Source organism: Actinoplanes sp. NPDC048967 (genome assembly GCF_040649415.1).
Classification (GTDB): Bacteria; Actinomycetota; Actinomycetes; order Mycobacteriales; family Micromonosporaceae; genus Actinoplanes.
In genome coordinates this window covers 95,491-206,097 of sequence record NZ_JBEZFL010000008.1, presented here as the reverse complement: position 1 = coordinate 206,097, position 110,607 = coordinate 95,491, and the positions used below count along the sequence as shown (strand labels likewise).

The following is a 110,607-nucleotide window of genomic DNA, read 5'->3' as shown; positions in this document are numbered from 1 at the left end:
TGGCCGCTCGACGGCGACGGCAAGCCGCAGGAGGACGCCACCGCCCGCTCGGGTGAGCGTTACGAGCAGGGCAAGAAGCTGCTCGAGGAGGTCCTGGCGGTGGTCCCCGACGGCTGGAGCACGCCGACCGGCGAGTCGAAGGACGGCATCCCGCTGCGCGACCACCAGGCGCAGGTCGAGGGCGACAACTCCGGGTCGACCTGGAGCTATCTGGCCTATACGGCGGTCGCCAAGGGTGGCCGGGCCGGTCAGATGCTGGCCGAGGTGCACACCGGGAACAACGGTCTGCCCACCGAGCCGTGCGCCCTCGCCCGGCAGTTCTGGGGGCTGAAGGGTGACTGCGACGTGGTCACGGTCGGAAAGGCGAAAGTGGGGGTGTCACGGGTTCCGAGCGGGACCGGCGGGGTGGAGCAGTGGGCGGCCTACCGGCACCCGGACGGCATCGTGGTCTACGTGGCGCAGAGCCGCACCGCCACCAACGGCGAGAACGTCCAGCCGCCGCTGAAGACGCTGCCGCTGACGGCGTCGCAGCTGGCCGCGCTGGCCACCGACGACCGTTTCCACCTGAACTGAGGGGGACTCAGGTGCCGCAGAACGTCTGGTAGGCACCGAAGTCCTGCGGCGCGGGCGTGGCGTACCGCTCGAAACCGGGGCGCTCGTCGTAGGGCTCGCTCACGGCCGTCACCAGCCGCTCCAGCGGATCCAGGTCGCCGTCCGTCGCCGCGGCCAGGGCCTCCTCGACGAGGTGGTTGCGCGGGATGTAGGCGGGGTTGACCCGCCGCATCGCGTCGGCGTCCGGGCCCAGGGCGCGCCAGCGCGCCACCCAGGCGTCGACGGCAGCCAGGTCGATGAAGAGGCGGCGGACCGGCTCGGCGTCACCGCGGGCGGCGCCGGCCAGGGTACGGAAGAACGCCGTGAAGTCGACGTGGTCGGCGTGCAGCAGGGCGAGCAGGTCGTCGATCAGCGTCGACACCACAGTGGCGTCGACACCGTCGGGCAGCCCCAGCTTGGCGCGCAGGCCGGCCGACCAGGCGACGTTGTACGCGGGCCGGAAGCTGCCGAGGGACTCCACCGCGAGGGCGACCGCCTGCTCCTGGTCGTCGTGCAGGAGCGGCAGCAGGGCCTCGGCGAGCCGGGCCAGGTTCCACTCGGCGACGGCCGGCTGGTTCCCGTACGCGTAACGCCCGCCGTGGTCGATGGAGCTGTAGACCGTCGCCGGGTCGAAGGCCTCCATGAACGCGCACGGCCCGTAGTCGATGGTCTCGCCGGAGATCGTCATGTTGTCGGTGTTCATGACGCCGTGCACGAAGCCGACGAGCATCCACTGTGCCACCAGCGACGCCTGCGCGGCGACGACCGCCTCGAACAGGGCGAGATACGGCTGCTCGGCCTCGGCGGCGTGCGGGTGGTGCCGGGCGATCGCGTGGTCGGCGAGCCGGCGCAGCAGCTCCGCGTCGCCGCCGGCCCGGGCGAACTGGAACGTGCCGACCCGCAGGTGGCTGGCGGCGACCCGGGCCAGCACGGCCCCCGGCAGCGGGGTCTCGCGGTGGACCGTGCGCCCGGTCGCCACCACGGCCAGGGCGCGGGTGGTCGGGATGCCGAGGGCGTGCATGGCCCGGCTGACCACGTACTCGCGGAGCATCGGGCCGACCGCGGCCAGGCCGTCGCCACCGCGGGCGAAGGGGGTGCGCCCGGAGCCCTTGAGGTGGAGGTCACGGACGGTGCCGTCGGCGTCCACGAGCTCGCCGAGCAGCAACGCGCGCCCGTCGCCGAGCCGCGGGGAGTAGCCGCCGAACTGGTGCCCGGCGTAGGCCTGCGCGACCGGGGTGGCGCCGTCGGGGACGGCGGTGCCGGTCAGCAGCCGCACACCCGCGGGGCCGCGCAGCTGAGCGGGGTCGAGACCCAGCTCGGCGGCGAGTGCCTCGTCGAGCACGAGCAGCCGCGGCTCCGGTGCCTCCTCGGCCTGCCAGGGGATCGCCAGGCCGGCCAGCTCACGGGCGAAACGGTTGTCCAGGACGACGGTCGACGGCGGTGCGATGCTCACGCCTGCGAGCGTACGTCGGGACTACTTCTCGAAGGCGAGCTGGTTGTACGGCGACCGGTCGTAGGGCGGGATCTCCCGGTACCCGGCGGCCCGGTACAGGGCGATGGCCTCGGTGAGAGCAGTGTGGGTGCCCAACCGCACCGTCGTCGCGCCGTGCGCGGACGCGTCGGCCTCCACCCGTTCCAGCAGCCGCCGCCCGAGCCCCAGGCCCCGCGCCCGCGCGTCGACCCACAGGTGGCGGATCTCGGCGATCCCGTCACCGAGGCGGCGCCACGCGCCACAACCCACAGGCCGGTCTTCCTCGTACGCGACCAGCAGCGCCCCGTCGTGGCCGGTCAGGTCGCCGGGGTCCACGAGCGCCGCGTCGTCGTACCCCTCCGGGAAGCGGACGGCCAGTTCCGAGGCGTACGCGCGCAGGCACTGCTGGGCGTCGGGGGAGCCGGCATCGACCGGCCGCACCGTGACCGTGGCCAGCCGCAGCAGGCGCCGGATCTGCTCCTGGGCGTCGACGAGTTGCCGGCGCTGGGCGGTGGAGAGCGGCTCCAGCAGGTCACTGATGCCCGCCCGGGAGCGCGCGTCGAGGTCGGCGCGTTCGCGTACCCCGGCTTCGGTCAGCTCGGCGACGCGGACCCGCCGGTCCGCCGGGTGCGCGCGGGTCCGGACCAGGCCCTGCTCCTGCAGCGAGCGCAGCAGCCGGCTGAGGTAGCCGGAGTCCAGGCCGAGCCGGGACCGCAGGTCGCGGACGTCGGCCTGCGCGCCGATCTCGTAGAGCAGCCGGGCCTCGCTGAGCGGGCGGTCCTGGCCGAGATAACGGTCGGTCAGCACGCCCAGGCGGCGGGTGTAGTAGCGGTTGAAGTCGCGGACCGTCTCGATCTGAGCGAGGGCAGCAGCGTCCATCGGGCGATGCTAGCGCGTTCTCTGACTCAGGTCAGAGATTGTCGTCGGCCGCGGGTCGCGCGACCAGGCGCTCCTCGCGAGTCTTCCTCTCGATGGTGATCTGGTGGGTGTGCGGGCGATAGACGAGGTCGACCGGGCCCATCAGCTCCTGGCCGACGCCCCGCCGCCGAGTGCGGGCCGCGAGCCACGCGAGGGCGCCGAGAACCGCCGCCAGCACGGCGGCGGACACCAGCCACGGCACGATTTCTCCCATCCGGGCAGGTTACGCCCGGCTGAGCGGCCGGGAAAGCTCGCCTCGGGTACGGGCGAGTAGCCGGGCCAGCGCAACGGCCGCCCCCTCGGCGACCGTCGGAGACAGTCCTCGCCGTGGCCGGACGGCGAGGGCGACCGGCTCCGGGACGGGCAGGTCGGGGCGGGCCACCAGCCCCTCGAGGCCCTGCCGGAGGGTGGCCATCAGTCCCACGCCCAGCCCGGCCCGTACCGCCGCCTGCATTCCGGCCAGGTGGGCGGCCTCGCAGCCGACCTCCGCCGGCACCCCGTGCGCGGCCAGCGTCTCCAGGGCGCGGTTGCGGATGGCGCACGGCGCGTCGAAGGCCACCAGCGGGACCGGGTCACCGGCGGCCGGCGGCGTCCAGCCCGGGGCGGCGTACCAGGTGAGTTCGAGCTCGCCGACCGCCCGGGCGTCCGGCTCGTCGGCCGGGCCGAGCAGCAGGGCCAGGTCGATCCGGCCCTCGGCGAGGGCGGTCCGCAGCTGGGCGCCGCGGTCGATCCGGAACCGCACCCGGTGGTCCGGGAAGCAGGCGGCCAGCTCCGGCAGCAGCTGGGCGGCGGCGTGCTCGGTCGAGCCGATCACCAGCGTGGGCTCGGTCGCCACGCCGAACTCGCGCAGCGTCTCGTCGTGCAGGGCGAGGATCCGGCGGGCCCGGGCCAGCAGCGCCTCGCCGTCGGCGGTGAACCGCGAGCCGCGGCCGTCCCGCTCGACCAGCGTACGGTCCAGCGCCGCCTCCAGCCGGCGCACGTGCTGGCTCACCGCGCCCTGGGTCAGGTGCAGCGAGGCCGCGGCCCGCTGGAAGCCGCCGCAGTCCGCGACCGCCACGAAGCTGCGCAACGGCGCGATCCCCAGCATCCTACTCATCCCATAAGCTTACTAGGAATTAGATGAGCCGCCGTGATGGGTTCCCATCACGTTCTTTCGTTGGACGGCGCGGCGCGGGCCTGCCGATACTCCTCACCATGCCCCGGAGAAACCTCAAGCTCGGTGCCGTCCTCATGGGGGTCGGTGGACCGGGCCAGCACGACACCTGGCTCAGCCCCGAGATCCCCGGCGACGCCAGCGTCGACATCCGCTGGTACATCGCCCGGGCCCAGCAGGCGGAGGCGGCGAAGTTCGACCACGTCTTCATCGTGGACAGCCAGTTCATCACCCCGGACTCGCCGCACCACTACCTCAACCGCCTCGAACCGCTCACGCTGCTGTCGGCGGTCGCGGTGCACACCTCCCACATCGGGCTGGTCGGCACGCTGACCACCTCGTACAACGACCCGTTCAACGTGGCCCGGCGGCTCGCGTCGCTCGACCTGATCAGCGGCGGCCGGGCCGGCTGGAACGTGGTGGCCACCGGCGACGGCGGCACGGCCGGCAACTACGGGCGTGCCGAGCACTACGACTACGCCACCCGCTACGGCCGGGCCCTGGAACACGTGCGGGTGGTCCAGGGACTGTGGGACTCCTACGAGGACGACGCGTTCCCCCGCGACAAGCAGGGCGGTGTCTTCCTCGACCGGTCCCGGCAGCACGCGCTGGACCACCGGGGCGAGCACTTCTCGGTCGCCGGGCCGCTGAACATCCAGCGCTCGCCGCAGGGCCGGCCGGTCATCTTCCAGGCCGGCGACTCCGACGAGGGCCGCGACCTGGGTGCGGGCATCGCCGACGCCATCTTCACCCACGCGCGGACCGTCGAGCAGGGCCGGGCGTTCGCCACCGACATCCGGGCCCGCGCCGCCGCCCAGGGCCGCGACCCCGAGGATGTGCTCATCGTTCCCGGCATCAGCCTGATCATCGGCGACACCGACGAGCAGGCCCGCGAGAAGGAGCGCCAGTCGCTGGCCGGCCAGGACTTCCACCGCGCGCTCAAGGAACTGGGCCGCCCGTTCGGCTGGCACGACTTCACCGCCTACGACCTCGACGCGCCGTTCCCGGAGGTCGGCCACCTCGGCGCGCTCAGCTTCAAGACCCAGGCCGAGCAGATCACCCGGCTGGCCCGGGAGAACGGCTTCACGCTGCGCCAGACGGTGCAGCACTCCCTCGAATCGCGGCGCTCGCCGTTCGTCGGCTCCGCGCTGACGGTCGCGAACGAGATCCAGCGCTGGTACGAAGCCGGCGCCTTCGACGGCATCAACGTGACGGTGACCGTACCCAGCGAATTCGCCCTGTTCACCGACCGGGTGCTGCCGATCCTGCGGGAGCGCGGCGTGGTCCGCCGCGAGTACGAGGCCACCACCCTGCGCGGCAACCTCGGCCTGCCGATCCCGGAGAACGTGCACACCGCGGCCCGCCGCGCCGCACCCGACGTGGTCCGGGGCGGGGCGTGACCACCGCTCCGCGCTTCCGGCTCGGCTTCCTCACCCACGTGCAGGGCCGCGGCGACCTGGCCACCACCTGCCGCGACGCCCAGGAGCTGTTCGGAGTACGCGGCCTTCGGTGCCGACTTCGACCAGAAACGCGAGCTGACCACCGCCGGCCTGGCCACCCTGCGCCGGGCCCTGTCCAACGAGGAGCTCGGCACCTCCGGCTTCTCGATCCGGCCGCCGGCGGGCGACTTCACCGACCGCATCTGGCAGGGCGTGTTCAGCGCCGCCGGAGCCCGGCACGCGGCCGCGGCCGGCACCGACCTGCTGCTGAATCGGGCCACTTACGGCTACGAGGGACCGACCGACGTGATCCAGCGGCCGTGGGCGGACGAGTGCCTGGCCGCCTGGGACCGCCCGCACCGACCCCGGATCGGCCTGTCCCGCTTCATCTTTCCCGGCGCGGGACAAGCGCACCGCCCTGGCCCAGATCGGCGACGGCGTCCGGCGGGCCACCGAGGGCTTCGTCCGGCGTGGTGCCTTCCCGGCCGGACTCGACCCGGAAGAGCAACTGCGGCGCTTCCACGCCTTCCACGGCCACCCCGACGAGATCATCGCGGGGCTGCGGGCGGAACGGGTGCTGCCGGTGGCCACCGACCTGATCGCCCAGTTCAACCCCGGCATCCCGGACCGTGACGCCGCGATCCGCGCCCTGGGACTCATCGCGACCGAGGTGGCGCCCGCCCTCGGCTGGAAACCGAGGGTGGACTGACATGACCGGCTACCACGACGCCGCCGCGCCCGAGGGGGTCCGGGTCCGTGGCACGGTGCTCGTGCTGCCCGGCCGGGGCGAGAGCCAAGCGGCGTACGGGCGCTTCGGTGCCCGGCTGGCCGCCGACGCGTATCAGGTGCGGGTGCTGCCGCCCTCGACCGACCTCTCTGTGGCGGAGGCCGCACTGCAGGAGGCGGTGAGCAGCATCGATCTCGTGCGCCCGCTGGTGCTGGCCGGGGCCGACACGGGCGCGGCGGTCATCGCCGCGCTGGTGGCACGCTCGTCGCCGGAGAGGGCGTGGTGGCCGGACGCCGTGGTGCTGGCCGGCTTGCCGGGCTACGACGGCCGGCCGGACGGGGGATGGGACGAGGAGCTCGACGTCCGTACCCACTGCCCGGTGCACCGCGGCGTGCTCACCGACGATCCGGCCGTGGCGCCCGGCTCGCTGGCCGGGGCCGTGCCGGCGGCTCTGCTCGACGCCGCCTACGGCAGCACGGCCGAGGTGCCGCATCTGCTGCTGACCGGCGACGCGGACCCGCTCGCCGATCGCGCGGAGCTGAACCGCCTGGCCACGTCGCTGCCGCGGGCCCGGCTGGCCGTCGTGCGCGGCGGCCACCACGACGTGCTCAACGACCTGCAGCACCGCTCGGTGGCCGCGGAGATCGTGACGTTCCTGGAGGCGGTACGCGGCGGGGTGCCGCCGGTGCCGCTGGTCGAGGTCGTCGCCACCGCCTGGTGACCACCGTGGCGCCGGTGACGCGAACGGCGTCGTCGCCGTCACGCACACCGGAGTGGTGATCGGCCTCGACGCGCTGCCGCACGCGTTCGTCTGCTCGCCGATCCGGTTCACCGGCTCCGGCCTCACGGTCGAGCAGCGCTACGCCGATCCGCCGGTGGCCGGTCACTGGCAGCCGACCGGGCCCGGCGTAGGCGGGACGGACCAGGCGGCCGGGCAGGCCTCGGTCGTCCCGGGCCGGACGGCGCGCGGGGGCCGCGCGGTGCTCTTCGGCACCGAGTCGCTGTTCCGCACCCACCCGGAGGGCCGGTACGCCGAGTTCGCCCGAGCCCTCGACTGGTCCGCCGGCCGGCGCCACAGCCGGCGAACGGCGGAACAACCGCACAGCGAAAGGAACCACGCCCAGGCAGGTGGCCGCGACGGCGGTGAGCACGACCCCGACCCCGCCGGTCGAGTCGGCGCTCGCCGTCGCCGCGCCGACCCCGGCGAACGTGCCGACCCACAGGACCGTGCCCAGCGCCGACCAGCCCAGGAAGCGGGCGAACGGCATCCGGGCCACGCCCGCCACGATCGGCACGATCGCGTGGATCACCGCGACGAAGCGCACCGCCACCAGCGCCGAGGCGCCACGTTCGCGCAGGTAGTCCTCGGCGCGGTCGAAGCGTTCGGCACCGATGCGGCGACCCAGGCGGGTGCCGCGCAGGCGGGTGCCGAAGACGCGGCCGATCGCGTACCCGCAGATCTGCCCGGTCAGGGCGCCCGCCGTGCCCGCCGCGACCGCCAGGGCGAAGCCGCCCGGGCCGTGCAGCGAGGCGGCCAGCATGACCACGGACTCGCCGGGTACGAGCAGCCCGAGCAGGAACGTCATCTCGACGGCGGCCGAGAGGTACGTGAAGAGCAGGACCGACCACTCATCGAGCGTGGTCAGCCGGTCGACGAGAACGGTCGCGGCGTTGAGCAGGTCTGCGAGCACACGATCAGCCTTGTCGATCGGTGTCGCCGGGGATATCGGTTTTAGCCCCGAGAAACCCCTGATGCCGCCTCAGGGTGACCAGGGACACGCGAAGAGCCGACCGGAGACGCACGCAGCAGCGGCCGGGGCACGCGAAAGGCCCGGCCGCGAACGGCCGGGCCTCGCTGGACGGGTGGGAGGGGTCAGGCCGCCGGCGGGAACGTCGAAGCGTAGGAGCGCTCCTCGGACGGCATCAGGATCCACAGCACCGGGTAGATCAGGATCTGGCTACCGGGGATCGCGAACAGGATCAGGACGAACAGCACCCGCGTCAGCCACGGGTCGAGCCCGAACCGGCGGGCCAGTCCCGCACACACGCCGGCGAGCATCCGGCCCTCGCGCGGGCGGACCAGTCCCTGGCGGGCCATGGAGTCGTGGACGGTGTTCATGGTGTCTCGCTTTCCTTGCCGGTGGCGTCGAACCTGACCCTTGAACAGTCCCATCCGCCCGGCCCCAGACACATCGGGGAACCACCCTGGCCGAGCCCTGAGCCACCGTCTCGGGGGTGACACCGGCGAGCGGTCAGCGCCCCCGGGCGAGCAGCCCGCGCGGAGCCACCGACCACACCTGATTCGGCCCCACCCCGTACCGCTCGAGGATGGCGTTGACGGCCAGGATCGCCGAGGCGGCCGCCCGTTCCATCAGCGCCGACGGGAACGGCATCCGGACCCAGTCGCCGGCCAGGTACAACCCGTCGGCGTCGGTGACCACACCCGGGCGGCCCGCGTCGCTGCCCACGTTGAAGGCGGGCGCGTCCTGGCCCACCCGTTCCTCGACGTGCAGGATCGTCATGTCGACCGTCTCCGGCCAGAGGCCGCCCAGTTCCGTCCACATCCGCTTGGTCAGCTCGGCCGCCTCCAGGCCGGTCGGCGCCGCGTACGCGTGCAGCTCGATGACCGACCCGCCGATGCGCCGCGCCCACTGGCCGGCGCCGCGTTCGATGCGGTGGTACAGCGTCACCGAGTCCAGCGTCGCCTCCCGGGAGACGCTGCTGAAGACCGCCCGCTCCGGGCGGCAGTCGCGGTCGGTCCACAGCCGGCTGACCGCGTACGGGGCCGTGGTCTCGATCGCGGCGAGCTGGGCGGCCAGCTCCGGCGCGTGCCCCGCCAGACCGGGGGACGCGGCCGCGATGGTACGGGCGGCGCCGGGGTCAGCGGCGAGCACGACGTGGTCCGCGCTGAGCCGTTCGCCGTCGTCGAGGGTGACCGTCCAGCCCGGCTCGACGCTTGCGACGGTTGCGCCGGTGCGGATCCGCCCGCCCAGCGCCTCCAACTGACCGGCCAGCGGCGTCCAGATCGCCGTCTCGTAGTCCTGGATGGGCGCGTCGAAGTCCAGGCCCTCCGGGTTGCGCAGGAAGTAGAAGTGGAACTGCATCAGCATCTCGGCCGCCGACATGTCCTCCTGGTGGTTGAAGAACGAGTGGGCGAACACGTCGAAGAGCATGGCCCGGGCCCGCGGCGGCATGCCCAGCGCGTCGAGGAAGTCCTTGGCCGAGACGTCGTCGAAGGTCCGGTACGTCTCCTCGCGGTCGTAGCTGAGCAGCGGCAGGGCGGCGGTGCCGTCGAGTCCGCGCAGCTCGCGCAGCCGCATGCTGGGGGAGCGGGCCAGCAGGGCGAGCAGGTTGGCCGGCGGGGTCCTGGGCAGCCCGGCGAAGCTCTCCTCGGGCCACTCCTGCGAGATGATCGGGTAGCGCCCGGCCGGCTGCAGGAACGACAGGCTCGGGTCGATGCGGCGCAGCACGTTGCGCCAGTTGTAGTACTGCCGGAAGAAGCCGTGGAAGCCGTGCTCGACCATGTGCCGGGTGCCGTCGGGCAGCGTGCTCGGCCAGGCGGCCAGCCGGCCACCGAGCTGGGCGGCCCGTTCCAGCAGGGTGACCCGGACGCCGCGTTCGGCGAGCAGCAGGGCCGCCGTCACGCCGGCGATCCCGCCGCCGACGACCACCGCGGTCACCGGCGTGGCCACGGTGCGGGGCAGGTCCGGGCGGGACCGTACGACACGGTGGGCGCGTTCGCCGCCAAGACGTCGGATCACGGTGTCAGGTCCCCCATCAGCAGTGCGAATGCGGGCCTATGCCCCGTGCGACGACCTTACAACCGCACTTCACACGCTTTTCCGGGCGCGGGCGGGAAATGACCGCGCCGTGGCGGGAACTGATCGGCGGCGCCGGCCGACCTGTCTGCCGGACGCCGAACGCCCCGGCGGCCACCCCCCGCCCCCGAGGACAGCCGGTGCCGATTCGCCGGGCTGTGCCGCCGACCCCGAGGACAGCTGATGACGACCCCCGCCGCCGTGCCGCCGAACCCCGAGGACCGCTGATGACCATCACGGAAGAGGCCGTGCCGGGTGCGGGCACCCGCGACACCACGGTACGGCGCCAGTCCGCGTTCGGAGCGTTGCTGCTGCGCCTGCACTTCTACGCCGGCGTCCTGGTCGCGCCCTTCCTGCTCGTGGCCGCGGTGACCGGACTGCTCTACACGATCACCCCGCAGCTCGACGCGAGCCTCTACCGCGACCAGCTGACCGCCGCGTCCACCGGCGACGGTCCGGCGCTGCCGCTCGCCGACCAGATCGCCGCCGCCCGCGCCGCGCATCCCGCCGGCACACTGTCGGCGGTCCAGCCGGGCACGGGCGACGCCACCACCCGGGTCGTGTTCTCCCTGCCCGAACTCGGCGAGAAGCAGCACACCGTCCACGTCGACCCGGGGACCGGCCGCGTGCAGGGCACCCTCACCACCTGGTACGGCTCCACCCCGGTCACCACCTGGCTCGACGACCTGCACCGCAACCTGCACCTCGGGGCGGCCGGCCGGTTCTACTCCGAGCTGGCCGCCAGCTGGCTGTGGGTCATCGCGCTCGGTGGCGTCGTCCTGTGGTGGCGGCGGTCGCGCGGACGCCGGCTGCTCGTGCCCGAGCTGGCCGCGAAGAAGGGGGTGCGGCGTACCCGGAGCTGGCACGCGGCGACCGGCCTGTGGCTGGCGGTGGGCCTGCTGATCCTGTCCGCCACCGGCCTGACCTGGTCCCGGTACGCCGGCGGCAACTTCACCGCGGTCCTCGACACCTTCGACGCCCACCAGCCGGAGCTGACCACGGCCGTCGTTGCCGGGCCGGCCGGCGGGCACCACGGTGGCGGGGCAGAACAGGCTGCGGCTGTCGACCCGGCCGCCGCTGACACCGTGTGGAGTGTGGCGCGGCAGCACGGGATGACCGGGCCGGTCGAGCTGACCGTGCCGGAGGAGGCGAACGCGGCCTGGACCGTGGCCGGCATCGACAACACCTGGCCCGTCGGGCTGGACCGGGTCGCCGTCGATCCGCGGACCTCGGCGGTGGTGGCCCGCAGCGACTTCGCCGACTGGCCGGTGCTCTCCCAGCTCAGCAAGCTCGGCGTGCAGGCCCACATGGGCAAGCTGTTCGGCGTGCTCAACCAGGTGCTGCTGGCGGCGCTGGCCGTGGGGCTGATCTGCGTGATCGTCTGGGGCTACCGGATGTGGTGGCAGCGGCGGCCGACCCGGGCCGAGCGCCGGGCGGTGGTGGGTGCGCCGCCGGCCCGGGGGGCGTGGCTGGGGCTGCCGGCCTGGGCCGTCGCGGTCGGTGTGCCGGTGGTGTTCGCCCTGGGCTGGGCGTTGCCGCTGTTCGGCGTACCCTTGGCGGGTTTTCTGCTGGTGGACGCGCTCGTCGGCGGCCTCCGGGTGAGGAGGGTGGCAGCGCGTCCATGACAGTGAGCACGTTCCGCGTCGGTGACCGGGTGGTCCGGCGCCTGGGCTTCGGGGCCATGCACCTGCCCACGGCGCCCGCGGCGGCCCGGGGCAACGCCGTCGCGGTGGTTCGCCGGGCCGTCGAGCTGGGCGTGACCCTGATCGACACCGCGCACCTCTACGGCTGGGGCGCCAACGAGGAGTTGCTCGCCGAGGCGCTCTACCCGTACCCGGAAGACCTGCTCATCGCCACGAAGGTCGGGGTCGCCCCGCCGGCTCCGCCGCGCGAGGCGGCCGTGTGCGGGCGCCCGGAGCTGTTGCGCGACCAGGTCGAGCAGGCCCTGCGCCGGCTCCGGGTGCCCCGGCTGGAGCTGTTGCAGCTGCACCGGGTGGACCCGGACGTGCCGCTGGCCGACCAGCTCGGGGCACTGCGGGAGATGCAGGTCGCCGGCAAGATCGGCCACATCGGGCTCTCCGAGGTCACCGTCGGCCAGCTCACCGAAGCCCGGCGGATCGTCGACGTGGTCAGCGTGCAGAACCGCTACAACCTGCTGGACCGGGAGCACGAGCCGGTGCTGGAGGCGTGCGCCGCGGCCGGCATCGCCTTCCTGCCCTGGCGGCCCGTGCATCCGGCGGTGTCGGCGGTGACCTCCGGGATCACCGCCGTCGCGGCCGAGCTGGGCGCCACCGCGGCGCAGGTCTCCCTGGCCTGGCTGCTGGCCCGCGCGCCGGTCGTGCTGCCGATCCCGGGCACGGCCTCGCTCGCCCACCTGGCCGAGAACGTCGCCGCGGCGGGACTGGAGCTGACCGGCGAGCACCTGCGGCGCCTCGACGCCCGGCGACCGGCCGGCGGAACGGGCTAGCTCGCTCCCGGGGAGCTGTTCAACTCCTGGAGCTGCTGGCTGATGTGGCTGTCCAGCGCCGCCTGGTAGCTCTGCGCGAGCTGGCCCAGCCGCTCGATCTCGTCCAGCAGGGCGGCGCGCTTGGTGCCCAGGCTGTTCATCGCCTCGCTGTGATTGCGACGTGCGTCACCCTCGATCGTGCCGGCCTTGAGCTGGGCCTCACTGGTGATCTGCTCCGACTTGTTGCGGGCGTTGGCCAGCAGCGTCTCCGACTCCTGGCGGGCGTCGCGCATGTGGTCGTCGGCCGTGCGCTGGGCCATCAACAGCACCCGGGCGTTGCGGTCGTCACCGTCCGGGGAGTGCGACGGGGCGGCCGGGGCCTGGTTACGTGCCTGCTCGAGCTGGGCCTGCAGGCTGCGGGCGTTCTGCTCGGCCCGGGCCCGGGCCTCCTGCATGCGCTCCAGCTGGGCCGTGATGTCGGAGAACTCCGAGCTGAGCACCATGGTCGAGGCCGCCGGACCGGGACCACCCGGGCCGCGCTGGACCTGACCGTGCAGGGCGCCGTTCTCCTCCAGCAGACGGATCAGCTCCTGCTCGACCTCGTCCAGGAAGGCGTCGACCTCCTCCTCGTCGTAGCCGCGCTTGCCGATCGGCGGCTTCTTGAAGGCCATGTTGTGGATGTCAGCGGGAGTTAACGGCATCGTGCTCCTTGGCGGGATCATTCGGATCAGGTTCTGCGCATCGATCCTACGCACGATGTCACGGCCCGCGACGTGGGTGTGATCACCCGGGCCGCGACAGCGCCCCTCAGGGGGTCCGGGCGGCCGGCGCCGGCTCCTCGTGGTTGACCGAGCTGCCCGCCGGCGGGGGCTCGGCCGGGTCGGTCCGGCGTTCGGCGTCCTCGGCGCGGTCCTCCGCCTCGGCGGTGCCGTCGTCGGTGGATTCGGTGCCCGGTGGCTTGCGGTCCGGGGTGGGGTCGCCGCTGGGGTGCCGGACCAGGTAGCGGATGGCGGTGTTCAGCACGGCCAGCAGCGGGACGGCGATCAGGCCGCCGACGATGCCGGCGACGACGATGCCGGTCGCGATGGCCAGGATCACCGCGAGCGGGTGCAGGGCGACCGCCCGGCCCATGATCAGCGGCTGCAGCACGTGGCCCTCGAGCTGCTGGACGGCGATGACCACGGCCAGCACGATCAGGGCGGTGACCGGGCCGTTGGCGACCAGGGCGACCAGGATCGCGACGACGCCGGTGACCGTCGCGCCGACCACCGGGATGAACGCGCCGAGGAAGACGAGCGCGGCCAGCGGCAGCGCCAGCGGCACCCGGAGCACGAAGAGGCCGATGCCGATGCCGACGGCGTCCACGAAGGCCACCAGCACCGTGGCGTGCACGTACGAGACCAGGGTGTGCCAGGAGTAGTGCCCGGCCCGGGCGGTCGGCACGCGGGCCTCGCGGGGCAGCAACCGGCACAGGAAGGACCAGATCTGGCCGCCGTCGCGCAGGAAGAAGAACAGCGTGAACAGCACCAGGAAGAAGCCGGTGACGACCTCGCCCAGGGTGGTGGCGGTGCTCAGCGCGCCCGAGGTCAGCGCGCCCTGGTTCTGGGTGATCGCCTGCTGGACCCGGTCGACGTACTGGCTGACCTCGGCGTTGGTCAGGTGCAGGGGACCGCGCGACAGCCAGTCCTGCACCTCGTTGATGCCGTCGCTGACCTGCGACGACAGGCTGTCGATCTGGGAGATGAAGGTCCGCACGATCAGGCTGAGCCCGCCGAAGACCAGCAGCAGCGCGGCGATGAGGACCAGCCCGGCGGCCAGCGAACGCTTCATCCCGCGCCGGGTCAAAGCGGCGGCGGCCGGCTGGAACAGCGCGGCCAGCAGCAGCGCGATCACCACGGGGATGATGACCACCCGCAGCAGCCCGACGACCCGCAGCAGGAGGTACGCGGCCGCGACGAACAGGATGAACCGCAGGGCCCAGGCGCCGGCCGTACGGACGCTGCGGGGCAGGACGTCGTCGGTGCCCGGGCGCTGCTCCTGCACGACCAGCACCGGCGTGGCGGGCTCCTGGAGGTCACCCGGCACGAACGGCGGGGGAGCGTTGCGGGCCGCGGCCGCCGCCAGCCGTTCCCGTGCCCGGGTCCGCAGGGTCTGGGCCCAGGTACCTCTCCCCGCGCTGGGCGTACCTGTCATCGGATCCTCCAGATGGTGCTGAACCACTCCGGCCGAACCGGCCGGGCAGCCTCTAACTGCCCGCATCCGGGCCGATTCACGCGTACGGCGCAGGGGTTTCGCGCGCACCGGGAACGACCGTCCTCGGGGCGGGCGTTCCGCGGCTCCGGGCCGGGGCGGCGACGGTGGTTAGGCTGGCTGTGGATCGAGGCACGAGAGGGGACAGATGACATCTCAGCGGCGCGCACTCGTCGTCCGGGGTGGCTGGGCCGGGCACGAGCCGGTCAAGGCCACCGACCTGTTCATTCCGTACCTGCGCGAGCAGGGTTTCGCCGTGCAGGTGGCGGACTCGCCGGCCCCGTACGCCGACGCCGAGCTGATGGGGGCCACCGACCTGGTGGTGCAGTGCATGACCATGGCGACGATCTCCGGCGAGGAGGTCGCCGGCCTGGTGTCCGCGGTGGAGGCCGGCACCGGTCTGGCCGGCTGGCACGGCGGGATCGCCGACGCCTTCCGCGCCAGCGCCGACTATCTGCAGCTCATCGGCGGTCAGTTCGCCGCGCACGCCGCCCGGGAGGCCCCGGGTGAGCGCACCGGCGACCAGTCCGACAACTACGTCCGGCACCGGATCACCATGACGCCGGCCGCCGCGGCGCACCCCGTGACCGCGGGCGTCGCCGACTTCGACCTCGACACCGAGCAGTACTGGGTGCTGACCGACGACTACATCGACGTGCTGGCGACCACCACCACCGCCACCCGGCCGTGGGCGCCGTGGCAGCGGCCGGTGACCTGCCCGGCGGTGTGGACCAGGCAGTGGGGCCGGGGCCGGGTGTTCGTCGCCACGCCGGGGCACACCGTCGAGGTCCTCGAGGACCCGAACGTGCGGACCATCGTGGAGAGAGGACTGCTGTGGGCGAGTCGTTGAGAGCCGGCATCGTCGGCGCCGGCAAGATCAGCGGCCAGTACAGCGCCACCCTCTCCCGGTTGTCGCAGGTGACGGTCACCGCGGTGGCCGACCTCGACCCGGGCCGGGCGCACCTGCTGGCCGGCCAGCATCCGGGCGCCCGGGTGGTCGACCTGCCCGAGCTGTACGCCGCCGCCGACGTCGATGTGGTGCTCAACCTGACCACACCGAACCAGCACGCCGTCGTGGCCCTGGCCGCGATCGCCGCCGGCAAGCATGTCTACGGCGAGAAGCCGCTGGCCGCGACCGGTGCCGACGCGGTCGCCGTGGTCGAGGCGGCCGCCGCCGCCGGGGTGCGTGTCGCCTGCGCCCCCGACACCGTGCTGGGTACGGGCGTGCAGACCGCCCGGGCCGCCGTCGACGCGGGCGAGATCGGCGTGCCGCACGCGGCGACCGCCTTCATGACCGGTCCCGGCCACGAGCGGTGGCACCCCGACCCCGAGTTCTACTACCAGCAGGGCGGCGGGCCTCTGCTGGACATGGGTCCCTACTACCTGACCACGCTGGTGCAGCTGCTCGGGCCGGTCCGCCGGGTGGTCGGCATGTCGTCGCGGCCGCGTCACGAGCGCACCATCGGCGACGGCCCGCGCGCCGGTACGGCCTTCCCGGTCGACGTCGACACCCACGTCACCGGCGTCCTGGAGCACGAGAGCGGCGCCCTGACCACGCTGATGATGAGCTTCGACATCTGGGCCGCCCACCTGCCGCGTATCGAGCTGTACGGGTCGCGGGGCTCCCTGTCGGTGCCGGATCCCAACTACTTCGACGGCGACGTCCGCCTGTTCACCGCCGGCGGCGAGAGCTGGCGGGTGCTGCCTCCGGCGGCCGGTTACGCCGGCGCGGGTCGCGGAGTGGGGCTGCTGGACCTGGCCGAGGCGCTGGTCGAGGACCGGCCGCACCGCGCCGCCGCCGACGTCGCGCTGCACGTGCTGGACGTGATGGAGTCGATGCAGGTGAGCGCCCGCAGCGGTGTCTCGGTGGCCGTACGGACGACCTGCCGGCGTCCGGACCGTGTCCCCGGTGTGCTCGACCTCGGCTGATGGGGCAGCTGACGGGCGCCGGCCGGACGGTGGTGGCGGGACAGGCCCGGCGCCGGTGGAGCGTCGTGCTGGCGGTTGTGGTGGTGCTCACCGCCGTACCGGTGCTGCTGGCCCACCGGCCGGTGCCCGCGACCGGGGTCGCGCCCGCCGCGCTGCGGGACCGGATCGCGGCCTCGGCCGCCCAGGCCTATCAGGGGTACGCGCAGAGCGCGGGCGCCCTGGGCCTGCCCGCGCTGCCCAACCTGGAACGGGTGACCGCCCTGGTCAGCGGGACCACCGAGATGCGCGTCTGGCGCGGCGCCCCGGACCGGTGGCGGGTGGACGTCCTCGGGCCCGGCACCGAGCAGGGCCTCTACCAGCTGCCCGGCGAGCAGTATCTGTGGGACTACGGCGAGAGTCAGCTCACCCGGATCGTCGGCGAGCAGCCGCTGCGCCTGCCCCGGGCGGCCGACCTGACGCCGCCCGAGCTGGTCCGCCGGCTGCTGAGCCTGGCCGCGGGCGACCGCCTGGAACAGCTGCCGGGCAAGCGGATCGCCGGCGTGGTCGCGGCGGGGCTGCGGGTCGTCCCGGTCGCGCCGGGCACCACCGTCGCGCACATCGACGTGTGGGCCGACCCGGCCAGCGGGCTGCCCCTGCAGGCGGAGATCACCGCCCGGGGCGCCCGGCGTCCGGTGTTCGTCACCCGATTCCTGGAGGTCTCGCTGACCGCCCCGGCCGCCGCGGTGCTCGTCCCGCCGGCTCCCGGGCCGGGCATCGGGTCGGCCACCACCTCCGCGGCCGACGTGCTGGCCGCCCTGGACCGCTGGGACTCGCTGACCCCGCCGGACAGCCTGGCCGGCTTCCCCCGCCAGGACAGCGTCGCGGGGGTACCGGTCGTCGGCGTCTACGGCACCGGCCTGGCCCGGTTCGTGGCGCTGGGCCTGCCCGGCCGGCTCGGCGACGACGTGTTCCGCAACGCGGCCCGGTGGGGACGCCGGCTGACCGTGCCCGGCGGGGAGGCCGTGCTCATCACGGCCGGCCTGCTCAACGTCCTGGCGGTGCGGGCGGAGCGGACATACCTGGTCACCGGCTTCGTGGACGCGCCGCTGCTGGAACGGGTGGCCGCCGACCTGGCCGGAGGGACCGCATGATCATCACCCGGGACCTGACCAAACGCTACGGCCCCACCACGGCCGTACGCGGGGTCGATCTGGAGGTCCGCGAGGGCGACCGTTACGGCCTGCTCGGGCCGAACGGCTCCGGCAAGACCACCCTGATCCGGATGCTGCTGGGGCTGGTCTTCGCCACCCGCGGTGAGATCGAGGTGCTCGGCCTGCCCGTGCCCCGGCGCGTGCGCGAGGTGCTGCCGCAGGTCGGCGCCCTGGTGGAGGGCCCGGGCATGTATCCGCACCTGCCCGGGCGCACCAACCTCGACCTCTTCGACGCGGCCGGGCCCGGCGGCGGGCGCCGCGACCGGCGGCGGCGGGTCGACCAGGCCCTCGAACGGGTCGGGCTGGCCGGCATTGACCGCCGGCCGGTCCGGGCGTACTCGCTGGGCATGCGGCAGCGGCTGGGTCTGGCCGCGGCGCTGCTGCGCACGCCCCGGCTGCTGATCCTCGACGAGCCCACCAACGGGCTGGACCCGCGCGGCATCCGGGAGATCCGCGACCTGCTGACCGAGCTCAACGACGAGGGCACGACGGTGCTGCTCTCCAGCCACCTGCTGACCGAGATCGAGGCGTTCTGCAGCCGGGTGGGCGTCATGGACAGCGGCCGGCTGGTCCTGCAGGACGACCTGGCCGCGCTGCGCGCGCCGACCGGCCGGGTGGTGCTGCACACCCCGGACGCGGACCGGGTGGTCGCGCTGCTCGACGGCCGGGTCGAGGCCCGCGACGGAGACCGGCTGACGGTACGCCACCAGGCGCCCGACGACCTCAACGCCGAGCTGGTCACCGCGGGCGTCCGGGTCGTGGAACTGGCCGGCGAGCGGCGCTCGCTGGAACAGGTCGTGCTGGAGGCCACCACCACGAGCTCGGACCGCGTCGAAGGGGGCACGGCATGATCCGGGTCGAACTGGCCAAGCTGTTCCGCCGCCCGCGCACGTACGTGATCGCGGCGCTGCTGTGCGCGCTGCCGTTCATCGTCGCGGTGTTCCTGGCCACCACCCGGATCCCGCCGCCACCGGGGCAGGGCGGCGCCTTCCTGTCGGCGGTGCTGAGCAACGGCGCCCTGTATCCGGCCGCCGCGATGGCCCTGGTCCTGCCGGTGCTGCTGCCGGTGTCCGTCGCCGTGCTGGCCGGGGACGCGGTGGCCGGCGAGGCGTCCGCGGGCACGCTGCGCTACCTGCTGATCCGCCCGGTGGGCCGGACCCGGCTGCTGGTGGCCAAGCTGGTCTCGCTGGTGGTGTTCGTGCTCTTCGCCATCGCGACCGTGCTGGTCACGTCCTACGTCACCGGGCTGGCGCTGTTCGGCGCCGAGGCCGACAGCACCGGGGTGACGCTGCCGGCCGACGTCACCTCCCTGTCCGGCGTCACGATCACCCCGGCCGGGCTGGCCTGGCGGCTGCTCGCCACGGTCGCCTACATCACGGTGTCCATGCTGGGCGTGGCGGCGATCGCGCTGTTCCTGTCGACCGTCACCGACTCGGCGCTGGGCGCGGCCATGGGGGCGCTGGCGGTGCTGGTCGTGAGCCAGGTGCTGGTGACCCTGGACGCGGCGGCGGCGGTCCGGCCGTACCTGCCGACCCGCTATTGGCTGGCCTGGATCGACTTCTTCCGCGAACCGGTGCTCTGGCGCGACATCGAACGCGGAGCCGCTCTGCAGCTGGTCTACCTGGTGGTGCTGCTCGGGGCCGCGTGGGCGAACTTCATGACCCGGGACGTGAAGAACTAGGCGCGTCGGATACGGATCCTTCATCAGGTATGCGTAACCCGAACCGGGCTTTCACAATGCGGTGGTCGGTCCCTCACCGGATCGGAAATGGTGATCAACGGGATCCGGCGGTGGAGGGGCGACGGGTAGCTGTGACGAGACATGCCCGCATGTCCGGAGGGTGAGAGCCGCAAGTTGCCTGCTGCTGCTGCGGAACGGATCGCTACCTCGCACCCGCCGATTGAGTCGCCTCCTGGTACGAGAACATATTGCGTGCTCATGACCTCGACTTGAGCCTTCCGGGCGGTCGTACGTTTGCTGCACTGGAGGTAACCGCTGCCGCTGACCAGAAGACAATCGAGTTCTGGAGGGCTCTGGATCGGCCGGGCGGACGATGGATCGAACCGAGCATCGCCGGGGGATGGTCCGTGGGTGTTAAGCCTGCAGCCGGTGTTAGGACCTTGAGGGCGGAGCTTCCGGCGCTGCTGGGTGCGCTTGAACAGCTTGACTCCATGTCGCGGCGTGACGCGCTGGACGGCGACAGCGCCATCGCCGAGCTCGCCGCGAGCATGGGCATCCTGCACGCCCACCAGAGCCGTACCGACTTTCCAGGCAGTATTTACGTCACGCCCGAAATACCGGCAGAACGCACGGGCGGATGTGTACCAACCTCCGGTGACGCGCTGAGCGAATGGGTCGGCGACTGGGCCGCGTGCCCATCGAGGCCGGACAACTTGACAAAGTTGATGCGTCCGGTCGGGGTTGAACGTCACCTGTTTGTCATTGTCCCGGGCCTGGCCAGCACCGCCCCGTTTGAGGTCAACGACCTCCTCATGCGGCCGGGAGCGCCAGTGCCGGTCGCCGCGCCCCGGCTTCCGGACGGAGTAACCCACGTGTGGGTAATGAGCACGTGGTCCGGAGCGAGCGGATTTCGCTGGTCACTTATCGTGGGATGGCAGACCTTCGCCAACGACGCCCAGCTCGACGCGACGGCAGTGGCTCGCTGTTCATGCTGACGTCGATGTAATCGGCGGCCCGACGACGGGCGCTCAGGGCTTCGCGACAGCTTCGCTGACATCAGGCGGTTCGCGCCCCGGGCCCGTCCTCCGGCGCTAGTCGGGACAGGTTGCGGGCGCCGACCAGGGGGTCGTGCCGAGGGCGGTCAGCACCAGGGCGGTGATGATCGGGTCGGTGGGCAGCGCGCTGTGCGAGATGCGGGCGTCCGGGCACAGCGTCTGCACCGCCAGGTTGGTGGCGCCGTCCAGGCGGGCCGAGTCGGGTGGTTGCACGGTCTCGTCGTTGGTCGTCCAGAGCGACAGCCACGGCAGGCCGTCGGGCACCGGCTCCTCGTCGAGGTCGTCGAGCAGTGCGCTGCCGGGGGCGAGCTGGCGGCACGCCGCCGGGCAGGAGCCGGGGGCCAGTGCGGAGCCGGCACCGGCGATCCGGGTGCCGTGCAGGGGCGAGCCGAGGGTGACGATCCGCCGGGCCGAGTCGGCGCTGCGGTGCCGGTCCACCCACAGTTTGACGGCGACGCCACCAGCTGAGTAACCGACGACGTCGACCGAGGGCGCCCCTTCGTCGAGGGCGGCGCGCACGGCGGCGTCGACCGTGCCGGCCTGGACGAGCAGGTCGCCGGTGCCGTCGCCGGGCAGGGTCAGCACCGTGGCGGTGCGGCCCTCGGCGCGCAGCCGGGCCGCCAGCTGCGACAGGCCGGTCCGGCTGCCGCCGTACCCGGGGACCAGCAGGACCGGTCCGGGCCTGGCCTGATCCGGGCGGGCGACCGGATCCTCGCGGTTGAGCAGGCGTACGCCCACCGTTGCCAGCACCGCCAGCAGGACGGCGAGGGCGGCACCGAGCATCAGGCGGCGGCGAGGAGACACTCTTCATCATGACTCGCCGGCCGGGGCACCGTACTAGGATCAGCCGGTGACGTCGTTCGCGGTCGTCGGGGCGGGTTTCCGGGCCGCGGCGTACTGGCGGCTCGCCGCCCGGCTCGACGGTCTGTCCTGTGTGGGCGCGGTCGTTCGCACGCCACGCCGGCTGCCGGTCCCGGCGTACGGGTCGGTGGACGAGTGTCTGGCCGCGGCGCGGCCCGATTTCCTGGTGACCGCCCTGCCGCGCACGGTCAATCCGGACGTCATCATCGCCGCTGTGCGGCGCGGGGTGCCGGTGCTTGCCGAGACGCCGCCCGCCCCCGACGCCGAGGGTCTGCGTGAGCTGTGGGCCGCCGTCGGCGAGTCGGGCCTGGTGCAGATCGCCGAGCAGTATCTGCTCATGCCCACCCACGCGGCGCGGGCGGCGGTCGTGGACCGTGGTCTGATCGGCGTGCCGAGCCAGGTGCACGTTTCGTCGACGCAGCTCTACCACGCCGTGTCGCTGATGCGGGGGTTGCTCGGCGCCGGCTGCGAGCCCGTCACCGTCCGGGCGACCCGGCACCGGGCCCCGCTGCTCGATCCGCTGAACCGGGCCGGCTGGACCGGCGCCACCGAGCCGCGCCCAGCCACCACCACCATCGCCACGCTCGACTTCGGGGCCGGCCGCCGCGGCCTCTACGACTTCACCGACAACCAGACCCGCAACCAGCTGCGCTTCCGGCGTCTGCTGGTGCGGGGCAGCCACGGCGAGCTGCGCGACGACGAGGTCGTCCGGCTCGCCGGCCCGCGCACGATCGTGCGGACGCCGCTGGTGCGGGGCCGCGGCGCGCTCGATCCGGACACCGGGCACATCACGCTGGGTGATGAGGTGCTCTTCCGCAACCCGTACGCCGGGCTGCGGTTCAACGATGACGAGATCGCCACCGCCGCGCTGATCGAGGCCACGGCGGCATGGGTACGCGGGGACGGGCCGCCGCCGTATCCGCTGGCCGAGGGCGCTCAGGACCACCTGGTCGGACTGGCGATCGAGGAAGCGGCCGACACCGGCCGTACCGTCACGACCAGCCCGCCGCCCTGGGCCGCCGGCTGATCCGCGGTCAGTGCGGCGCGTCCTCCCGATCGGCCAGCACGCGCGCCGCCAGGTGCAGCAGCTCCTCGACCGCCGCGCCCGGGTCGGCCGGGGGAGCGGGCACCGGCTCCGGGTCGACGCAGCGGTCCAGCAACAGCTCCACCAGGGCGGCGCGGTTCATGACGTCGCCGGCGGTCAGGGCGCCGGGCAGGATCCGGATCTCGATCGTGTCCCGGATCGGGGTGTCGGTGAGCAGCTGGGTCAGGTTGACGTCGAAGAACTTGGTGAGCTTGCCGTCCGCCGCGGCCTTGCGCAGGTCGTCGGAGGAGGGCAGGCCGGCGACCGCCTCGACCAGCGGCTCCGGCAGCGGGGCCAGCCGCCGGCAGGCCGGGTTGGTCTGCAGCAGCAGCCGCAGCGGCTCGCGCCAGTGGGCGAACAGCCGGACCACGTTGGCCAGGGCGTGCGGCTCCCGGAACGGCGCGCCGTCCACGTGCAGGTGCACGGCGGCCTCGCTCGGGACGGTGAAGCCCAGCTCACGGGCCGGACCGAGGAGCTCTTCCAGCGCGGCGCCGTGGTCGGCGCTCAGCGGTGGCGTGACGATCTCGCACGGGCGTTCCCGCTCACCGCCGTGCGGCGCGGCCAGAGCGATGGTGGCGCCGGAGACGTCGTCCAGCCGGTACACGTCGCCGTACCGGTGGACCTTGCTGCCCCAGAGCTGGGCGGTCGCGTCCAGAGCGGCCCCCAGCGTGCCGCCCGGGTCGCTGTGCTTGGCGAGCAGGCTCAACAGGCGGGGGTCGTCGCTGAGGATGCGGAACCAGCCCGGCGGCGCGGGGGTGCGCGGGTCGAGGCCCGCCATCAGGGTGACGTCGTCCACCAGCGTGCACAGCGGTGAGCCGTCGGCCCGGCGTACCTCGAAGCCCTGGGTCAGGTGCAGGAACCGGCCCAGGCCCGGGACCAGGGACGGTTCGCTGTCGTGATGCCACACCGGGTGGACCCGGCCGCCGCAGCGGTCGGCCAGGTCCCGCGCGAGAGTCCGCCGGCTGTGGCCCGGCGGGGCCATCAGCTCGATCTCGAATCCCGTACGCCGGTGCAGCGTGGCGGTCACGGCTTGAAAGGCAGGGAGTCGCCGGCCAGCAGCCGCTTGCCGCCTTCGATCTTCGCCGAGTACGGGTCGGCCAGCTTCCACAGCTTGGCCAGCTTCACCGCGTCGTCGTAGTCGTACCCGGCGGCGAAGAACTTGTTCACCCGGGCCGTCTCCTTGGCCTCGGCGACGGCGCTCGGCTTGACCGGCAGCTTCTTCTTGGCCAGCAGGCGCTTGCCGCCCTCGACCTTGGCCGAGAACGGGTCCGCGAGCTTCCACAGCTTGGCCAGCTTGACCGCGTCGTCGTAGTTGTAACCGGCGGCGAAGTACGCGTCCAGCTGCTTCTGTTCCCTCGGGCTGATCGGGTCCTCGCCCGCGGGGTCGTCCGGCGTGGCCGGGATCGGCAGCTTCTCGCCGGCCAGTAACCGGCGCCCGGCCTCGGCCTTGATCGCGCCGACGTCGTCCTTCGACCGCCAGATGATGGCCAGCCGGACCGCGTCGTCGTAGTCGTAGCCCGCGGCGAAGAAGGCGTCGTACTGCTTCTCCAGCTCGGCCTCGGGCGTCGGGGTGCTGGGCGCGGCCGACGGGGCCATGTTCGGCATCGTGGCGGCGGCGCCGGCGTCGACGGACTGTTTCTGCTGCTGTCCCGGCAGCAGACCGGGCAGGCTGATCGCCCCCGCGATCAGGCTGACGCCCAGCACGGCGCCACCGGCGGCCTGCACACCCCAGCGGCGGCGCTGGTACGAGCGGGACAGCTCCTGCACCCGGCTGTAGACCGCGGCCGCGTCGGGTGCCAGATGTTCATGGGTCTCAAAGGCGTTGCGGAGCTGGTCTCCGTGCTCGGTCACGACTTCTCCTCGGCGTGGATCCTGTGCTGTCGCTCCGACGAGAGCCGGAGCGTCTTGAGCGCCCTCGAAGCGTGGCTGCGCACCGTCGCCGGTGAACAGCCGATCAGATCGGCGATGGCATCGTCGTCGAGCTGCTCGTAATAGCGCAGCACGAGCACCGCCCGTTGCTTGCGCCCGAGCGTCGCCAGGCGGTTCCACAGCTCGTCGGCCTCGACGACGTCGTGGGCGTGGTCGCGTACCCCGCCCCGCGCGTCGTCGATGTCGACCAGCCGTTCCCCCACGGCGTGCACATTGCGTGCCGCCCAGCTGCGCCGCCACGACAGATACTCGTTGAGCACCATGCGGCGGACGTAGGCCTCGGGGGAGTCGGCCACGTTGATCCGACGCCACCGGACCTGCGCTCTGGCCAGCACCTCCTGGACGACATCCTGCGCCAGGTCACGGTCGCCGGTGAGGACGACCGCGTACCGCAGCAGACTGGGAAGCCGGGCCACCGCGAACTGCTCGAAGGTCACACCCTCTAGGACGGGTGCCGGGTGGTCGGTTGTGCACTCATGATCCGAACTTTTTCCCACGATCCTGGGCTCCCCGCGCCGGCGATGAATTGGTCACGCACGGTGATGGCGGTGCACCGCGCCGCCGACTCTAGAGGTGCGCCGCACCCCCGGGGCCGATCCGCGGGAATCGCGCCTGCAACCGTCCTGCTGCCGGTCGGCTCCCGGCGTGCCGCCCGGGGGCGTCCAGACTTGGCCCATGGTCGTCATCAGCCGGTGGAGCATCACCGACAAGCCGCAGGGCCGCCTCGACACAGCCCGCGAACTCGTCGCGGTCTGGGCTGTGCATCTGCACCGGTCCTACCGGCTCATCCGCGGCGCCTGAGCCGCCCGCTCACTCGCTGATCCGGGGTCGCGGGAACAGCGTCAGCAGGCGGTCGGCGGCCTCCCGGTCTCCGCGTACGGTGGCCAGCCCCGCAACCTCAGCGGCGGCCAGGGTCCCCGCACCGAAGATCAGCTCCCGGAAGACCGTCGCGCTCGTGTCGAGCACCGCGTCCGGCGCTCGAGTCACGCCTCGGGTGAGCGTGAACCGGCTCCCGCTGACCTCCGCCACCAGCACGTCGCCGTCGAGCCGCAGCTCGCAGCGGGCGTTCCACGAGCCGGCCGCAGTCGCGTCGAAGGTCGTCCGCATGGCCAGGGCCAGCGCGTCCACGCTCAGTGGTGCGGTGGAGGCCGGCGGGGTGCGGCTGCCCCAGCGTCCGAGCGCCAGCAGGACCGGTTCGAGGTCGAGGCCGCGGTCGGTCAGCTCGTACACCTGGGCACTGGCCGGCGGGCCCAGTTGCCGGCGGCGCAGCACGCCGGCCCGCTCCAGCTCGGCCAGGCGGTGGGTGAGCATGCTCTGGCCGGCGCCGGGCAGCCCCCGGCGCAGCTCGCCGAACCGTTTCGGGCCCAGCAACAGCTCCCGGACCACCAGCAGGGCCCACCGGTCGCCGACGAGGTCGAGGGCGCGGGCAACTCCGCAGGGATCGTCATAGGTCCGGGCCACGCGTCCATAGTATCGTTACCGCACTGACCGGTACTGAAACAGAACCACGATGCGGAGTGCCGATGCCGACGACCCGTTCGTACGTCCTGGTCCCCGGGGCCGGTGGCAGCGCCTGGTACTGGCACCGCCTCCTGCCCGAGCTCCGCCGGCGTGGCCACGAGGCGATCGCGGTCGACCTGCCGGCCGCCGACGACAGAGCCGGCCTGCGGGAGTACGCGGACGCCATCGTCGCTGCCGCCGGCGGCCGTCGGCGCGTGGTGCTGGTGGGCCAGTCGATGGGCGGCCTCAGCGCTCCGCTGGCCTGCGACCGTCTCGACGCCGAGGAGATCGTCCTGGTCAACGCCATGATCCCGGCGCCCGGCGAGACCGGCGGCGACTGGTGGGCGGCCACCGGCCAGGAGCAGGCTCGGCGCGAGCTCGACGTGCGCGAGGGCCGCGACCCGGACGCGCCGTTCGACCCCCGGGTGATGTTCTTCCACGACGTGCCGGCGGAGGTGGCCGAGGAGGGCATGGCGGCTGAGCCGGGACAGTCGGGTACGCCGTTCGGGGACCCGTGGCCGCTCGAGGCGTGGCCGGATGTGCCGACTCGGGTGCTCAGCGCGCAGCAGGACCGGCTGTTCCCGGTCGACTTCCAGATCCGGGTCGCGCGGGAACGGCTGGGGATCACGCCGGAGACCATGCCGGGCGGGCACCTGGTGGCGCTCAGCCGGCCGGGGGAGCTGGCCGCCCGGCTCGTCGGGGGTCCGGCTCCGTCATCGCGTCCGGACTGAGCGAGCCGGGGTCGGCCACCATGCCGGCGGCCCGCCCGGCCCGATGTTCACCTGCACTTCAGCCGGAATCGCGCAGCACCTCGTGGCCGGCCGGTCGGAGCGGGGACCTCGGTCGTGCACCCCGGCCGGCCCGTACGGGAAACTTCTCGGATGCGGACCAAGCAGGAGCTCACCGAGGCAGTCAAGCGGGACCGGCGGGCGGCGCTCGTCGTCAACGCCCACTCCCGGCAGGGCATGCGGTTGTACGACGCCGCCCGTACCCGGCTGCTGGCGGCCGGGTTCACGTTGCTGGACGCGTACCCGGTGGACCGGCCCCGGGAGCTGGAGGCGACGCTGGCCGCTGTCATCGATCGCGGCCCGGACCTGCTCGTCGCCGGCGGCGGCGACGGCACCATCAGTACGGCCGCCCGGCTGCTCGCCCACCGGGACATCGCCCTGGGTCTGCTGCCGCTGGGCACCACCAACAACTTCGCCCGCACGGTCGGCGTGCCGCTGTCCCTCGACGAGGCCGTGGCGACGCTGACCGACGGCAAGGTCATCGACGTCGACCTGGGGCTCGCCGGTGGGACCGCGTTCACCAACCACGTCGGCGTGGGCCTGTCGGCCGACCTGATGCTGTCGGCGCCGCGGCTGCTGAAGCGGGTGATCGGCCGGACGGCGTACCCGATCACGGCTCTGGGGTTGCTGGCCCGGCACCGTCCACTGCGGATCGTCGTGCGCGCCGACGGGCGTGCGCACACGTTCGTGACCCATCAGCTCTACGTGGCCAACGGCGGGTTCCACGCCGGGCGGCCGATCACGGCCGACGCGCACGCCGACGACCGGCTGCTGGTGGCGTATCCGGTCGGTGGCCGCGGGCGGTGGGGTCTGTTGCGGGAGACCGCCCGCAACGCGGCGACCGGTCACCGGCGCACGCTCGACGAGGAACCGTTCCTGGCCGTCGGCGAACTGTGGGTGGAGACCGACCGCGCGGCCCGGGTCGAGGTCGACGGCGAGCCGTCCGGCCGGACCCCGCTGCGGATCGGCCTGGACCCCAACGCGTTGCGGTTGATGGCCCCGGCCGACACACGTGACCTTTAGGGGGTCACCCCGCTCCGCCAGGACGGGTCGCGGCCGATGAAGCCCATCAGCCGGGTCTGGACGTCCGCGTCGGCGGGCACCTCGACCCGGGCGCCGTACTGGCCGGAGGAGCGCAGGACCTCTTCCATCTGCTCCATCCCGGCGAGCAGGCCGGCACAGAAGGCCGGGTCCAGCCGGTCGTCCTGACCCGTGGCCCGGGACAGGTCCCAGGTGTGCATGAACACGTCCGAGGTGTAGAACTGGTCGATCGCGCCGGCCAGCGGCAGGTTGCCGATGTGCGGGTTGCTGAGCTCCCGTTGCGCCGTCGCCGGATCGTCGAGCACCGCCTGCACGCCGTCGCTGTGCACCTGCCACGCGCGGACCGGGTCCTCATCCACCGAGGGGCCGCGGGGCAGGTCGATGCCGGCGCCGGCGGCCAGGAAGCCGGGGAACCAGTCGGTCAGGTGCCGCACGACGTCGCGGGCGGTCCAGCCTTCCACCGGGGCCGGCACCTCCCAGGACCGGGTGCCGCGGACGCGGTCGGTGAAGAGCCCGGCGATCTGCCGGTGCCGCTCGGCGGGGAGCTCAGACAGCGCCATCGTGGATCATCCTCTCCAGCTTCGCGTAACCCTGATCGAGGCCGACCTCCATGCCGCTGCGCAGCCACGCGTCGCGGGCCTCGAAGCTGTCGACCAGCGACTGGGTGCGCAACCGCGTGCGGCCGCCGCCCAGGTCCTCGAACCACATCGTCCCCAGGGACACCCCGTCCGGCTCGCCGTCGTAGGTGAAGGTCTGCACGATGCGGTCCACCCGAACCTCGTGGAAGCAGCCGTGGAAGCCGTACTCCGTGCCGTCGCGCACCGAGACGTAGCGCCAGCTGCCGCCGCTGGTGGCGTCCCAGTGCTCGATCCGGGTGGTCATGCCGTCGGGGCCCACCCACCGGGCGAACAGCTCGGGGTCGGTGTGCGCGCGGAAAAGCTGTTCAGGTGTGGCTTCGAAGTCACGACTCAGCCGGATCACCGGCACCTTCGGGTCGGCCTCGATCGATGTCTCCGTGATCGTGGTCATGCTCGTCTCCTTTCATCGCCGCCAGCACGGCGTCGAGGCGGCGGTGACGCTGCTCGGCGCGGGTCCGGTAGCGCTCGATCCAGGCGTCCATCAGGTCGAAGACCTCGGCCTCGAGCCGCACCGGCCGGGGCTGCGGCCCGCGCGGCCGGCTGACCAGCCCGGCGTCCTCGAGCACTCGCAGGTGCTTGTAGACCGCCTGCAGCGTCATCCGGTACGGCTCGGCCAGCCGGCTCACGGTCGCGTCGCCCTCGGCGAGCCGGGCCACCATGTCGCGGCGGGTCGGATCGGCGAGGGCGGCGAACACCCGGGTCAGCGTGTCTGTGGTCACGGCCCCTGGCTTTCTGTGTCATGGCCCTGGTTTCAACTCATCGGTTGAAAAGGACCGTAGACCGCGGCCGGCCCGTGCGTCAACCGATCAGTTGAAAGTCCAGCCCGTCGTGCGCCGGTTCGGGGTCGCGGGAATGATCGGAGAATGACGATCATCGAGACGCGGGGAGTGGACGCCCTGCTGACCCGGGCCCGCGCCGGCCTGCGCCGGCTCGACCCGCACCAGACCCTCGCGGCGGTCGCCGCCGGCGCCCTGCTCATCGACACCCGCACCGAAAGTCAGCGCCGGGTGCAGGGCGAGCTGCCCGGGGCGCTGGTGATCGACCGTACGGTGCTGGAATGGCGCCTGGATCCGGCGTCGCCGGACCGGATCCCCGAGGCGACCGGATACGACCGGCCCGTCGTGGTGGTCTGCCGGCAGGGCTACAGCTCCAGTCTGGCCGCGGCCGGGCTGCAGGCGGTGGGCCTGCGCCGGGCCACGGATCTGATCGGCGGGGTGGAGGCGTGGCTGGCCGCCGGTCTGCCGATGACCGACGGCCCCGCCGACGTCCGTCTCTGAGTGGCGCCACCGTCCTGCCCCACCCGGCACATCACCCGGGCCGATGCTCGACGCGGCGGGGCAGGGCGCTGCCGGCCTCAGATCCTGGCGCCCAGGTCGGCTCCGTTGGCCGGGCGCAGGAAGGCGGAGGTCGCGATCGCGCCGGTGGCCGTCCGCGGTCCGGTGATCACCGAGCTGTCGGTGCTGGCCGGCGCCGGGACCGAGCTCAGGTTCCACGAGTTGCCGCTGCCGGTCGAGCGGCCCAGCGCCACCGCGGTGCCGTTGCGGACGGACAGGTTCGCGGTGAGCCGGGAGGTGCTGGAGTCCACATCGAAGCCGGTCTTCGGGTTCGCGTACGCGGTGTCGTGGTCGAAGATCAACGTCCCCGGGTTGCCGTTGTCGGTGAAACCGTGCGCGGCGTTGCTGAACGCCATGCTGTTGCGGATCACGTGGTCGGCGGCCGGGTCGGGATCGCCGCCACCCATCTTGAAGCCGTTGCCGTCGCCGGCGAAGTTCGGGAAGTTCCACCGGTTGAACCCGTTGCCGTACGCGATGCTGCCCTCGACGGTGATCGGTGAGGTGAACATCCAGGCGTCGAATCCGTCGTCGACGTTGTTCCACAACCGGGCGCCGCGCACCACGTTGCCGGTGCCGCTGCCCTCCTTGATCGCCAGGCCGTCCGCACTCTCGCCGTTCTTGCGCGGGTCCCGGTTGAGGTAGCTGTCCAGATCGAGCACCAGGTTGCCGCTCGACGCGCCCTGGATCTGCAGACCGGACTCGTAGTTGTCGTGCGTCGACAGGCGTTCGAAGACGTTGCCGTTGCACCCGTCGCAGTAGAGCCCGTACGGGCCGTTGACCAGTTCGAGGCCGGCCAGTCGCCAGTACGAGGCCGCCATGTGCACGGTGCCGCGCTGGGCCCGGGGGACGCTGCCGCCGACCGGGGCGGGCGTGTTGGGCAGGGCTTCGCCGTCGATGACAACGCGTTCGGTGCCGTACCGGGTCAGCGTGATCGGCTGGCTCGCGGTGCCGCTGCGGGTGATCTGGATGTTGGTGGTCAGGGCGTACGTACCGCCGCGCACGGAGATCACGGTGCCGGGCTGGGCCAGGTCGACGGCCCGCTGGATGGTGCGCAACGGGTGGGCCTGGTCGCCGGCGTTGCTGTCGTTGCCGGTGGTGGCCACGAACAGGGGAGCCGGTGCGGCAGCGGTCGCGGGGGCCGGTGGGCCGACGGTGACGCCGACGGCGGCCAGGGCGACGGCGGCCGCGAGCGCGGCGGTGTCACGGGCATGCACGGGGAACCTCCGGGGGGTGAGGAAAGACGGGCGGGATCCGCCACCGCGCGCTGCCCTGGAACGCGGTGGGACCCCGGGATGCGCCCGGCTCCGGTAAGCGCTTTCCTGGCGAGGCTAGCCACGCCCGGATCGACTGTCAACGATGGCCGGGCGGCTGCCTCAGGAGCCCTCCGCCACCGCGCAGAACTCGTTGCCCTCCGGATCGGTCAGCACCCAGTGGCCGCTCTCGTCGTCCGGGGCGCGCACCACGCCGGCGCCCAGCGCCAGCAGGTCGTCCGGGTCGCGGTCGCGGAGCACCACGTGCCAGTGCAGCCGGTTGGCGCCGTCGCGGGCCTCCGGCACCGGATCGAAGACGAAGAAGTCCCACGGGAAGTCGGGCGCGCCCCGGACCACCGCGGCCTCGCCCTCGGCCGCCACCTCGCCGCCCAGCACCGCACCCCACCAGCGGGCCTGGGCCCGGGCGTCGCGGCACTTCACGACCAGCTCGAAGATGCCCGGAGGCCGGTCGTCGACCGCCGGAAAGGCGCAGAACTCGTTGCCCTCCGGGTCGGCCAGCACGTACCACGGGTCGGTGCCCGGCCGGCGCAGCAGCCGGCCGCCCGCCGCGACGATGTGGTCGACGTCCGCTCCGGGCAGCCGGACGTCCAGGTGCACCCGGCTCTGCTCGGTCGCGAGCCGCCGCACCCGCCGTACCCGGACGATCTCGTTGCGGGGCCGGCCCGGCCCGGGGTCGATGCGGAACGCCGCGGGGCCTTCCGCGCGCGCCGGCGCGCCGAGCACCGAGGCCCAGAATCGCGCGACGGCCGGCGGGTCCAGCGCCTGCAGGCTCAGGCCGTGGAACTGGGCCGGCGGCAGCACGTACCGGGCGAGGTCGTCGGTCAGGGTCGGTCGGGACATCGTTCCTGATTACCCGTCCGCGACGGCGATCGTCAATGTCGCGGCGTGCTTGTCCAGCTAACGGGTGGCGGCACCGGTGGCGTGCGGCTCATCCGCTCAGCTCGGCCCGCGCGTGACCGAAAGGTGCCGGAGAAGGTCGGGGTTCGTGGCACGGGAAACGGTGAGCGGGATGAGCTCTGGGCAGGTACGCCCAGGAGTAGGCACGAGCGGCGGTGCGCCTGACCGCCTGCTGCGCGCCGCGGTCGCCGCGACCGTGGCCTGGCTCGTCCTCTACACCGTGCTGACCGCGCTCTGCCGGGACTCGCCGCGCGGAGCGATGTTCGTCGGCGACATCCTCTATCTCGTGCCGCTGATCGCCGGGGTGCTCGTCGCCGGGGTGGCGGTCCGCCGGGAACAGGGCCGGCACCGCACGCTGTGGCAGCTGCTCACCGTGGCGTTCGCGGCCCAGCTCACGGGCGAGAGCATCTGGGCCGGCTACGACTATCTGACCCCCGACGGGCCACCCGCGCCGTCGGTGGCCGACATCGGTTTCCTGCTCTCCTCGACGCTCATGGTGGTGGCGGTCCTGGTCGGCTTCGGCGGAGCCGGCCGGCTGCGGCACCTGCGCGGGTTGCTGGACAGCACGCTGATCATCGTGAGCCTGGGTGCGCTGGGCTGGCAGATGCTGGTCAGGCCGCAGCTCTCCGAGGGGATGGCGTTCGCCGACGCGGTCAACATCGCGTACCCGCTGCTGGACGTGGTGCTGCTGGCCTGCCTGGGCATCGTCGGGCTGGCCGGGCACAAGTCGGTGCCGATGACGGTGCGGCTCGTCGGGGCGGCCGGGGCCGTCAACGCGGTCAGTGACATCGTCTACACCTACATCGCCACCTTCAGCGACTACGACAGCGGCAGCTGGGTCGACATCGGCTTCGAGATCGCGGCGGCGCTGTGCTTCCTGGCCGCGGTGGTCGCCGTACGGCGTCCGGAGCTGCCCGCCGAGCCGCGGTCCTTCGACCGGGGTATGCCGCTCATGCCGATCCTCATCTCGGTCACCGCCACTTCGGCGCTGGTCGCGTTCGACAAGGTGAGCGCCGGGGCCGTCGGTGATCTCACCCTGATCGTCGTCGCCGTCCTGTTCCTCACCGTCATGCTGCGCCAGTACCTGTTCGCGGCCGACCGCGCCGGTCTGGCCGAGCAGCTCGCCGTGGCCGTCACCGAGCAGCGGCGGCTGGCCGTGACCGACGGCCTGACCGGCCTCTACAACCGCCGCCACCTCATGGCGATCGTCGACCGGTTGCGCGGCGCGCCCGCCGGCCGCCCGGTCAGCCTGATGGTCGTCGACCTGGACCACTTCAAGCTCGTCAACGACACCCACGGCCACCTGGCCGGCGACGCGGTCCTGCAGGAGGCGGCGGCCCGCATCACCACGACCGCCCGGGCGAGTGACGTGGTGGCCCGCTACGGCGGCGAGGAGTTCGTGCTGCTGCTGACCGACACCGACGGGGCGGAGGCCGAACGGCTGGCCGAGCGGGTGCGCCGGCGGCTGCGCGAGACACCGGTCGTCGTCGGTGACGCCGTCATCGCGCTGACCGCCTCGATCGGGGTGGCCAGCTCACCGGACGGTTCGGTCCAGCATCTGCTCGAGGCGGCCGACCGGGCGCTCTACCGCGCCAAGGAGCACGGCCGGGACCAGGTCATGACCGTCGCCGCGCCGGTACGGGAGCCGGTCGCCGTACCCGGGCCGACCGGCTGACCGGCTGAGCGGCGCCACACTTCGGCCGGCACCGAACCGTTGCCGCCGTACCGTGTCGGCGTGCAACAGATCAACGGCCGCGAGGCCGCCGTCGCCGTTCTGAACGATCCTCGCTTCGTGGTGCCCCCAGTGCCGCCCGGCGCGAGCGGGATCGCCTGGCTGCGGGCCACGGTCGGCCGGTTCAGCTCGGGCCCGGCCCACGACCGCCGGCGGGCCCTGGCCGTCGCTGTCCTGGACGCCGTGCCTCCCTCGACGCTCAGCACCGGCGGCGGGCATCCGGTAACCGTGCTGGCCCGGGCCCTGGGCCTCACGGAGCCGGTCACGGACCTGGTCCGCGACGTGGCACAGGGTTACCAACCGGGCGCCGGCGATGTGGGCCGGGCCGACGCGGCGGTCGATCGGCTGGTGACGATCCTCGGCGGGGAGTACGACGAACCGACCGCGGCGCTGATCGGGGTGCTGACCCAGGCGTGCGACGCGACCGTGACGCTGATCGAGCGGGCCCGGCACCGGCCGGTCGACGAGGTGCTGCACGACGACCCGCCGGTCCGGGCGACCCGGCGTCAGGCCCTCGTGGCGGCCACCGTCGGCGGGGTGGCGGTGGAGGCCGGCGAGGTGGTCCTGGTCGGCCTGGCCGGGGGAGCTGCCTTCGGCGCCGGCCCACGCCGCTGCCCTGGCCGCGACCATGCCCTCGCCCTGGCCGAGGGCGCCCGCACGGGGGATTCACCGGGCGTTCACCGGGGTTCGGGGGACAGCGGCGCCGCCACCGGCCCAGACTGAGCCGATGATCGCGCTGGAGATAGCCGGCCTGCTCATCCTGGCCACCGCCACCTGGCTGGTCCTGAACAGGCCGCAGTCCGGCTCGGGAGTCCTGCACCGCCGCCTGACCACGACGATGCTGGCGGCCGGCGGCGCGGTGCTCGCGGGCAGTCTCGTCGCCGGGGTGGTACTGGCGTTCTGACCCGGGGCGTTTGAAGACGGTTGTCGCGGAAACAGTGCGGCGATGCCGGGATGGTTGCAAGCGGGTGGATGGGGACTGCTGGCGGGTTCGGCGCTGCTCGTCGGCGCCGCGGTCGGCTACCTGGCGCGGATCCCGCAGAAGATCATCGCCTCGATCATGGCCTTCGGCGCCGGGGTGCTGCTGTCGGCCGTGTCGTTCGAGCTGGTGGCCGAGGCCTACGCGAGCGGCGGGCTGCTGCCGACCGCGGCGGGCGCGATCGCCGGGGCCGTGCTCTACACCGCGGCCAACGTCCTGCTGGCCCGGCGCGGCGCCCGGCACCGCAAACGCTCCGGCGATCAGCAGCCCTCCGAGCAGGACCAGGGCGGATCCGGTACGGCGCTGGCCCTCGGCGCCCTGCTCGACGGCGTACCGGAATCGATCGTCATCGGCACCAGCCTGCTCGGCGGCGGCGCGGTGAGCGTGGCCACCGTGGTCGCGGTGTTCATCAGCAACGTGCCCGAGGGCCTGTCCAGCGCGGCCGGGATGCGCCGCGCCGGCCGTTCCCGCACGTACGTCTTCGGGCTGTGGGCCGGGATCGCCGTGATCAGCGGTCTGGCCGCGCTGGCCGGCTACACCCTGCTGGGCGGCGTGGCGCCGAGCGTCCTGGCCGCCATCACCGCGCTCGCGGCCGGCGCCATCCTCACCATGATCGCCGACACGATGATCCCCGAGGCCTTCGAGAAGACCCACCTGGCCATCGGCCTGATCACCCTGCTCGGCTTCCTGACCGCCTTCGCCCTGTCCCGCGCCGGCTGAGCTCCGCGGGCGCTCACTGCGACGGCAGGGTGGCCACGGGGATGCCCTCGCCCACGGCCCAGGTCAGGCCGTCCCGGATGGCGTCCAGCGGCAACGGTCGGTCGCGGGTCACCGCCACCACCACGGTGGCCGTCGGCGGCAGGAACGGGTTGCGCTCGCCGGCCGCGGCCAGCTCGGTGCCGACCCGGTAGGCCAGTTTCACCGCGTCGTCGTACGGCAGCGCCGGCACGACCAGCAGGAAGCTGTCCTCGTCCAGGCGGGTGATCCGGTCGGCCGGGCGCAGCACCGCGGCCAGGACCGCGATCAGGCCCTCGTTGCGCAACGCCAGCGTGCGGCGGCCGGTCTGCTCGGGCAGCACCTGCACCGGGGCCGGGCGGACGCCGAGCAGCGCCACCGGCAGCGTGCCCGAGGCGGTCACCCCGTCGGCTCCCGACCAGCGCCGTACCCCGGCCTCGTCGGTCAGAGCCGCCTGGTGCCGGCCGCCGGGCGTGGACCCGGTCGCGGGGGACCGCAGCTTCTGGATCGTGGCGCGGTCGCGGTCGGTGCGTTCGGCCAGCAGCCGTACCGCCGCGTCGGCCCGGCCCTCACCGGGCGTCGCCGGCAGGTGCCGGACCCGCTGCACGACATCGTCGATGGTCGCGCGCGCGGCCGCGGGCAGGCGGTCCGCCAGGGCCTCGCGCAGGCGCAGCACCTCGTGCAGGGCGTCGTCGCGCCGGAAGCGCCAGTCGCCGTCGAACACCCGGCCGGCCTCCAGGGTGGCCGCCGCGGGGTCGACCTCCTCGCGGTCGTGGGCGACGAGCACGGCGCCGAAGCGGGGCGTCAGGACCGCGACGGTCCACTCGCGAGCCAGGTCCTCGGAATCGTGCAGCAGGACCGGGTACGGCCCGGCCGGCAGCTCCGGCGGGTGGGTGGCGACGACACCGACCACCGCGACGGCCGCCAGCTTCGCGATCCGTTCGTACACCTCGCGTTCGCGCTCGAAGTACGGCAGCCGCTGGAACAGCGCGATGACCACCATGGGCCCGTCCTCGGCGACGGCCAGGGCCGCCTGTTCGATGGCGTGCGAGACAGTCACCAACGTGGACTTGGTCAGGCGTTTCCCGTTCATCGGGCCGGACTCTACGGCGGTGGCCGGAGCTCCGCCACCGGTGCGTCTCAGGCCGGCCGGCCGGCCCGGGCGACCAGGGCCGCCGCGATGTCACGGACCTTGCGGTTGCCCTGCTGCGAGACGCCGATGAGGATCTGGATCGCCTCCTCCGGGGTGCACCGCCGCTCGCCCATGATGATGCCCTTGGCCTGCTCGATGACGGCCCGGCTCTCCATCGCCACCCGCATCTGCTGGGCCAGGGTGACCTGCACGTCGTAGACGTGGGCGTTGGCCAGGGCCGCGGCGGCGTACGCGGCGAACGTCTGCGCGAGCGCGATGGCCTCGTCGTCGAAGGCGTCCGGCGCGGTCGAGTAGACGTTGATCGCCCCCGTGACCCCCTCCTCCACGGGCAGCCCCACGGCCAGCGCGCTGCGCACACCGGCGTCCACGGCCCGGACGGCCCAGTCGGGCCAGCGGCTCTCGCTGTCGGTGTGCGGGGTGGCCAGGGTCTGCAGGGAGGCCGCGGCGTCCAGGCACGGGCCGTGTCCCTGCCGGTACTGCGCCTCGTCCAGGCGCAGGGCGAGCTCGGCGGTGAAGGCGGCGGTGGCCGGGCCGGTGGGGCGCACGAGGGTGACCGAGACCGCGTCGGCGCCCGGAACGGTGGCCCGGGCCAGCTCCGCGACGGTCGTCAGCACGCCGTCAAGGTCCGTCTCGCCGAGCTTGATCCGGCCGAGCCGGGCGAAGGCCTCGGCGGCGGCGGGCCGGTGCGTCTCGGACATCAGCGGTCTCCTTGCCGGCCTCGGTCGGCCAAGGCCACACGCTACCCCCTCGACGGCCCGGCCAAGTTGAACCGGTTCAAGCGTTTCTCGGACAGGCCTCCCGGACCCGGCGCAGACTGCTGTCATGCGGATCGGAATCATCGGCGCCGGCGAGCTGGGCGGATCGCTGGCCGAGTGGTGGACCCAGGCCGGTCATGACGTCGTCGTCAGCTCCTCGCCCGCCGCCACGACCACAGTCACCGCGACGGACGCCGCCACATTCGGCGACGTCGTGCTGTTCGCCCCGGACTGGGCGACCGCGCACACCCTGATCGACGCCACCGCGGGCGCGCTGAGCGGCAAGCCGGTGCTGGACGCCACCGACCCGGTGATCTGGGACGGCGGCTACCAGCGGGCCGTGCCGGGCGAGCTCAGCGGCATCGAGACCCTGGCGACCTGGGCCCCCGACGCGCACTGGGTCAAGGCGCTCAACACCTGCACGCCCAGCGTGCTGCGCCGGCGCCGCGGCCGGGACCCGCTGCTGGCCGAGTTCATCTGCACCGATCACCGGGACGCGCGCAGCGTGGCGACCCGGCTGATCCAGGATCTCGGTTTCGCGCCGTTCTTCGCCGGTGGGGCGAGCAACGCCTGCCTGACCGAGGCCGGCGGGCCGCTGCGGATGCGGGAGATCGATGTGGCCGACGCGACGGCGGTCTTCGCCGAGGTGGTCGGCTCCGCGCGGTGAGCCGGCACGTCACGAAGGACCGCTAGCCCTGCCCCGGCCCGACCGGCAGGGCGAGAGCAGCCTCCAGGGCGGTCGCGTGCGGATGGGCGATGTCCGGCAGCACGCCGCCGCCCTCCCAGTTGCCGCCGGTCACCGCGTCGCGGACCTCGGCCTCGGGCAGCAGGCCCAGCACCTGCGGAGTCAGCCGGACCGGCGTCACGTGGTCGGCGGCACCGCGGGTCGGCTCACCCACCACGGTCGCGCGTCCCCGTGCCTGCAGGTGATACGCCAGCGCCTCCGCCGAGGAGTACGTCCGCGGGCCGGTCAGGACCAGCAACGGCTGGGTCAGCGCGCTGCCGGGCGGGGAGTCGGTGGTCCACCACTGCCGGCTGCGGTCCCGGTAGAGCACGTCGGACAGTTGCTGGGCGTCATCGCCGAGCAGCGGGCCCGCGACCGCCGCCAGAGTGGCCGGGTCACCGCCCCCGTTGCCCCGCAGGTCCAGCACCAGCCGGGTGGAGTCGCGGGCGAGGGTCAGGGCGGCGTCGACGTACGGCCGGGCGATCGCGTACGGCTCGAGCGCGTTCAGGATGAGGACGCAGGTGCCGTCGTCCAGTCGCCGGACTGAGGTGACGCCCGCGGCTCGGCGCCGTACGGGTGCGGGGTCCGGTGGCGGCCAGCCGGTGGCCTCGTCGTCGGCCTGCTCCGCACCCGCGGGGTCGAAGTGCAGCTCCAGGTGCCGGGAGTGGGCGTTCGCGCATTTCTGCAGGGCCTGGCAGCCGGCCGCGTCGACCGGCTCGTGGCGACCGGCGAAGGCGGCGGCGAGGTCGGCGGTGAGCCCGTCGAGCCGGGGCCCCGGTGGCATGAGCCGGCGCAGCCAGCCGGCCAGCACTGCGCTGAGCTCGGCGACGGTCCGGACCTGATCAGTGGACATGGTCCGACCGTAGGGCAGAAATCGGCGCGCAGCGGGCCGTCGCGCTCTGCCTTCGGCAGAGAAGCCGGGGCCGGGCTTTCCGCATTGCCGCGGCGGGGCCGCCGAAAGGCCTTCGTGCGTGCCGGGACGCCGTTGCGTGGGGCGTCGTCATCGCATTCGCGACGGCGTCACCGGCGGGCGCGGAATCAGCGCTTGCTGTGGAACGCCTCGACGATCGAGGTGGGGATGCGGCCGCGTTCGGAGACCTCGTAACCGTTCTTGTTGGCCCATTCCCGGATGGCCTGGTTCTGGTCGCGGTTGGCCCGGCTGGGGGCCGGCGCGGTGCTGCGCGCGGCGATCCGCGGGGTGCTGCTGCGGCCGATCCGGGAGGCGGCGGCCAGGTACGGGTCGAGCGCCTTGCGCAGCTTGCCGGCGTTCTTGTCGGAAAGGTCGATGGTGTAGCTGACGCCGTCGATGCTGAATTCGACGGTGCGGTCCGCTTTGCTGCCGTCAATGTCGTCGGTCAGCAGGGTGACGATCTGCTTGGCCATGTGGTCGCTCCCGGATAAGCCTTTGGTGCGGCACCTGGTGACCGCCTCTATTGGCGATACCATAGCCGATATCGCCATGCCGTCGTCCGGCGCAGTGCGATAAATGAATCCGCGTTCTTCCGTGTCGCGTATCCGTTACCGCGGCGTCGCACAAGGTGGCGCGGTCGCCGCCGCGCCGCCGGTCCGGTGCGGGCGGTTATATGGGCCCGCGCGACCCGGTCCTCTGCTTTGTGGTCGGTCCATAACGGACAAAGACAGTGGCGAATGAGCGGGGCCGTGTTTCGGCTTGGTGTCGGTTGCTTGACAGGCAAGTTGTGACCGTTAACACTTTCGGCAATCTTCCGGCTCCCACCCCTGGATAGAGGCCTTCATGGTCGCCGAGCCCCGTCGTCGCGGCACCCGACACCTGTCCCGTATCGCTGCTTGTCTGCTGGCCGCCGGCGCCCTCGTGGCACCGGCCGCACCCGCCGCCGCAGCCGATGTCACCGGCGGCCTGGTGCTGCGGTACGACCTCGACCAGACCTCCGGGACCGCGGTCCCGGACACCTCGGGCCACGGCCGTGACGGCGTCCTGAGCGGGGACGCGTCCTTCGCGCCCGACGGCGGTGGTCTCGTCCTCGGCGGCACCGACGGGCACGTGCGGCTGCCGGACGACGTGCTGGCCGGGCTCGGTGCGGTCACCGTGGCGGCCGACGTCTACATCGACACCGCGCAGGCCACGCCGTACATGATCTGGGCGCTGGGCAACACCGACGCGGGCGGTGCCGGCAACGGCTATCTGATGGCCACCGGGGACCCCTACCGGACGGCGATCGCCGGCGGGAACTGGAGCACCGAGCAGACCGTCAAGGCCGGATCGGGTCTGCCCCGCGGGGTCTGGGCGAGCATCGGTTACACCCTCGGCGCCGACGGGGTGGCGACCGAATACCTCAACGGACAGCCGGTGGCGACCACCTCCGGCGTCACCCTCACCCCCGGCAGCATCGGCTCGGGCGTCACCGAGGCGAACTACCTGGGCCGGTCCGTCTACACCGCGGACGCCCACCTGCACGGCCGGATCCGCAACTTCCGGATCTACGACCGGGCGCTGAGCGCCGCCGAGGCCGCCGGGATCGCCATCGCCGACGCGACCCGGGTCGCGGGGGACCGGGCGGCGCTGACCCTGGGTGACACCTCGGCGGTCACCGGTGACCTGAGCCTGCCGGCCGCCGGGCCCGCGTACGGGAGCAAGGTCTCCTGGTCCTCCTCGGACCCGGCGGTGATCACGCCCGCCGGTGCGGTGACCAGGCCGGCCGCCGACACCACCGTGACCCTGACCGCGACCGTCGCCAGCGGCTCCAGCAGCGCCACCCGCGCCTTCCCGGTCACCGTCAAGGCCGCCCTCAGCGCCGCGCGGAAGGTCGAGCAGGCCCGCGACGCGCTGACCGTCACCAACCTCGACGACGCCCGCGGCAACCTGACCCTGCCGGCCAGCGGGCTGCACGGCACCACCGTCGCGTGGTCCAGTGCGGACCCCGCCACCGTCAGCGCCACCGGTGTCGTGCACCGGCCCGCGGCCGGCAGCCCGGCCCGGCGGGTCGCCCTCACCGCCACCGTCAGCCTCGGCCCGGTCAGCGCGACGAGGTCGCTGACCGCCACCGTGCCCGCTCTGCCGGCGCCCGCACCGCTGAAGGGCTACGCCTTCGCCTATTTCACCGGCAACAGCATCGCCGGCGAGAAGATCTCCTTCGCGGCCAGCCAGGGCAACAACGCCCTGCGCTGGACCGAGCTCAACGGCGGCCAGCCGGTGCTCACCTCCACGCTGGGCACCAAGGGCCTGCGCGACCCGTTCCTGATCCGCTCGCCCGAGGGCGACAAGTTCTTCCTGATCGCCACCGACCTGTCCATCGGCAGCGGCACCTCCTGGGACGACTCGCAGCGCCGCGGCAGCCGCTACCTCGAGGTGTGGGAGTCCACCGACCTGGTGCACTGGGGGCAGCAGCGGCACGTGCTGGTCTCACCGCCGACGGCCGGCAACACCTGGGCCCCCGAGGCGTTCTGGGACGAGACCCTGGGCCAGTACGTCGTCTTCTGGGCGTCCAAGCTGTACGCCGAGACCGACCCCGGGCACACCGGCGACGCCTACAACCGGATGCTCTACGCCACCACCCGCGATTTCGTCACGTTCAGCACGCCGAAGATCTGGCAGGACCGCGGCTCGTCCCGGATCGACAGCACGGTGATCAAGGACGGCGGCACGTACCACCGCTTCACCAAGGACGAGGGTGCGGTCACCGGCTGCAGCGACATCATCCAGGAGCGGGCCGACTCGCTGACCGCGGTCGACGACGTGGCGGACCCCGCGTACGACCCGAAGAACCCGGCGTGGCGGATCGTGGCCTCCTGCATCGGCAAGGCCGCCGGCACCTCCGCCGTGGAGGGCCCGACCGCCTTCAAAGCCAACCCCGGCGACGAGTCCGGCTCGGACTACTACCTCTTCGTCGACGAGTACGGCGGCCGCGGTTACATCCCGCTCGGCACCGACAACCTCGACGCCCCGGCCTGGAAGGTGCCGGCGAGTTACGCCCTGCCGAAGAGCCCGCGCCACGGCACGGTGCTGCCGATCACCCAGGCCGAGCTCGACCGGCTCTCCGGCACGCCCGATCCGCTGCCCGCCACCGCCGACGGCCTGGTCGCCCACTACGCCCTGGACCAGAGCACCGGCACCGCAGTCGTCGACTCCTCCGGCAACGGCAACAACGCCACGGTCGCCGGCGGCACGAGCTGGAGCGACGGCAGCCTGACCTTCGGCGGCACCGACGGCTACGTGAAGCTGCCCGACAACGCCATGGCGGGAATGCGGGCCATGACCGTCTCCACCGACGTCTGGATCGACCCGGCCCAGCCCAGGCCCTACTTCCTGTGGGGGATGGGCAACACCGACAGCGGCGGCGCCGGCAACGGGTACGTGTTCAGCACCGGCGACAACTACCGCGCGGCCATCGCCTCCGGCAACTGGACCACCGAACAGGGCACGGCGACCGGCAGCGCCCTGAGCCGCGGCTCGTGGCGGACGCTGACCTACACCGTCGGTGACGGCACCGCGACCCTCTACCTCGACGGCCGCCAGGTCGCCCGCACCACCGCGGTCTCCGTGACCCCCGGCTCGATCGGCAACGGCGTCACCAAGGCCAACTACCTCGGCCGCTCGGTGTACGCCGCGGACAAGTACTTCAAGGGCCGGATGCGCGACGTCAGCATCTACGACCGGGCCCTGACCGCCGCCGAGGTCGCCCGGCTCGGCGGCAACGCCACCACGGTCTCCGCGGTGACGCTGGACAGCCTCAAGGCCCCGGCCCTGATCGACAGCGAGGCCGGCACCATCGTCCTGCCGGTGCGCCCCGGCACCGACCGCCGGAACCTCGACCCGGTCTTCACCGTGGCGAGCACCTCGACGGTCACCGGTGCGGGAGCCGGCGACTGGTCCACCGCACGGCGCATCACCGTCACCAGCGCCACCGGCGCGACCCGTTCCTACACGGTCACCACCCGGGTGCTGCGCTCGCCGGTGCTGCCCGGCCTCAACGCCGACCCGAACATCGTCCGCTTCGGCGACACCTACTACATCTACGCGACCACCGACGGCATCGCGGGCTGGGGGAGCACCACCTTCAAGGCGTGGTCCTCGACCGACCTGGCCACCTGGACCGAGCACGGCACGATCCTGGACCTGGCCGACGTGTCCTGGGCGCACACCAACGCCTGGGCCCCGGCGATCGCCGCGGCCAACGGCAAGTACTACTTCTACTACTGCGCCGCGGGCAACATCGGGGTGGCCACCGCCGACTCGCCGCTCGGGCCGTTCACCGACTCCGGCGCGCCTCTGATCGACCGCGACGACTACGCCGGCGCCCAGCAGATCGACCCGGCCGTGTTCACCGACAGCACCGGGCAGAGCTACCTGTACTGGGGCAACGGCAAGGCCTACGTCGCGCCGCTGAACGCGGACATGACCTCGATCGACGTCGCCGGGCGGCAGACCATCGGCGGGCTCACCGACTTCCGCGAGGGCCTGTTCATGAACGAGCGGAACGGGACCTACTACCTGAGCTACTCCGTCGACGACACCGGCAGCGAGAACTACCGGGTCGCCTACGCCACCGGCAGCTCGCCGTACGGGCCGTTCACCGCCCGCGGGGTGATCCTGGCCAAGGACCCGGCGCAGGGCATCCTCGGCACCGGGCACAGCTCGATCATCCAGGTGCCCGGCACCGACGACTGGTACATCGCGTACCACCGCTTCGCGCTCACCGGCGGCGACGGCTTCCACCGCGAGACCACCATCGACCGGTTGTACTTCGACGCCACCGGAGCCATCACCCCGGTCGTCCCGACCCTGGAGAGCGTCGACCCGCTCACCTACACCGGGGTGCCCCCGCAGGCGTCGATCTCCCGGCCCGGGACCGGCGGCTGGTACGGCGCCGGCGCCACCCTCACCCTCAGCGGCGGGGCGGGCAACAGCACGATCGAGTACGCGCTGGGCGACGGCGCCTGGGCCGCGTACACCGGACCGGTGCCGCTGCCGGCCGGCTCGTACACCGTGCGCCACCGGGCCCGGGGCGCGAACCTGATCCTCGGCCCGGTCGCCGAACTGCCGGTACGGGTCGACCCGGAACCGCCGATGTCCGCCGTCGCGGTGCGGACCACGGGGAACGCCTCGACGGTCACGCTCAGCGCCCGGGACACCGCCTCGGGCGTGGCCTCGATCAGCTACCGCGTCGACGACGGCGCGTGGCAGCCGTACACGAAGCCGTTCACCCTCACCGGCGTGCACCGCCTCGCGTTCCAGGCCACCGACCGGGCCGGCAACCAGGAGACCGCGCAGCGGGTCACCGTGCCGATGCGGCCGGACGTGACCGCCCCCGCGGTCACCGGGCTGACCGATCCACGGCAGCCGACCGGCCGGCACGGCTGGTTCACCGGCCCGGTGGCCCTGGTCGTCACCGCCACCGACCCGTCCGGCATCGCCTCCCGCGAATACCGGACCGCCGGCGGCAAGTGGCGGACCTACACCGGACCGGTGTCCCTGCCGGCCGGCGTGACCACCGTGACCTACCGGGCGACCGACCACTTCGGCAACGTGTCGGCGCCGGGCACGCTCACCGTGCGGCGCGACCCTCAGCCGCCGTCGGTCAGCGCGGCGGTGCGGGTCGGCCGGTCACCGGTCACGGTCACGCTGAGCGCCAAGGACGGCGGCTCCGGGGTGGAACGGATCTCGTACCGGGTGGACCGCGGTGCCTGGCGGACCTACCAGGCACCGGTCAAGGTCCGGGGCAGGGGCACGCACCGGGTGTCGTACCGGGCCACCGACCGGGCCGGTAACACCAGCCCGGTGCGGACCGTGCAGGTGCGGATCCGCTGACCTCACGGCGTCGCCGCGGCCACCAGCTCCTGGTACGCGGCGACGCCGTCCGGGTCGGCGTAACCACCGGCGGGCACGACCGACGTGCCCAGATACCAGTTGTCATGCTGCCAGTAACACACGACCTGGAACCCGTGCGAGGCCAGCCAGGTGCGGGAGGCGCGGATCGCCGGTCCCCGCGACGCGCGGACGCCCTGGTCGTCGTCGATGCCCCACTCGGTGAGCGCCAGGGGGCGGCCGAGGGCGCCGAAAGCGCCGTACCAGCGCAGCATCCGCGGGTCGCTGCCGACGCTGACCGGGTCGTCCGGCTCGCTGCCCCGGGTGCTGGCCTGCCAGTACAGATCGATCCCGTACGCGTCGGCGGAGGCGACCGGCACGATCCAGTCCCGAACCTCGCGGTCCCCGCCGGTGCCGTTGTTGGTCACGAACGCCGAGCCCGAGCGCCACTGGTACGCCATGTGCACCGGAACCACGTTCACGGCCGCGTTGACCGCCTTGCTCTGCTGGTACACGCGGGTGAACGCGGCCACGAACTGCACGCCGGTCATGTCGTCCTCCGGCTCGTGGTAGTACGTCAGATAGCTCCCCGCCGGCATCGCCGCGGCGATCGCCTGGATCTCGCCGTCACACGTGCCGGCGGCGACGGCGACCGGCGTGCAGGTCGTCTTGAACGAGTACCAGAGCGTCGCGCCGTAGGTCTGCTGACAGCTGAGGGCGTCGGCGGGTGGCAGGGCGGCGGCCGAGGTGAAGACCCGGCGGACGGTGAGCTGCGGCCCGAGATGCGCCCGCTCGTCGAGGAACCCGGCACAGGTGTTGCCACTGCCGACGGTATCGGCGCCGGAGGTGGTGGCACCGACGGCCAGTGTCGGCAGGACAAGCGCGGCTGCCGGGGCCGGGGTCACCGGTCCGGCCAGCAGCAACGCGACAATCAGGGGAACGTGCATGCGTCCTCCGCGGTCACGGGATGGTATCGAGATGCTACGATGCGTAGCCATTGATCACCATCGCTGTGCGCCCGGATCGCCGCCGGGCGTTAGAGGACCACGGGCACCGCCAAAAGCCGGTAGCCCGGACCGGTCGCCTGGGCCAGCCGGGCCGCCTCGGCGCCGTCCTCCCCGGTGAGGAACACCCCGACCGGGAACCGTTCGTCGCTGTCACCCTTGGCGCAGAAAACATAGACGGTCCGGTCGTTGTCGCGCCGGGCACCGTCGGGAAGGCCGTCGACGACCGCTTGGGCTACCTCGGCGGGCGACGCGACGCCCAGGCCGCCGTCGACCCCACCCAGCGGCCCCCTCGGCCGAGCGGTGTCGTGCGGCGAGAACTGATGGAAAGGCTCTGCTGCATGCCGGGCAGCACGCCCTCGCGCCCCCGATAGCACGACGCGACCATTACCCGGCCGCGCCGTGCTGTCCAGGCCGCGCTCAGACCGCGAAGCCGCCGTCCACGTTGATCGTCGCGCCCGTGACGTAGCGTCCGTCCGGGCCTGCCAGGAACGCCACGGCTGCGGCCACGTCGGCCGGCTCGGCGTAGTGGCCCAGCGCGGTGAAGGCGTTGACGGCGTCGGCGTTCGGGCCGTCGGCCGGGTTCAGGTCCGTGTCCGTCGGGCCCGGGTTGACCAGGTTGACGGTGATCGCCCGCGGGCCCAGCTCCCGGGCCAGGGCCTTGGTCAGGCCGGTCAGCGCGGTCTTGCTCAGCGCGTACAGGGTGAAGCCGGGGAAGACCGCCCGCTCGGCCACGTTGCTGCCGATCGAGATGATCCGCCCGCCGCCGGTCAGGTGCCGCAGCGCCGCCTGCGCGGCCACGAACGGCGCCCGGACGTTGACCGCGATGCTCTGCTCGAAATCCGCCCGGTCGAGCTGCTCCACCGGCCCGAGCAGGAAGGCGCCGGCATTGTTGACCAGGATGTCGAGCCGGCCGAGCTCGGCGGCGGCCCGGTCGACGGCGGCCACCACGGCCGCGGGGTCGGCGCTGTCGGCCGGTACGGCGACCGCCCGCCGCCCCAGCATCGTGATCTCGTGCGCCACTTCCTCGGCCCGCTGCTTGTCCCGCAGATAGGTCAGCGCGACATCCGCACCGTCCCGCGCCAGCCGCACCGCCGTCGCGGCGCCGATGCCCCGCCCGCCGCCGGTCACCAGCGCCACCTTGCCGTCAAGTCGGTTCGTCATGCCGTCAACCCTGCGCGATCACCCGGCCCGGGTCTGGCGGCAATAGGACGTGGCGTTCGTACAATGCCGGCGATGCCTGCCGCCGCCGACCGTCCGATCGTCTTTCTCGATGTCGACGGGCCGCTGATCCCGTTCGGTGGCTCGGGCCGCCGCTACCCGCCCGCGGATCTCGCACCCGGCGACCACCCGCTGCTGTGCCGCCTCGACCCGGCGGACGGGCCGAAGCTGCTCGCGTTGCCCGGCGAACTGGTCTGGGCGACGACGTGGGGGGAGCACGCCAATGAGGTGATCGCGCCGCGGCTCGGCCTGCCCGGCCTGCCCGTCGTCACCTGGCCCGACAGCGAGGACGACCCGGTGGGTGGCCGGCACTGGAAGACCGCCGGGCTGGTGCGGTGGGCGGCCGGGCGTCCGTTCGTCTGGGTCGACGACGAGGTCACCGACCGGGACCGCCGCTGGGTGGCGGCCTGCCATCCCGGACCGGCACTGCTGCACCGGGTCGATCCGCGCGCCGGCCTGACGGATGCCGACTTCGCCGCGCTCGCCGGCTGGCTGGATGCGGCTGACCGCCGGTCAGCGGGGCACGCGTAGCTCGGACAGCGGAGGGTCGCCGAGCGGCGAGGTCTCCCACCGGGCCTCGAACGTCCCGGCCGCCGGGTCGAGCCGCAGATGCAGGCGGTGCGGCGTCTCGACGAAGATCACATCGACGTGCAGCTGCCCGCCGGCCCAGGCGGATGCGGTGGCCAGCGGGCCCGTGGTGGTCCATGCGCCCGGTGCGCCCAGGGCGGCGGCCAGTTCGGAGTCGCCCTCCCGCAGCCGGATCTCGTCGGGTCCGGTCACCACCTGGACGGTGTGCAGGCCGGGAAGCTGATTGCCCGTTCCCGGTCGCAAGGTCAACGGCGTGCGGTCGGGCTGCAGCCCGTCGGCCGCCGGGCCGGGCAGGGGTACGGTCCCAGGCGTCCAGACCCGGTCGGGCGGCGCGTCGGCGGTCAGCGCGGGCAGCAGGTGCGTCCACACGGCTTCCAGTACGCCCGGGGCGTCCAGGCTCTGCGACGTGATCGCCACCACCGCGTCCGCCTCCGGCAGGACCAGCATGAACTGGCCGTACGCGCCGTCGCCGCGGTAGCCGTGGCGGCTGCGCCAGAACTGGAAGCCGTACCCCTGGTCCCAGTCCGTCTCGGGGACGCCGGTCGTGATGTGCGCGCGGGTCGCTTCCTCGACCCACTGCGGGCTCAGCAGCTGCCGGTCAGCCCAGACACCGTTGCGCAGGTAGAGCTGGCCCAGCTTGGCGATCGCTTCGGTCGGCACGTGCAGACCCGAGAAGCCGATCTCGCGTCCTTGCGGGTCGCGCGTCCAGCCGGTCCGCGTGATGCCCAGCGGCTCGAACAGCCGGGGCCGCAGGTACGCCGTCAGCGACCCCCCGCTGATCCGCTGGATGATCGCCGACAGCGCGTGGGTGCACGGCTGGTTGTACGCGAACACCGTCCCCGGCTCGTGCTCCGGCGGGGTGAGCAGGAAGCCGCGCAGCATGTCGCCGTCGCCGGCCGTCCGGGCCCGCTCGAAGGCGTCGCCGTCGTGTCCGCTGGCCATCGCCGCCACGTGCCGGACCCGGATCGCGCGGGACCGCTCGTCGGTCACCTCCGCGTCGAGCTCCGGGAAGTACGACAGCACTGTCGCGTCCAGGTCCACCCGGCCCTCGTCGACCGCGAAGCCGAGCGCCGTCGACGTGAAGCTCTTGCTCACCGAGTAGGCCAGCCGCGGCGTGCCCGGCTCGTACGGCGGCCACCAGTGTTCCGCGACCACGTGCCCGTGCCGCAGCACCATCAGGCTGTGCAGTTCCGCGTCGCTCAGCGCGGCGACCGCGGTGACGAACCGGTCGATCCCGGACGCGTCGACGCCCTGTGCCGCCGGTCCGCTGCGCGGCAGCACCGCCTCCCCGAGGGTTCTCATCCTCCGAACCTAGCGTCACGGGTGGGCGGCCCGCGCGGGTGATACGAGCGTCGCGGCCCACCTCCGCGGCCCGGGCCCGCCGGGCGTGTGCGAAAGTCGACCGACGGGGTAAGGGACACTGGTCAACGTCAACGGGGTCGGCCGCGCCGGCCGGAGGTGGGGCTCGCGCATGACCGGTGATCGGTACTGATGTCGCCGGACGACCTGTTCGCCGGCGGGGGCACCACCGGACGGCTGATGGCCGGGCTGGACTGGGCCGCAACGGATCTCGGTCCGGTCGGCGGGTGGCCGCAGAGCCTGCGCGCCGCCGTACGCATCGTGCTGTCCTCGCGCTATCCCATGCTGCTGCTGTGGGGCCCGCGGTTCACCCAGCTCTACAACGACGCGTATTCCGCGCTGATCGGCGACCAGCACCCGGCCGCGCTCGGCGGCGACGTGCGGGTCACTCTGGCCGACAGCTGGAACGTGCTCGAGCCGCTCATCCTCGACGCGATGGCCACCGGCGTGGCCAGCTGGGTGCCGGCCCTGCGGCTGGTCCTGGACCGGGCCGGTTACCGCGAGGAGGCGTACTTCAGCGTCTCGCACGCCCCGGCCCGCGACGACGACGGCACCACCATGGGGGTGCTCACCGTCTGCAGCGAGGTCACCGACCAGATCGTCGGGGAGCGGCGGCTGCGCCTGCTGCGGGACCTGTCGCTGCCGGCGGGCACCGATCCCGTGGACGTCGCCGAGACCTGCGCCCGGCTGTCGGCGGTGATCGGCGATCAGCCGCTGGATGTGCCGTTCGCCGCGATCTATCTGCGCGACGGCGGGATGCTGCGGCTGGCGGCGTGCGTCGGTGCCGACGCGGACAACAGTCCGGTGCAGGCGGCGCTGCCCGCGTCGCTGAGCCTGGCGGAGGCGACGGCTGATTCCGCGTACCCGGCAGGCGACGATCCCTGGGGCCTGCGGGCCGCCGCCGCGGGCCGCACCGCCCGGACCGACGACGTGGTGAAGCGGGTCGCCGTGACCGGTGGTCCCTGGGGTGACCCGGTCCGGGCCGCCGTCGCGCAGCCGCTGCCGTCGGCCGACCGGGAGCAGCCCGTCGGGGTCGTCCTCACCGGGATCAGTCCCAGCCGCGGCCTCGACGAGACCTACCGTTCCTTCCTGCAGCTGCTCGCCCAGCAGGTCGCCGTCGCGGTCCGCAACGCCCAGGCGTACCAGCAGGAACGGGAGCGCGCGGAGGCGCTGGCCGAGCTCGACCGGGTCAAGACCGGTTTCTTCACCAACGTCAGCCACGAGTTCCGCACCCCGCTGACGCTGATGCTCGGCCCGCTCGCCGACGCCCTGGCCGACCGGGACGAGCCGCTGCCGGCCGGGCAGCGTGAGCGGGTGGACACCGCCTGGCGCAACGCCAACCGGCTGCTGGGCCTGGTCAACGACCTGCTGACGTTCTCCAGCCTGGAGGCCGGCCGGGCCGGGCACGCACCTCGCTCGCTCGACCTGGCCACCTGGACCGCGGAGCTCGCCGGGGTCTTCCGGTCCGCCGTGGAACGCGCCGGGCTGCGCCTGGTCGTGGACTGCCCGCCGCTGCCCCGGCCGGTCGCCGTCGACCCGGGCAACTGGGAGAAGATCGTGACCAATTTGATCTCCAACGCCCTCAAGTTCACCTTCGTCGGCGAGATCCGGGTGACGCTGGCGGCCGAGCGGATCCGGTTGCGGGTCACGGACACCGGCATCGGCATCGACGCCGCGGAGCTGCCGCGGCTGTTCGACCGGTTCCACCGGGTCCAGGGTGTGCGCTCGCGCAGCCACGAGGGCACCGGCATCGGCCTGGCGATGGTCCGCGAGCTGAGCCGGCTGCAGGGCGGCGACGTGCGGGCCGAGAGCACGCCGGGGGAGGGCACCACCTTCACCGTGACCCTGCCGTGGACCGCGGTCGAGCCGGTCGCGGAGCCCGCGGCCACGCCGGCCTTCTCCACCGCCGAGGCGGCCGTCCGCGAGGTCACCGGCTGGCTCGACGACGCCGCCGCCGGCGCCGAGGCGCCGCCCGCCGGCCCGGCGGAGCAGCTGCCCGCGGCCCGGATCCTGGTGGCCGACGACAACAGCGACATGCGGGCCTATCTCGTCCGGCTGCTCGGCGCGCAGGGCTGGCAGGTCGACACCGTGGCGGACGGGCAGGCCGCGCTGGAGGCGATCGCCCGCAACCCACCCGACCTGTTGCTGACCGACGTGATGATGCCCAGGCTGGACGGGTTCGGCCTGGTCCGGGCGCTGCGCCGGGAGCCGGCCACCGAGGCGCTGCCGGTCGTGATGCTGTCCGCCCGCGCCGGACAGGAGGCCGGCGTCGAGGGCCTGCAGGTCGGCGCGGACGACTACGTCGTGAAGCCGTTCACCGCCGCGGAGCTCGTCGCCCGGGTCCGCACCACCCTGCGGCTCGCCCGGTTGCGCGGCACCCACACCCGGCAGCTGCGGGTCCTCGCCGACACCGCCGCGGTGATCGCCTCCGGCCGGGCGCTGGAGGAGGCGTTCCAGGCCGCCACCGAGCAGGCCCGCGCATTGCTGGGCGGCGTACGGGCGGTGACCGAGCTGGACGGCGACGAGCACCACGCCCCGTTGCGCTTCACCGCGCCGCCGACGGGCGCCGGGGACGCCATCGCCGACACCCGCACCCTGACCGCGATCCTTCGAGGGGCCGACGGGCGCCGGCTCGGCAGTCTCGCCGTACGGGTCGGCGCCGCGAGCCCACCGGCCGACGATGCCCGGGCCCTGCTCGACTCGATGGCCACCCTGCTGGCATCGCTGGCCCGGAGCACCGCGCAGCTCGAGCACGAACGGCAGCTCACCCTCACCCTGCAACAGAGCCTGCTGCCGGAGAGCCTGCCCGCGCCGGAGGGCTGGGACCTGCAGGCGCAGTTCCGCCCGGCCACCGGCGAGGCCGGCGGCAACTGGTACGACGTCGTCGCGCTGCCCGGCGGCGACCTGGTGCTCAGCATCGGTGACGTGGCCGGGCACGGGCTGGGCGCGGCGGTGACCAGCGGGCAGGTCCGCAACGCGGTCCGCGCGTACGCGGTCGAGGATCCGGCCCCCGCTCCCGTCCTGACCCGCGTCGCGCGGCTGCTGTCCCGCCTGGGTGCGCCGTTCTCGGCCAGTCTGCTCGTGGCCCGGCTGAAGCCGGCCACCGGCGAGCTCTCCTGGTGCAGCGCGGGTCATCCCGCGCCGGTACGCAGCGCCCCGGGCGAGGACACCCGGCAGCTGACCGGCACGGTCGGGCCGCCGCTCGGCGCCGGCACGGCGACCTACGAGCAGAACGAGGACTCCCTGCCGCCCGGGGCGCAGCTGGTGCTGTTCACCGACGGGCTGGTTGCCACCGAAGGCCTGGAGCGGCTGCTGCACCGGGCCGGCGTCTCGTACGTGAACGGCGCCGCGGCGGCCACGGTCGTGGAAGCGGTCCTGACCGGTGCCGCCGAGCCGTTGCGGGACGACGTCGCGGTCGTCGCCGTGCGCCGGCGGGGACCGGTGGTGCCGGCCGCCGTCGCCGAACTGCCGGAGGTCGACGCCACCTGGGTCTATCCGCTGGCGCCGACGGCCGCCGCGGCGATGCGGCGCGATCTGCGCGCGGCGCTGTCCGGCGACCGGATCGATCCCGACCTGCTCGACGACCTGCAGGTGGCGGCGACCGAGGCGGTCAACAACGCCGTCGAGCACGCCCAGCGGCCCAGCCGTCCCGAGGTCGAGGTGCGGCTCCAGGTCACGGACGGGCTGGTCCGGGTGGTGGTGCGGGACTTCGGCGGCTGGCGGCAACGGCCGCCGGCCCGCGACCGCGGACGCGGGGCGCTGCTGATGAACGCGTACGGCGACGTGCGGGTCACCTCGACGGCGACCGGCACGACGGTGACCATCGAACGCCGCTGGGCCGAGCCGCCGCGCCAGGACGGGACGGCACCGGTCACCATGGTGCGGTGATGATGCTGATTCCCGCTGACGTGGTGCGCCCGCGCCGGCCCGACGAGCACTTCGCGCCGGAGGCCGCGGCCGCCCGCGAGGCGGGGTGGACGGTCGCGCTGGTCGATCACGACGGGCTGGCCGCGGGCGCCGCGGACGCCGCGGTGGCCCGCGTGCCCGCCGGTGACGGAGCCGTCTACCGGGGTTGGATGCTGGGGGCCGACCGGTACGCGGCGATGGCCGACGCCCTGGCCGGACGCGGTGTGACGCTGCGGACCGATCCCGAGCAGTACCGCCGCGCCCACGAGCTGCCGGGGTGGGCCGGACAGCTGGCCGGGTTCACACCGGACACGACGTGGACGACCGGTGCCGACCGCGCCGCCTTCGACGCGGCCCGGGCCGGGCTCGGCGCGGGGCCGGCAGTGCTGCGGGACTGGACCAAGTCGATGAAGCACTACTGGGACGAGGCGGTCTTCGTGCCGGAGCTCGCGGACGCCGCGGCGGCCTGGCGGGTGGCGAGCCGGTTGCGGGAGCTGCGCGGTGACGAGTTCACCGGCGGGTTCGTGCTGCGCCGGTTCGAGGACTTCACCGGGGCCGAGGTCCGTACCTGGTGGGTGCGCGGGGAGTGCCGGCTGGTCAGTGCCCATCCGGACAGCCCGGACGAGCTGCCGCCGGCCGGTCTCGACCTGGCCGCGGTCACGCCGGTGATCGCGGGGCTGGGGCTGCCGTTCGTGACGGTGGACCTCGCGTTGCGCGCCGACGGGGAGTGGCGGGTCATCGAGGTGGGTGACGGTCAGGTGAGCGACCGTCCGGTGTCGACGTCCGCGGCAGCCCTCGTCGCCGCGGTCGGCCCTTGACCCGCTTGTTGTGACCGTTAACACTGGCCCGCATGACCGTCCCCGCGAGTCCCCCCGCCCGGCCCGGCCGGTGGCGTCCAGCCCTGATCGCCGCCGCCGCGATCCTCAGTCTCCTCGCCGCGACGCTGACGGGCGCCACGCCCGCCGCCGCCTCGCCCGCGGTGCAGTACACCAATCCGCTGGTCAACCAGCGGGCCGACGCCCACATCGTCAAGCACACCGACGGCTACTACTACTTCACCGCGACGGTGCCCGAGTACGACCGCATCGTGCTGCGCCGGGCCACCACCATCCAGGGCCTGTCCACCGCGCCGGAGACGGTGATCTGGCGCCGGCACACCAGCGGCATCATGGGCGCGCACATCTGGGCCCCGGAGATCCACTTCATCGACGGCAAGTGGTACGTCTACTTCGCCGCCGGCGCCACCAACGACATCTGGGCCATCCGGATGTACGTGCTGGAAGGCACGGGCGCCAACCCGCTCACCGCGTCGTGGGCCGAGAAGGGCCAGATCCGTACCTCCTGGGAGACCTTCGCCCTGGACGCCTCGACCTTCGTCACCAACGGCGTGCGGTATCTGGTCTGGGCACAGGCGGAGCCGGGCGTCGACACCAACTCCAACCTCTACATCGCCCGGATGAGCAACCCGTGGACCATCACCGGCACCCCGACGCGGATCGCCGTGCCGACGCTGGCCTGGGAACGCCGGGGCGGGGTCGAGGTGAACGAGGGACCCGCGGTGATCCAGCGCAACGGCCGGGTGTTCCTGACGTACTCGGCCAGCGCGACCGACGCCAACTACTGCCTGGGGCTGCTGACCGCCTCGGCCACCAGCAACCTGCTCAGCGCGTCGTCCTGGACGAAGACCCCCGACCCGGTCTTCGTCAGCAACGCCGGCACCGGCCAGTACGGCCCCGGCCACAACTCCTTCACCACCTCGGAGGACGGCCAGAGCGACATCCTCGTCTACCACGACCGCAACTACCCGACGATCAACGGCGACCCGCTCAAGGACCCGAACCGCCGTACCCGGGTGCAGAAGCTCTACTGGAACGCCGACGGCACCCCCGACTTCGGCATCCCGGTGCCCGACGGCGCCACCCCGGTACGCCTGAAGTCGGCCAACTACCCGGACCGCTTCGTCCGCCACTGGGAGTACCGGGCGCGTACCGAGGCCGCGGTCAAGCCGCTCGCGGACTCCCAGTTCCGCCTGGTCCCGGGCCTGGCCGGCGGCGGGACGGTGTCCCTGGAGTCCACCAACTTCCCGGGCTACTACCTGCGGCACAGCAACTTCGAGGGCTGGGTACGCCGTGACGACGGCACGGCGGCCTTCCGCTCCGACGCCAGCTTCAACCGGCGACCGGGCCTGACCGGCAGCGGGACGGTGTCGTTCGAGTCGGTCAACTACCCCGGCCGGTACCTGCGCCACTACGACAACCTGATCTACGTACAGGCCGTCTCGACCGCGACCGATCGGGCGGACGCCACCTTCATCCTCGAGTAGCCGGGGCAGCGGACACGGCGATCACTCAGTAACCTGACGCGGCCCCGCCGTCGTCGGAGTTCCCGAGGAGAGTCGTGTCCCACCCCCAGCAGCAGTCCGCCGCCGTCCCGGGCCGGGCCGTCCCCGGCCAGGGCCAGTTCCTGGTCGTCGCCTGCCGGATGTGCGGCAGCGTGCCGGCCGCGCCGGTGACCTTCCGCGGCCACCAGGGCTTCGTCATCGTGATGCGCTTCCTGAGCCAGCCGGGCCCGTTCTGCCGCGACTGCGGGCTGGCCACGTTCCGCGCGATGACCGCCCGCACCCTGGTCCAGGGCTGGTACGGCTGGGCGTCGCTGATCATCACGCCGATCACGGTGCTGATCAACCTGGTCAGGCGGGGCCAGGTGGCGCACCTCGGCGCGCCGCAGCCCAACCCGTACGGGCCGAGCCGGCCGCCGATGAACCCCGGCCCCCGGCTGCTGCAGCGGCCGACGGCCGTCATCGGGCTGGCGATCCCGCTCGTCCTGATCGCCCTCATCGCCTTCGCGATCAGCCAGGACTCCTGACCGCCGGACCCGCCGCCGGCCGGGGCCGCGCGCCGCGGAAGGGTCGGCGCCGGGGTCCTGTCGCCGGTCCGCAGGGAGCTCGTCCGGTCGTAGGCTCGGGGTTCGACGCCGAACGGGAGGTAGGGATGCCGGACATCGTCGTGGTGCCGATCGGGGTGGTGCGGTCCCCGCTCACCGACCCGCGCGAGGCGCCGCGCCAGCCCGACGAGGGCGCACCGCGGGCACGGATCGAGCTGACTCCCGAGGCCGCGCCGGCCGCCGCGGACCTGCGCGCCGGCGACCGGGTCGTCGTGCTGACCTGGCTGGACCGGGCCGACCGGGCGACGCTGCGGGTGCGGCCCCGCGACGATCCCGAACGCGCGGAGACGGGCGTGTTCAGCACCCGGTCGCAGGACCGGCCGAATCCGATCGGCCTGCACGAGGTGACCGTCGCCGAGGTCACGGCGGGGGTGGTCACCGTCGCGGCCCTCGAAGCGCTCGACGGGACGCCGGTCCTCGACATCAAGCCTGTGCTGACGGTGGTCGAGCAGCGGTAGACAGGACAGCATGACCATCGCCGACAGGTACGCCGAGTTCGCCGCCCGCGAGGCCTCCGGGATCTCGTCCACCTACGAACGCCTCTCGTACGCGGTCGCCGCCGACGCCGGGCTGCTGGCCCTCATCGGCACGCTGCCACCGGAGAAACAGCAGCCGAACCTGCTGTTCGGGGTGGTGCGCTCGCTCGGCGGGCCGGTGCGCGAGCCCGACGGGTTCCCGGCCTGGGCGCGGGCGAACTGGCCGGCGATCGAGCCGCGGATGCGTACCCGGGCCACGCAGACCAACGAGCCGGGCCGCTGCGCCGCCCTGCTGCCGGTCCTGGCGGCGCTGCCGCAGCCGCTGGCGTTGATCGAGGTCGGTGCGTCGGCCGGGCTGTGCCTCTATCCGGACCGGTACGCCTACCGCTACGGCGACCACACCGTCGGCACCGGAACGCCGCTCCTCGAATGCGCCGCGACCGGACTGGTCCCACCGGACACGCTCCCGCGGGTGGTGTGGCGGGCCGGCCTCGACCTGAATCCGCTGGACGTCACCGACCCGGCGGACGTCGCCTGGCTCGACTGCCTGATCTGGCCCGAGCAGGAGCACCGCCGGACCCGGCTGCGGGAAGCCGCCGCTGTCGCCGCCGCCGACCCGCCGCTGCTGATCCGCGGCGACCTGGTCGACGACCTGCCGGCCCTGGCCGCCCGGGCCCCGGCCGGCGCGACGCTGGTGGTGCTGCACACCTCGGTGCTCTACCAGGTGCCGGAGCCGCGCCGGAGGGCGTTCGCCGAGCTGGTGACCACTCTGCCCGGACACTGGGTGGCCAACGAGGCCGCGGATGTCCTGGCCCACGACGGGCTCCCAGCCCCGCCGGACGACGCGCTCCACAATGTGCTGTCCCTCGACGGCAAGCCACTGGCCTGGACCCGCTCCCACGGCCAGGCGCTGACCTGGTTCGGCTGACCGGGAGCTTCCCACGGGTGAGTTATTGGAGCGACTGCTCTGATATAACTGTCGGGTGCCTCGCCGCCGCGTCCACGACCTCGACCACCTGCTCGACACCGCCGAGCGCCTCGCCGCCGAGCTGGGCGCCGGCGGTGTCACGGTGCGCGGCCTGACCGCCGCGGCGGACGTGCCCAACGGCACCATCTACCACGCGTTCGGCTCGCTCAACACGCTGCTCGCCCGGGCCTGGTTGCGGGCGGCGGAGGCCTTCCTGCGGCTGCAGGCCGAGCTCATCGACGAGGCCCGGCCGGGCGGCGCCCGCGAGGCGGTGGTCGCCGCCGCGACCGCGCCGGCGATCTTCGCCGAGCGGCGCCCGGCCGCGGCCCGCATGCTCTTCACCGTCCGGCGCGAGCAGCTGCTCGGCCCGGAGCTGCCGGAGACCGACGCCGACGCCCTGCACGGGCTCGACGCCCGGCTGGTGCAGATCCTGATCCGGCTGGCCGAGCTGCTGTGGGACCGCCGCGACCGGTACGCGGTGGAGGTCATCACCACCTGCGTCGTCGACCTGCCCACGGCCCTGTTCCGCCGCGCCCTGACCGGCCCGTCCGCCGACGGCGCCGTGTTCATCGACGCCGACCACCGCCGGCGCCTCGCCGCGGCCGTCCGTGCCGTGCTCGACCTCCCGCCGCCCGCACCACCGACCCGGAAGGGCTGACATGCCGACCCTGCACCAGGACCACCCCGTCCACATCCTCGACCTCGGCGACGACGAGAACCGCTTCTCGCCGTCCTGGATCGCCGCCGTCGACGACCTGCTCGACGTCGTCGTGCAGGGCTCCGAGGCGGTGGCGCTGGTCACCACCGGCCAGGGCAAGTTCTTCTCCAACGGCCTGGACCTGGGCTGGCTCGGCGCCAACGGGGATCAGGCGCCGCGGTACCTCGCCGACGTGCAGCGGCTGCTGGCCCGGCTGCTCACCCTGCCGGTGCCGACGATCGCGGCGATCAACGGGCACGCCTTCGGCGCCGGGGCGATGCTGGCGATGGCCCACGACTTCCGGATCATGCGGGCCGACCGTGGCTACTTCTGCTTCCCGGAGGTCGACATCACCATCCCGTTCACGCCCGGGATGGCCGCGCTGATCCAGGCCAAGGTGACCCCGGCCGCCGCGATCGCCGCGATGACCACCGGCCGGCGCTTCGACGCGCCCACGGCGGTCGCGACCGGGCTGGTCGACCGGGCGGCCGACGAAGCCGGCCTGGTCGCCGCGGCCACCGAGGCGGTGCGACCGCTCGCCGGCAAGGACCGCGACACCCTCGGCAGCATCAAGTCCACGATGTTCGCCACCGCGGCCGCCGCGCTGCTCGCCGCCGCCCCCGCGAGCTGACCCCGGGTGCACCCGGCATTCACCGCGACACCCACGGCGGGGCCCCGCGGGCACCGGTCCGGCCCCCGCAAAACCGTTGTCCCAGGACAACGATGCTTTTGCCGATCTCAGGGCCCGGGGCGGCAGGGCTATGGTTCCTGGGTGGCCACCCCGGAGTCCCCGCTCACCCAGAACAGCGGGGCGAGTGCGGGCGCGGGGCCGGTGACCTCGGCGACCGAGGTGTTCACGCGCGCCTTCACCACCGACGACATCACGGACCTCCGGCACGACCTGCGGCGTCACGCCGCAGCCGCCGGACTGCACGACGACGCCCTCGACGACTTCGTGGCGGCGGTGAACGAGCTGGTCACCAACGCCGTGCGGCACGGCGGCGGGCACGGCTCGCTGCGGCTGACCCTGGACGCCGACACCCTGATCGCGGACATCAGCGACCGGGGTGCGGGCTTCGCGGGGGAGCTGCCGGTGACCGCGGGGCCGCCCGCGGCCGACGTCCCCGGCGGTCGCGGCATCCTGCTGGCGCGCCTCCTGACCGACACCCTGCTGATCAGCGACGGCCCGGACGGCGTCACGGTGACCGTGACCCGATGCCTGACGGCGCCGATGACCGCACCACCCAGCCCCTGACCCGGGGCGGTCAGCGCAGGGACGGCGTGCGGGAGGCCGGGCGCCGGTTGCGTTGGGTCATCGGCCGGTGCCGCGGGCGCCGCCGCACCGGCCGGAGCGCCTTGCGGCAGGCGGGTCGCGGCGTGGGCCGGCCGGGGGTCGCCAGCAGCACCACGCCGACGGCCGAGACGACAGCGCCCAGGGCGGCTGCGAGCACCGCCGGCAGCGTCAACCCGGCACCCAGCCCGAGCAGCACCACCCCGATGCCCGCGGCGGCCACCGGGTTGACGATGGTCAGAGTCGCGAGCGGCCCGCCCAGCCCGTACCGGTAGGCCGCCTGCGACAGCAGCAGCCCCGCCGCGGAGAGGGTGACCAGCGTCAGGACCGTGCCGGCCACCGCCGGCTGTTCCAGCGCGGCGAGCCCGTCGGCGCCGATCCGCAGCAGGGCGGTCTGGGTCAGCGCCGACGCCGCGGCGAAGGCGATCCCGCCGGCCGCGGCCAGCCGCAGCCCCGGCAGCCGGGCCGGACCCGGAACCGCACGGTACGCCCGCCCGGCGAGTCCCCCGATCAGCGCCGCCGCCAGGAGCACAAGGGCCAGCACCTGGGCGTCGGTCAGGGCTTGCGTCGGAGCGGCCGGGCCGACGGCCAGCAGCAGCGCCACCAGGCCGGCGATCGTCGCCAGCGCGCCGCGCCACTCGCGGCCGCGGACCCGTCGTCCGGCGGTCGCCGCCCCGACCGGCAACGCCACCACGAGGGTCAGGGCACCCAGCGGCTGCACCACCGCGAGCGACCCGTAGGCCAGCGCGCCCACGTGCAGCAGCGCCCCACCGCCGTTCAGGCTGATGATCATCCACCAGCGCGGCGCCGCGGCGAGACGCTCCTGCACCACCGCGGCGAGCGCGTACGCCACGGCCGACAGCAGCGACAGCAGCACGGTGGCGATCAGGGACGCGCTCATGCCGGCTGCTCCACGGCGACGGGGGCCGGTTGCGGAACCACGCGCCCGAAGACGGCGTGCGGCTGCCGGCCCGGCCACGGGCACACCACCAGCACGGCGACGAGCAGGGCCGCGGCGACGATCCCGTCCATCCAGTAGTGGTTGCCGGTCACCACCACGACCAGCAGCGTCAGCGCGGGATGGGCCAGCCAGGCCCAGCGCCACGGCCCGCGGGTCACCGCGATCAGGGTCACCGCGACCGCCAGAGCCCAGCCCACGTGCAGCGACGGCATCGCGGCGTACTGGTTGGTGAGTGTGTCGGTTGCCGGGTCGCCGTAGACCATCGGCCCGAACAGCCGGCCGGTGTCGAGCATCCCGGTGGCGGTGAGCATCCGGGGCGGCGCCAGCGGCAGCAGCACGTGCACGACCATCGCGGCGGCGGTCAGCCCGGCGAGACTGCGCCGGGCCCAGCGGTAGTACTCCGGCCGGCGCAGGAACATCCAGAGCAGGAACGCGGCGGTCGCCGGGAAGTGCACGTACGCGTAGAAGGTGTTCGCCGCCTCGAGCAGGGCCGGCTGCCCGACCACCGCGTGCTGCACGGCCACCTCGCCGGGCAGGCGCAGGAACCGTTCCAGGTCCCAGATCCGCCAGGCGTTGCCGACGGCGACGTCGTCGCGGCCCTGGATCAGCAGCCGGGCCAGCTTGTACGCGAGGAAGAGCCCCACCACCAGGGCCAGCTCCGGCAGTGCCCGGGGCCGCGCGGCCGGGTCGGCGACCGGCGTTCTCCTGACCAGGCTCATGCCGGTCCCTCCGATGGTTCACGCCGGTGATCGGCAGGTACTTACCGTCGGCGCGGTCGTCGGCGGGGCGTGCGGTGCCGTCCGCCGGCCGGGGCGGCCGGAGGGCGGGGTGGGGAACGGGGGAGGCTCAGCCGAGCGGCGGACCGGTATCCGCGGAGTGCGCCGGGGCGGGGATCGGCAGGCCCCGGCTGAGCAGGTCGAGGGCCTCGCCGAAGATGTCGGCGAGACTGCGCCCGGTGGTGCCGGTGGCCCACAGGCCCAGGCTGGTCTTGAGCGCGATGCCCGACGCGTCGGCCAGCAGCCGCGGGTAGACATCGCGCTGCACGTCCGTGCCGGTGCGCTCGGCGATGACCTCGGCCATCCGCCGGCTCAGGTCCTCGAAGCCGGTCAGGTGCTCGGCCAGCAGCGCGTGGTGGCAGCGGATGAGGCCGAGCAGGTTCATCAGGTCGTGCCCCGGCATCCCGGTCTCGACCGACGGCAGCAGAACGGCGCGCAGCGAATCCCAGATCGACTCGTCGACGGGCCGCCCGCGCAGGTTGTCGGCGACCTCGTGGGCCCGGTCCCGCAGCCCGGCGACGATCGCCTCCTCCTTGCTGGAGAAGTAGTTGCGGAACGTCCGCGGGGAGACGTGCACTTCCTCGGCGATCCGCTCGGGGGTGAGGGTGGCGACCCCCTCGTCGAGGGCGAGCTTGAGCGCGGCGTCGCAGAGAGCCCGGCGGGTCGCCAGCTTCTTGCGCTCGCGCAGCCCGAGCTCGTCCGTCATGACCTTGAGGCTACGGTTTTTTTCCGAACCAGCAAGTTTTCCAAACCGGAAACTTTAGTGCTGTGGATCACTCGCCACCGCGGCCGGATGAATCTTTCTCGTCGTGCCAGCCGCCGGGTTCCGGGTGGTAACCACAGGCCGCGGCCCGGACTGTCTCCTCCGGGCCAGCTCGGCCGGCGTCTCCCGGTCCGGCTTCTCCCACCGGTCGTGCGCGATGATCAGCCAGGCCACCATGGCGATCACGGTCAGCAGCCGTACCCGGCCGGCCGGCCGCGAGGCGACGTAGCGCAGATCTCCGCCGTCGCCCACCACCCGGTGAACGGCGGCGACGCGGTCCGCCGCCTCGGCCGTCGTGGCGGTGGGGGGCGCCGGCCCGGTCGGCCAGTTCGCCATGGACAGCGCCTGGATCAACCGGTCACTGACCCTGCGCACCGGGCAGTGCCACGTCCAGCGCTACCTGAAGCCGCTGCTGCAGCGCATCGAGCGCGGCGAGCTCGATCCGACCCGGATCATCACCCCCACCCTGCCGCTCGAGGAGGCGGAGCACGGCTTCGACATCTTCAAGAACAAGCAGGACAACTGCGAGAAGATCGTCCTCAAACCCTGACGCCGAGGACGCCGGCCGGGGTCAGCGGCGGGACGCGTCGTGCACGACCCGGTCGCGGCCCGCGTGCTTGGCGGCGTACAGGTTGCGGTCGGCCAGCGAGAGCAGGGTGGACGCGCTGGTCGTGCCGCCGGTGTAGGTCGTCACCCCGATGCTGGCGGTCACCGGCAGGCTGCCGGTCAGCTCCGCCCACGGATGCCCGCGCAGCTTCCGGCGCAGGTGCTCGCAGAAGGCCGCCGCGGTGACCGGATCCGTGCCCGGCAGCACCAGCACGAACTCCTCGCCGCCCAGCCGCGCCGCGAGCGCCGGTTCGGCGACGGCCGTGCCCAGCAGCGCGGCCACCTGCTGCAAAACCTGGTCACCGACGCCGTGCGAGAACGTGTCGTTGACCCGCTTGAAGAAGTCGAGGTCGAGCAGCGCCACGGACAGCGTGGTCCCGTCGCGCATCGCTGAATCCACCAGCCGTTCGAGCTGCTCGTCGACGTGCCGGCGGTTGTACAGGCCGGTCAGCGGGTCGCGCAGGGCCAGCTGGCGGAACTGCTCGGTGGCCCGGCGGGCCTCGGCGGTCTCGAAGACGGCCTGCGCCGCGTGCGCCCGCATCTCCCGCTGGGCGCTGTGCAGCTGCTCGGTCGCGGCGTGGAACAGGCGGTACTCCGCGTACGCGGCCGGGAAGTCGCCGGTCGTCGCGAACAGTTCGGCGCGGGCCTCGTGGACCCGGGCCGCGACGCCGGCCAGTGCGCGTTCACCGGCCAGCCGGGCGGCCTCGTCCAGCGCCGCCCGGGCCTGCTCGGGCTGCCCGCCGGACCGGTACGCCTCGGCCGCGGTGAGCAGGCACTCGGGCAGCGCGTCGCCCTCGGTCACCAGCGGGCCGGCCGGGTCGTCGAGCACCGGCCGCAGCACCTCCAGCGCCTCGGCGGGCCGGCCGTGCCGCAGGCTGATCCGGGCGATGGTGTCCAGGTACAGCCCGTCGAGCACCAGGGCGTGCCGGGCCGCGATGCCCCGGATCCGGGCCACCAGCGCGTCGGCCTCGGCCAGGTCGTCGTTCTCGTACGCGGTGAACGCCAGGTTGTTCAGGATGGTGATCTCCATGGGGGCCGCGTCGTGCGCGGTGGCGATCTCCAGCGCGGCGGCGAACTGCTCGTGGGCCTGCGCGTACGAGCCGTTCACGTCCAGCACGAGGGCCAGGGTGATGAGGTGGCTCGCGCGGATCAGCGGTGGCGCGGCGTCGGCGTACTCGGCACCCGGGGCCGCGTGGGTGAGCGCTTCCGCGGCGTCGCCCAGGCACCGGTGGAAGATGGCCAGCAGGCGGTGGCTGCGGGCCAGCAGGTACCGGTCGGCGTGCTCCTCGGCCCACATGTTGACGGACTTGGCGATCCGGCCCTGCTCGGCCACCCGGCCCAGCCGGCCGAGCACGTCACCGGTGACCAGCTCGGCGCGTTTCTCCAGGTCGGCCCAGCCGTGCCGGCGGGCGGTCCGCTCGGCGCGACGGGCCGGCCCGGCCACCGACCGGAAGTCGTCGGCCGTGCGCAGCTCCAGGTCGAGCAGCAGCGCGGCCAGGGACTCCCGGCCCACCCCGGCCGGGCCCCGCGACGGCGCGCCGGTGTCCGGCCCGTGCACCGCGGAAAGCATCGCGCTCATGGCCGACACCTTCGGCTGCCGGCGGGCGTACCTGAGCGATCCGGCCGACGCCGGCTAGGGCCGGCGCTTGCGCAGGTGCGGGACGGTCCACTCGGTCGGGGGCCAGCCCGGCACGGGCAGCTTGTGACTCAGCGCCGCGATGAGCCAGCCGCGGTCGGGGCTCAGCCGGGTGATGAACGCCTGGCTCGTGGCCGACGGGCCGCGGTCGGGCGCGCCGGAGTGGGCCAGTGTGGGCACCACGGTCAGCTCCATGTCGGCGCCGACGGGCTGCGAGCGGCTGGCCGTGGGCACGCCGGCGGCGAGGAACGCGTAGAACCGCCGCCAGTGGCGGGCGCACACCTGGAGCATGTCGGCGAACCAGGGGTCGGCGGAGTCGCGGGCCGCCAGGGCGGCGGCCCGGTCGTCGTCGGGCGGCTGGTTCATGCCGAGCAGGAAACTCTGGGCGATGGTCGTGCGCAGGTCGGTGTCGAGCGGCACCCACAGCTCCCGGATGTCCCGGGCGCCGTGAACCTTCTCCGCCCACAGCGCGATGGCCTGCAGACTGCTCGACGGTTCGCCGTCGGTGGGTGGGGGCATTGCCTCATTCCTCTCCCGTTCGCCGTGCCGCGAACGGGTGATCAGAGCGGGGGGCGGACGACGAACCGGGTCGCCGTGCCGGTCGTCGCGGGCGTCAGGCCGAGCAGCGAACCGTCCTCGGTGAGGAACCTGTCCGGGTAGTTGTGCGAACGCAGTGCGACGACGCCGGCGCGGCTGCTGGTCACGGGGCAGAACGTGGCGTCCCGGGCGAAGAGCCGGGTCCGGTCGGCCCGGTCCAGCCGGATCCGGAAGTCGCGGTGCCGCAGGAACGAGCCGGGATAGTTGCTCGACTCGAACGACACGCAGGAACCGTCGGCCAGACCCGGCCGGACGACGAACCGGGCGTCGGCCCGCTCCAGTGCGGAGCTGCCCGTCCCGATCCGGTCGGTCCGGCCCCGGAAGTCGCGGTGGCGGACCCGGTAGCCGGGGGCGTCGGCGAGCTCGAGGCTGACCGCGGACCCCGCCCGCAGCGCCGCGACCGGTGCTGTCGCCGGCCGGGATCGCGAGGGCTGCGTTCCTGTGGGCTGCGTTCCCGTGATGCCGGGCGCCGGCCGGCGGGTGGTTGTCGTGGTGGCCGCCGCCGCGACCGGTGGGCGTTGCTGCCGCGCGGCCGTGGTCGGGGTGCCCGCGGTCGGTGGCCGCGAGGCCGGCCGGGCCGGCGCCGGGTCGCCGGACGGGCTGCCGGCGGCCGGCCCGGGCAGGCCCGCCGGTGGCGGGAAGGCCGGCGCGGCGGGCAACGGCAGTCCCCGGTGCGCGGGCGGCCCGGGTTTTCCGCCGAACTGGGTGAGCGCGACACCGATCAGCAGCAGGCCCGCCACGGCGGCGCAGAACATCGCCAGGGAACGGCGTCGCTCGCCCTTTGTCGGTGCACTTAATTCATAAGATGGAGCGACATCGGCCCGAGAATGTGAACGGTAAACAACCGGTGGAGTAAGCGGGTCCGGGTCGGGCGGAAATGCCTGGTACGGGGGTAGCCACCCGCCGACCCGCAACCGGGTCCGGGCGTCGTCCTCAGAGGTCATGCGTTTCCGTTCGCCGAGAATCAGGCCGGACCACGGGAAACCGCGACGGCCGACGCGGATATGCTCCGGCCTCTGCGCCAACTTCGCAACCCTTACATCGCCGGACATCCGGGAATGGTGCCGTGCACACCGGCCGCACCGCCTCCGACCGGCGGTCCGAGCCGTTGTCCATCTGTCGCCGATATCGACGACCACCCATTCCGGTGAATGTCACGACGATTCCGGGGAAGCGGGATCGGTCACCGGTCCGTCGCCGGGACCGTCCCGGCGGCCAGCAATGCCGAGGTGGGCAGGCACAGCCGGCCCGCGCTGTCGAGATGCGCGCCGGCCAGCCGGTCGTAGGCGGCCTTCATCCGCGCGACGGTGTCCGCGTCCTGCCGGGCGACCACGTGCCCGATGCTCGCCAGCCCCGCGGCTGCCCCCGACCACCACAGCTCCGGATCGACCCGGTGCTCCCAGGCGACGGTCCGCGGGTCCACGTCGGTCAGACCGGCCTCCCGCAGCAGGTCGGCGAGACCGTCGCGGGTCCGGGGAAAGTCGTCCGCCGTGGCCGGTGCCGGCGTGACCGGACGGGTGACGCCGGCCGCCGCGATGACCTCGTCCCACAAGCGCTGCAGCGGCGGCGCGGGCTGCGGCCACACCGTGACGCCGACCCGGCCGCCCGGACGGGCCACCCGGCGCAGCTCGGCGACGGCCGCCGCGGGCCGGGCGACGTGGTTGACCACGAAGTTCGCCACCACGGCGTCGAAGCCCGCCGTCCGCAGGGGCAGGTCCGGAAGCGCGCCGATCACCGGCCGTACTCCCGGAAGACGGGACGCGGTCGCCCGGACCATGCCGGGCTCGGCGTCGATCGCCGTCACCGCCGCCCCGCGGGCCGCCGCGGCCGCGCTGACCGAACCCGTGCCGCAGCCCACGTCGGCGACGCGGGACCCGGCCGCGGCCCGGACCGCGTCGAGCAGCAGCGGGACGGGGTGCGCGCACAGGCTCGCGAAGCTGCGCCGGTAGGCCTCGGCCTTGTCCCGCCACAGGTCCCGCCGGTACCGGTCGTACGACTCGCTCATGGTTCCCCTTCCGGGCGGCCGCCCCGCCGGCGGACATCGGATCATCGTGGCTTGTGGACATCGGATTTCATCGATAACTTCGGCGGGACACCCCAGACATCTGACGTTCACCGGGGATGAGATGACCGACCCACGCCGCTTGCGGCGCCGCTTCTGGCTCGCCGTCGTCGCCCTGTTCGCCGCCGGTGCCGGCCTGGTCCACGCCGCCGCGGCGCCGGCCGCCCCACCCCAGCCCGCCCCACCGCGGGCCGCTGCCGCGCACACCATCGGCTACGACCGGTACTCGCTCATCCTGGACGGGCGGCGCACCTACGTGTGGTCGGGGGAGTTCCACCCGTTCCGGCTGCCGAGCCCGGGCCTGTGGCGCGACGTGCTGCAGAAGATGAGGGCGACCGGCTACAACACGGTCTCCGTCTACTTCGACTGGGGTTACCACTCGCCCGCGCCCGGGGTCTACGACTTCACCGGCGTCCGGGACATGGACCGGTTGCTGGCCATCGCGGCCGAGGTCGGGCTCTACGTCATCGCGCGGCCGGGGCCGTACATCAACGCGGAGGTCGACGCGGGCGGCTATCCGGGCTGGCTGACCACCCAGGCCGGCCGGGCCCGCACCGATGCCCCCGACCATCTGGCCGCGGCCGACGAGTGGCTCACCGCCGTCGATGCCGTCATCAAGCGCCACCAGCTCACCGACGGCACCGGCACGGTGATCCTCTACCAGATCGAGAACGAGCTGGCCAACACCGCGACGACCCAGCGCACCTACCTGACGCACCTGCGGGACAGGGTCCGCGCCGACGGCGTCACCGTGCCGATCTTCCACAACGACAAGGGCCGAGAGGGGCGCTGGGTGCCCGCTGGTGCGGGCGTCGCCGGCACCGTGGAGGGACCCGTCGACCTGTACGCGTTCGACGGGTATCCGGGTGGCACCTGCCGTACCGATGCCACCCCGGGCAGCCCCAACACCGCGCCGGACTGGGGCATCCACGGCCCGGGCGGCGCCCGTGGCGGCGCCTCCGCCTCGCCGGACACGCCCGGCTTCACCGCCGAGTTCGGCGGCGGCTGGTTCGACTACTGGGGCAGCAACGGGACCTACCCGTGTACGGCCGTGCGGCAGGGACCCGGCTACGAGCGGGTGTTCTACGGCACCAACATCGCCAACCGGCTGAGCATCCAGAACTTCTACATGACCTTCGGCGGCACCAGTTGGGGCTGGCTGCCGGCGCCGGTGGTCTACAGCTCCTACGACTACGGCGCCGCGATCAGCGAGGCCCGGCAGCTGCGGCCCAAGGCGCTGGCCATGAAACAGCTCGGCTCCTTCGTGCAGAGCGTCGCACCACTGACCAAGGTGGACGCCGGCCCGCCGGTGACCGCGTCGTCGGCCGCGGTGAAGCTCTACCACAACGTCAACCCCGACACCGGTACGCACTTCTACCACGCCGTGCACAACCCCTCGAACGGCACGACGAACGACACCTTCCGGTTCCCGGTCGAGACCGGCGACGGCTCGTACACCGTGCCGCAGTCCGGGCAGTTGCGGCTCAACGGGCAGGACGCCAAGATCCTCGTCGCCGGGTACGACGTCGAGGGTCAGCACCTGGTCTACTCCACCTCCGAGATCACCACCCACGCCGCGCACGGCTCCCACGGCCTCCTGGCCCTGCACGGTCGCGACGGCGAGAACGGCGAGACCGTGCTGCGGTACGCGTCCGCACCGACCGTCACGGTAACGGGCGACGCCACAGTCACCAGCACCTTCGACGCGGCCACCGGCGACCTGCGGCTCAACTACACCCACACCGGCCTGGCCCAGGTACGCGTCACCGGCGGCGGCCGCCCGCCCCTGCTGCTCCTGCTCGCCGCGGACAGCGCCGCCGACGCCATCTGGCGGCTCGAGACCGCGGCCGGGCCGGTGCTCGTACGCGGGCCGGCGCTGGCCCGTACCGCCGAGGTCCGGGGCCGCACCGTGCACCTGACCGGCGACACCGCCGCCGCGACCGACCTCGAGATCTGGGCGCCGGCCGGCGTGCGCGCCGCGACCTGGAACGGCACCGGCGTCGGCGTCCGGCCGACCGGCACCGGCAGCCTGCGCAGCCGCACCGCCCTGCCCGGGCCGAAGCCCGTCACGCTGCCCGACCTGTCCGCCCGGCCCTGGCACTATGCGAGCGGGTCCCCGGAGAAGGCCCCCGGCTTCGACGACTCGCTGTGGACGGTCGCCGACCGGACGGCCACCAACAGCACCACCGAGCCGCCGGCCGGGCAGCCGGTGCTCACCGCCGACGACTACGGCTTCCACCACGGCGACGTCTGGTACCGGGGACGCTTCACCGGCACCGTGCCCGCCAGCGTGGCCCTGACCTACGGCGGTGGCGGCGCCGGGTTGGTGCAGGCCTGGCTCGACGGCACCTACCTGGGCCAGCACGTGCTGCCCAGCGCCCTGGCCGCGCCGCCGACCACCGGCACGGCCACATTCACTGTGCCCGAGGCGCTGCGCACCGGCGGCGACCATGTGCTGTCGGTGATGGTCCGCAACAACGGCCACAACCAGGACGGCGGCGTCAACGACGCGCACAAGGAGGGCCGCGGGCTGATCGCCGCGGCCACCGGCCTGCCGACGACCTGGCGGATCCAGGGCAACGCGGGCGGGGAGACCCCGGCCGATCCGGTACGCGGCCCGCTCAACGCCGGCGGCCTCCACGGCGAGCGCACCGGCTGGCAGCTGCCCGGCTTCCCGGACCGGGGCTGGGCCACCCGGACGGTGCCGGACACCACGGCTGCGCCCGGCACGTCCTGGTACCGCACGTCGTTCCGCCTCGCCGTCCCGCGCGGGCACGACGCCTCGCTGGGCCTGACCATCGGCGATCCGGCCGTCCCACGCTCCGGCGGGCACTACCGCGCGCTGATCTTCCTCAACGGCTGGAACATCGGCCAGTACGTCGCCGACGTCGGGCCGCAGCACACCTTCGTTCTGCCGGCGGGCCTGCTGAACCCGCGCGGCCGCAACACCCTGGCCCTGGCCGTGACCAGCGACGGCGGCGCCGGGGACACGCTGGAGGCCGTCCGGCTCACCGACCTCGGCACGGTCCGCGGCGGTGTCCCGGTGGCCCCGGTCCGCGCCCCGGGCTACCGCTGATTGTCGTGGACGGCGTCCGCGCGGTCCGGCAGCAGCGAGCGCAGCCACGACTCGGAGGTGTCGACGTGCACCAGCGCGGTCGCCTGGGCCAGTACCGCGTCGCCGGCCCGCAGGGCCTGGTAGATGCGCTCGTGCTCGGCGATCGTCCGCACCGAGACGTGGCTGTCGGTCATGCCGCGCCACAGCCGGGCCCGCAACGTCCGGCCGTTGAGCCCGTCGAGCAGCGACATCAGCGACTCGTTGCCGGTGGCCGCCGCGATGGCGTGGTGGAACGCGGCGTCGTAGCCGATGAGCCGCTCGGCGTCGGCGCTCGCCGCACGCATCCGGGCCAGCAGCTCGGCCAGCTCCTCCAGCTGCGCCGGCGTGATCCGGCTCGCCGCCAGCCCGGTCGCGGCCGGCTCCAGCAGCCGGCGGACCTCCATGATCTGCGGCAGGCTGTCGTCGCGCAGCAGGTCGACGGCCAGCCCGAAGCCCTCCAGCAGCAGCCGGGGCGCCAGGCTGGTCACGTAGGTGCCGTCGCCGCGGCGCACGTCCACGACGCGGGCCAGCTCCAGCGCCTTGATGGCCTCGCGCAGCCCGCTGCGGGACAGCCCGAGCTGCGCGCTGAGCTGCGGCTCCGGTGGCAGGCGGTCGCCCGGGGCGAGCTGTTCGGACTGGATCAGGTCCCTGATCTTGGTGATCGCCTCGTCGGTGAGCGCCACGCGCGACCCCCTTCAGCCCGGACCGGCCGGTCGGCCGCTACCGGGAGGATAAGGCCCGCCCCTCGACGAGGAACTGCTCGCCGACGTCGACCGCGTCCTCGCGCCGGTCCGCAACCACACGTGGCCCAGCGGCCGCCCGGAGAACAGTGAGCCCCCCCATGACCGCTCTGATCGACGCCCACCTGCACCTGTGGGATCCACGCCGCTTCAGCTATCCCTGGCTGGCGGACGAGCCGGCCCTGAACCGCCCGTTCGGCCCGGCGGCGCTCGACACCGGCGGCCACCGGCTCACCGGGGCGGTCTTCGTCGAGGCGGGCCGGGCCGCGGGTCAGGCCCGCGACGAGCTCCGCTGGGTCCAGGAGGTCGCCGCCGGCTGGCCCGTGCTGCGCGGCGCGGTCGCGCACGCCGATCTCGAACGCGGCCGGGAGATCTCGGCGGACCTGCGGCAACTGGCCGCGATGCCACTGGTACGCGGGGTGCGGCGCAACTTGCAGGACGAGCCGCCCGGCTTCGCCACGAGTGCCGGTCATGTCGACGGCGTCCGGTCGCTGGCCGGGTACGGCTTCACCGCGGACCTGTGCGTCCGGCACTCCCAGCTGCCCGAGGTCACCGAACTGGTGGCGCTGGTGCCGCAGGTGACCTTCGTCCTGGACCACCTGGGCAAACCGCCGGTCCGCTCCGGTGACCGCGACCCGTGGCGGGACCAGCTGCGCCGGCTCGCCGGGCTACCCAACGTGGTCTGCAAGCTGTCCGGCCTCACCACCGAGGCCGACCTGGCCCGCTGGCGGCCGGGTGACGTGCTGCCGTACCTGCGGGACGCGCTGGCCGAGTTCGGCCCCGAGCGCTGCCTGTTCGGCGGTGACTGGCCCGTCGCCACCCTGGCCACCCCGTACGCCCGCTGGGTCGACGTGGTCCTCGAGGCGCTCGCCGGGCACCCACCGGCGCAACGCGCGCAGGCGCTGGCGGGCACGGCCACCCGGGTCTACCGCCTGCCCGCCGCCTGACCGGCCGGGCCCAGCACAGTGGACCGGCTCGCGGTCCGGTCCTCGCCAGGCGTCCCGCGTTCGGTGGGTTCCGTGACCCGCGCGGACCGTTAGGCTGCTGGGCATGGCGACTGACGGCGGCCGGCCCGGCCCAGGGACCAGGTCACCGGGTCCGCCGGCCGACCTGGTCGCCATCGTGCGGGACGTGCTGGCGGTGATCCCGGCCGGCTGCACCTGGATGCTGCCGGTGGCCGACGGCACCGGGCGGGTCACCGACTTCCGGATCGCGGCTGTCAGCGGCAACGACGGCGACGTCCACGGCCGCGGCGCCAGCCGGATCGGTGAGCTGCTCAGCGAGCTGTATCCGAGCATGGTCGGCGTCCCGTTGTGGCAGCTGTATCTGCGGGCGCAGGCCACCGGCGAGCCCGCCGAGCTGCCCGGCTTCCGCTATCAGGAGCGGCAGGCCGGCGTGGTCACCGAGGCGTTGTTCGACATCGGCGTGCACCCGATGCACGGCGGGCTGCTCGTCTGCTGGCAGCGGCTCGACGAGGACCAGCGCCGCCTGGAGCGGACCGAGCTGCTCGGCAACCTCGGCTGGGCCGAGTACGACCTGCGTACCGGCCGCAGCAAGTGGTCCCCGGGCATGTACCGGATCTTCGACCGGGATCCCGCCCTGGGTCCGCTGTCGCGCACGGAGCAGGCGGCGATGCTGGTGCCGGCCGACGCCGGGCAGGCCGAGGCGGCCTGGCAGACGCTGGACAGCGGGGCCACCTCCGACGTGACGGTCCGCTTCCAGCCGGGCGGGACGGTGAAGTATCTGCGAATCCTGTCCGACGTCGCCCGGGACGCGGACGGGACACCGCTGAAGATCTACGCCGTGGTGCAGGACGTCACCGCCCGGGTCGACTCGCGGACCGAGATCGAGCGGCTCGGCGACCGGCTGCGCACCCGGGAGATCACCGCGATCGCCGAGCACCGCCTGGCCGGGCAGCTGCAGCGGCTGATCCAGCCGGTGCCGCGCGATCCCGTCCCGCTGCCGGGCCTGGAAGCCACCGTCAGCTACCTGCCGGCGGAGAAGGCCGTGCAGGTCGGCGGCGACTGGTACCACGCGCAGGCCCTGCCGGACGGGCACACGCTGCTGGCCATCGGTGATGTCGCCGGGCACGGGCTGGAAGCCGCCAGCGGCATGGCCCACCTGCGGTTCGCCCTGGTGGCCTGGCTGTCCATCGGCATCTGCGACCCGGGTGTGCTGCTGCGCCACCTCAACGGGCTCAGCCGGCAGCTCGGCATCACCGGCACCGCCGCGATCGCCGCCTACGACCCGGCGACCCGGGTGCTGTCCTGGGCCCGGGCCGGGCACATGGCCCCGCTGCTGGCGCGGGCCGCGGACGCCGAGGAGTTGCCCCTGCCGCGCGGCGTGCTGCTCGGTGCGGCCGACAACGCCCGGTATCCGGTCGTCACGGTCCAGCTCCGGCCGGACGACCTGGTGCTGTTCTACACCGACGGGCTGGTCGAGCGGCGCAACCCGGACGGCGGGGACCTGCTCGACCGGGTGCTGCGCACGCTGGCCGAGGTGTCGGCCGAGCCGGGCGAGCTGACCCTCAAACGCCTGCGGGACCTGCTGCCGGCGGCCGGCCCGGACGACGACACCTGCACGCTGGCCGTCCGCGTCCTGCCCTGATCGGTCGCCGGGCGGCCGCCGATCGACGGCGGCGGATCGGCAAGGATGTTTCCACAAGATCCCCGGGGGCAATCAGGCAGCCCATGAGTCTGTTGCGGACGTCGCCGCCGCCCGCGCAGGCCGTGGAGCTGGAGCAGTGGTCACTCTCGCACGGCGACGAACTACGGCCCCTGCGCCTCGGTCTGCGCGATGCCCTGTCCGCGCACCGCCTGGTCGATCCGGCCGCGACCGAAGAGGTCGCCGACCGGGTCGTCCTGGTGGCCACCGAGCTCGCCAGCAACGCCCTGCGGCACGGGCGACCGCCGGCCGTCGTCCACCTGCTGCGCTGCGACGGGCGGTTTCTCGTCGACGTCGCGGATCAGGACGTGGCCGGCGTGCCCCAGCTGGCCGGCATCCACCTGGCCGGGGTGGGCGGGCGGGGGCTGCACATCGTCCGGACCCTGGCGCTGGAACTCTGCTGGTACGCCACCGCGACGACCAAGCACATCTGGGCGTCCTTCCCCGTGACCGACGCGGAGCGCTGAGTCAGCCGGCTGGGCGGTCGTCGACGCAGAGCACCTCGGCCAGGCCGGTGATCTGCAGGACCTGCCGCACCATGCCCTCGGCGTTGATCACGCCGAACCGCCGCCCGGCCCGCCGCGCCGCCTCGTATCCGGCCAGCAGCCCGGCGATCCCGTGCGAGTCCAGGAACTCGGTGCGCCGCAGGTCGACCATGACCTCCCGGACGCCCGGGGCCCGGGCCGCGCGCACCAGAGCATCGGACAGCTCGGCGGCCACGCTCATGTCGAAGTCGCCGGCCAGGCACACGTGCAGGACGCCACCGGGCGTGGTCCGGGTGCTGATCTCATGGGTCGGAGTAGTCACAAGCAGCATGTCTAGCACGCAGGTATGACACCCCGGCTCGCCGCGCACAGCACGATCCGGTCACGCGGGCAGGTGAGGCATAGGTGCCGATGGATGTGGGTAGCTCACGGTCCGGACAGGTCGAGGAGGCACGCCGTGACGCAGCCACCGGAGGGACCGGCCACCGCCGGGCTCGAGAAGTTCGGGTACCGCCAGGAGCTGAGCCGGTCGCTGACCTTCACCGACCTGCTGATCTACGGGCTCATCTTCATGGTGCCGATCGCGCCCTTCGGGATCTTCGGCAGCGTGTACAGCGGCTCCGGCGGCATGGTCGCGCTGGCCTACGTGGTCGGCATGGTGGCGATGATGTTCACCGCCCTGTCGTACGCCCAGATGGTGCGCGCCTTCCCGATGGCCGGTTCCGTCTACAGCTACGCCGGCCGGGGCATCGCCGCCCCGGTCGGCTTCCTGGCCGGCTGGGTCATCCTGCTCGACTACGTGCTGGTGCCCGGGCTGCTCTACCTGATCGCCGGCGTCGCGATGAACTCGCTGGTCCCGGCCGTGCCGGTGTGGCTCTGGCTGGTCGCGTTCGTGGCCGTCAACACGGTGGTCAACTATCTGGGCATCCAGATGACCGCCAAGGTCAACCGGGTGATGCTCGTCGCCGAGCTGATCGTCCTGGTGATCTTCCTGGTGGTGGGCGTGGCCGCGCTGCTACGGGGCAAGGGTGCCGGCTTCTCGTTCAGCCCGTTCTTCAACGCCGACACGTTCTCCTGGTCCGTGGTCTTCGGCGCGGTGTCGATCGCGGTGCTGTCGTTCCTGGGCTTCGACGGCATCTCCATGCTCGCCGAGGAGAGCCGGGTCGAGGCGCGCCGGATCGGCCGGGCCATGGTCGGCGCGCTGGTGCTGGCCGGCGCCCTGTTCATCGTGCAGACCTGGGTGGCGTCGCTGCTCGTACCGGATGCGCCCGGTCTGCTGGCCGACGGCGACCCGGAGGGGACCGCCTTCTACGACGCGGCCCGGGCCGCCGGCGGCGGCTGGCTGGCCGGCCTCACCGCGCTGGCCACCGCCATCGCCTGGGGCTTCGCCAACTCGCTGGTCGCGCAGGCGGCGACCAGCCGCCTGCTGTACGCGATGGCCCGCGACCGGCAGATGCCCTCCTTCCTGGCCCGGATCAACCGACGCCACCAGGTGCCGGCCAACGCCACCCTGCTGGTCGCCGCGGTGTCGCTCGCCCTGGGCCTGGCCATGGCCGCCCGCGACGACGGCATCTCGCTGCTGTCCACGCTGGTCAACTTCGGTGCGATGACCGCGTTCCTGGCGCTGCACGTGGCCGTGGTGATCCACTACGTGGTGCGCCGCGGCAGCCGCGACTGGCTGCGCCACCTCGTGGTGCCGGTGATCGGCTTCCTGATCCTGCTGTACGTGGTGATCAACGCCAAGGTGGCGGCCCAGGTGCTCGGGTTCGTCTGGCTCGGCCTCGGCCTGGTGGTGCTGGCCGTCCGCTACGCCACCGGCCGCCGCCCGGTGCTGGCCGGCCTGGCCGAGCCGAGCGAGAAGGAGAACCCATGACCGAGGTGCTCAACTACCGTCCCCGCCCCGAGGAGCTCGCCTACACCTTCGGCGGGCGCGAGCCCGTACGCCGCGTGCGGCCGGGCACGGTCCTCGAGCTCTACACCGAGGACTGCTTCGGCGGCCGGGTGCGCGACGTCGGTGACCTGCCGTCGCAGGTGTGCGAGTTCCCCTTCCTCAACCCGGTCACCGGGCCGTTCTTCGTCGAGGGCGCGGAGCCCGGCGACACCCTGGCGGTGCACTTCGCGGAGATCGTGCCGGCCCGCGACTGGGCCGTGTCCACGACGTTCCCGCACTTCGGCGCGCTGACCGCCACGCACACCACGGCCATGCTGCACCCGCCGCTGGAGGAACTGGTCTGGCGCTACGACGTCGACGTCGCCGCGGGCACGGTGCGCTACCGGGCCCGGCGCGGCGACCACAGCGTCGAGCTTCCCCTCGACCCCATGCACGGTACGGCCGGAGTCGCGCCCGCCGCCTTCGAGAGCCGGATGACGATCGTCCCCGACGTGCACGGCGGCAACATGGACAGTCCGGAGCTGCGAGCAGGGGTGACGGCGTACTTCGGGGTGAACGTGAGCGGCGCGATGTTCGCCCTCGGCGACGGGCACTGCCGGCAGGGCCACGGTGAGGTCTGCGGCACCGGGGTGGAGTCGGCGATGAACACGACGGTGATCGTCGACGTGATCAAAGGGACCGGGACGCCGACCCCGCGGCTGGAGAGCGACACCGCGCTGATGTCCACGGGCTCGGCGCGGCCGCTGGAGGACGCGTACCGGATCAGCCAGCACGATCTGGTGACCTGGACTGCCGGGCTGGTGGGGCTGGATCCGCTGGACGCGTACCAGTTGCTCAGCCAGGCGGGCGAGGCCCCGGTGGGCAACGTCTGCGATCCGAACTACACGATGCTCGCCAAGGTCGACAAGCGGTACCTGGGCCCGGCAACGGCCTACGACGGTGTGCACGCCCGCCTGCGTACGGCGGCCGAGGGGTATCTCGCCGCCCGGTAATCGGCAGGTGCCGGCGCCGGCGGTCGGCTAGCGTCCCGCCATGATCTATCAGCACCCGCTGGCGTACCTGCTCGGTCTCGAGGGTGTCGCCCTGTTGCGCGCTTTCGCCGGCGACCACGACCGGGCGTTCGCCGAGGCCCGCATCGCCGAGATCCGCCGACTGCTGGACAGCGCCGAGCTGCGCGGCGAGGGCGTCACGGCCGGCCGGGTGGACACCGTGGCCGGATACCGGGTCTGGTCGCGGACCTACGACGAGCCGGGCAACGGCCTGTTCCCCGCCGAGGAGGCCCTCGTGCACGAGATCCTCGACGGGCTCCCGGCGGGCGCCGCCCTGGACGCGGCCTGCGGCACCGGCCGGCACGCCGAGCACCTGGCCGGGCGCGGCCACCGGGTCATCGGCGTGGACAGCTCACCCGAGATGCTTCAGCTGGCCCGCGCCCGGGTGCCGGCGGCCGAGTTCCGGCAGGGCGACCTGGACAACCTGCCGCTGCCGGACGACCACGCCGACGTCATCGTGTGCGCGCTGGCGCTGGTCCACCTGGAGAAGCTCGGGCCGGCCTTCGGCGAGTTCGCCCGGGTGCTGCGCCCGGGCGGTCACCTGGTGATCACGGACGTGCACCAGGAGCTGGTCGCGCTGGGTTCGGTGCCCCGGGTGCGGTCGGCCGGCGGTGAACCGGGGTTCCTGCCGGCGTACCGGCACCGGGCCGCGGACTATCTCGCGGCGGCCCTGCCGCTGGGCCTGCAGGTGCGCCGGTGCGAGGAGCCCGGCCGCGGGACCGGCGAGGCGACCGGGACCGTGCCGGAGACGATCGACCCCGGCCCGTGGGACGACTGGCCGTGGTCGCTGCTCGGCATCGTCCCGGCGGCCGCGGCGGCAGCGTGGCGGGACACTCCCGCTCTGCTGGTCTGGCACTTCCAGCTGGCCGGATGACCGGGCACCCTACTGCGCCTGGTCCTCCATCATGGCGGCGCGGACGGCGCCGGGGGAGATGCCGTACTCGCGGGCCAGGTCGGCCACCGACCAGCCGGTCAGCCGGATCGCCTCGGCGCGTTCCCGGCGCAGGGTCGAGCGGGCCGAGCGGGCCAGGTCCGGGGCCAGCCGGCCGCGTTCCACGGCGTCGAGCCGGGTGAAGGCGACCAGGGCGAGCAGCAGCCGGGTCATGCCCGGGGCGTCGGCCAGGCGATCGGTGTCCGCCGGTGATGCCGTGCCGGCGCCGAGGCTGGCGTGCACGAGCTGCTCACTCGCGGAGAGCAGCATCTGCGCGGCGTGGTGCAGCCGCAGGGCCTCCTCCGGCGGCAGCGCACCGGCGTACGCGAGGTCCCAGACCGCCGTCTGCAGGTACGCGGTGATGTCCGGCGCGGTCCGCCGCTGCTGCTGGTGCTCGGTTTCCGGGGTAGCCGACACGTGTGACCTCGTCTCCTCGTCGGATTGCCGTCCGCAGGAACTTCGGCGGCCGGCGCCCGGACGGATGCACCCGCCGGCGATGAATCGACGCGAACCCACCTCGGCCGGGCCCGCTGTCGTCAAGGATGAGGTGATGCACCAGCAGGTGGAAGCGGCACAGGAGATCTGATGGCGGCTCTCGCGGTCACGGCCGTGTTCGTGCTCATCTTCCTGCGCGCGGCGGTGGGCTACGCGCGCCGACGGGATCCGCTGCTGCGTGACGTCATGCTGATCTTCGCGTCAGTGGGCATGCTGTTCGTGCTCGGCGTGCTGACGTTGATCATGGGAGAGCCGCCGCGCGCCGCGGTGGCGCTGATCACCGCGGTGCTGCTGGGGCAGCCGCTCTGCACCTTACGGCTGGTGAGCCGGATGCGGCCGGTGCCGGCGTGGGTCATGGGGGGCGCGTGCGCCGCCTGGCTCGCCTCCGCCGTGCCCGTCCTGCTCGTCCCGCCGCCGCTGCCCGAACGCGTGGTGTGGCCCACGGTGCTGCTGTTCTTCGTGGTGGAGGCGGTCGCCGGGGTGCTGCTGGCGGCGGACGCCCGGCGCCGGGGCGGTGCGGCCCGGATCCGGCTGTGGTGCGCCGCCGTGGGCACCCTGCTGTTCGGGGTGGTGCTCCTGTTCGCCGGGGCGGAGGTCACGGTGCTGGCCCGCTCGGTCGCGGTGGTGTCGGCGCTGATGTACCTGCTGGCCTTCATGCCGCCGCACTGGCTGCGGCGGATCTGGTCGTGGGGTGCGGCGTACGGGCTCATGCGCAGCCTGCTGGCGGCTCCGCCGGCCGAGCCCGCCCCCCGGGTGTGGCAGCGCTACTGCCGCAGCGCCCGGCATGTGCTGGGCGCCGACGCCCTGGTGATCCTGCTGCCCGGGCCGGCGGACACGGTGCAGCTGATCAGCGATCCGGAGCTCGACCTGGACGCCCGGCGGTACCGGCCGATCGACGTGAGTGGCCTGTCCACCGGCCCGGTGACCATCGACGCCCTGGCCGGCTGGACCGATCCGCCGCCGGCCGCCGCCGACCTGGCCCGGATCAGCGGCACCCGGTTCGTCAACGCCACACCCCTGCCGGGCACCGGCGGCGCGCTGGTGCTGCTGCACCGCTACCGGACGTTGTTCGCCGACGACGACGTCGAGCTGTTCGCGGAGCTGGCGAGCCAGGCCGCGGCCCTGGCCGAGCGGGCGGTGGTGCTGGACGACCGGCACCGGCTCGCGGTGATCGTGGAGTCCTCCGCCGACGCCATCATGAGCAAGGATCTCGACGGCGTCATCACCAGCTGGAACGCCGGGGCCGAACGGCTCTACGGCTACACCGTGGCCGAGGTGGTCGGCCGGACGGCGGACCTGCTGTTCCCGCCCGGTGAGCAGTACCAGGAGGCCGAGCTGCTGGCCCGGGCGGTCCGCGGCGAGTGCGTCGACCAGGTCGAGGTGCAGAACCTCACCAAGGACGGCGTAGGTGTGACGGTGTCGCTCACCTCGTCGCTGATCACGGACGCGAGCGGGCAGCCGACCGGGGTGGCCTGCATCGCGCGCGACACCAGCGAGCGCCGGCGGGCCGAGGCGATGTTCCGCGGGCTGCTGGAGGCGGCGCCCGACGCGATCGTCGGGATCACCGCCGACGGGCGGATCGCGCTGCTCAACGCGCAGACCGAGCGGCTGTTCGGCTACCGGCGCGACGAACTGCTCGGGCGACCCGTGGAGATCCTGGTCCCGGAGCGGATCAGGAAGCAACATCCGGAGCACCGCCTCAGCTACTTCACCGACCCGCAACGCCGGCCGATGGGCGCCGGGACGGCGCTGGCCGCGGTGCGCAAGGACGGCACCGAGTTCCCGGCGGAGATCAGCCTGTCCGCCCTGGAGACCGACCAGGGCGTCATCGTCTCGGCCGCGATCCGTGACGTCACCGAGCGGCTGCAGGCGCAGGCCGAACGGGAACGGCTGGCCGCCCAGGCCGAGCGGGACGCCGCCGAGCGCCGGCTGCAGCACACCCGCCGGCTGGAGAGCCTCGGCCAGCTCGCCGGCGGGGTGGCGCACGACTTCAACAACATCCTCGCGGTCATCGCCAGCTACACCGAGCTGCTCACCGAGACCCTGGCCGACCCCGTACCGGAGCAGGCGGACCTGATCGCCGCCCGCGCCGACCTGGGCCAGATCGGGCGGGCCACCGAACGCGCCACCCGGCTGACCAAGCAGCTGCTCGCGTTCGGCCGGCGGGAGATCACCCAGACCCAGGTGCTGAGCCTCAACCACGTGGTCGGCGACGTGGAGCAGCTGCTGCGCCGTACCCTCGGCGAGCACATCCACCTGATCACCCACCTGGACCGCGACCTGTGGCCGGTGTGCGTCGACCCCAGCCAGTTCGAGCAGATCCTGCTCAACCTGGCGGTGAACGCCCGGGACGCGATGCCCGGCGGCGGGACGCTGTCCATCGACACCGGCAACACCGAGCTGGACGAGGACGACGTCGCGGAGTGCACCGACCTCGCCCCGGGCCGGTACGTGCGGTTCCGGGTCAGCGACACCGGCAACGGGATGCCGGCCGAGGTGGCCGAGCGGGCCTTCGAGCCGTTCTTCACCACCAAGCCGCAGGGCGCCGGCACCGGGCTGGGCCTGGCCACGGTGTACGGCATCGCCACCGCGGCCGGAGGTCACGTCCGGCTCTACTCCGAGCCCGGCATCGGTACGACCGTCACCATCGTCCTGCCGGCGTCCGCCGACGCGATGACCGTCCCCGAGGCAGCCGAGCCGGACAGCGCACCGGCCGTCCGGTCCGCGCCCGAGGCGACGATCCTGCTGGTCGAGGACGAGGAGGCGCTGCGCGTCGCGACGGGCCGCATCCTGACCCGGGCCGGCTACGAGGTGCTGGTCGCCGACGGTGGTCCCGCCGCCCTGCGGATCGCGCAGCAGCACCCGGCGCCGATCCACCTGCTGCTCACCGACGTGATCATGCCGAAGATGATGGGCAACGAGGTGGCGGCCCGGGTGCAGGCGCTCCGGCCCGGCCTGCCGGTGCTCTACATGTCCGGCTACGCCCAGCCGGTCCTCACCGAGAACGGCACCCTCCCGCCGGGTGTCCTCATCATCGAGAAGCCTTTCACCCGGCGTGACCTGCTCGACTGCGTGCACGCCCGGCTCCGGCACGCCACGGCCGAAGCCGATCCCGCGGCGGCGTCGAGCCCCTGACCGGTCTCCCGGCGGCCGATCGGGCACGACCGCCCGGCCGCACGTGCCGCCCCGGGCGCAGCCCTCGACCACGGTGGCGTCCATGCAGTAGAACGGGGTTGATCAGGGCCGCCACCGACGCCGGCCCGCCGGGGAGGCCGCCGTGGAGAAGTCACTGCTGGACCGGATCCGCACCGGTCTGATCGGCGCGGGCGAGGTGCTCGACGGGCCGTACGGTCCCCGGCGGCTCACCTACGCCGACTACACCGCGTCGGGCCAGGCGCTGGACTTCGTCGAGGACTTCATCCGGCGGCAGGTGCTGACCCGCTACGCCAACACCCACACCGAGGCCTCCGCGACCGGGCTGCAGACCGGCGCCCTGCGCGAGGAGGCCCGCCGGATCATCCACCGTGGCGTCGGCGCCGGCCCGGAGCATGTGGTGCTCTTCTGCGGTTCGGGGGCCACGGCGGCGGTCAACAAGCTGGTCGCGATCCTCGGCCTGCGCCTGCCGGAAACCCTGGCCGACCGGTACGGCCTGACGACGGTGATCCCGGGCCACGAGCGGCCGGTGGTGTTCGTGGGACCGTACGAGCACCATTCCAACGAGCTGCCGTGGCGCGAGACGATCGCCGACGTGGTCACGATCGGCGCCACCCCCGACGGCCACGTCGACCTCGACGACCTGCGCCGGCACCTGGTCGCGTACGCGGACCGCCCGCTGCGGATCGGCAGCTTCTCCGCGGCCTCGAACGTCACCGGCCTGCTGACCGACACGACCGCGGTGACCCGGCTGCTGCACGAGCACGACGCGCTGTCGGTGTGGGACTACGCGGCGGCCGGCCCGTACGTGCCGATCCGGATGCGCGAGTCCGCACCCGGCCGCGGCGACCATCTGGACGCGGTGTTCCTCTCTCCGCACAAGTTCGTCGGCGGCCCGCAGACCCCCGGCGTCCTCGTCCTGCGCCACGACCTGCTGGCCAACCGCGTGCCGACCGTGCCGGGCGGCGGGACGGTGGCCTTCGTCAACCCGGTCACCCACCGCTACCTGGACGACCCGATCGCCCGGGAGGAGGGCGGCACCCCGGCAATCGTGGAGTCGGTCCGCGCGGGCCTGGTCTTCGCGGTCAAGGAAGCGGTCGGCACCGACACCATCGGCGCCCGCGAACACGCCCTGTGGCGGCGGACCCTGGACCGCTGGGCGGGGGAGAGCCGCATCGAGGTGCTCGGCGACCTGGCGGCGGAACGGCTGTCGATCGTCTCGTTCCAGATCCGCGCCGGCCAGCGCCACCTGCACCACAACTTCGTGGTGGCACTGCTCAACGACTTGTTCGGCATCCAGGCCCGCGGTGGCTGCTCGTGTGCGGGCCCGTACGGCCATCGCCTGCTCGGCATCGACGAGGCACACTCCCGCGAGTTCCACGCCGAGATCGTCGACGGGTGGGAGGGCATCAAGCCGGGCTGGGCCCGGATCAACCTCAACTACTTCATCTCCGACGAGGTGGCCGACTATCTGGCGGAGGCGGTGGCGCTGATCGCCCGGTACGGCGGCCGGTTGCTGGAGGACTACCGCTTCGACCCGCGTACGGGCCGGTGGCGCCACGGGCGTGCGGCCGGGCAGCCGGTCCGCCTGTCGGACCTGCGGCTCGGCCCGGACGGCAGCGTCTCGATGCCCGGGGCGCGGCCGACGCTGGGGGAGGAGGTGCTCGCGGGCTACCTCGACGAGGCCCGCCGGATCATGCGGGAGCGGGCGGAACCGATCGACGGGGTGGGGCTGGACCTGCCACCGGCGTTCGAGAAGCTGCGCTGGTTCGTGCTACCTACGGAGTGCCTGGACGATCAAGGATGATCTCCACGAGAGGGCTGCCGGCGAGCCAGCTCTCCAGGCTCTCGGCCCAGTCCAGGGTCGGCACGATCGCGCCGAAGACCCGGGCCCGTTCGTCCGGGTCGGTCACGGCGCGCCCGCGGGCCGGAACATCCAGACCGCGCAGATGCAGCGTGAACTCGGGATGGGCCAGCATGTTGGCGTACCAGTCGCGCGACCCGGGGCTGCCGGTCAGCCAGAAACGGCCGTCCGCGCGGTACCGCCACGTCTCGATGCGGCGGGGTTGCCCGCTGCGCCGCCCGATCGTCGTGATCTCGACGGTCTGCTGCCGTTCGAGTGCCTGCCGGGCCTGGTCCGTCACCGTCATGAGCCGATCCTGCGACCTCAAGCCGGGTTCAGGTCAACACTGTGCGGCTTGCGAGCGAGCAGGATCCAGCACCGCGGGCTGCCGTCCCGGTAGGTGCCCAGGCTGGTCAAGGGGCTCGACTCGACGGTGAAGCCGGCCGCCACCAGGTCGTGCTCCATGGCGGGCAGCGCGGTGGTGCGGTAGTACATGACGAACGGGGGCCGCAGCACGGCATTGCGGACCCGCATGACCAGGTCGAACCCGGTCAGCGTCCAGTGCGCGACCGACGTCGGCGGCGGCAGCACACCCATCGGAACGGCGAAGAGCCCCCCGGGCCGCAACGCCCGGTGGACGCCGGAGAAAAGCGCCGGCCGTTCCGCGGGCAGGAAATGCCCGAGCGCCCCGAAGGTCACCGCGAGATCGAAGTCACCGGCGAAGGGCAGGGCCCGGACATCGGCCCGCACGAACGTGGCGTCGGGACAGGCGGCCCGCGCCTGCTCCAGCATGCCCGCGCTGAAGTCGACGCCGGTGATGCCGTCCCGGCACAAGCGCTGAAGCGGCATCAGGCCGGCGCCCGTACCGCAGCAGACGTCCAGGCCCCGGCCGAACGGCCCACTGCCGTCGAGCGCCTGCACGGTCGCCTCGAGAATGCTGTCCGGCGTCCGGAACGGCGTGTGGTCGAACTTCGGCGCCAGCAGGTCATAGCCCCGCTCGACGGAGGAAAGGGCTTGTACGCAAAGCTCGCGCAGGGATGGTCCTTGAGGCGAGAACACGCGCCGAGGGTACCCGCCCACCCACCGGGCGAGCACCCGATCCGCCGTCGCACCTGCTCGCGCTTCTCATCGGGTTCCCTGGTCGGTCGCCTTGTCGGATCGAGGACACCCGCGTCGACGTCGGACCCAGGACTGCGCATGCTGGAGCCGCGATACGCCCGCTGCGATCGCGTTTCCCGCTCACCGTCTGCGATGGAGGGCGCTTGTCCAGTGACGTATCGCCAGGGCAAGACGCGGCTGTGGTGGAGTTCAACGCGCTTCGCGCGGAGATGATCGCGCGGCAGAACAGTCAGCAAGGACTCCTGTCCATCCAGTTGACCGCTACCGGTGCGCTTTTCAGCCTGGCGTTGTCGGGCGCCGGGCGTTCGGCTGTCCTGCTGGTGCTCCCGCTGGTGACGTACATGCTCGCGGGCCGTCACGTCTCCCACAGCTATGCGTGCCTCAGTATCGCTGCCTACATACGAACCCGGCTCAGTGACCGCGTGTCAGGCGGTCTTGGTTGGGAGGAGTGGCTGCGTACGCATCGATCGAGTCCACGACGCCGGCGGTTCTTCAATCCCCTCTTCATCACGTTCCCGGGAATCAGTCTCTTGGCACTGCTCGGCTCGGTGCCGTATCTGGGAAGTCTGCCGGGATCTGTCACTGCGGCGATGCTGTGGTCGGCGTGGCTTGCCGGAATCGCGCTGACCGCACTGTCGGCGCGCTTGGTCTGGCAGACTCGCAGCGATTCATTCTTGTGGATCGGGCCGACTTCGGGCCCCGCGGATGACCTGTGACCTGTCTCGTTCCGTTCCGCACTCGATGATCCGGGTCGGAGCCGCCGGCCGACAGTGGGGTTATCCCCACCTCCGCTCGCGGGTCTACCGGATGGTTTCCCCGCCCCGGCCGGCGAAGCATGTCCTCATGGTGACGATCCGACCCCCGGCCGTGCCCCCACTCCTCACCGGGCTGTGGACCATCGTGTGCGGCCGCGACCGACCTCCGGCCGCGCCCGGCAGGCTGCTCCGCAGCCCGCTCCTGACCGCCGTGTGCATCCTGGCCGGTCTCGGCGCGGCCGCGTTCGTCCACTACGACCTCACCGACCTCACCCTGGCCGGACCGACAACCGCCGTACGGCTGGCGCTCGCCACCGCGGTAGCAGCCCCGTTGACGCTGCTCCCACGCCGCCCACTGCTCGCCTGGCGGCTGGCGATGATCGCGACCCTGCTCAACCTCCCGCTCACCGTCGCCCCCGAAGGCCTGTCATGGCCGTGGCATCCGGCCCAGACCCTGGCCCTGCCGGTCCTGGTGCTCTTCGTCGCCCTCCGCCATTGCGTCACGACGGTGTTCTGGGCCGGCCTGGTGACCGCCGCCGCAATGGCGGTGCACCTGCCGGCAGCCCAGGCACCGGTGGTCATCGCCTTCGTCGTCCTCTGCGCAGTGGTCGGCGACCAGATCCGCCGCCGCGTCGAAGCGCAGCACAACCTCACCGCCGAACGGAAGCTGACCGAGGCGGAGCAGGCGCGGCGCGTCGTCCTGGAGGAACGGGCCCGGATCGCCCGCGAGATGCACGACGTGGTGGCGCACCACATGTCGCTCATCGCGCTCCGGGCGGAGACCGCGCCGTACCGGCTGTTCGACCAGCCCGAGACGCGAGATGCGGAGTTCGCCGAGATCGCGGGTGCGTCCCGGGCCGCCCTCAACGACATGCGCCGCCTGCTCGGCGTCCTGCGCAGCGACCCGGACACGGCACCGTCGGCGCGGTCACCCGGCCTGGCCGAAATCCCAGCCATGATCGAAGCCGCCGGCGCCGCGGGCGTCGACGTCTCACTGGAGCCGGCCGGCTCCGTGACGGCAACGCCGGTCGTCGAGGAATGCGCCTACCGCATCGTCCAGGAAGGGATCTCCAACGCCACCCGGCACGCACCCGGCGCGGCCATCAGGGTCACCCTGACCACGGACGGCCGGACCCTGCAGGTCCGCGTCCACAACACCGAACCCGACCTGGCCGGTTCCCCCGCCGTGACCGGCCTGGCTGTCGGCGGCCCGAGGTCGGCTGGTTCCGCGGCCGTGACGGGCCTGGCTGTCGGTGGCCCGGAGGCGGCTGGTTCCGCGGCCGTGACGGGCCTGGCTGTCGGTGGCCCGAGGTCGGCTGGTTCCGCGGCCGTGACGGGCCTGGCTGTCGGTGGCCCGAGGTCGGCTGGTTCCGCGGCCGTGACCGGCCTGGCTGTCGGTGGCCCGAGGTCGGCCGGTTCCGCGGCCGTGACCAGCCTCGCCGCCCGCGGCCCGAAGGCGGCCGGTTCGCCTGCCGGCAGCACCCGCGCCGACGGCGGCCACGGCATCGCCGGCATGCGCGAGCGCGTCGGCGCACTCGGCGGCGCCCTCACGACAGGCCCCAAAGATCGGGGGTACGAGGTCAGCGCAGTCCTGCCGCTGCACACCTGACGGCCGCCCAGCCTCCGGGCCTTCGCCGGGTGTGGAGCCGCCGCCGCACGCCGATCACGGCGCTCCTCGCCCGTCGAGCCGGCCCGCCGCCACGTGCACGATGTGGTCAGGAGGTGGCGGCCGTAGGCGAGTTCACCGTCACGGTCGCCTCCCGGCGGGTTCCGGGCTTCGCGCCGGTCCTCAGCCGCGCTCCACCAGGGCGTCGACCAGAACGGTGGCGCCTCGGCGGGCGGCCGCCACGATCTCCTCGTCGGTGAAGTCGCCCTGCGCGGAAGCCTGGACGGCGGCGTTGATGCTCAGCAGGGCCATGCGCAGCTGAAGCGCGTCGACCGCGGTGCGGTGAGGCAGCAGCGCCACGAGGGCGTCGACGAGTTCGGCGAGGGCTGAGCCGATCCGGTTGTCGTGCTGCGCGGTCAGCGAGCGCACCAGCAGGGGGTTGGCGGACAGGAAGCGGAGGCCGTGGAGCTTGTCGGCCGAGAACGAGTCCACCCATCGCAGCACCGCCGCCTTGACGAGTTCGATGGTCCGCGGCTGCGCGACAACCCACTTGAGCAGCTGCTCCGCCTCGTCGCCGCGTTGCGCGAACAAGGAGCGGACGATCTCCTCCTTGCCGGCGAAGTGGTAGTACAGCGACGCCTTCCGGATGCCGAGCACCTCGGCGACCTGGCGCATCGACGTCGCGTCGTACCCCTGCTTGGTGAAGAGCTCCAGCGCGACCCGCAGGATCGCCGCCCGGGTCTCCGGCCCCGTGCGGCGCGTCGGGCCGGGGGCGGGGGCGGGTGTCGTGGACATAAGACCACCCTAGCCTACCTACCGGTAGGTAGGCTAGAGTGACGCCGAGCCGTAGGCAGGGAGGAAGCGATGAGCCAGTACACCGTCGTCCGCGATTACCGCTATCCGATCGAAGAGGTGTGGCACGTCCTGACAGATCCCGAGTACGTCGCGCGGTGGACAACCACCGGTCGCGGCGGACGCCCCGAGGGCTACGCCGCGGTGGCCGGCACCAAGTTCCGTTTCGTGGGGAAGCCGACCATGGGCTGGGCCGGCGTGGTCCATTGCGAAGTCACCGACGTCGACGCGCCCCGGACACTGCGTTACACCTGGCGGGGCGACGAGGACAGCAACGCCATCACCGTGGTCACGTACCTGCTCGAACCGATCGCCGGCGGCACCCGGTTCACCTGGACGCACACCGGCTTCACCGGGCCGGCCGGCTTCGTGATGTCCAAGCTCCTCGGCAACGTACGCCGCAAGATGCTCACCGAGGGCGTACCGCCGATCCTGGCCGCCTACCACTCGGCACGCCGTCCCTGAGCACGGAGCCGTACGGGCTGAGAAATGTCACCGTCCGTCGCTACCATGTCGACGTCCCGCATCCCGCGAACCCCGGAGTCGACCTTGCCCGTGCCGTGGCCGGACGGCGGCCCCTGGGTGCTCGCCACCACGTCGGCGTCCGTCGACTGGCAACCCGCCGCGGCGGCTCTGGCCGCGGCGTCGACGGTTCGCGTGGCCGCGCTGGTCTTCGGAGCCGAGTCGCCGCCCGGGCCGCTGCTGCTCGGGGAGCTCGCCACCTTCCTGCAAGCCGGCGACGGTGCGGCCGACCCGCTGAGCGTGGACGAGGCTGTCGCCCTGGTACGCACGCTGGCCCGCACTCACGGACTGGTCCTGGTGGTGGGGGTGCCGGGCCTGCTCGTGCCGACCGGGCGAGCCGGCTGGACGCTCATGGACCTCGCCGTGGCAATGTCCGCCCCGGTCGTGGTGGTCACCGGAACAGGAGCCGACGCGGCCAACCACACCACACTCGCCCTCGGCGCGGTGGCCGGCCACGGCCTCACCGCCGCAGTCATCACCGTCGGCGACCCACCCTCCGACGCGAACCGACCAGACCCGGCCGCCGCCGACCCCGCCGGACCTCGCCGTGATCCTGTGCCGGCCGACAACGCGCAGCACGACGGCGACGCCACGCCGGCGGGCGCTGCCGCGCGGCCGGAGGAATCCGATTCACCGAGCCCTGCCGACGACGCGCCGCCCGTACCGGATCACGAGGCCGGCATGCCGGTCACGCCGGCCGGCCGGATCCCCGCCGATCCGACCGACCACACCGACGATCTCCCCACCGCCGCCAAGCAGTGGCTTCACCCCCTGCTTCACGCCTCAGCCGGCCGCCCGAAGACCGAAACCCCACCGCCACCACCCCAACCGCTCCCACCCCCAGCCACCGCCAGCGGCAAACGAGTAGTCCTCCTCCTCGCCGGCGTCTTCGTCTCCATGTCCCTTGTGGTCTGCGGTCTGGCCTTCTGCCAGCCGGCCGCGCGCACCGAGGCCACCCTGGAGCAGGTGACCGTCGAGCCGGCGCCGCGCACCCGAGAGCCGGAGAGGCCAGGACCGAGACCGGGACCGGTCCGTGACGTCTGCCCGCAGAACCAGGGCCGTGTCACCCCGACCACGCCGGACCGGGCCACCGTCAAGCGGGTCGACGCCGCCTGGAAGCGCATCGAGACCTGGCTTGCCGCCCATGCCCCGGACACCCGCCGCTCCCTGCGGCCGCCCGCCGACGCCAAGCGGATCGACGCCGCGCAGCGCCGCATGTCTGTCGCTTTTCCGGCTGACCTGGTCGCTTCCCTGAGGCGGCACGACGGTGTGAGTCACACCAGGGGGACCGCTTTCACCCTGCCGTTCTTCTACGGTCCGATGCCCGTGAGCGACATCCCCGCCGAGTGGCTGACGCTGTGCGGCGTGCTGGTCGAGGTCTTCGGCCAGCAGGACAGCACCTGGTGGGACAAGGCTTTCGTGCCGTTCGCTTCCTCCGGCGACGGTGGCAACCTGTTCGTGGACCAGCGCCCCGGCAGTCACAGCCGGGTCGGTGAGTTCTACAACGAGGACGGCGTCTCCTTCGAGGAGTGGCCCGCCTCGGTCGCCGAACTACTGGAGACGACAGCCGATTCGCTGGAGACCGGACGTGCGTTCGGCGGCAGTTACCGGCCCACGGTCACCAGACAGGGCGTGCTGGAGTGGGACGTCCACTAAGGAGCGGAGCGGGCCGGCTCGGGCAGCGGCCGCCCCGGACCGTACGTGGTGCCGGCCCGGTCGCGTTCCAGCCAGCCCGTGTCGACCAGCATCCGGCGCGTTCCGGCCACCTCGTCGGTGACCTCGGCCAGCCGCTTGTTGATCTCGTCCTCGGCGTACAGGCCGTCCAGCGCCAGGTGCCGGGCCAGCAGTTCGCCCATCAGCGCGTACCGGTCGCTGAGGGTCGGCGGCAGGCCGGTCAGCCGGCCGTGCGAGAAGTTCGCGCGCAGCTGCGGATAGTCCCGCAGCAGGGCCGTGATCGGCTGCAACCGGTCCACCGCGTCGGCCGCGTCGCGCAGCCCTTCCAGCTTCGCGCGGTAGAAGCCGTTGCCGGAACCGATCGCCACTCCCAGGCCGACCAGGCGGGCGCAGGCGTCTCCGACCTCCGGCAGCGGCCGGTCGAGGGCGTAGGACAGCTCTCCGAGGGAGGCGCCTTCCTGGCCGCGGCGGGCGAGCTCGGCCAGGGCGAGCAACCGGATCGGCACGGACAGCTGGGCGAGGACCTCGGCGGCGCGGGCGGCTTCGACGGACATCCCGCCAACGTAGTCACCGCTGGTCGGGACGCGCACCTGCATTTCCCGTACGGGTCAGGCTGAGGACCGTGTCGGTGCGCACGCGGGCGACTTCCCGAGGTCGCAGGGTTGAAACTCGGTGGAGTGGGGCATACGTGCGCGTGTGCTGCGTAGACGATCTTCGTCGACCGTGCTGTGGCCCGCTCTGCTGGGGCTCGCCGGCCTGGTCCTGAGCGGTTGCGGGTCGGTCGACGACCGCGGCCGCGCCGCGGATGACGTGGCCGTGCGGCTGCTGACCGCGGTCGCCGATCGCGACGGCACGGCCGCCTGCGCGCTGCTCGCGCCGGACACTGCCGCTGAGCTGGCCGCCGACGCCGAGAAGCCGTGCGACGAGGCCGTTCTCGAGGAGGAGCTGTCCGAGCCGGGCGCGGTCACCGGCACCGACGTGTACGGCCAGTGGGCCCAGGTCCGGTTCGCCGGTGACACGCTCTTCCTGGCGGTGTTCCCCGGCGGCTGGCGGGTCGTCGCGGCCGGCTGCACGCCGCGACCCGAGCGCCCCTACGACTGTGCGCTGAAGGGGAGCTGAGCGATGCGGTTCTTGTTCGTGCTGCTGCTCGTCGTGGTCGGCACCGGGCTGGCGTACTTCATCACGCTGGGGGTGCTGCACCGGTGAAGCGTTTCGTCCGGGAGAACTCCCTCGGTCTGGTCTTCGGGCTGCTGTTCCTCGTGGTGCTGGTCGGTCAGGCCTTCGCCGGGCACGCCGACTTCAATCAGATGCAGCTCAGCGAGGGGCTGGGGGAGGTGTCGCTGGGGCGGTACCTGACCTCGGCCAGCTTTGCCACGGACGTGGCGGAGAACTGGCAGTCGGAGTATCTGCAGTTCTTCCTCTACACCTTCATGACCGTCTGGCTGCTGCAGAAGGGGTCGCCCGAGTCCAAGTCCCTGGACGAGGCCGGCCGGGAGTCGGACCGCGAGCAGAAGGTGGGCCCGTACGCCACCGACGCCTCGCCGAAGTGGGCCCGGGCCGCGGGCTGGCGCCGCACGCTGCTGGCCAACTCGCTCGGCCTGGTGATGGGTCTGATCTTTCTCGGTTCCTGGCTGGCCCAGTCGATCGCCGGGGTGGCCGCCTACAACGAGGAGCAGCTCGGTGACCTGCAGGACCCGGTGTCCTGGGCGCAGTACGTGCGGGAGCCGGACTTCTGGAACCGCACGCTGCAGAACTGGCAGTCCGAGCTGCTGGCCGTCGCGTCGATCGCGATCCTGGCCATCTATCTGCGCCAGCGCGGTTCCCCGCAGTCCAAGCCGGTGGGCGCGGCGCACACCGACACCGGCATCGAGGGGTGAGCGCGCCACCATCGGGTATTTCCGCCGCTGACCCGGTTTGGGATGCTTCGTCACCGGTAATGTCGCTTGCGGTTAGGCAACTATTGCAGGGAGATCTCGTGAACACGAAGACCGCTCGGCGTGCGACTGAGGACAACCCGCTGACCAGTACGCGGACCGCCGGCAACGCCGACGATCTGCTGCGCGCGATGGCGGCGATGCCGGCGGCCCACCCGTCCCGGCCGGCGCTGCGCGACCGGGCCATCGAGGCCTGGCTGCCGCTGGCCCGCCACCTGGCCAACCGTTACGCCGGCCGCGGTGAGCCCACGGACGATCTGCTGCAGACCGCCACGGTCGGGCTGATCAAGGCCGTCGACAAGTTCGATCCCGGCCTCGGCACCGACTTCGCCGGGTACGCCATCCCCACCGTCATCGGAGAGATCAAGCGGCACTTCCGGGACCGCACCTGGGCGATCCGGGTGCCGCGCCGCCTGCAGGAGCTGCGCCTGGCCATCACGGCCGCCAACAACAGCCTCACCCACACGCTGGGCCGGTCGCCGACGGTGGCCGACATCGCCGAGCACCTGGCGATCACCGAGGAGGAGGTGCTGGAGGGCCTCGAGGGCGCGCGGGCGTACAACGCCACGTCGCTGTCCACCCCGGTGGGCACCGACGGCACGACCGAGCTGGGGGAGACCCTCGGCGGTGAGGACAACGAGTACGCGCTGACCGAGGCCCGGCTCGCGCTCGGCCCGGCCCTGGCCTCGCTCGACGAGCGGGAGCGCCGGATCCTGACGCTGCGGTTCTACGGCAACCTCACCCAGACCCAGATCGCCGAGCAGGTCGGCATCTCGCAGATGCACGTCTCCCGCCTGATCACCCGGGCACTGGCCAAGCTGCGCGGCAAGCTCGGCGACGACACCATCTGACGCGGCGGCGCGGGCCCGGCCGGCCGGGCCCGCTTGCTCGGTCACGAGCGGCGGCGGTATGCCCGCCGCAGCAGCAGATGCACTGCCGCGTAACAGCCGAGCCCCAGCACGACGATCCCGACCTGTGTGTACCACCGGGCCAGCGGCCCGTCGGTGATCAGCTGGGCCCAGCGCAGTCCCCGCAGCACCATGAGCAGGGTGAACGGCACCAGCGCGGCACCGATCCACCACCGGCTGCCCTCATGCTCGCTCATGCCGCACGACCGAGGCCGACCAGCGGGCGTTCCAGGACCGGCGCCGGGGCGGCGACCGGGGGAGCGAGGACGGTGGCCAGGCGCCGGCGGCGCGCCAGCAGGACGATCACCGCCGCGTACGCGAGCAGCACCGGCACGTCGATCACCGCGAGCTGCCAGGGCATGTCCGCCGCGGTCTCGTCGGCGTAGAGCGTGCCGGACGCCGCGCTCAGCACGCCGGCGATCAGGTTGTTCATCACGTGCAGAGCGATCGCAGCCTCCAGCCCGCCGGTGCGGACGGTCAGCCACCCGGTGACCACGCTGAACAGGACCAGGTCGGCGAAGCCCCACGGGGTGCCCCAGCCGTGCAGCGCCGCGAACACCATCGCCTGCACCGCGATCGGCACCCACGGCCCGCGGCAGATCGAGCCGACCGCCTGCAGCAGCCAGCCCCGCGTCAGGTACTCCTCGGCGGCCGCCTGCAGCGGCACCACGGCGACCAGCACCAGGCTGCCGGCGATGAACGGCCCCCAGCCGGCCGGGCCGTCGCCGAGCCCGACGTCCTCGCCGGTCGCCGCGGCCAGCGCGATGCCCCCACCGAGCAGTACCGTGACGGCCGCGGCAGCGACGGGCAGGCAGATCAGCAGCCAGCGCGGCCGCAGTCGCCCGGTCACCGACGAGAGTGTGCCGGCCGGGCGCCGCTGCACCCACCGGGCGGCCGCGAAGATCGGCGGCAGCAGGGCGGCGATCAGCAGGAACTCGAAGGCCAGGTCGGCCAGCGGGCCGAACGACGGCAGACCGTCGGCGTTCTCCGGCCGGCCGGCGAGGGCCGCGGCCGCCGAGGTCAGCCCGAGGCCCAGCAGGATCAGCACGACAGCGCCGGCGAGCACGAGGGCGGTGCCGGCGACGGGACGCCACCAGCGGTGGGCGGTGGTCCGTCCGAGACGGTGGTACGGGATCAGCGGCGCGATGGTCGACATGGGAAGAAGCCTCGCCGAACCAGGGGGGCCGGCGGATCTGGCCGCAGCCGGATTTCCGCCTCCACCGCTGGATATAGACAGGGCCGGACCCGTGGTGCGGATCCGGCCCCGCCGGTGGTGCGGAGTTGCTATGACGCGGGGTAGTCCGTCACGTAGACCGGCACGCCGATCTTGGTGGTGTCCGCCGCAGCGCCCTCGCCGTTGACCACGTGGTCGATGATGCCGGCGCTGAGGTTGACCGTCATGATGTGGTGCAGCTTGACACCCGGGCGCTTGGGCACCTCGAAGCCGTTCGCGGTGTGGATCGCCGGGTTGTTCTGGTTGAAGACGTACACGCCGGCCCCGTACAGCTTGTGGTTGCGGACCTTGGCACCGACCTTGTAGCCGGCGTAGCCCAGCGTGCCGTCCCGCTGCGTCCAGTCCGCCTGCGTCGGCGGGTCGTACGGCAGCTCGTTCTGGTAGAGCACGGTCGTGCCGTTCTCGCCGTTCCAGATGGTGTTGTACTGCTGGAAGTGCTCGACGAACAGGCCGGTGGCCGTCACGTTGTCGCCGTTGATGACGGCACCGTTGCGGCCGATGTTGGTCCGCCAGCGCTGGGTGTCACCGTTGACGCCCTCGGTGAACCCCTCGACGCCGTGGTCACCGCGCCACACCCAGGTGTGGTCGATGAGCACGTTGTCGCTGTTGACCTCGAGCGCCACGTCGACCTTGCCGATGCGCGGGCCGCCGACGCGGAAGTACACGTCGGACAGCGTGGTCGGGTTGCTCGCCGAGCTGAGGCCGATGCCGTTCTTGTTGCCGACCTTGAGCAGGTTCTTCGACTCCTTCGTACCGGCGTCGATGGTCACACCCGCGACCACCACGCCGGGCACGTCCGCGACGGCCAGCGGCGTCGCGCCGTTGACCGCGGTCAGGGTGGCGTGACCGATGCCGAGCACCACCTGGTTCGGACGCCACACCTGGATGCTCTGCGCGACGTTGTAGACGCCCGGGGTGAGCAGCAGGTTCTTGCCCAGGGCCAGGTTGGCGTTGATCAGCCAGACCGGGTCGGAGGGCTTGGCCACGAAGAAGTCACGCAGCGCGATGGTCCGGCCGGGGGTGAGACCGGCGGACCAGGACGTGCCGCTGGTGTTGCGCTGGGCAGCGGGCACCCGGACGCTGTAGCGGCCGTCCGCGTCGGTGAACAGGTACGGCTTCTCCCGGCTCAGCGGGGTCTTCTCCAACGTCGTGTACGGCGGGTTCGGGAACGCCGTCTCCGCCGGCGCACCCTGCACGCCGGAGAAGACCTGGTTCCAGACACCGTTGGACCAGCTCGTCACCTTGCTGTTCCGGGTGATCCACTGCTGCTGCGAGCCGTTCACCACGTCGGGGAAGTTCGAGTCGGCGATGAAGCCACCACTGGCGTACTGCGGGCCGGCGGTGCAGTAGTCCATCAGCGAGAACGTGCCGCCGCTGACGTTGAGCCGCCGCAGCGACACCGCCTGCGACACGGCCCAGAAGTTCGCCGTCGCGCGGCAACCGTCCTGGCCCTTGCCGTTGACGTTGATGGACAGGTTGGACAGCGTCCGCCAGAAGTTGACCAGCGCCAGGCAGTTGCTGGTGCCGCCACCCTCGAGGCAGCGGTTGTACACCTCCACCTTGCCGTTGATCACCACGTCGGCCGGGGACGCGCCCAGGCCGGAGATCTCGGTGTAGTAGCCGACCTTGATCTGCAGCGGCTTGTCCGCCGTGCCGTACGTGCCCGGCTTGAAGAGAAAGGCGTACCGCTGGGTGCCCATCTCGTTGTCGACCTGCTGGGCGTAGGTGGCGTCCAGCGTGGCCTGGATCTGCTCGACCGGCGTCGCCGGGTCGAAAACGGTGACGTTGGTCCCCAGATTCGGCGCGGAGTTGCCCGGCCGTGCCGGTGCGGCCGAGGCGGCCGAACCGGTCAGCGGGCCGGTCGCCGTGACGGCGAGAACGAGGGCCAGGGCCCCGGCGAGGTGCCGGCGCCCGAGGAGACGGCCACCGCCGGTGGGGCGTGTCGTCATGCGGAAAGGTCCTTTCGTAACAGGGTCGCCATGAAGCTGATCACAGCAAGCGATAGACGAGCCCAACTGTCAAGAGAGCGCTCTCGGTGAGGAGGCCGCAATCCCGTCGGCATCCGGACAACTCGCCGGAGTTCCGGAACCGGTGGCGGCCGAACGGGCCATCGGGGCGGACTGCGCGTACCGGTATCTCCGGGACGTCCTCGCGCCTCTGCTTGGCATGACGGGAATCGACTATGCGGCGGTACGGCGTACCTGTGTGTTCGCCGTGGCCCTGATCCTGCTGTTGTTCTTCGCGCGGTCGGGGGCGTCGTCGCTGACCATCCAGGTGTGGTTCACGCTGTTCGTGATCGCGGCGACGCTCTGGGTCCGCGGTCAGTACATGGACAGCCTCGACGACCGGCAGTGGCTGATCTCCCGGCGCGCCGGGGCGGCCCTGCTGGTGGTGGCGGTCGCGCTGGTGGCCTCGTACGAGGTCCGCCCGCGCGCCGGTGCCGCCCTCGCCGGCGTCCTGCTGGCGTACTTCGTGGCCGGCTCGGCCATCACCTGGCTGCGGCAGGGACTGCGCTCCGACCGGATCCGGCGCAACCTCGCGCTCACCCTGACCACCGCCGGGGCCGGCTGCACCCTGCTGGGCATCGTGCTGCTCGGCCGCGGCTCCGGCACGGCCGGCGTGATCCTGGAGTACGTCCTGCTCGGCGCGGCCCTGCTGGTGCTGCTGCCGCTCGGCGTGGCTCTGCTCTCCGAGGTCGTCATCCGCTGGATGTGCGGCCTGTCCGGACCGCGGCCGCTGCGCACGTGGTTCGGGCTCGCCGGTGCGGCGCTGTTCGTGCTCTCCACCGTGCTGCTCTACGCGCTGACCCGGTCGCCGTGGCTGCTCGGCGCCGTCATCGTGCTGGCGCTGCTGGTGATCGCCGTGGTTTCCAGCACGCAGGCCGACATCGCGTTCGTGATGAGCGTGATCGCGCTGCTGGGGGTCACGCCGCTGCCCGCCGACGTACCGGCCGACCTGGTGCCGGACCGCACCGCCCGGTCCCTGCTGGTCGCGTTCGGCGACTCCTACATGTCCGGTGAGGGCGCGTCCACGTACTACCAGGGCACAGATGTCGGCGGCGGCAACCAGTGCCGCCGCTCGCCCACCGCCTGGGCCGCCATGGCGGGCCAGCAGCGCCCGTTCGACCAGGTCGAGTTCCTCGCCTGCTCCGGCGCGCGCACCTGGAACGTCGAGTCCGCGGTGGCCCCGCCGACCCGGCCCGGCGTGCCGCCGCCCGAGCCCCAGGCCGGCGAGGAGCGCACCCAGCTCGACGCCTACCTGCACGACTACGGCAACGGGTTCACCCCGGCGATGGTCGTCGCCGGGATCGGCGGCAACGACGCGGGCTTCTCCACGATCGGGCTGATGTGCCTGGCCCCCGGTACCTGCAGCAGCCAGGGCAAGCTCTGGACCGGCGCGCTCGAGCAGGTACGCCAGAACCTGCGCGACACCTATCAGCAGCTCGACAAGGTCTTCCCGGACACCCCGGTGGTCACCGTCGGCTACCCGGACCCGATCGACCTCACCGGCCGCTGCGACGACCTGGCGCTGGCCCCGCGCGAGCGCCGCTTCCTGCACGACTTCGTCACCCGGGGCCTCAACCGGGTGATCGCCGAGACGTCCGCGGAGTTCGGCTTCCACTACCTGGCGGCGATGGAGTCCTCGCTGCGGGTCGCCAACCTCCAGCTGTGCGACGAGCGGAACGAGGGCCGCCCCGGCCTCAACTTCATCGGTGTCCGGTCCGTCGGCGGGGTCGCGGAGCAGCGTTTCAATCCCAAGAACTTCTCGCACAGCAGCCTGCACCCGAACGAGCGCGGCCACGCGGCGATGCTGCGCACCTTCCAGACCTGGCTGCCCGACCTGGCGACCCTGCCCGCCCGGGGCCCGATCACCAAGGCGACGGCCGACGCCCGGGACGCGGGCCTGCGTACCGTCTCGACGGGTCAGGCCGAGCCGCAGTGCGACGTGCTCAGCGCCAGCACCGACGGCTGCCGCACCCAGGGGATGCAGTGGGCCAAGGGCCGGGTCCGGATGCTGCTGCTCACCCAGGGCTGGCTGGGCCTGCTGCCCCTGGCCGGCATCTGGCTCGCGGCGGTCGCTTTCTTCGGTCACCAGCGTCACCGCCTCGCCGCCCGGCGCGGATGACTGTGGTCGCCGGCTGAGCCCCGCCCGCGGACGCGGGCGGGGCACACCGGTGGCCGGCGCCGACTCGCGGTCAGGCCTTGACCACCTGGAAGGTGATCTCGTAATCGGCGTTCGGCAGGTGGAACTCGCCGCGCTGCGGGCCGTGGCCGGCCTGGCCACCGATGGCGGTGACCACGCCGAGCTGGTCGTCCGAGCCGGGGTCCACCTCGACCAGGGCGATGTGGGCGACCGACGTGAAGACCGTCGTGCGCGGCCGCAGGTCCACGGTCTCGCCCTTGCCGATGTCACCGGGGCCGTAGACCGAGACGCCGTTGACGAACAGCTGCGGCTCGTCCCGTCCGATGGTGTCCTGCTTGCGCTTGCAGGTCAGCGAGGTCAGCTGCAGCCGGTACCGCCCCGCGGTGCTGGTCATGGTCGTTGCCGTGCTCGCGGCGGTGCTGTTTCCCGCGTTGCCCTTCATGGGTCCTCCTGGTGGGTGGGGGCCGGCACCTGCTGCCCGCCCTCGCTTCCCAAGGTGGGCCGGACCCGTTGGGCGACTGTTGGATTTCCGTTGAACCGCAGGTCCGTTGGGCGACAGCGGTCGTGCCGCGGGCGGCGGAGACTGAGCGGAACGGAGGAGGAGCCGATCACAGTGCCTGCGGACTTCCGGTTGCTCGGCGAGATCGACGTGTCCGTCGGTGGCCGGCCGGTCGACATCGGCCACACCAAGCAAAGGTATGTGCTGGCCGCGCTGGCCGTCGAGGCCGGCCGGTGCGTCCCGGCCGACAGCCTCATCGAGCGGGTCTGGGGAGCCGACCCGCCGCGCCGGGCCAGGGACACCACCCGGGCCTACCTGTGCAAGCTCCGGCAGGCCCTCGAGCCGTGGGACGCGATGATCATCCGGCAGGCGGCGGGCTACCTGCTGGCCGTCGATCCGCTGTCGGTCGACGTGCACCGGTTCCGGCATCTCGTCGCGACGGCCCGCTGCGGTGCGGAGGCGACGGCCCAGGAGGCGTACGCCGCGGCGCTGCGGTTGTGGCGCGGTCAGCCGCTCGGCCCGCTCGACACGCCCTGGGCGGCGCAGGTCCGCGCTGAGCTGGCCCGGGAACGGCAGGCCGCCGAGCGCGACCACATCGACCTGCTGCTGGCCGGCGGCGGGCACGCGGAGCTGCTCGCCCCGCTCAGCGCGCAGGCGGCGGCCGACCCGTTCGACGAGCGGCTGGCCGGCCAGCTCATCCTGGCCCTGTACCGCAGCGACCGGCGGGCCGACGCTCTGGCCCACTACGAGCGGGTACGCCGGCAGCTCGCCGACGAGCTCGGCATCGACCCGGGTCCGGCACTGCAGCGGCTGCACGGGCGGATCCTGCGTACCGACACGTCGCTGGGGGCGCCCCGGGCCGGCGTGATCCGGCAACGGGCGACGCCCCGGCAGCTGCCGCCGCTGCCCGCCGCCTTCACCGGTCGTTCGGTCATGCTGTCGCGGTTGGACACCGTGCTGCTGCCCGGGGAGAGCGGCCGGGCGGGCCGCGTGGCGGTGATCCACGGACCGGGCGGCGTGGGCAAGACGTGGCTCGCGCTGCGCTGGGCCCACGACAACGCCCATCGCTTCCCGGACGGCCAGCTCTATGTGAACCTGCGCGGGTTCGATCCCGGCCGGGACCCGCTGACCTCCGAGGCCGCGGTGCGGGGTCTGCTCCACGGGCTGGGCGTCACCGCGGCAGCCGTGCCCCCGGACCCGGACAGCCAGGTCGCCCTCTACCGCAGCCTGATGGCCGGGCGCCGGATCCTGCTGGTGCTGGACAACGCCCGTACGTCGGCACAGGCCGAGCCGTTGCTGCCCGGCGCGGCGAGCTGCGCGACCCTGATCACCGGCCGCACCGGGCTCGCCGACCTGGTGGCGGGGCACAGTGCTCGTCCCGTACCGCTGGGGGTGATCGACGACGCGGAGTCGGCGCAGGTCCTCGCCGGTCATCTCGGTGCCGCCCGGCTCGCCGGGGAGCCCGGCGCGACCACCGAGCTGATCCGGCACTGCGCCGGCCTGCCGCTGGCGCTCGGGATCGTGGCGGGCCGGGCGGCGCTCGCCCCCGAGCTGCCGCTGGCCGCGCTGGCCGACGACCTGCGGGAGTCGTCGGCCCGGCTGGACGGGCTCGACACCGGCGATCTGCGGGGCAACCTGCGGGCCGTGCTCGCCGCCTCGGTCGCCGCCGTCCGGCCGGAGGCGGCCGAGTTGTTCGGCCGGCTCGGCGCCGCCCCGGGCCCGGACATCGCGCTGGCCGCCGTGCGCAGCCTGATCGGGCTGAGCCGCGCGGAGCTCATGCCGTCGCTGCGGGAGCTGATCGACGCGCACCTGGTGCAGGAGCACCAGCCGGGCCGGTACCGCATGCACGACCTGGTCCGCCTGTACGCCGTGGAGGCCGGCGGCGATCCGGCGCCGGTCCGCGACCGGATGCTCGGCTACTACGCCCGCACCGCCCTGGCCGCGGACCGGGCCCTCGACCCGACCCGCGACCAGCCGGGCCACGTCGGCCGCACGGTCGCCGGGGCGGTCCGGGCGGTGACCGACCCGCTCGACGCGGTGGTCTGGTTCGAGCACGAGCACCAGGTGCTGCTGTCCTGCGTCGCGCAGGCGGCCGACTGCGGCGCCGATCCGCAGGTCCTGGCGCTGGTCTGGGGCATGACCACCTATCTGGAACGGCGCGGCCGGTGGCACGACCGGGCGGCGCTCCAGCAGGCCGCGGTTCTCGCCGCGGTCCGGCTGGGTGACCTGGGCGCCGAGGCGGACGCGCGCCGGGGGCTGGCCATGGCGCACATCTGGCTCAGCGCCTACGACCGGGCGGCCACGGAGCTGGCCACCGCCCGCGAGCTGTTCCACGCGGCCGGCGATCCGATCGGCCTGGCCGGGGCGCACCGTACGACGGCCAGGATGCTGGGCCGGCAGGACAGGCACGCGGACGCTCTCGTGCACGACGAGCACGCCCTGACGTTGTTTCGGGCGGGGCATCACCTCGTCGGGCAGGCCACCGTCCTCAACGCCATCGGCTGGCACCACGCCCATCTGGGCCGTCCGGAGGCGGCGATCGAGAACTGCCGGCAGGCCCTGGCCATCCACGAGCAGCTCGGCAACAGCTTCGGCCGGGCGCTGACCTGGGACACCCTCGGGATGGCGTACCACGTGCGAGCGGACCACGGTGACGCACTGACCTATTTCCGGCACGCGGTGGCGGCGTTCCGCTCCTGCGGCGACCGTTACCAGGAGGCCGACACCCTGCGCCGGATCGGCGCCGTCCTGCTGGAGACCGGAGCGGTTCAGGACGGTTGCGCGGCCTGGTGCCGGGCGGCGGTGATCCTCGGCGAGCTCGGGCACCCCGATGCCGACGTGGTCCGCCGGCAACTCGGCGAGATCACCGTCGCGCCCGTGCCGGCGGGTGCCCTCAGCGTCTCGTGAAGACCGGTCCCAGCTTGTCGACCTCCGCCCCGGCCCGTCCGTGGAAGCCGGTCAGGTGCCGGCCCGCGGGCGCGGTCCAGGTCACGCAGTCCGCGGTGGGCGTGCCGCCGCTGACGGTCGCGCCGAGGTTCGTGGTCAGGCCGGCCGAGAAGATCCGGGTACGGCCGTCGCGCACGCCCCGGCACACGGTCGCCGAGGCCACGTACTCGCCGGCGGCCAGCGTCAGCGACCGCGCGGTGCCACCCGGGCCGCCGTGCCGCAGCGTCGTGCCGTCGGCCAGGGTCAGGCTGAGCTGATCGAGGCGGTTGCCGGCGCGCAGCCCGATCGCGGTGACGCGGGCATCCGGCGCCACGGCCGGCACGTCGGTGAAGTGGTCGCCGTGCGGACCGCCGAACTGATCGCCCAGCCGGTAGTCCGGGTTCGCCGTCCACGCCAGCCGCACCGAGACGGGATCGTGGTCGGACAACCGGATCCCCTCGGGGGTGCGGAAGGCAGCGCTCTCGTTGTGGTAGGCGGTCGCCCGCAGCGTCACGGACCGGCTGCTGCGGTAGAGCACCTTGTCCACCACCTCGCACGCGTCGCTCACCACGGCGTCGTCGCAGACCAGCGCCGGGCTGCCGGCCGCCGGGGCGACACCGCCGCGGACGAGCTGCACCCAGGTGTCGGTCAGCCCGTTGTCCGAGACGAACGCCCGGATCGTGTCCGCCGCCCGGGTCCAGCGGGTGTTGGTGTCACCCATGACCACCACGGCGTTGCCCGCGGAGTGGCTGCCGATGAACGCGGTGAGCTGGCTCAGGTTGGCCGCCCGGGACTGCTGGTCGCCCGCGTTCGTGCCCGCGTCGGTGTGCAGGTTGTAGACATCGACGAAGACGCCGTCCGCCACCCGGGTCCGCAGGAACGTGAAGCCCTTCGGCGTCAGGCAGTCACCGGAGTCGAGCCGGCAGGAGGTCCAGCGCCCCCGTTCGGCGTCGTCGTACGGGTACGCCGACAGCGTGTTCAGCCCGCTGCCGAGGCCCGCCCCGCCACTGGTCGCCGTCCGGTACGGGTGGCTGTCCGCCGCGTACAGGGCCGCGTGGTAGTTGAAGTCCTCCTGGACGTTGACGATGTCGTACGCGGAGAGCCGTTGCCCGATCGCCGTCGTGCTCGGGCCCCGGGGTGCCGGGGCGCTGGACAGGCCCTCCGGCAGCCCGGCGATGTTGTAGGTGAGCACGTCGACGGTGCCGGCGGCGGCCGGGTCCGCGAGGGCGGGCCCGGCCGGGACGACGACCGCGGCGGCGGCGACGAGGCAGCTCAGCAGCAGGCGCACCGGTCAGTGCACCACGGGGCCGGCCCAGCCGGTGGCCACGTGGCCGATCCGGACCCGCTGCGGATGGTCGCCGACGGCCACCGTGGCCACCCGCTGGCCGGTGGCGAAGCTGATCGCCGAGACCTGGTCCGCGCCGGACTCCGAGATCACGCAGTCCCGGCCGTCACCGCTGACCGTGGCCCAGTACGGCTTGCTCGCCGGGACCAGGGTCGCCTCCCGCAGCGAGCCGCGGTCGACGACGGTCACGTAGTCGTCCATGGTCCCGGCGACGCAGAGCTTGCCGCCGTCCGGGCTCATGGCCAGGCCGTGGTGCCGGGAGTCGTTGACGAAGGTGGTGCGGTCGTCGCTGGTGGCCGGGTTCTTCGGCAAGGTCTTGACCCGGGTCACCTTGTCGGTGGCGACGTCGTACTCGACGAACCCGTTGAAGTACGACACCTGGAAGTACAGCTTCGTGCCGTCCGGGCTGAACACGGCGGGCCGGATCGCGTTGGACAGGTCCTTGCGGCCGAAGGCGTCCAGCCGGGCGCGCATGTCGATCGTGCGTACGGTCCGGAAGGTCGTGGTGTCCACGACCGTGATCCGCCGGTTGCCCTTGGTCCAGTCCCAGCCGGGGTCGTCGAGGTCGGTGTTGACCTCGCCGATGGACATGTTCCACAGGTAGCGGCCGCCGTCGGTGTAGACGTTCTCGTGCGGCTTGTCCCCGGTGGCGAACGAGCCCAGCTGCCGGCCGGTCGCGATGTCCAGCACGTGCACCGTGTTCGAGGTGGACGCCGAGACCGCGACCTGGGTGCCGTCCGGCGAGACCGCCATGTGGTCGGCGCGGAACCCGGAGACCGGGAACCGCCACTTCGGCAGCCCGGTGCGCAGGTCGATCGAGATCACGTCGGCCAGGCTGGGCCGGGAGGCGACCAGCGCGGTGCCGTCCGGGGTGGTGTACATGTCGTCGACGAGCTGGTCGTGCCCCTCGCCGGGACCGGAGCGAATGCCGAGGAAGTAGGCCAGCTTGATCGGGTTGAGGTAGATGTCCCAGAGCCGGACGTCCAGATCCGGGATCACACTGAGCCCGCCGAGCTTGGTGTAGCCGCCGCCGGAGCGGATGACGTCGACCGTGCCGGCCCAGTTGTTGCCGACGAACATCACCTCCTGCAGACCCGCGGGCGGCGCGGCCGCCGCGGGCAGCGGTGCGGCGGCGAACAGGGTGGCGGCTAGGGCGGTTAACGCGAACATTTTTCGGGCCACGGGACTCTCCTGGACGCGGGGAGTGATGTTACTTTGCGGTAACGAACAGGAAACAGCGGATCGCCGCCCGTCGATAGGTGCCGGGAACCAACGTCTCGACCCGTCGTTGTACGGCAGCCACAACCGCCCGGGAGCAACCATGGGACCGACAGCGCGCGGCGACGTGTTCGTCAAGGTGCTGTGGGCCATGGCCGCCGACGAGGACATCGTGGACGACCTGGTCCGGGCGGCCCGGGCCGAGGCGCCGGAGGTCGCGCGGCTGCCCGCGGCCGAGACCCGCCGGCACGTCGCGCTGCTGTTCTCGGCCGGGCTGGCATCCTTCGAGCGGGCCGGCGATCCCGGTGCGGGTGACTTCGCCGAGGCGGCCCGGCTCGGTGCCGACCGGGCGGCGCAGGGCATCTCGATCGGCGGCCTGCTCTGCGCCGTGCAGGCCGGACGCAACCGGGCCCTGGAGATCGCCGTGCAGCGGGCCCGCGACGCCGCCATCCCGGACGGGGTCCTGCTCGAGGTCCTGCTCGACCTGGACCGCTACCTCGGGATCATGGAACGGCACGTGATCGCCGGCCACCGGGCCGCGGAGCAGGCGCTGGCCAGCACCCGGGTGGAGACCGGCGACCGGGTCCTGCGCGCGCTGCTGCTCGGCGACGAGCCGGCGCCGTCACCGGCCGAGCTGCTCCGGGCCGGGCTGCGCGCCGACGGCCGTTACCACTGCCTGGTCGGCGAGGTGACCGATCCGGGCCGGCTGCGGGCGATGGGCCGCCGGCTGGCGGCGGGCGGGGGCGTCGCCGGTACGGTGCGGGGCCGGCTCGCCGTGCTCACGCCGCGGATGCCGGCGGAGGACCTCCTCGATCCGGGCGTGCTGATGGTCGCGGCCCCCGCGTGGCCGTTGCCGGGCATCCGCGCGGTGTTCGACCTCTGCCTGGCCGCTCTGCCGATCGCCGCCCGCTCCGGACGGTCCGGCCCGCATCCGCTCGTCGAGCACGCCGGCGACCTCGCCCTGAGTGCCCAGCCGATGCTCGCCGGGCTGGTCACCTCGGCCGTGCTGGGCGAACTGCGGGCCGGGGACGACTTCCACCGAGAGCTGGTGTCGACCGCCATGGCCTATCTGGACCACGGTCAGCGGCTGGACCACACGGCCGCGGCGTTGCACGTGCACCCGAACACGGTCCGGTACCGGCTGCGCCGGCTGCACGAGCTCACCGGGGTGCCGCTGGTGCCGGGCGAACCGGGGGAGGGGCTGACCGTGCTGGCCACCGTGGGCCTGTGGTGGGCCCTGCGGAGCTGGCGCGAGTCGCCGGCCGGGGCGGGGCCGGTACTCAGAGACTTCGATGCTTGACGATGCGTCGCGGCCGGGGTTAGCGTGCCTCCCATCCAGAACAACCACCTTTTCTGGATCAAAGTGGGGGAGATTCCCGTGCACACCTGTGACTGTCAGGCCCACCAGGTCCGGTACGGCCGTACCCGCTGGCGCCGCTTCGGCATCCTCTTCGGGCTCAGCGCGGCGACCGTCGGTGGCCTGCTCACGCTGATGTCCAACGGCGCGCTGGCCGCCTCGTTCTCGGTGTCCGGCCAGCAGTTCAAGGTCAGCGCCGACAAGCTCGAGGCGAACGGCTTCGTGCAGTACGGCACGGTCGACGCCCGTACCGAGCCGGGTGCCGGCTCCCAGCGGCCCGAGCCGGTGGCGGTGTCGGCGATGAAGACGGCGACCCTGACCAACCTGTGCCAGTCCGTCATCACCGATCTCGGCGACTTCGGTTCGGTCACTCTCAAGATCAATGCCGGCACCGGCAAGGACCCGGTGACGGCCAAGAACATGGTCGTCGACATGACCAACCTCGACGGCAACGCCAAGTTCCAGGACATGGAGATCGGCCGCGACGCCGCCACCCTCGACAAGGGACCGACCAACGATCCCGCCGAGATCGCCCAGCGCCGCGAGGGCTTCTTCAGCCAGCAGGCCGACAAGGTGACCATCACCAACCTCAAGCAGGTGGCCTGGGCGACGACCGCGGGCGAGTTCAACCTCACCGGGCTCTCCCTGCGCCTCAAGTGGGGCAAGGACGAGTGCTTCTGAGCGTGCGCCGCATCCCACGATCGAAGGAGATCGAGATGGTTCGTACCCGTACCCGTATCGCCCGCCACCCGGTGCTGATCGCGACGGCCGTGGCCGCCGCCACCGCGCTGGTGACCTTTCCCGCGGGGCCGGCCCAGGCCGCCGCCTCGACCACCGTCGGCCCGGCCGGCCACAGCTACACCGCCGCGCTGGTGCCCGGCACCACCGCGACCTTCCTGGTCGGCTCGACCACGGTGACCTGCAACCAGTCGGCCAACAACGGCGCGGTGCCGGCCGAGCCGGCCAACACCAGCGCCGACGGCCCGGTCGTGTCGACGCTGACCCCGGCGACCTTCGCCAACAACGGCGGCGCCTGCCCGACCAACGTGCTGTTCACGACCGCGCGCACGGTCTCCAACTCGACCAACGGCGACTGGACCATCGCGCTGCAGTACGACGAGGCCGGCTCGGTCGGCACCATGACCATCCCGCAGGCCGGCGTGGTCACCACCATCTCCGGCCTCGCGTCCTGCGTGGTCACCGTGGCCCCGGACGGTCCCGCGTCCTTCAGCGGCCCCTGGGTCCCGGGCACCGGGACCAGCGCTCCGCAGCTCGACTTCTCCGCGGGCGTCTCCCTGCCGATCAAGGTGACCGGCGGCCTGACCTGCCCGACCGGCGCCACCACGGCGACGTTCCGGGCGCGCTACGCGGTCGCCGACACCACGGATGCGGCCCAGCAGATCACCGTCACGGCCGGACCGGCCCCCACCGAGCCGACCCCCTCCGAGCCGACCCCCTCCGAGCCGCCTTCCCCGGGCTCGACCGAGTAGGCCGGCTATCCCGGGCTTCCGGCGGCCGCGCGAGCCGCGGCCGCCGGGCCCAGGAACGGTACGAGCACCAGGTAGGTCAGATCGCCCAGGCGCTGCGGCAGCTCCGCCGCCCGCCCGGTCGACACGAAGTCGTAGATGACGCCGTAGACGCCGGCGATCACCGCGTCGATCACGCCGCCCGGCACCGGCGGTGACCCGGCCCGGCGCGGTGCCTCGGTGAAGAAGACCGCATAGGCGTCCAGCAACTGCCGCCGGCAGGCCCGCGCGCGTGGCCCCGCGGCGAGCACCTCGACCACCGCCAGCGCGGCGAAGGCCGGCTCGGCCGCCAGGATCCGCAGCAGCGTGTCGAGACCGCTGTGCATCCGCTGCGGCCAGCGGGCCGGCCGGGCGTACGCCGCGGCGACCGATTTCTGCAGCAGGGTGACCCCGCGCTCGAAGGTGGCCAGGAAGCACGCCTCCTTGTCGGCGAAGTGCTGGTAGAACGCGCGGGTGGAGACCCCGGCGGCGGTGCACACCTCACCCAGGGAAGCGCTGGCGTAACCGCGCTCGGCCACCGTACGGGCCATCGCGTCGATGAGGCGGTCGCGCTGGGTGCGGCTGACGAATTCCCGGGTCAGATCGTGGCGTCCGCGCGGCAGCAGCCGGTCCGGCTCGGTGGCCGATCGCGAGCCCGGAATGCGCTCGTCGGATGGCGCCGTCTGGGACACCGTCACCTTCCTTCGCCGTATGAGTGCGCCGTCGGGGCGGACTGCCGGCCGGCGGCCGGAATGGTCGCGGCACCGCTGCGGCCAGCCTAGACGACCGCGCGACGGTGGTGGGCCGCCGCGACGCGATGGGCGATTCGGGCGGATATCCCCGATCGGAACGGGTGCTCCGGATACCTTCGTGTCGGCTGTGGAATGAATGGTGAAGTCTTATGTGAAAGGTGCGTCATGTCTGTTCGCCGCCGTATTCTCCCCGCCGGTTCCCGGGTGCTGGCCGCCGCGACGCTGGCTGCCGCGACCGTGGCGGCCGCGGCGCTCGTGCCGGCGACCCCGGCCCAGGCGGCGCCGGCGATCCCGTTCCTCACCGGCTTCCAGCTGTTCAACGTGCACAGCGGGAAATGCCTCGCGCCCGCCGCGAACGACGCCGTCGTGCAGAGCACCTGCCGCGAGGAGAGCGCGCACCTGTGGCGGATGCGGCTCGTGTCGCTGACCGGCCTGTTCCAGATCCAGAACGTCCGCAGTGGCCGGTGCCTGAGCGCCACCGGCGGCGACGGACGCGCCGTGCAGCACCGGTGCGACGACGCCCTGGCCCGCAGCTGGCGCCTGTGGGACGCGAAGGGCAAAGGCTTCTCCATCCGCAGCGCCATCAGCGGCCGGTGCCTGACCGTCGCCGGTGGCGGCCGGGCCGAGAACGCCGCCGCGGTGCTGTCGACCTGTGGCCCCGCCCGCTCCCGGCGCTGGGACGCGCGCCTGCTGGGCAGCACGGAGCGGGCATGAGAAGGGGGCGCGGGCCACACCGGCCCGCGCCCCCTCGTCAACCCTTCCTCAGCGCAGCACGCTGAGATCCGGCAGCACGCGGTTGGAGCCGCCGCCGGAGGCGGACGCGCTCTTGGCCGCCGCGGCCGTCGGATCCGGCTGCGGCAACGGGTCGCACTGCTTGTCGGAACGGTTGCCGCGCACCCGGGCCGGCAGTGTGCCGTCGGACAGGTACGCCGCGATCGCGTTGTCGGTGCAGGCGATGCCGTTGAGCGAGCCGGAGTGCGTGGTGCCCCCGACACCCTCGAGCAGCACCGACCGCGGGAAGCGCTTGCGGACCTCGAGGCTGCCCGCGTACGGGGTCGCCGCGTCGTTGGTCTCGCTGATCAGCAGGATCGGCGGCGCCTTCTGGCCGTTGACGTTCACCGGCGTGCCGACGTCGCCCTTCCAGAACACGCAGGGCGCGTTGAACCAGGCGTTGCTCCACGTCAGGAACGGGTGCTGGGAGTAGGTCCGCCAGTTGTCGCGCTGCCACTTGCTCCAGTTCTTCGGCCACTGCACGTCGGTGCACTGGGTGGCCAGGTACATGGCGTAGCCGTTGTCGGTGCCCGGGCCCTGCGGGTAGCCACCGTCGTACAGCGCCTTGACCGGGGCGTAGTCGCCGTCGTTGACGTACGCCGCGAACGCCTCGGCGATGGTCGTCCAGTCGAAGATGTAGTACGCCGCCGAGGTGAAGATGTCGGTCCACTCGTCCGGGCCGATGACGCCGCCGGCCGGTGCCTTGCGCAGCTGCTGCAGCGTCGCGTAGTACTTCTTCTTCACCGCGCTGCCGGTCGTGCCCAGGTGGTAGACCGAGTCGTACCTGGCGACCCAGGCGAAGTAGGTGTTGATGTTCTTGTCGAACGCCACGTCCTGCGCCAGGTTCGCCTTGTACCAGACGTCGCGCGGGTCGACGTTGCCGTCGAGGACCATCCGGCGGACCCGCTCCGGGTGCAGCGTGCTGTACACCTGGCCGAGGTACGTGCCGTACGAGAAGCCGTAGAAGTTGAGCTGCTTCGCGCCCAGCGCCTTGCGGATGCTCTCCATGTCGGCGATCGTGTCCGTGGTCTTGACGTGGTCGAGCAGCTCGCCGCCGGCCTTGGCGCAGGCCTGCGCGTACTGCTTCGAGCGGGCCAGCCACTGCTTCTCCAGCGAACGCGTGACCGGCACGTAGTACGGCCGGTTGTACTGGGTCGTCAGGTTGCCGTCGCAGGACAGGGACGGCTCGCTGGAGCCGACGCCGCGCGGGTCGAACCCGATCCAGTCGTACTCACTGCCCACGTTGTCCGGCACGTACTCGCCGAGCACCGACAGGGTCAGCCCGGATCCGCCGGGGCCGCCCGGGTTGGTCAGCATGATGCCCTGGTAGTCCGCCGCCGGTGACTTGTGCAGGATGCGGGAGACGGCCAGCTTGATCTTGGTGCCGCGCGGGCGCCGGTAGTCCAGCGGCACCGTGAGCATGCCGCACTGCGCGCCGCGGCGCTGCAACCCGGGACTCTCGCACGTGCCCCACGCGATCGGCGCGGGTGTGTAACCGGATTCGCCGCGCGCGGGCGTCGCCTGCGCGGGCGCCGACGCCACCGCGCCACCGGCCGCCAGGCCGATGACGACAGCGGCCGTCAGGAGTCTTCTCATGTCGTGCCTCTCGTCCGACGTGCTCGGCGGGGCGTGCCGATCGGATCGCGATCGAAACGTATGAGCCGGGCGAACGAGAGCCTAGGCCCGATCCGGCCGGGCCGCGAGACCGGGAAGGCGGAAGCGTACACCTCGGCCCGGCAGTTCGTGGCCTTTGCCCGAGCTGGACGGGAAGCGGACTGAATGGCGGCCTGGACCGCTTTTGAAGCTAGTTTTCTCTGCGGCAGCACCATCCATTCAGCAGTTCCGTCAGAACGGGGAGAACCATGCACATCAATCGGCGCCTCTTGGCCCTCGCGGCGGTCACCGCCGTCACGATGACCGCGCAGATCCCGGCCCTTCCGGCGGCCGCGGCACCGCCCGCCGGCGGCGGCTTCAGCGGCGTGGCCGGCGATTTCAACGGCGACGGCCGGGACGACATCGTCACCTTCACCCGCGGCCCGGCTGCCGATGTCTACGTGGCGTTGTCGACGGGTTCGTCGTTCTCCGGCACGGGCGTGAAGTGGCACGACTTCTTCGCGGTGGGCACCGAGACGCCATTGGTGGGTGATTTCAACGGTGACGGCAAGGATGACATCGCGACGTTCACCCGGGGTGCGGCGGCGGATGTGTATGTCGCGTTGTCGACGGGTTCGTCGTTCACGGGTACGGGCGTGAAATGGCATGACTTTTTTGCGGTGGGTTCGGAGACACCGGCGGTCGGTGATTTCAACGGTGACGGCAAGGACGACATCGCGACGTTCACCCGGGGTGCGGCGGCGGATGTGTATGTCGCGTTGTCGACGGGTTCGTCGTTCACGGGTACGGGCGTGAAATGGCATGAC

108 protein-coding genes (1 of these 108 only partly in view) are annotated in these 110,607 nt (G+C 73.1%); 57 read left to right on the top strand and 51 right to left on the bottom strand.

The window, feature by feature from the left end; all coding sequences use genetic code 11:
* Positions 1-573, top strand: the 3' portion of a protein-coding gene (locus AB0C12_RS31805) for a hypothetical protein (RefSeq protein WP_360553552.1). Its footprint begins 285 nt before the window's first position; only the last 573 of its 858 coding nucleotides appear in the window; the start codon falls outside the window, past its left edge; it ends in the stop codon at positions 571-573.
* 7 nt (positions 574-580) lie between these two features.
* Here the strand turns inward: AB0C12_RS31805 and AB0C12_RS31800 are convergent, their stop codons facing one another.
* From AB0C12_RS31800 to AB0C12_RS31785, 4 genes are read right to left on the bottom strand one after another with little or no spacing between them, the layout of a single operon-like run.
* Complete coding sequence (locus AB0C12_RS31800) at positions 581-2,044, bottom strand: protein adenylyltransferase SelO (protein WP_360553551.1); 1,464 nt, start codon at positions 2,042-2,044, stop codon at positions 581-583.
* Positions 2,045-2,065: 21 nt separating this feature from the next.
* A complete protein-coding gene (locus AB0C12_RS31795; RefSeq protein ID WP_360553550.1) occupies positions 2,066-2,941 on the bottom strand; it encodes a MarR family winged helix-turn-helix transcriptional regulator in 876 nt (291 codons plus the stop codon).
* A 31-nt stretch (positions 2,942-2,972) separates the two neighbouring features.
* A complete protein-coding gene (locus AB0C12_RS31790; protein WP_360553549.1) occupies positions 2,973-3,194 on the bottom strand; it encodes a hypothetical protein in 222 nt (73 codons plus the stop codon).
* A gap of 9 nt (positions 3,195-3,203) precedes the next feature.
* Positions 3,204-4,076 carry a LysR substrate-binding domain-containing protein gene (locus AB0C12_RS31785; RefSeq protein ID WP_360553548.1) on the bottom strand — a complete coding sequence of 291 codons (873 nt, stop codon included), beginning with the start codon at positions 4,074-4,076 and terminating at the stop codon, positions 3,204-3,206.
* 98 nt (positions 4,077-4,174) lie between these two features.
* Between AB0C12_RS31785 and AB0C12_RS31780 the strand changes: the two genes are divergently transcribed.
* Positions 4,175-5,533, top strand: coding sequence for an NtaA/DmoA family FMN-dependent monooxygenase (locus tag AB0C12_RS31780; RefSeq protein ID WP_360553547.1), 1,359 nt, complete (start codon positions 4,175-4,177; stop codon positions 5,531-5,533).
* Positions 5,534-5,957: 424 nt separating this feature from the next.
* Here AB0C12_RS31780 and AB0C12_RS31775 read toward each other — a convergent pair whose 3' ends face one another.
* Positions 5,958-6,104 (bottom strand): hypothetical protein, encoded by a 147-nt coding sequence (locus AB0C12_RS31775; RefSeq protein WP_360553546.1) that lies wholly within the window; start codon positions 6,102-6,104, stop codon positions 5,958-5,960.
* Between the two features lie 51 nt (positions 6,105-6,155).
* Between AB0C12_RS31775 and AB0C12_RS31770 the strand changes: the two genes are divergently transcribed.
* Together AB0C12_RS31770 and AB0C12_RS31765 are read left to right on the top strand one after the other, a co-directional pair.
* The gene (locus AB0C12_RS31770; RefSeq protein WP_360553545.1) at positions 6,156-6,281 is read left to right on the top strand and encodes a hypothetical protein; all 126 of its coding nucleotides are present in this window, start codon (positions 6,156-6,158) and stop codon (positions 6,279-6,281) included.
* Between the two features lies 1 nt (position 6,282).
* The gene (locus tag AB0C12_RS31765) at positions 6,283-7,020 is read left to right on the top strand and encodes a hypothetical protein (RefSeq protein ID WP_360553544.1); all 738 of its coding nucleotides are present in this window, start codon (positions 6,283-6,285) and stop codon (positions 7,018-7,020) included.
* Here the strand turns inward: AB0C12_RS31765 and AB0C12_RS31760 are convergent.
* From AB0C12_RS31760 to AB0C12_RS31750, 3 genes are all read right to left on the bottom strand, one after another.
* Positions 6,908-7,990, bottom strand: a complete 1,083-nt coding sequence (locus AB0C12_RS31760) for a DedA family protein (protein WP_360553543.1) — start codon at positions 7,988-7,990, stop codon at positions 6,908-6,910. The two genes, AB0C12_RS31765 and AB0C12_RS31760, sit on opposite strands and share 113 nt — an antisense overlap.
* Positions 7,991-8,172: 182 nt before the next feature.
* The gene (locus tag AB0C12_RS31755; protein ID WP_360553542.1) at positions 8,173-8,418 is read right to left on the bottom strand and encodes a PspC domain-containing protein; all 246 of its coding nucleotides are present in this window, start codon (positions 8,416-8,418) and stop codon (positions 8,173-8,175) included.
* A gap of 133 nt (positions 8,419-8,551) precedes the next feature.
* Entirely contained in the window at positions 8,552-10,060 is a 1,509-nt protein-coding gene (locus AB0C12_RS31750; protein ID WP_360553541.1) for an FAD-dependent oxidoreductase, read from the bottom strand.
* Positions 10,061-10,344: 284 nt separating this feature from the next.
* Here AB0C12_RS31750 and AB0C12_RS31745 point away from each other — a divergent pair, with 284 nt between their 5' ends.
* On the top strand, positions 10,345-11,742 hold the full coding sequence (locus AB0C12_RS31745; RefSeq protein ID WP_360553540.1) for a PepSY-associated TM helix domain-containing protein: 1,398 nt from the start codon (positions 10,345-10,347) through the stop codon (positions 11,740-11,742).
* Positions 11,739-12,584, top strand: coding sequence for an aldo/keto reductase (locus tag AB0C12_RS31740; RefSeq protein WP_360553539.1), 846 nt, complete (start codon positions 11,739-11,741; stop codon positions 12,582-12,584). Before AB0C12_RS31745 ends, AB0C12_RS31740 begins: the two co-directional genes overlap by 4 nt.
* On the opposite strand, the gene AB0C12_RS31735 is transcribed toward AB0C12_RS31740, so the two are convergent.
* Both AB0C12_RS31735 and AB0C12_RS31730 read right to left on the bottom strand, forming a co-directional pair.
* Positions 12,581-13,264, bottom strand: coding sequence for a DivIVA domain-containing protein (locus AB0C12_RS31735; protein WP_360553538.1), 684 nt, complete (start codon positions 13,262-13,264; stop codon positions 12,581-12,583). The genes AB0C12_RS31740 and AB0C12_RS31735 overlap by 4 nt on opposite strands.
* A 106-nt stretch (positions 13,265-13,370) precedes the next feature.
* Positions 13,371-14,756 carry an AI-2E family transporter gene (locus tag AB0C12_RS31730; RefSeq protein WP_360553537.1) on the bottom strand — a complete coding sequence of 462 codons (1,386 nt, stop codon included), beginning with the start codon at positions 14,754-14,756 and terminating at the stop codon, positions 13,371-13,373.
* A gap of 205 nt (positions 14,757-14,961) precedes the next feature.
* On the opposite strand from AB0C12_RS31730, the gene AB0C12_RS31725 reads away from it, so the two are divergent.
* From AB0C12_RS31725 to AB0C12_RS31700, 6 genes are all read left to right on the top strand, one after another.
* Positions 14,962-15,663, top strand: coding sequence for a ThuA domain-containing protein (locus AB0C12_RS31725; protein ID WP_360553536.1), 702 nt, complete (start codon positions 14,962-14,964; stop codon positions 15,661-15,663).
* Positions 15,648-16,742 carry a Gfo/Idh/MocA family oxidoreductase gene (locus AB0C12_RS31720; protein ID WP_360553535.1) on the top strand — a complete coding sequence of 365 codons (1,095 nt, stop codon included), beginning with the start codon at positions 15,648-15,650 and terminating at the stop codon, positions 16,740-16,742. Before AB0C12_RS31725 ends, AB0C12_RS31720 begins: the two co-directional genes overlap by 16 nt.
* The gene (locus AB0C12_RS31715) at positions 16,742-17,872 is read left to right on the top strand and encodes a hypothetical protein (RefSeq protein ID WP_360553534.1); all 1,131 of its coding nucleotides are present in this window, start codon (positions 16,742-16,744) and stop codon (positions 17,870-17,872) included. The genes AB0C12_RS31720 and AB0C12_RS31715 overlap by 1 nt, the downstream gene beginning before the upstream one ends.
* Positions 17,869-18,783 carry an ABC transporter ATP-binding protein gene (locus AB0C12_RS31710; RefSeq protein ID WP_360553533.1) on the top strand — a complete coding sequence of 305 codons (915 nt, stop codon included), beginning with the start codon at positions 17,869-17,871 and terminating at the stop codon, positions 18,781-18,783. Before AB0C12_RS31715 ends, AB0C12_RS31710 begins: the two co-directional genes overlap by 4 nt.
* Positions 18,780-19,613 carry an ABC transporter permease gene (locus AB0C12_RS31705; RefSeq protein WP_360553532.1) on the top strand — a complete coding sequence of 278 codons (834 nt, stop codon included), beginning with the start codon at positions 18,780-18,782 and terminating at the stop codon, positions 19,611-19,613. The genes AB0C12_RS31710 and AB0C12_RS31705 overlap by 4 nt, the downstream gene beginning before the upstream one ends.
* A gap of 491 nt (positions 19,614-20,104) precedes the next feature.
* Positions 20,105-20,608, top strand: coding sequence for a hypothetical protein (locus AB0C12_RS31700; RefSeq protein ID WP_360553531.1), 504 nt, complete (start codon positions 20,105-20,107; stop codon positions 20,606-20,608).
* Positions 20,609-20,704: 96 nt separating this feature from the next.
* On the opposite strand, the gene AB0C12_RS31695 is transcribed toward AB0C12_RS31700, so the two are convergent.
* Positions 20,705-21,472 (bottom strand): lipase, encoded by a 768-nt coding sequence (locus AB0C12_RS31695; RefSeq protein ID WP_360553530.1) that lies wholly within the window; start codon positions 21,470-21,472, stop codon positions 20,705-20,707.
* Positions 21,473-21,518: 46 nt separating this feature from the next.
* Between AB0C12_RS31695 and AB0C12_RS31690 the strand changes: the two genes are divergently transcribed.
* On the top strand, positions 21,519-22,556 hold the full coding sequence (locus AB0C12_RS31690; RefSeq protein ID WP_360553529.1) for a Gfo/Idh/MocA family oxidoreductase: 1,038 nt from the start codon (positions 21,519-21,521) through the stop codon (positions 22,554-22,556).
* Between the two features lie 7 nt (positions 22,557-22,563).
* Here the strand turns inward: AB0C12_RS31690 and AB0C12_RS31685 are convergent, their stop codons facing one another.
* Genes AB0C12_RS31685 through AB0C12_RS31675 form a run of 3 tightly spaced genes read right to left on the bottom strand, consistent with a single transcriptional unit; the run spans position 22,564 to position 24,979 of the window.
* Positions 22,564-23,640, bottom strand: coding sequence for an amidoligase family protein (locus tag AB0C12_RS31685; protein WP_360553528.1), 1,077 nt, complete (start codon positions 23,638-23,640; stop codon positions 22,564-22,566).
* A complete protein-coding gene (locus AB0C12_RS31680) occupies positions 23,637-24,464 on the bottom strand; it encodes a hypothetical protein (protein WP_360553527.1) in 828 nt (275 codons plus the stop codon). The genes AB0C12_RS31685 and AB0C12_RS31680 overlap by 4 nt, the downstream gene beginning before the upstream one ends.
* Positions 24,461-24,979, bottom strand: a complete 519-nt coding sequence (locus AB0C12_RS31675) for a SigE family RNA polymerase sigma factor (protein WP_360553526.1) — start codon at positions 24,977-24,979, stop codon at positions 24,461-24,463. The genes AB0C12_RS31680 and AB0C12_RS31675 overlap by 4 nt, the downstream gene beginning before the upstream one ends.
* Positions 24,980-25,217: 238 nt before the next feature.
* On the opposite strand from AB0C12_RS31675, the gene AB0C12_RS31670 reads away from it, so the two are divergent.
* Positions 25,218-25,343 (top strand): hypothetical protein, encoded by a 126-nt coding sequence (locus tag AB0C12_RS31670; RefSeq protein ID WP_360553525.1) that lies wholly within the window; start codon positions 25,218-25,220, stop codon positions 25,341-25,343.
* 9 nt (positions 25,344-25,352) lie between these two features.
* Here the strand turns inward: AB0C12_RS31670 and AB0C12_RS31665 are convergent, their stop codons facing one another.
* Positions 25,353-26,003: a helix-turn-helix domain-containing protein gene (locus AB0C12_RS31665; RefSeq protein ID WP_360553524.1), complete on the bottom strand. Its 651-nt coding sequence runs from the start codon at positions 26,001-26,003 to the stop codon at positions 25,353-25,355.
* A gap of 62 nt (positions 26,004-26,065) precedes the next feature.
* On the opposite strand from AB0C12_RS31665, the gene AB0C12_RS31660 reads away from it, so the two are divergent.
* Together AB0C12_RS31660 and AB0C12_RS31655 are read left to right on the top strand one after the other, a co-directional pair.
* Positions 26,066-26,773, top strand: a complete 708-nt coding sequence (locus tag AB0C12_RS31660; protein ID WP_360553523.1) for an alpha/beta hydrolase — start codon at positions 26,066-26,068, stop codon at positions 26,771-26,773.
* A gap of 150 nt (positions 26,774-26,923) precedes the next feature.
* Positions 26,924-27,853 (top strand): diacylglycerol kinase family protein, encoded by a 930-nt coding sequence (locus AB0C12_RS31655; protein ID WP_360553522.1) that lies wholly within the window; start codon positions 26,924-26,926, stop codon positions 27,851-27,853.
* Here the strand turns inward: AB0C12_RS31655 and AB0C12_RS31650 are convergent.
* Genes AB0C12_RS31650 through AB0C12_RS31640 form a run of 3 tightly spaced genes read right to left on the bottom strand, consistent with a single transcriptional unit; the run spans position 27,850 to position 29,228 of the window.
* The gene (locus tag AB0C12_RS31650; RefSeq protein WP_360553521.1) at positions 27,850-28,431 is read right to left on the bottom strand and encodes a TIGR03086 family metal-binding protein; all 582 of its coding nucleotides are present in this window, start codon (positions 28,429-28,431) and stop codon (positions 27,850-27,852) included. The genes AB0C12_RS31655 and AB0C12_RS31650 overlap by 4 nt on opposite strands.
* Positions 28,418-28,900, bottom strand: a complete 483-nt coding sequence (locus AB0C12_RS31645; protein ID WP_360553520.1) for an SRPBCC family protein — start codon at positions 28,898-28,900, stop codon at positions 28,418-28,420. Before AB0C12_RS31645 ends, AB0C12_RS31650 begins: the two co-directional genes overlap by 14 nt.
* A complete protein-coding gene (locus AB0C12_RS31640; RefSeq protein ID WP_360553519.1) occupies positions 28,833-29,228 on the bottom strand; it encodes a metalloregulator ArsR/SmtB family transcription factor in 396 nt (131 codons plus the stop codon). Before AB0C12_RS31640 ends, AB0C12_RS31645 begins: the two co-directional genes overlap by 68 nt.
* Before the next feature lie 144 nt (positions 29,229-29,372).
* Here AB0C12_RS31640 and AB0C12_RS31635 point away from each other — a divergent pair, with 144 nt between their 5' ends.
* Complete coding sequence (locus AB0C12_RS31635; RefSeq protein WP_360553518.1) at positions 29,373-29,786, top strand: rhodanese-like domain-containing protein; 414 nt, start codon at positions 29,373-29,375, stop codon at positions 29,784-29,786.
* Between the two features lie 77 nt (positions 29,787-29,863).
* Here AB0C12_RS31635 and AB0C12_RS31630 read toward each other — a convergent pair whose 3' ends face one another.
* Both AB0C12_RS31630 and AB0C12_RS31625 read right to left on the bottom strand, forming a co-directional pair.
* Complete coding sequence (locus AB0C12_RS31630) at positions 29,864-31,057, bottom strand: right-handed parallel beta-helix repeat-containing protein (protein ID WP_360553517.1); 1,194 nt, start codon at positions 31,055-31,057, stop codon at positions 29,864-29,866.
* Between the two features lie 159 nt (positions 31,058-31,216).
* Entirely contained in the window at positions 31,217-31,954 is a 738-nt protein-coding gene (locus AB0C12_RS31625) for a VOC family protein (RefSeq protein ID WP_360553516.1), read from the bottom strand.
* Positions 31,955-32,123: 169 nt separating this feature from the next.
* Between AB0C12_RS31625 and AB0C12_RS31620 the strand changes: the two genes are divergently transcribed.
* From AB0C12_RS31620 to AB0C12_RS31605, 4 genes are read left to right on the top strand one after another with little or no spacing between them, the layout of a single operon-like run.
* Entirely contained in the window at positions 32,124-33,686 is a 1,563-nt protein-coding gene (locus AB0C12_RS31620; protein ID WP_360553515.1) for a GGDEF domain-containing protein, read from the top strand.
* A 60-nt stretch (positions 33,687-33,746) separates the two neighbouring features.
* A complete protein-coding gene (locus tag AB0C12_RS31615) occupies positions 33,747-34,466 on the top strand; it encodes a hypothetical protein (RefSeq protein WP_360553514.1) in 720 nt (239 codons plus the stop codon).
* A gap of 4 nt (positions 34,467-34,470) precedes the next feature.
* The gene (locus AB0C12_RS31610) at positions 34,471-34,647 is read left to right on the top strand and encodes a hypothetical protein (protein WP_360553513.1); all 177 of its coding nucleotides are present in this window, start codon (positions 34,471-34,473) and stop codon (positions 34,645-34,647) included.
* Between the two features lie 42 nt (positions 34,648-34,689).
* The gene (locus tag AB0C12_RS31605) at positions 34,690-35,442 is read left to right on the top strand and encodes a ZIP family zinc transporter (protein ID WP_360553512.1); all 753 of its coding nucleotides are present in this window, start codon (positions 34,690-34,692) and stop codon (positions 35,440-35,442) included.
* Positions 35,443-35,455: 13 nt separating this feature from the next.
* On the opposite strand, the gene AB0C12_RS31600 is transcribed toward AB0C12_RS31605, so the two are convergent.
* Both AB0C12_RS31600 and AB0C12_RS31595 read right to left on the bottom strand, forming a co-directional pair.
* Positions 35,456-36,550, bottom strand: a complete 1,095-nt coding sequence (locus AB0C12_RS31600; protein WP_360553511.1) for a DICT sensory domain-containing protein — start codon at positions 36,548-36,550, stop codon at positions 35,456-35,458.
* Between the two features lie 47 nt (positions 36,551-36,597).
* Positions 36,598-37,308 (bottom strand): GAF and ANTAR domain-containing protein, encoded by a 711-nt coding sequence (locus AB0C12_RS31595; protein WP_360553510.1) that lies wholly within the window; start codon positions 37,306-37,308, stop codon positions 36,598-36,600.
* A 124-nt stretch (positions 37,309-37,432) separates the two neighbouring features.
* On the opposite strand from AB0C12_RS31595, the gene AB0C12_RS31590 reads away from it, so the two are divergent.
* The gene (locus tag AB0C12_RS31590) at positions 37,433-38,032 is read left to right on the top strand and encodes an NAD(P)-binding domain-containing protein (protein WP_360553509.1); all 600 of its coding nucleotides are present in this window, start codon (positions 37,433-37,435) and stop codon (positions 38,030-38,032) included.
* Between the two features lie 22 nt (positions 38,033-38,054).
* On the opposite strand, the gene AB0C12_RS31585 is transcribed toward AB0C12_RS31590, so the two are convergent.
* Together AB0C12_RS31585 and AB0C12_RS31580 are read right to left on the bottom strand one after the other, a co-directional pair.
* Positions 38,055-38,942 carry a S41 family peptidase gene (locus AB0C12_RS31585; protein WP_360553508.1) on the bottom strand — a complete coding sequence of 296 codons (888 nt, stop codon included), beginning with the start codon at positions 38,940-38,942 and terminating at the stop codon, positions 38,055-38,057.
* A 185-nt stretch (positions 38,943-39,127) separates the two neighbouring features.
* Positions 39,128-39,472, bottom strand: coding sequence for an Lsr2 family protein (locus tag AB0C12_RS31580; protein ID WP_360553507.1), 345 nt, complete (start codon positions 39,470-39,472; stop codon positions 39,128-39,130).
* A 370-nt stretch (positions 39,473-39,842) separates the two neighbouring features.
* Between AB0C12_RS31580 and AB0C12_RS31575 the strand changes: the two genes are divergently transcribed.
* A complete protein-coding gene (locus tag AB0C12_RS31575) occupies positions 39,843-44,873 on the top strand; it encodes a family 43 glycosylhydrolase (RefSeq protein ID WP_360553506.1) in 5,031 nt (1,676 codons plus the stop codon).
* 2 nt (positions 44,874-44,875) lie between these two features.
* Here AB0C12_RS31575 and AB0C12_RS31570 read toward each other — a convergent pair whose 3' ends face one another.
* From AB0C12_RS31570 to AB0C12_RS31560, 3 genes are all read right to left on the bottom strand, one after another.
* The gene (locus AB0C12_RS31570; protein WP_360553505.1) at positions 44,876-45,817 is read right to left on the bottom strand and encodes a hypothetical protein; all 942 of its coding nucleotides are present in this window, start codon (positions 45,815-45,817) and stop codon (positions 44,876-44,878) included.
* Positions 45,818-45,906: 89 nt separating this feature from the next.
* Positions 45,907-46,251, bottom strand: a complete 345-nt coding sequence (locus AB0C12_RS31565; RefSeq protein WP_360553504.1) for a hypothetical protein — start codon at positions 46,249-46,251, stop codon at positions 45,907-45,909.
* Positions 46,252-46,294: 43 nt separating this feature from the next.
* Positions 46,295-47,038 carry an SDR family oxidoreductase gene (locus AB0C12_RS31560; protein WP_360553503.1) on the bottom strand — a complete coding sequence of 248 codons (744 nt, stop codon included), beginning with the start codon at positions 47,036-47,038 and terminating at the stop codon, positions 46,295-46,297.
* A gap of 72 nt (positions 47,039-47,110) precedes the next feature.
* Between AB0C12_RS31560 and AB0C12_RS31555 the strand changes: the two genes are divergently transcribed.
* On the top strand, positions 47,111-47,626 hold the full coding sequence (locus tag AB0C12_RS31555; protein WP_360553502.1) for an HAD domain-containing protein: 516 nt from the start codon (positions 47,111-47,113) through the stop codon (positions 47,624-47,626).
* On the opposite strand, the gene AB0C12_RS31550 is transcribed toward AB0C12_RS31555, so the two are convergent.
* Positions 47,609-48,985, bottom strand: a complete 1,377-nt coding sequence (locus tag AB0C12_RS31550) for a serine hydrolase (protein ID WP_360553501.1) — start codon at positions 48,983-48,985, stop codon at positions 47,609-47,611. The genes AB0C12_RS31555 and AB0C12_RS31550 overlap by 18 nt on opposite strands.
* 189 nt (positions 48,986-49,174) lie before the next feature.
* Between AB0C12_RS31550 and AB0C12_RS31545 the strand changes: the two genes are divergently transcribed.
* From AB0C12_RS31545 to AB0C12_RS31505, 9 genes are all read left to right on the top strand, one after another.
* Positions 49,175-52,930 carry a SpoIIE family protein phosphatase gene (locus AB0C12_RS31545; protein WP_360553500.1) on the top strand — a complete coding sequence of 1,252 codons (3,756 nt, stop codon included), beginning with the start codon at positions 49,175-49,177 and terminating at the stop codon, positions 52,928-52,930.
* Entirely contained in the window at positions 52,930-53,766 is an 837-nt protein-coding gene (locus AB0C12_RS31540) for an ATP-grasp domain-containing protein (protein ID WP_360553499.1), read from the top strand. The genes AB0C12_RS31545 and AB0C12_RS31540 overlap by 1 nt, the downstream gene beginning before the upstream one ends.
* Positions 53,767-53,798: 32 nt before the next feature.
* Positions 53,799-55,271: a family 43 glycosylhydrolase gene (locus AB0C12_RS31535; RefSeq protein ID WP_360553498.1), complete on the top strand. Its 1,473-nt coding sequence runs from the start codon at positions 53,799-53,801 to the stop codon at positions 55,269-55,271.
* A gap of 74 nt (positions 55,272-55,345) precedes the next feature.
* The gene (locus AB0C12_RS31530) at positions 55,346-55,813 is read left to right on the top strand and encodes a hypothetical protein (protein ID WP_360553497.1); all 468 of its coding nucleotides are present in this window, start codon (positions 55,346-55,348) and stop codon (positions 55,811-55,813) included.
* A gap of 125 nt (positions 55,814-55,938) precedes the next feature.
* The gene (gene tsaA, locus AB0C12_RS31525) at positions 55,939-56,349 is read left to right on the top strand and encodes a tRNA (N6-threonylcarbamoyladenosine(37)-N6)-methyltransferase TrmO (RefSeq protein ID WP_360553496.1); all 411 of its coding nucleotides are present in this window, start codon (positions 55,939-55,941) and stop codon (positions 56,347-56,349) included.
* 10 nt (positions 56,350-56,359) lie between these two features.
* On the top strand, positions 56,360-57,295 hold the full coding sequence (locus AB0C12_RS31520) for a DUF2332 domain-containing protein (protein ID WP_360553495.1): 936 nt from the start codon (positions 56,360-56,362) through the stop codon (positions 57,293-57,295).
* 55 nt (positions 57,296-57,350) lie between these two features.
* Positions 57,351-57,992 (top strand): TetR/AcrR family transcriptional regulator, encoded by a 642-nt coding sequence (locus tag AB0C12_RS31515; protein ID WP_360553494.1) that lies wholly within the window; start codon positions 57,351-57,353, stop codon positions 57,990-57,992.
* 1 nt (position 57,993) lies between these two features.
* Entirely contained in the window at positions 57,994-58,662 is a 669-nt protein-coding gene (locus AB0C12_RS31510; RefSeq protein WP_360553493.1) for an enoyl-CoA hydratase-related protein, read from the top strand.
* A gap of 141 nt (positions 58,663-58,803) precedes the next feature.
* Positions 58,804-59,286, top strand: a complete 483-nt coding sequence (locus AB0C12_RS31505; RefSeq protein WP_360553492.1) for an ATP-binding protein — start codon at positions 58,804-58,806, stop codon at positions 59,284-59,286.
* 10 nt (positions 59,287-59,296) lie between these two features.
* Here the strand turns inward: AB0C12_RS31505 and AB0C12_RS31500 are convergent, their stop codons facing one another.
* The 4 genes from AB0C12_RS31500 to AB0C12_RS31485 form a co-directional block, all read right to left on the bottom strand.
* A complete protein-coding gene (locus AB0C12_RS31500; protein WP_360553491.1) occupies positions 59,297-60,223 on the bottom strand; it encodes a hypothetical protein in 927 nt (308 codons plus the stop codon).
* Positions 60,220-61,002 carry a phosphatase PAP2 family protein gene (locus AB0C12_RS31495; RefSeq protein WP_360553490.1) on the bottom strand — a complete coding sequence of 261 codons (783 nt, stop codon included), beginning with the start codon at positions 61,000-61,002 and terminating at the stop codon, positions 60,220-60,222. Before AB0C12_RS31495 ends, AB0C12_RS31500 begins: the two co-directional genes overlap by 4 nt.
* A 127-nt stretch (positions 61,003-61,129) precedes the next feature.
* The gene (locus tag AB0C12_RS31490) at positions 61,130-61,765 is read right to left on the bottom strand and encodes a TetR/AcrR family transcriptional regulator (protein ID WP_360553489.1); all 636 of its coding nucleotides are present in this window, start codon (positions 61,763-61,765) and stop codon (positions 61,130-61,132) included.
* 54 nt (positions 61,766-61,819) lie between these two features.
* Positions 61,820-62,158: a hypothetical protein gene (locus tag AB0C12_RS31485; protein WP_360553488.1), complete on the bottom strand. Its 339-nt coding sequence runs from the start codon at positions 62,156-62,158 to the stop codon at positions 61,820-61,822.
* On the opposite strand from AB0C12_RS31485, the gene AB0C12_RS31480 reads away from it, so the two are divergent.
* Entirely contained in the window at positions 62,157-62,372 is a 216-nt protein-coding gene (locus AB0C12_RS31480) for a hypothetical protein (protein ID WP_360553487.1), read from the top strand. The two genes, AB0C12_RS31485 and AB0C12_RS31480, sit on opposite strands and share 2 nt — an antisense overlap.
* 21 nt (positions 62,373-62,393) lie before the next feature.
* Here the strand turns inward: AB0C12_RS31480 and AB0C12_RS31475 are convergent, their stop codons facing one another.
* The 4 genes from AB0C12_RS31475 to AB0C12_RS31460 all read right to left on the bottom strand — a co-directional run bounded on the left by AB0C12_RS31475 (position 62,394) and on the right by AB0C12_RS31460 (position 66,666).
* Positions 62,394-64,007, bottom strand: a complete 1,614-nt coding sequence (locus tag AB0C12_RS31475; protein WP_360553486.1) for a diguanylate cyclase — start codon at positions 64,005-64,007, stop codon at positions 62,394-62,396.
* 54 nt (positions 64,008-64,061) lie between these two features.
* On the bottom strand, positions 64,062-64,583 hold the full coding sequence (locus tag AB0C12_RS31470) for a hypothetical protein (RefSeq protein ID WP_360553485.1): 522 nt from the start codon (positions 64,581-64,583) through the stop codon (positions 64,062-64,064).
* Between the two features lie 41 nt (positions 64,584-64,624).
* Complete coding sequence (locus tag AB0C12_RS31465) at positions 64,625-65,416, bottom strand: AbfB domain-containing protein (protein ID WP_360553484.1); 792 nt, start codon at positions 65,414-65,416, stop codon at positions 64,625-64,627.
* Positions 65,417-65,844: 428 nt separating this feature from the next.
* A complete protein-coding gene (locus AB0C12_RS31460) occupies positions 65,845-66,666 on the bottom strand; it encodes a methyltransferase domain-containing protein (protein ID WP_360553483.1) in 822 nt (273 codons plus the stop codon).
* A 121-nt stretch (positions 66,667-66,787) separates the two neighbouring features.
* Between AB0C12_RS31460 and AB0C12_RS31455 the strand changes: the two genes are divergently transcribed.
* A complete protein-coding gene (locus AB0C12_RS31455) occupies positions 66,788-69,799 on the top strand; it encodes a beta-galactosidase (protein WP_360553482.1) in 3,012 nt (1,003 codons plus the stop codon).
* On the opposite strand, the gene AB0C12_RS31450 is transcribed toward AB0C12_RS31455, so the two are convergent.
* Positions 69,790-70,500, bottom strand: coding sequence for a FadR/GntR family transcriptional regulator (locus tag AB0C12_RS31450; RefSeq protein WP_360553481.1), 711 nt, complete (start codon positions 70,498-70,500; stop codon positions 69,790-69,792). The genes AB0C12_RS31455 and AB0C12_RS31450 overlap by 10 nt on opposite strands.
* Before the next feature lie 158 nt (positions 70,501-70,658).
* On the opposite strand from AB0C12_RS31450, the gene AB0C12_RS31445 reads away from it, so the two are divergent.
* From AB0C12_RS31445 to AB0C12_RS31435, 3 genes are all read left to right on the top strand, one after another.
* Complete coding sequence (locus AB0C12_RS31445) at positions 70,659-71,504, top strand: amidohydrolase family protein (RefSeq protein WP_360553480.1); 846 nt, start codon at positions 70,659-70,661, stop codon at positions 71,502-71,504.
* Between the two features lie 103 nt (positions 71,505-71,607).
* Positions 71,608-73,164 (top strand): SpoIIE family protein phosphatase, encoded by a 1,557-nt coding sequence (locus AB0C12_RS31440; protein ID WP_360553479.1) that lies wholly within the window; start codon positions 71,608-71,610, stop codon positions 73,162-73,164.
* Positions 73,165-73,247: 83 nt separating this feature from the next.
* Positions 73,248-73,688 carry an ATP-binding protein gene (locus tag AB0C12_RS31435; RefSeq protein ID WP_360553478.1) on the top strand — a complete coding sequence of 147 codons (441 nt, stop codon included), beginning with the start codon at positions 73,248-73,250 and terminating at the stop codon, positions 73,686-73,688.
* 1 nt (position 73,689) lies between these two features.
* Here the strand turns inward: AB0C12_RS31435 and AB0C12_RS31430 are convergent, their stop codons facing one another.
* Positions 73,690-74,037 (bottom strand): STAS domain-containing protein, encoded by a 348-nt coding sequence (locus AB0C12_RS31430; RefSeq protein ID WP_360553477.1) that lies wholly within the window; start codon positions 74,035-74,037, stop codon positions 73,690-73,692.
* A 126-nt stretch (positions 74,038-74,163) separates the two neighbouring features.
* Between AB0C12_RS31430 and AB0C12_RS31425 the strand changes: the two genes are divergently transcribed.
* The 3 genes from AB0C12_RS31425 to AB0C12_RS31415 are packed head-to-tail and all read left to right on the top strand — an operon-like array spanning position 74,164 to position 77,520.
* Positions 74,164-75,579: an APC family permease gene (locus tag AB0C12_RS31425; protein WP_360553476.1), complete on the top strand. Its 1,416-nt coding sequence runs from the start codon at positions 74,164-74,166 to the stop codon at positions 75,577-75,579.
* Positions 75,576-76,589: an acetamidase/formamidase family protein gene (locus tag AB0C12_RS31420; RefSeq protein ID WP_360553475.1), complete on the top strand. Its 1,014-nt coding sequence runs from the start codon at positions 75,576-75,578 to the stop codon at positions 76,587-76,589. Before AB0C12_RS31425 ends, AB0C12_RS31420 begins: the two co-directional genes overlap by 4 nt.
* Positions 76,590-76,629: 40 nt before the next feature.
* On the top strand, positions 76,630-77,520 hold the full coding sequence (locus AB0C12_RS31415; protein WP_360553474.1) for a methyltransferase domain-containing protein: 891 nt from the start codon (positions 76,630-76,632) through the stop codon (positions 77,518-77,520).
* A 9-nt stretch (positions 77,521-77,529) separates the two neighbouring features.
* Here AB0C12_RS31415 and AB0C12_RS31410 read toward each other — a convergent pair whose 3' ends face one another.
* Complete coding sequence (locus AB0C12_RS31410; RefSeq protein WP_360553473.1) at positions 77,530-77,994, bottom strand: hypothetical protein; 465 nt, start codon at positions 77,992-77,994, stop codon at positions 77,530-77,532.
* A gap of 168 nt (positions 77,995-78,162) precedes the next feature.
* On the opposite strand from AB0C12_RS31410, the gene AB0C12_RS31405 reads away from it, so the two are divergent.
* Both AB0C12_RS31405 and AB0C12_RS31400 read left to right on the top strand, forming a co-directional pair.
* Positions 78,163-81,207: a PAS domain S-box protein gene (locus AB0C12_RS31405; protein WP_360553472.1), complete on the top strand. Its 3,045-nt coding sequence runs from the start codon at positions 78,163-78,165 to the stop codon at positions 81,205-81,207.
* Between the two features lie 142 nt (positions 81,208-81,349).
* Positions 81,350-83,032: an aminotransferase class V-fold PLP-dependent enzyme gene (locus tag AB0C12_RS31400; protein ID WP_360553471.1), complete on the top strand. Its 1,683-nt coding sequence runs from the start codon at positions 81,350-81,352 to the stop codon at positions 83,030-83,032.
* On the opposite strand, the gene AB0C12_RS31395 is transcribed toward AB0C12_RS31400, so the two are convergent.
* Both AB0C12_RS31395 and AB0C12_RS31390 read right to left on the bottom strand, forming a co-directional pair.
* Positions 83,004-83,375, bottom strand: a complete 372-nt coding sequence (locus tag AB0C12_RS31395; protein WP_360553470.1) for a nitroreductase family deazaflavin-dependent oxidoreductase — start codon at positions 83,373-83,375, stop codon at positions 83,004-83,006. The genes AB0C12_RS31400 and AB0C12_RS31395 overlap by 29 nt on opposite strands.
* A gap of 17 nt (positions 83,376-83,392) precedes the next feature.
* Positions 83,393-84,127: a class I SAM-dependent methyltransferase gene (locus AB0C12_RS31390; protein ID WP_360553469.1), complete on the bottom strand. Its 735-nt coding sequence runs from the start codon at positions 84,125-84,127 to the stop codon at positions 83,393-83,395.
* Positions 84,128-84,330: 203 nt separating this feature from the next.
* Here AB0C12_RS31390 and AB0C12_RS31385 point away from each other — a divergent pair, with 203 nt between their 5' ends.
* Together AB0C12_RS31385 and AB0C12_RS31380 are read left to right on the top strand one after the other, a co-directional pair.
* A complete protein-coding gene (locus AB0C12_RS31385; protein ID WP_360553468.1) occupies positions 84,331-84,903 on the top strand; it encodes a hypothetical protein in 573 nt (190 codons plus the stop codon).
* 127 nt (positions 84,904-85,030) lie between these two features.
* Positions 85,031-86,551, top strand: a complete 1,521-nt coding sequence (locus AB0C12_RS31380; protein WP_360553467.1) for a histidine kinase — start codon at positions 85,031-85,033, stop codon at positions 86,549-86,551.
* Positions 86,552-86,731: 180 nt separating this feature from the next.
* On the opposite strand, the gene AB0C12_RS31375 is transcribed toward AB0C12_RS31380, so the two are convergent.
* Positions 86,732-87,343 carry a helix-turn-helix domain-containing protein gene (locus tag AB0C12_RS31375; protein ID WP_360553466.1) on the bottom strand — a complete coding sequence of 204 codons (612 nt, stop codon included), beginning with the start codon at positions 87,341-87,343 and terminating at the stop codon, positions 86,732-86,734.
* 69 nt (positions 87,344-87,412) lie between these two features.
* Here AB0C12_RS31375 and AB0C12_RS31370 point away from each other — a divergent pair, with 69 nt between their 5' ends.
* Both AB0C12_RS31370 and AB0C12_RS31365 read left to right on the top strand, forming a co-directional pair.
* Positions 87,413-87,865, top strand: a complete 453-nt coding sequence (locus tag AB0C12_RS31370) for an SRPBCC domain-containing protein (RefSeq protein WP_360553465.1) — start codon at positions 87,413-87,415, stop codon at positions 87,863-87,865.
* Positions 87,866-87,910: 45 nt separating this feature from the next.
* A complete protein-coding gene (locus tag AB0C12_RS31365; protein WP_360553464.1) occupies positions 87,911-89,578 on the top strand; it encodes an SMI1/KNR4 family protein in 1,668 nt (555 codons plus the stop codon).
* Here AB0C12_RS31365 and AB0C12_RS31360 read toward each other — a convergent pair.
* Positions 89,575-90,150 (bottom strand): DUF2087 domain-containing protein, encoded by a 576-nt coding sequence (locus tag AB0C12_RS31360; protein ID WP_360553463.1) that lies wholly within the window; start codon positions 90,148-90,150, stop codon positions 89,575-89,577. The genes AB0C12_RS31365 and AB0C12_RS31360 overlap by 4 nt on opposite strands.
* A gap of 142 nt (positions 90,151-90,292) precedes the next feature.
* On the opposite strand from AB0C12_RS31360, the gene AB0C12_RS31355 reads away from it, so the two are divergent.
* From AB0C12_RS31355 to AB0C12_RS31345, 3 genes are all read left to right on the top strand, one after another.
* Positions 90,293-90,715: a hypothetical protein gene (locus AB0C12_RS31355; protein WP_360553462.1), complete on the top strand. Its 423-nt coding sequence runs from the start codon at positions 90,293-90,295 to the stop codon at positions 90,713-90,715.
* Positions 90,716-90,798: 83 nt separating this feature from the next.
* Positions 90,799-91,473: a DUF6766 family protein gene (locus tag AB0C12_RS31350; protein WP_360553461.1), complete on the top strand. Its 675-nt coding sequence runs from the start codon at positions 90,799-90,801 to the stop codon at positions 91,471-91,473.
* A gap of 188 nt (positions 91,474-91,661) precedes the next feature.
* Entirely contained in the window at positions 91,662-92,381 is a 720-nt protein-coding gene (locus AB0C12_RS31345; protein WP_360553743.1) for a SigB/SigF/SigG family RNA polymerase sigma factor, read from the top strand.
* Positions 92,382-92,422: 41 nt separating this feature from the next.
* On the opposite strand, the gene AB0C12_RS31340 is transcribed toward AB0C12_RS31345, so the two are convergent.
* From AB0C12_RS31340 to AB0C12_RS31330, 3 genes are all read right to left on the bottom strand, one after another.
* Positions 92,423-92,635: a hypothetical protein gene (locus tag AB0C12_RS31340; protein WP_360553460.1), complete on the bottom strand. Its 213-nt coding sequence runs from the start codon at positions 92,633-92,635 to the stop codon at positions 92,423-92,425.
* Positions 92,632-93,594, bottom strand: a complete 963-nt coding sequence (locus AB0C12_RS31335) for a type II CAAX endopeptidase family protein (RefSeq protein ID WP_360553459.1) — start codon at positions 93,592-93,594, stop codon at positions 92,632-92,634. The genes AB0C12_RS31340 and AB0C12_RS31335 overlap by 4 nt, the downstream gene beginning before the upstream one ends.
* Before the next feature lie 128 nt (positions 93,595-93,722).
* Positions 93,723-95,621, bottom strand: coding sequence for an adenylyl cyclase (locus AB0C12_RS31330; RefSeq protein ID WP_360553458.1), 1,899 nt, complete (start codon positions 95,619-95,621; stop codon positions 93,723-93,725).
* Positions 95,622-95,838: 217 nt separating this feature from the next.
* On the opposite strand from AB0C12_RS31330, the gene AB0C12_RS31325 reads away from it, so the two are divergent.
* On the top strand, positions 95,839-97,797 hold the full coding sequence (locus AB0C12_RS31325; protein WP_360553457.1) for an SGNH/GDSL hydrolase family protein: 1,959 nt from the start codon (positions 95,839-95,841) through the stop codon (positions 97,795-97,797).
* Between the two features lie 70 nt (positions 97,798-97,867).
* Here the strand turns inward: AB0C12_RS31325 and AB0C12_RS31320 are convergent, their stop codons facing one another.
* Positions 97,868-98,257 carry a hypothetical protein gene (locus tag AB0C12_RS31320; protein ID WP_360553456.1) on the bottom strand — a complete coding sequence of 130 codons (390 nt, stop codon included), beginning with the start codon at positions 98,255-98,257 and terminating at the stop codon, positions 97,868-97,870.
* A 171-nt stretch (positions 98,258-98,428) separates the two neighbouring features.
* Here AB0C12_RS31320 and AB0C12_RS31315 point away from each other — a divergent pair, with 171 nt between their 5' ends.
* Entirely contained in the window at positions 98,429-101,221 is a 2,793-nt protein-coding gene (locus tag AB0C12_RS31315) for a BTAD domain-containing putative transcriptional regulator (protein WP_360553455.1), read from the top strand.
* Here AB0C12_RS31315 and AB0C12_RS31310 read toward each other — a convergent pair.
* Positions 101,208-102,527 (bottom strand): endonuclease/exonuclease/phosphatase family protein, encoded by a 1,320-nt coding sequence (locus AB0C12_RS31310; RefSeq protein WP_360553454.1) that lies wholly within the window; start codon positions 102,525-102,527, stop codon positions 101,208-101,210. The two genes, AB0C12_RS31315 and AB0C12_RS31310, sit on opposite strands and share 14 nt — an antisense overlap.
* A gap of 3 nt (positions 102,528-102,530) precedes the next feature.
* Complete coding sequence (locus tag AB0C12_RS31305; protein WP_360553453.1) at positions 102,531-103,754, bottom strand: YncE family protein; 1,224 nt, start codon at positions 103,752-103,754, stop codon at positions 102,531-102,533.
* 151 nt (positions 103,755-103,905) lie between these two features.
* On the opposite strand from AB0C12_RS31305, the gene AB0C12_RS31300 reads away from it, so the two are divergent.
* From AB0C12_RS31300 to AB0C12_RS31290, 3 genes are all read left to right on the top strand, one after another.
* Positions 103,906-105,102: a helix-turn-helix domain-containing protein gene (locus tag AB0C12_RS31300; RefSeq protein ID WP_360553452.1), complete on the top strand. Its 1,197-nt coding sequence runs from the start codon at positions 103,906-103,908 to the stop codon at positions 105,100-105,102.
* 78 nt (positions 105,103-105,180) lie between these two features.
* Positions 105,181-105,840: a DUF6230 family protein gene (locus AB0C12_RS31295; RefSeq protein ID WP_360553451.1), complete on the top strand. Its 660-nt coding sequence runs from the start codon at positions 105,181-105,183 to the stop codon at positions 105,838-105,840.
* A gap of 35 nt (positions 105,841-105,875) precedes the next feature.
* Positions 105,876-106,649 (top strand): hypothetical protein, encoded by a 774-nt coding sequence (locus AB0C12_RS31290; RefSeq protein WP_360553450.1) that lies wholly within the window; start codon positions 105,876-105,878, stop codon positions 106,647-106,649.
* A gap of 5 nt (positions 106,650-106,654) precedes the next feature.
* Here the strand turns inward: AB0C12_RS31290 and AB0C12_RS31285 are convergent, their stop codons facing one another.
* Positions 106,655-107,356, bottom strand: coding sequence for a TetR/AcrR family transcriptional regulator (locus tag AB0C12_RS31285; protein ID WP_360553449.1), 702 nt, complete (start codon positions 107,354-107,356; stop codon positions 106,655-106,657).
* Positions 107,357-107,581: 225 nt separating this feature from the next.
* On the opposite strand from AB0C12_RS31285, the gene AB0C12_RS31280 reads away from it, so the two are divergent.
* A complete protein-coding gene (locus AB0C12_RS31280) occupies positions 107,582-108,130 on the top strand; it encodes an RICIN domain-containing protein (protein ID WP_360553448.1) in 549 nt (182 codons plus the stop codon).
* Between the two features lie 48 nt (positions 108,131-108,178).
* Here the strand turns inward: AB0C12_RS31280 and AB0C12_RS31275 are convergent, their stop codons facing one another.
* Positions 108,179-109,783, bottom strand: coding sequence for an alpha/beta hydrolase (locus AB0C12_RS31275; protein ID WP_360553447.1), 1,605 nt, complete (start codon positions 109,781-109,783; stop codon positions 108,179-108,181).
* Positions 109,784-110,049: 266 nt separating this feature from the next.
* Between AB0C12_RS31275 and AB0C12_RS31270 the strand changes: the two genes are divergently transcribed.
* The coding region (locus AB0C12_RS31270) for a VCBS repeat-containing protein (protein ID WP_360553446.1) at positions 110,050-110,607 on the top strand (558 nt) is incomplete at its 3' end.

What these genes read in the sequence shown, in the direction of transcription:
- AB0C12_RS31580 (WP_360553507.1), bottom strand. Translation starts at nt 39,472, where the DNA reads ATGGCCAAGCAGATCGTCACCCTGCTGACCGACGACATTGACGGCAGC.
- AB0C12_RS31620 (WP_360553515.1), top strand. Translation starts at nt 32,124, where the DNA reads ATGAGCTCTGGGCAGGTACGCCCAGGAGTAGGCACGAGCGGCGGTGCG.
- AB0C12_RS31700 (WP_360553531.1), top strand. Translation starts at nt 20,105, where the DNA reads ATGTCGCGGCGTGACGCGCTGGACGGCGACAGCGCCATCGCCGAGCTC.
- AB0C12_RS31715 (WP_360553534.1), top strand. Translation starts at nt 16,742, where the DNA reads ATGGGGCAGCTGACGGGCGCCGGCCGGACGGTGGTGGCGGGACAGGCC.
- AB0C12_RS31320 (WP_360553456.1), bottom strand. Translation starts at nt 98,257, where the DNA reads ATGAAGGGCAACGCGGGAAACAGCACCGCCGCGAGCACGGCAACGACC.
- AB0C12_RS31725 (WP_360553536.1), top strand. Translation starts at nt 14,962, where the DNA reads ATGACATCTCAGCGGCGCGCACTCGTCGTCCGGGGTGGCTGGGCCGGG.
- AB0C12_RS31575 (WP_360553506.1), top strand. Translation starts at nt 39,843, where the DNA reads ATGGTCGCCGAGCCCCGTCGTCGCGGCACCCGACACCTGTCCCGTATC.
- AB0C12_RS31345 (WP_360553743.1), top strand. Translation starts at nt 91,662, where the DNA reads ATGGCGGCGATGCCGGCGGCCCACCCGTCCCGGCCGGCGCTGCGCGAC.
- AB0C12_RS31655 (WP_360553522.1), top strand. Translation starts at nt 26,924, where the DNA reads ATGCGGACCAAGCAGGAGCTCACCGAGGCAGTCAAGCGGGACCGGCGG.
- AB0C12_RS31360 (WP_360553463.1), bottom strand. Translation starts at nt 90,150, where the DNA reads ATGTCCGTCGAAGCCGCCCGCGCCGCCGAGGTCCTCGCCCAGCTGTCC.
- AB0C12_RS31600 (WP_360553511.1), bottom strand. Translation starts at nt 36,550, where the DNA reads ATGAACGGGAAACGCCTGACCAAGTCCACGTTGGTGACTGTCTCGCAC.
- AB0C12_RS31480 (WP_360553487.1), top strand. Translation starts at nt 62,157, where the DNA reads ATGGACAGCGCCTGGATCAACCGGTCACTGACCCTGCGCACCGGGCAG.
- AB0C12_RS31590 (WP_360553509.1), top strand. Translation starts at nt 37,433, where the DNA reads ATGCGGATCGGAATCATCGGCGCCGGCGAGCTGGGCGGATCGCTGGCC.
- AB0C12_RS31540 (WP_360553499.1), top strand. Translation starts at nt 52,930, where the DNA reads ATGATGCTGATTCCCGCTGACGTGGTGCGCCCGCGCCGGCCCGACGAG.
- AB0C12_RS31555 (WP_360553502.1), top strand. Translation starts at nt 47,111, where the DNA reads ATGCCTGCCGCCGCCGACCGTCCGATCGTCTTTCTCGATGTCGACGGG.
- AB0C12_RS31300 (WP_360553452.1), top strand. Translation starts at nt 103,906, where the DNA reads ATGGGACCGACAGCGCGCGGCGACGTGTTCGTCAAGGTGCTGTGGGCC.
- AB0C12_RS31340 (WP_360553460.1), bottom strand. Translation starts at nt 92,635, where the DNA reads ATGAGCGAGCATGAGGGCAGCCGGTGGTGGATCGGTGCCGCGCTGGTG.
- AB0C12_RS31490 (WP_360553489.1), bottom strand. Translation starts at nt 61,765, where the DNA reads ATGACGGACGAGCTCGGGCTGCGCGAGCGCAAGAAGCTGGCGACCCGC.
- AB0C12_RS31740 (WP_360553539.1), top strand. Translation starts at nt 11,739, where the DNA reads ATGACAGTGAGCACGTTCCGCGTCGGTGACCGGGTGGTCCGGCGCCTG.
- AB0C12_RS31585 (WP_360553508.1), bottom strand. Translation starts at nt 38,942, where the DNA reads ATGTCCACTGATCAGGTCCGGACCGTCGCCGAGCTCAGCGCAGTGCTG.
- AB0C12_RS31380 (WP_360553467.1), top strand. Translation starts at nt 85,031, where the DNA reads ATGGTGACGATCCGACCCCCGGCCGTGCCCCCACTCCTCACCGGGCTG.
- AB0C12_RS31440 (WP_360553479.1), top strand. Translation starts at nt 71,608, where the DNA reads ATGGCGACTGACGGCGGCCGGCCCGGCCCAGGGACCAGGTCACCGGGT.
- AB0C12_RS31330 (WP_360553458.1), bottom strand. Translation starts at nt 95,621, where the DNA reads ATGACGACACGCCCCACCGGCGGTGGCCGTCTCCTCGGGCGCCGGCAC.
- AB0C12_RS31755 (WP_360553542.1), bottom strand. Translation starts at nt 8,418, where the DNA reads ATGAACACCGTCCACGACTCCATGGCCCGCCAGGGACTGGTCCGCCCG.
- AB0C12_RS31510 (WP_360553493.1), top strand. Translation starts at nt 57,994, where the DNA reads ATGCCGACCCTGCACCAGGACCACCCCGTCCACATCCTCGACCTCGGC.
- AB0C12_RS31395 (WP_360553470.1), bottom strand. Translation starts at nt 83,375, where the DNA reads ATGACGGTGACGGACCAGGCCCGGCAGGCACTCGAACGGCAGCAGACC.
- AB0C12_RS31795 (WP_360553550.1), bottom strand. Translation starts at nt 2,941, where the DNA reads ATGGACGCTGCTGCCCTCGCTCAGATCGAGACGGTCCGCGACTTCAAC.
- AB0C12_RS31430 (WP_360553477.1), bottom strand. Translation starts at nt 74,037, where the DNA reads ATGCTGCTTGTGACTACTCCGACCCATGAGATCAGCACCCGGACCACG.
- AB0C12_RS31435 (WP_360553478.1), top strand. Translation starts at nt 73,248, where the DNA reads ATGAGTCTGTTGCGGACGTCGCCGCCGCCCGCGCAGGCCGTGGAGCTG.
- AB0C12_RS31735 (WP_360553538.1), bottom strand. Translation starts at nt 13,264, where the DNA reads ATGCCGTTAACTCCCGCTGACATCCACAACATGGCCTTCAAGAAGCCG.
- AB0C12_RS31495 (WP_360553490.1), bottom strand. Translation starts at nt 61,002, where the DNA reads ATGAGCCTGGTCAGGAGAACGCCGGTCGCCGACCCGGCCGCGCGGCCC.
- AB0C12_RS31275 (WP_360553447.1), bottom strand. Translation starts at nt 109,783, where the DNA reads ATGAGAAGACTCCTGACGGCCGCTGTCGTCATCGGCCTGGCGGCCGGT.
- AB0C12_RS31705 (WP_360553532.1), top strand. Translation starts at nt 18,780, where the DNA reads ATGATCCGGGTCGAACTGGCCAAGCTGTTCCGCCGCCCGCGCACGTAC.
- AB0C12_RS31745 (WP_360553540.1), top strand. Translation starts at nt 10,345, where the DNA reads ATGACCATCACGGAAGAGGCCGTGCCGGGTGCGGGCACCCGCGACACC.
- AB0C12_RS31455 (WP_360553482.1), top strand. Translation starts at nt 66,788, where the DNA reads ATGACCGACCCACGCCGCTTGCGGCGCCGCTTCTGGCTCGCCGTCGTC.
- AB0C12_RS31780 (WP_360553547.1), top strand. Translation starts at nt 4,175, where the DNA reads ATGCCCCGGAGAAACCTCAAGCTCGGTGCCGTCCTCATGGGGGTCGGT.
- AB0C12_RS31650 (WP_360553521.1), bottom strand. Translation starts at nt 28,431, where the DNA reads ATGGCGCTGTCTGAGCTCCCCGCCGAGCGGCACCGGCAGATCGCCGGG.
- AB0C12_RS31790 (WP_360553549.1), bottom strand. Translation starts at nt 3,194, where the DNA reads ATGGGAGAAATCGTGCCGTGGCTGGTGTCCGCCGCCGTGCTGGCGGCG.
- AB0C12_RS31485 (WP_360553488.1), bottom strand. Translation starts at nt 62,158, where the DNA reads ATGGCGAACTGGCCGACCGGGCCGGCGCCCCCCACCGCCACGACGGCC.
- AB0C12_RS31280 (WP_360553448.1), top strand. Translation starts at nt 107,582, where the DNA reads ATGTCTGTTCGCCGCCGTATTCTCCCCGCCGGTTCCCGGGTGCTGGCC.
- AB0C12_RS31765 (WP_360553544.1), top strand. Translation starts at nt 6,283, where the DNA reads ATGACCGGCTACCACGACGCCGCCGCGCCCGAGGGGGTCCGGGTCCGT.
- AB0C12_RS31305 (WP_360553453.1), bottom strand. Translation starts at nt 103,754, where the DNA reads ATGTTCGCGTTAACCGCCCTAGCCGCCACCCTGTTCGCCGCCGCACCG.
- AB0C12_RS31670 (WP_360553525.1), top strand. Translation starts at nt 25,218, where the DNA reads ATGGTCGTCATCAGCCGGTGGAGCATCACCGACAAGCCGCAGGGCCGC.
- AB0C12_RS31460 (WP_360553483.1), bottom strand. Translation starts at nt 66,666, where the DNA reads ATGAGCGAGTCGTACGACCGGTACCGGCGGGACCTGTGGCGGGACAAG.
- AB0C12_RS31595 (WP_360553510.1), bottom strand. Translation starts at nt 37,308, where the DNA reads ATGTCCGAGACGCACCGGCCCGCCGCCGCCGAGGCCTTCGCCCGGCTC.
- AB0C12_RS31560 (WP_360553503.1), bottom strand. Translation starts at nt 47,038, where the DNA reads ATGACGAACCGACTTGACGGCAAGGTGGCGCTGGTGACCGGCGGCGGG.
- AB0C12_RS31475 (WP_360553486.1), bottom strand. Translation starts at nt 64,007, where the DNA reads ATGAGCGCGATGCTTTCCGCGGTGCACGGGCCGGACACCGGCGCGCCG.
- AB0C12_RS31610 (WP_360553513.1), top strand. Translation starts at nt 34,471, where the DNA reads ATGATCGCGCTGGAGATAGCCGGCCTGCTCATCCTGGCCACCGCCACC.
- AB0C12_RS31785 (WP_360553548.1), bottom strand. Translation starts at nt 4,076, where the DNA reads ATGAGTAGGATGCTGGGGATCGCGCCGTTGCGCAGCTTCGTGGCGGTC.
- AB0C12_RS31710 (WP_360553533.1), top strand. Translation starts at nt 17,869, where the DNA reads ATGATCATCACCCGGGACCTGACCAAACGCTACGGCCCCACCACGGCC.
- AB0C12_RS31365 (WP_360553464.1), top strand. Translation starts at nt 87,911, where the DNA reads ATGTCGACGTCCCGCATCCCGCGAACCCCGGAGTCGACCTTGCCCGTG.
- AB0C12_RS31465 (WP_360553484.1), bottom strand. Translation starts at nt 65,416, where the DNA reads ATGTTCTGCGCCGCCGTGGCGGGCCTGCTGCTGATCGGTGTCGCGCTC.
- AB0C12_RS31605 (WP_360553512.1), top strand. Translation starts at nt 34,690, where the DNA reads ATGCCGGGATGGTTGCAAGCGGGTGGATGGGGACTGCTGGCGGGTTCG.
- AB0C12_RS31335 (WP_360553459.1), bottom strand. Translation starts at nt 93,594, where the DNA reads ATGTCGACCATCGCGCCGCTGATCCCGTACCACCGTCTCGGACGGACC.
- AB0C12_RS31625 (WP_360553516.1), bottom strand. Translation starts at nt 31,954, where the DNA reads ATGTCCCGACCGACCCTGACCGACGACCTCGCCCGGTACGTGCTGCCG.
- AB0C12_RS31370 (WP_360553465.1), top strand. Translation starts at nt 87,413, where the DNA reads ATGAGCCAGTACACCGTCGTCCGCGATTACCGCTATCCGATCGAAGAG.
- AB0C12_RS31420 (WP_360553475.1), top strand. Translation starts at nt 75,576, where the DNA reads ATGACCGAGGTGCTCAACTACCGTCCCCGCCCCGAGGAGCTCGCCTAC.
- AB0C12_RS31635 (WP_360553518.1), top strand. Translation starts at nt 29,373, where the DNA reads ATGACGATCATCGAGACGCGGGGAGTGGACGCCCTGCTGACCCGGGCC.
- AB0C12_RS31545 (WP_360553500.1), top strand. Translation starts at nt 49,175, where the DNA reads ATGTCGCCGGACGACCTGTTCGCCGGCGGGGGCACCACCGGACGGCTG.
- AB0C12_RS31445 (WP_360553480.1), top strand. Translation starts at nt 70,659, where the DNA reads ATGACCGCTCTGATCGACGCCCACCTGCACCTGTGGGATCCACGCCGC.
- AB0C12_RS31570 (WP_360553505.1), bottom strand. Translation starts at nt 45,817, where the DNA reads ATGCACGTTCCCCTGATTGTCGCGTTGCTGCTGGCCGGACCGGTGACC.
- AB0C12_RS31520 (WP_360553495.1), top strand. Translation starts at nt 56,360, where the DNA reads ATGACCATCGCCGACAGGTACGCCGAGTTCGCCGCCCGCGAGGCCTCC.
- AB0C12_RS31660 (WP_360553523.1), top strand. Translation starts at nt 26,066, where the DNA reads ATGCCGACGACCCGTTCGTACGTCCTGGTCCCCGGGGCCGGTGGCAGC.
- AB0C12_RS31375 (WP_360553466.1), bottom strand. Translation starts at nt 87,343, where the DNA reads ATGTCCACGACACCCGCCCCCGCCCCCGGCCCGACGCGCCGCACGGGG.
- tsaA (WP_360553496.1), top strand. Translation starts at nt 55,939, where the DNA reads ATGCCGGACATCGTCGTGGTGCCGATCGGGGTGGTGCGGTCCCCGCTC.
- AB0C12_RS31415 (WP_360553474.1), top strand. Translation starts at nt 76,630, where the DNA reads ATGATCTATCAGCACCCGCTGGCGTACCTGCTCGGTCTCGAGGGTGTC.
- AB0C12_RS31325 (WP_360553457.1), top strand. Translation starts at nt 95,839, where the DNA reads ATGACGGGAATCGACTATGCGGCGGTACGGCGTACCTGTGTGTTCGCC.
- AB0C12_RS31290 (WP_360553450.1), top strand. Translation starts at nt 105,876, where the DNA reads ATGGTTCGTACCCGTACCCGTATCGCCCGCCACCCGGTGCTGATCGCG.
- AB0C12_RS31405 (WP_360553472.1), top strand. Translation starts at nt 78,163, where the DNA reads ATGGCGGCTCTCGCGGTCACGGCCGTGTTCGTGCTCATCTTCCTGCGC.
- AB0C12_RS31500 (WP_360553491.1), bottom strand. Translation starts at nt 60,223, where the DNA reads ATGAGCGCGTCCCTGATCGCCACCGTGCTGCTGTCGCTGCTGTCGGCC.
- AB0C12_RS31550 (WP_360553501.1), bottom strand. Translation starts at nt 48,985, where the DNA reads ATGAGAACCCTCGGGGAGGCGGTGCTGCCGCGCAGCGGACCGGCGGCA.
- AB0C12_RS31645 (WP_360553520.1), bottom strand. Translation starts at nt 28,900, where the DNA reads ATGACCACGATCACGGAGACATCGATCGAGGCCGACCCGAAGGTGCCG.
- AB0C12_RS31730 (WP_360553537.1), bottom strand. Translation starts at nt 14,756, where the DNA reads ATGACAGGTACGCCCAGCGCGGGGAGAGGTACCTGGGCCCAGACCCTG.
- AB0C12_RS31535 (WP_360553498.1), top strand. Translation starts at nt 53,799, where the DNA reads ATGACCGTCCCCGCGAGTCCCCCCGCCCGGCCCGGCCGGTGGCGTCCA.
- AB0C12_RS31470 (WP_360553485.1), bottom strand. Translation starts at nt 64,583, where the DNA reads ATGCCCCCACCCACCGACGGCGAACCGTCGAGCAGTCTGCAGGCCATC.